Raw genomic sequence first — 115,343 nt, forward strand, 5'->3', positions numbered from 1 at the left:
CGGGTCCCGTTTCCTCGGTCTTCATAGCATGCCTTTTCTTGTACGGCCCGCAGGCGGCCGGACAGGAGGCAATCGCGTCCGGCTACCGAATCAGGCCGCCGGAAGTCGCGGTTCCAGATGGCGCAACGCTAGGCGAGTATCAGAGAATGATTAGACCGTTCGAGAATTGGACGCTGATCTGCGACGAAAATCTGAAAGCTCGACAAAGGGTCTGCAACGTCACTCAGACGATCGAAAACCAGGCAGGACAGCTCGCTTTCAGTTGGTCACTTGCCGCCACACCGGAAGGCAAGCCCTACATGATTCTGAGGACCGCACCGGTTGCCAAGAGCGATGGCGTCGTCTCGTTGAAATTCGAAGGCCGGAAAGAGCCGGTAACAGTCCAGCTCGACGGATGCAATCAGGCTGTCTGCATCGGAATGCTGCCGGTCGGCCCCATCATGCGCGAGCAGATCTCGAAGAACTCGGCATCAACGGTGTCCTATTCGATAAGGGACGGGAGAACCGTCAGCGTAACCGCAACCCTCAGGGGCCTTTCCATGGCCGTTGAGGCGATCAATTAACGGAGGCATTTCACGATGGACCAGCAGTCGATTCATGATCGGATAATGTCTCGCAAGAGAAGCGGCGTCGCTGCGGACCGGGAAGATGACGGGGAGAGGCCGCAGCGGAGCTGGCTGAAAACGACAGCCCTGTCGCTGCTCGGTATCGCCGTCGTCGGCGCCGCCGGGTACGCTGCAGGGCGCTATGAAGCAATCGGGAATTTCCTGTCGCAGCCGGCAATCGCAGAAACGAATGAAGCCGCTTCGACGCCGGCCGATACGCCATTTCTTCAGCACGCCAAAAAGGCAGGTCTTCAAGCTTGCTCCAACGTCTTTCCGGGCTTGGGAGCACTACTGACGAACGGCTCGCAATACGCCGTGCAGTCGACCTGGAATCTCAAAACACCGGACAAGCACGCGGTGCAGGCCCTTGTGGGCATGAATTACGCCACGGACGGATACAGCGGCGCGGCTGCAGGTGTCGTTATCGCAGCGCCGACCGGTTCACTTTGTGAAGGAGCGATGATCCGGGTGGCACCGTTCGCAACTCCATGCGCCGATATGCCGGCCATGCTTCCGAAGGGAAGCAGGCTCACCAACAATCTCGCACAGATCAGTGTCTACGAGCTTCCCGACAACGGTGGCAATGCGATGCTGCTGCCAACCGGCAGCGGCTGCGCCGTTATTTCGGTGGCGTCGGCAACAGGAACACAAGGAGATGGGAAATGAGATTGGGTTTTGCCTTTGGTGCGATTTGCGTGGCGTTGGTCCCGATGGCGCATCTGGGGGCGGCCGATCTTCCCATGACTGCTGGTGTGCCGGTCCCACCGCCACAAGAGGAGCGCGGCATCTGGGGAGCGATCGCCTATTCAGAGACCGACGAAAAGCACGGGTTCTTTTGGGGTGCCGATAAGCGGCAGGAGGCGATGGATACCGCTCTCGCCCACTGCCACAATGCCAACGGCAAGGGATGCGTCGTCGTCGAGGTGTTTCGCAACCACCGACACTGGGATGACGATGACAATACCGGTTTTCCCTATCGCCATTGCGGCGTGCTCGCGATCGGTGAGCAAAAGGAAAGCCGCATCAGGCCCTGGAGCGCAAAATCCGCACCGACTCGCGACGAAGCGGAGGACCTGGCCGTCCAGGCGTGCGAAGCGTCGGGGACGCAATGCAAGGTTCGTGAATGGGTGTGCACATGATTCTCCAAGTAAGGGACGGGGTTGCGCAGTCCGTCCAGGGCGCCGCTCGCCAACCAACTGAGGAAAAGCAGCATCGTGTCGACGAGATGCGACCGATCTCAGACAGAAGGAATGGACCCTTGCCAATCGCGATATGCGGGTTAGTGAAGTACCTAGGTGTTTAGTCCCGGCATTTGATGGATAGGATCGATGATGAATCGATCTGGCTCGGAAGTCCACCTTTTGCAGATGAACTCGTAGGGGGTGAGGCCCTTTAGTGTCTTGAGCCTGCGCCCAAAATTGTAGGCGTCGATGAAGTCGGCGAGATGCTTTTTCAGTTGTGCGTGATCGTCGTAGTGGAAGCGCTTGACAGTCGCTTCCTTGATCGTCCGGTTCATCCGCTCGACCTGCCCATTGGTCCATGGGTGCTTAACCTTTGTCAGGCGATGCTCGATCTCGTATTCCTCACAGACTCGGTCGAAGATGTGCTGGAAGGCATTTTGGTCACAGGCCCGGTTGGTGAACTGGATGCCATTATCGGTCAGGATAGTATGGATGGTGTAGGGCACCGCCGCGATCAGGTTGCGCAGGAACTGGGCGGCATTCATCTTGCCAGCTTTGGCATAGAGCTCAGCGAAGGCGAACTTGGACGTGCGATCAATCGCCACGAAGAGATAGAGCTTGCCCTCAGCCGTCTGCACCTCGGCAATATCGACGTGGAAGTAGCCGATCGGGTAGCTTTTGAACTTTTTCTTCGGTTCTTTGTCGCCTTTCACTTCCGGCAGGCGTGAAATGCCGTGGCGCTGCAGACACCTGTGCAGGGACGAACGTGTCAGATGCGGGATCGTCGGTTGAAGGGCATAGAGGCAGTCATCAAGAGGCAGCAATGTATGCCTGCGAAAGGCGACGATGACGGCTTCTTCTTCAAGGGAGAGGATTGTCGAATGCGGGTCCTTCGGGCCTGTCGGAAGATCGGCCAATGATGTCCGTCTCTTCCATTTGGCTATTGTCTTCTGATTGACCCCATACCGCTTTGAAAGCGCTCTCAGGCTCTCTTCACTATTTTGTATTGCTCGACGGATTGCCTCTGTCGTTGTGGCGCTCCCGTGTAGAACCTGGCCCATAGTGCCTCCCTCCATTCTAAGGAAAATAATGCACCATCAAATGCCGGGACTAAACACCTAGGCGATCTGCAGCGCCGGAGGGGGCGCGCCGTCAGAGCGGCGCCACTGCAGAGTGCTGCGGCAAAACTTTCTTGGGTCGCCACGCTTCTTTGCGCGGCCATGACGGCTGCGCTCATATCCCCTGCACTGGCCCAGCAGACGGCTCTCCCGAACGGCGCCTCCTCCCTACAGGAAACCTATCAGGATTGGCGGTTGTCCTGCGCGGTTCGCGACAACGCACGGGCATGTGCAATCTTACAGGACCAGTCGCAGCAAAATGGCCAAAGACTCCTTGCTGTCGAGTTGGGTATGCGTTCCGACGGTGCGGTCGCAACGTTGCTTCTTCCATTCGGCATTCTTCTTGACCCCGGAATCGCGCCGCAGATCGACGATCAACCGCCGTTATCGGCTCTGCGCTTCCGGACATGCCTGCCGACTGGATGCGTCGCTGTGTTTCCCATCGATGCGGAAACGCTCCTAAAGCTGCGGACAGGCTCGGTGCTGAGGCTCAAAGTTACGACTGCGGCGCAAACCGCGCTAACCTTTCCGGTCTCGCTGAGGGGCTTGGCCGCGGCGATCGATCGTCTCGGTGCGCTGGGCGGAAGTTAGTCTAAGAAGCATCCATAGACCAAGCATTATCATGGAAACCGCGAATCATCCCCGCAAATGTTTGATGGCTTGAAGCGATCAATCTCCCTTACCAAGGAGACCGATGAAGCAAGCTCCGAGATCGACGGCTTCACTGGTCCACCTCTCTTCGACGTCGCGCCGGATCTTCGCATCAAGATCACCAAGCCGCTGTTCGCATTGGACACTCCCATTGGTCCGTGCAGGCCGGACTTCATATTGGAGGCGTCGTATCGAGGATCCCGGCCGGTGAACCTCATTATCGAAGCCTTTGGGATGGAGACCGAGGAATATCGGCAAGCGAAGGAACAGACACTGCCTCGCATGAAGTATATCGGGCCGATCTTTGGCATTTTTCCCAAGGACCTCGCGGAGGCGCAGGCTGCAAACACCGCCAGGCGGCTACAGGACTGGGTGATCGATCAAGTTCGTCGGGCCGGAAACAATACATCGCCAACATCCGATGACGACATCCTGACCTGAAGATAAGTTATGAACACCATTTTCCATAGCGTTTGATCGGATTTCACCGGACAGCGCTCAGCTCGACTCTCACGGCATCGAGGAGCGCCTGTTGGATGATCACCAGTACCTCGGGCGGGCAAGTTCCGAACATGCGCGACACGAGGTCGTCAGCCAGTTCTGTGATCGTCGGCGTCAGCCTCGCCGGTGCCGACTTGTCGATCGCATCCTCACCATCGCCCTCGCGGTCAACTTCGGCTCCAATCGCTTGCCTCTCCATCTCGCGCTCCTTCACCATCAGCCAAAAGCCGGCGTCAGCTCGGGCCGCAGCGACAATTCGTTCGAGATGGCGACCCTTTGAAAATTCCGTGCTTGAGAGATGTCTGATCTCACCCATGTATTGCTCTCCTGGCAGACGGTGCGCGATCTCGCTTCCTCTCGCGCCGTAATGAATGGTCGGTGATCGACAGACGCTTGTGCTAATCAGCGTGCGCCTCGGTCTCAGATTGATCCTCGCCCAGCGGATCTCGGGCCAGGTTGGCGAACTGGTGCAGGTAGGCTCGTGAACTGTCCTCGGTGAGCCGATCAGAAAGGCTCTCAATTAAGAGCTCGACATCCGCGTTGAGCTCTACTGGCTCAAGCGCGTTCTCTTCGGCCTGCTGAAAGATCACGTCGTTCAGCGCGTTAAGATCCGCTCCAAATGCGTCTCTTACCTCCTGCCGCTGAAGAACAGACGCCACCAGCCGAGAGTCGATTTGATCCGATGGACCATTGGCCTGTTTGGGTCGAACGCTCCGATGTGCCGGTGAGCCCGAATAGACATTGCGGCTGAGCTTCTGCTCGTCGATATCGAGATCGAAGTCACCCTCACCAGCAGCACTAGTAGCGTTCGGCACGCCGCGCTTTCGTTGCCCGCTCGCCGGATCGCCCTTTCGCTTGCCTCCCGGCTGCTTCTGCTTTTCCTCCCGCACCTCCTCCTCTATCACACCGGCGTCGCGTGTCTCGTCGAGATCCAGGCGATGACGCAGCTCGTCAAGCGAGGAGATGTAGACGTGGCGGATACCATCCTTCGCGACGAAGCGCTCAAAATGGATATCAGCGCCCGTCGCGGGCGAGGCCGCCGCAGCTGACCTGCTGTCGGCGATTGTCCATTCAACCGGCTCCATGCAAGGTCTTTTCACCGGCTTGAACTTTCTCACTTTCGAGAACATCCGCTCTCCGCCGGAATCAAGCTTCATAATGCGCATCAGCGGCATGCCCGTGACCTGCAGGATCGCCTCTTCCGGCTTCATCATCATCAGCGTATTGACGGGAAGGAGATCGACAGAGACAGGCACCTTCGATATCGACCGCTGCCTTCGGCCGTGACGATGCGAATAGGACGATTGCTCGACCCACTCCGTCGTCTTGCCGGCAGCCATCGAGACGGCCGTCGCATCTTCCTGGTTCTGAAAATTCATGAAGAGCTTGATCGTCGAAGCGCCCATCAGGATCTTTTGGCCGGAGCGCTGGTACAGCCTTTCAAGCTGCGCGCCATCCTGAAGGATGAAGACGAAACGCACGCCATTCTTGCGGATCAGCGGGGCGAGCGTCAGAACGGTATCGATCCGGCCGCCATTGCCGAACTCGTCGAGCATCATCAGGACTTCGTGCTCACCGTTGCGCAATGGCCCCATCTGCACAAGCTTGTCAGCCATCTGCTGGATGAACATCGAGATCAGCCGCTCATAGATCTGCATGGCGTTCCAATCAGCCTGGACGAAAATCACCAATTTCCGCTTCCTGATCGTGTCGATCGGGATCGTGGTGATGGAGGTCAGCGCCTCGACCAGAGGGTTCTGCAGAAAATTGAGCTTGGCGACGATCTCTGCGGCAATCCCCTCCCCGAGCTTTTCATGCCGGCCGGCGAATTTGGTCAGCTGCATGCGAGTCTGGTCTGAGAGAACCGGCTCATAATTTTCCAATAACTGGATGATCGCCTTGCGCTCGTCCGACATCGAATTGAGAATGCGGTAGAGCTCGCTGAGCGACTTGCGGGTGTCAGGGCATTCGAGCACAAAACCCAGCATCGCGGTCAGCAGGATCCTGGCGCTTTCCTCCCAGAAATCGGAGGAATCCGATCGCAGCCGCTCCGGCAGCAGCATCTGCGTCAGCTTCTGAAGATCAGTGATCCGCTGGTTCGGTTCCTCACTGATCAGGTCGAGCGGATTGTAGCCGTCGGTATATTTCGAGCCGGGCGCCAGCAGGAAGACCTCGTATCCCCTGTGGTTCAAGTAACCGGAGGTCTCTTCGAACAACTCGCCGCTCATGTCGGGAACGACCTGCGATCCCTGAAAGCTCATCATCGTCGGGATCACAAAGCCCCGCGATTTGCCCTGCCCCGGCGAACCGATCACCATGACGTGCTGGTCGCCATCGTTGCGCAAGAGCAGGCCTTGCTTCAGCCCAAGCACGATGCCGTGCTTGTCGCGCAGCCGGAAATCAGCGGCGTCTTTCAAGGTAGCCAGCCGCGCTTTACCCATGATCATCCGCTGACGTTTCTGGATTGCCGCGCCGATCGGAAATCCGACGATGGCAACCGCGGCAGCGAGGCCCACGAGGGCTGCGAGCACCGTCTGTCGAGACGGCTTCTGATAGGCACCGGCTGCATCCGTCGCCCCGAACGGCGCTTGATACATGGCGGCCAGATGATTGCCATAATAGCTGGCGATTTCGGCATGTTCGCCGGCCTTGGTGGCAACGAGATAAAAGGCCACGCCGTAGACGATGACGCCGGCATAAGCGGCGGCGAAGATGAGAGCCGTGTGCGCAAGCAGGCTGAACATCGACCGGACATGCAGGAGATAGAGGATCTTGCGCGACAGCGCCCTTCCGCATTTCAGCATCCAGAGGCAAGCCAAGAAAAACAGGAATGGCAAGGCAAGGGCGAAGGCCAGAAGCGAAAGTCCGACCGTGTTGCGGACATGGATGATCGACCAGGTATAGCGGACGGCGTCGATTAAGCGCGCCTGCCCGACATAGTCGAAGTAGGACGAAGAGCCGAACGAGGTGATGTAGGCGTCGTAGATTAGCGTGAAGAATGCGAGCCACAGGACAGCGACTCCGAGTAGTGCGACCGGCAAGGTGAACAACGATGCCCGCTGCAGGCCCGTCCATTTCCGTCGGTCAGTCTCTGTGTGCGTGGATGCGCTTGCCATTTTCGTCCACCTCGTCGGCAAAGTAGATCTCGCTGACGCCGCGGCCGCCGGCGGCATCACTCTTCTTCAACTGGACCACGATCGGGATGATCGAGCGGATGTATCGAATGATGTCGTCGCGCTCCATGCGCACATTGCTGTTGAGCACGAGCGTCGACAGCCGGTTGAAGGCGTGGTGCGGCGAGTTTGCATGGATCGTCGACATTGAACCGGGATGCCCGGTATTGATCGCATTGAGGAAGTCGAAGGCCTCGTCGCCGCGCAGCTCGCCCATGAAAATCCGATCCGGTCTGAGGCGAAGCGCCGTGGCCAGCAGATCGCCCATCGTCACCCTCGCCTCTCCCTGGCCACCCTTCGAGACCAGCAGCGACACGACATTTTCTTGCCGCGGCTCCAGTTCGGCTGTGTCCTGCATGAGGATGAAACGCTCATGGTTCGGAATGGCGGTGAGCATGGTGTTGAGAAACGTGGTCTTGCCGGTGGAGGTGCCGCCCGAAATCAGCATGCTGCGGTGATTGATGGCTGCCAGTTCAAGGAAGGCGCGAACCTTGCCGGCCCGCAGCAGCCGCGATAGCTCGATGTCCACATCGTCGATATAGTCGTCTCCCGTCACCTTGGTGAAGCGGAACGCGCCGGCCTTCTCATAGTCGTTCAAATCGAAACGCCGGATGAACTGCTTGCGGATGGAAAAAGCGTGACCGGTTGCCGAGGTCGGGTTCAGCACGAACTGCACGCGCTCGCCATTGACGAGCGTCGCCGATAGCAGCGGATGCTCGGCATTGACCGTTTGTTTGGTGAACGACGCGGCGCGCGAGGCCATATGGCGGATCACTTCCTGATCGAGCCCGTCCACTTGCTGCCTCATCATGCTGAGCTGGCCGATACGCTCGAGCCAGATCTCATTGCTGCGCTGGCAGGAGATCTCGATGACACCGGGATCGTCGAGGAACGGCCGGATCGGCTCGATCGCCTCTGACAGAAAATGTTGTTCGGCAGAAATCGACGGGCGCGCGTTCATTTGCCAAGCTTCCTTCTGCGCAGCCTCTCAAACTCTTCGCGTACCGGGTCCGGATAAAGTCCGGCGAAGTCGAGGTCGCGTGTGACGAAGACATTGATGTCGGAGCCCTGAGGGATATGAATCGTCGGCCGGATATTGCGGCTGTCCTGGAAGGCTTCTGTCCCTAGCTGCTGGATACCGGAGGCGATGGTCTCAGCGGCAATTTCGCGAGCGCGATCCTGCGATGTTTCACCATTGTCCTGGGGATACTGGTCACGGTGCCGTCTGTATTGACGATCGTGATATTGCGATCCTGCTTCTGGCCGAGCTGGGCGATGTATTGGGTGGCGCCGCCGATCATCGTCATTAGCGCCGGTGGGCCGAACCGCTCCCAGTACTTGCGATCGACGACACCCGTCATGCCCGAGCGCCCGAGCCGATCGGTGCCATAAGAGCCGAGCTGCACCGAGACACCGTCTCCGCGGATCATCCGTGTCCAGACGATCAGGATCCGCTCCTGTCCCCGTTCGACGCCGGACTTATAATCGCCGATCAGTGACGACCCCGCCGGTATGAGGATGCGACGGCCGTCGAACGAATAGACATCGTCGCGCACGATCCCCTTCACCATGCCGGCGAGGTCTGAATTGATCGCCGTCTCCAGCGTGCCGCGGATCATCGTGCCCTGTGGGATCCAGGCGTCCGTGCGGCGGTTCTCGGTTGCGACCGAAACGTCTACACCCTGCCCACCCATCGCCTTCAGGAAAGCACGATCACTGTCGACCGCGCCGCCGCCGTTTGACCCTGCTGCCGTTTGCGCCCCAGACGGATCGCCGGCGCCGAACAGTCCCGAACCCGTGGAGCCGGTCGAAGCCTGCGCTACGCCGTTCCTCTGATCCGATTGATCGAAGACCATGGAGGAAGAGCGAACACGCTCCAGCAGCTTGGCTTGCCGCGCGAGCTCAATGCAGCGGGAATTGTCCGGGTTCTTACCTCTAGTGCAGTCGACCTCGGCCGGTGGCAAAACCGGAGCAGCCGCCGGAACGACAGGGGCTGGCGGCGGCGGAGGGGGTGGCGGCGGCGCTTCCGGAACGACCACCGTCGGCAAAGGAGGCGGGGCCGGTGTTCTGAAGCCTTCATTCCTCGGTGTCTGGACCGGGCGGAACTCCTCACGCGGCGTCGTGTCGATCGCTGGCTGTTGCTCGCCACCGGCAAGAAGAAAATAAAGGACGACGCCCACGCAGGCGATGGCAGCAATGACCGCGATCGGCCGCATAAGACCGACGCCGCTCCGCCGGACCGGACCGCCGATTGCGCTGTCAGTGTCGAGCGAATGATAGTTTGGGTCCGACATGGCGCGCTTTCCTAATGTTGAGCTTGTTGCGAGGAACCGCCGGCACCGATCCGCTTTGGCGCAACCGCACCTTCGATCGGTGCTGGAATATCGGCGGGGACAGTGCGCAGATTAAACAGGCAGGTCTCGTCTTCGGTGCCATAGCGCAGCGACCACTGCCGCGAGACGGTGTCGATGACGATATAATCGGCCTCGCGGCGGTAGTTCACGAGGCTCTCGCGACGTTTCCGGTCGACGATGAAGATCGCCGGAATGTCGCCGGTGAACTTCATGAAGGTCTTCAATCCGTCGTCGAACACCCAAAGCGGCTTTGCCGCATCGCTTCCCTTGAAGCCATAGTCGTAGTTGACCTTGTCGCGACGGATGTTCTTGAGGTTCGGATTGCGCTCAGCGTCCTGAGCCTGCTTCCAGAGTTCGGCCGTCCCCTTAAGCCCGGCGTCTTCCGGGTAGGTGAACTGCAGCTTGAAGGTCTGGTTCTGGATCACCTTGCTGTCGTTGACCCGCAGATCGAAAGAATAGGTCCGTTTGGTGGTGACGACGGACAGATTGGTCGCCGCGTCCTTCTCCATCGGCTTCAAGGTCAGGGAACGTCGGTCGGCCGAGGTCAGGATCTGCCAGGAGACGGTGTCCCCGGCAACGACCTGGGTGATTTCCTCATCGGCCCCGAAGAGGATCGTCGTCACCATCCCGTAGGTGCCGGTCACCAGGAAGACCTGCTCGGCCGAATAGGGAAGCGAGCGAACCCGAGGATCAAGCCTTCCCGGACGTGCGACCAGTTCAGCATGGCCGACCGTGGTCCCCAGCAGCAGTACGAATGAAAGCGCCGCCATCCGTTTCATCATTGGGCAGGCCCCGACGGCATGGTTTCCGGAACCCTGGCGTATTCGGTGACGACGAAGCCCAACGGATTGTACAAACGAACCCGGTTACTGGCGGGAAGATTGATCTGCCGGTAGCGAACCGTAGCAGACCAGCGATTGACGACGTCGCCACCGCGTTGGCGTTCCCGTGTCTCAAATCGGACAGCCATCGTCGAGGCATTGAGAGGATTGACGGACAAGATTTCCGGCCGGATGTCGCCGGTGGCACCCAGCGTTTTCACCGGCCCTCGAGGATTGCTCGGGTTCATCCACACCTCGTACTCCTTGAAGGCGTCCGAGTTCGGTTCCGACCAGAGCGCGATCATGTCGAAGTTGTCCGAGAGATAGCGGGGATCGTAGGTCTCGCGGCGGATGACGTAATTGCCGACGAACGACGCGCGAACGGCCTGGATCTCCGAGACGCTCGACCGATCTTTGTCGAGCGTCGTCACCGTCTCCATGTAGCCGGTATTCTTATCGACGATCAGGGGAACGACTTCGGTGCGGATAAGCGGGAAGAGTTGCGCCACGGAAAACGAAAGTATCCCGGCGATAGCCCAGCCGGCCACCGCGAAGGCAAGCAGGATGAGACCAATCAAGGTCCGAAGCGAGCGGTTTTTTTTCACCCCAGGACAAGTGCCGATCATAGACTTCCTGCGGTCCGGGGACATGATCGGTCGGCGCAGGTGTTATCCGTCTTCTGAACAATGCCAAGTGTTAACCTCGAATATCGGTGTATCGTTCACTCGCTGTTGCGGCGGCGATTGGTCAGCATCCGGCCAAGCGTCCCAACGCCGGCCACACTGCCACGGCCGGCAAGCGCTGCCGCCGTAACGGCGCCTCTCGGACCACTCAGCATGCCAAGGGCGACGGCCGCCGCCTGCCCCGTCCTCGAATTGCCGGATGCAAGTGTTCTGCGCGCGGCGCTGTAGCCGGTATCGACACCGCCTCCGCCCGGCACGCCCGATATCGCCGTGCCGTAGGAAAAGGTTCTGGCGAAGTCGGGAACCTGGAAAATGAAATAGGAGATCAGTGCCAGGTAAAGCACCATGGCAAGCACGATCGCGAGCGCATTTTCCTTGGTCGCCATGTCGCCGTTGATGGTGTCCATCATGCCGATCAGAAAGCCGAAGGAGAGGCCGGCCATGATATAGGTGAACAGCAGCATGAACATTCCATATGCGATGCCCCTCACCCACGCGTCGAAGACAAATCGTGTGATGCCGAAAAAGTAGCAGAGGATGGCAATCGGGCCGATCGCCAGCATGACGGCGGTGATCATCTTGGCAAAAAGCGTTACGCCGGTGAGGATCAGCAGCATTGGCAGCAGCCCGAACACCAGCACGATGAACACGACCACAGCGCCGGTGACATTCGGAAGCCAGCCGGATTCATATGAATTGAAGAGTTGCATGGCGAAGTCGTAGACCTTGCGCGCCATGCTGGCGACCTGCTGGGCAAGATCGGACCCGGCCGACTGCCCGCCCATTGCCGAGGAAATAGCCGAGCCGAGATCCTGTGGCGAGGACAATACGAACTGGCCGATATTGTCGTAGAAAGTGGCCCAGGACATGATCAGCGCATAGGCGAGCGCGATCTTGAAGGCCGTAACCGCCATGTCCTGCAGGGATACGCTCGACAGTCCGAGGGCACCCCAAAGGAAATAGAGGATCAGGAAGATCGCCAGGATGCCGGAGACAAGATTGCTGTGTTGGGCAAACAGCCCCCAGGCCCGTTCAAGCGAGGCCTCATTGATCTTGTCGAAATATCGGAGCGCGTCGCCATAGAAATTGATCGCGTAGCTGACTGGATCCATGTCGCATCCTAATTGACAGGCCGCATCGGGCCGCAATCGTCTTTGACCACTCTCGCCAGCGCCTGTTCCGGCGGCGCTGGTTGCGGGGTTCTGTCGTAGCCGAGCGCCGGCACGGGGTTTTCGTCGGCCGAGCATTTCGCCAGCTGTTCGTATCTGCCGCCGCAGCCACTGAGGGCCGCGCAACAAAATGCCAGAATGAGGGTCAGCCTCACTGCTCCTGCTCCTCGAATGCCTTCAACTGATCGCGGACCGAGGCCCCCTGCTGCTCCAAGCCTCCATCCCGCATCACGCTGTCGGGAAGCGGTGCGAAGGTCTTGAGGTTCTGCGATGAGGTCGCGAGCGCTGCCTTGTACTGCTGGTTCAGAAGCATGACCTGGTTGTTGAGCGAGCCAACGGCCTCATTTGCGGTCTGGTTGCCCTGCAGCACCATCTGGGTGTTTTGCTCGAGCGCCCCTTTCAGGTCCTGGGCAGAGCCGATTTGCTGCGTCGCCTGCATGAACGCGTTTTGCCGGTCCTTCGTCGCACTGTTCATCGCATCCGTCAGCGCCGTCATCGTCGTCAGCGCGTTGATCCCTTGGGAATAGGCTTGATTGGCGCCGGAGAGCTCACCGCCCTTGACGGTGTCGACCACCATCTTCACCAGGTTGAGGCCGTTGATGAGTTTGGCGGCGGTATTCTGAAACTCACCGCTGATGCCGCCGAACACTGCCTGGTTTCCCGACAGGATGCTGTTGAAGTCCGGTGCTTGTCCCATGCTGAAGCCGTCGCCGGTCGCAAGTTTGGCAAACTGGCCGGCATCCTGGGTGCGGTCGCCAGTGATCGCTGCCAAGGTTTTCGTCGTGTTGTCTTTGACGACCGAGGTGTCCTGCTGGATCTGCGACGACAGTTGCTTAATGTCCTCGCTGAGCGAAATGTTCTGCGAGTCCTTGACGGGAACCTGCGCGTAAGCATGCGAGACGGCAACGATGCCAAGGGCTGCCGCGATGACAAATGTCTTCATGTGCCTAACCTCTCTTGTCCGTTCAGTTTGCTGTCGGTCTGGCGTCGACGACCGTCACCAGGCCCAATACGGGATCCTGCATCACCGAAAAGGTCGCGATGTCACCACTGGCGCGTGCCTGTTCCTGGAGATCATCAAGCCACCGCTGGATCTGCTCGGTGGTGGCGGCAGACGGCACGGCAAAGCAGCGGGTGCTGCCGGTGTCGATGATCGTCGATGGGCACTGGATCTGCGCCATCACGAGCGAACCGTCGAAATCGTTCGAATTGCCGCCACCGGAGCCGCGTAAGTTCGCCGACGACGATTGCAACCCGGCCTGCAGGCGCTGCAGATATTGTTGGTTCGCTTCAATCGATTTCCCAAGCAGCTCATTCCAGACCGACCCGCGCTCGACCTGCGCCTGCGTGTTGCGGTCGACAGCCTTTTTGAGCTGCTCGCCGCAACCGTTCCCATAGCTTGCGCTTTCGGGTTCGGTGTTATCGCCCGCTGTCGGGGTCCGATCGCCATTCAGCGTCTTGTTGCGGCTGTAGTAAGCGGTGACCTTTTTGACGTAATCCTGGGTCTCGGGGATGTTGGGGATCTGCCCGTTCTGAAGCGACTGACGATAAGGACCGGCGTTGTAACCAGCGGCGATCAGGTCGTAGCGATTGCCGAACATTCCCTGAAGCTGTTTGATATATTTGACGCCGCCTCGGATATTGTCGCGCGTATCATAAGGGTTGACGCCGAGCTGGGCTGCGGTGCCTGGCATCAGTTGCATGACACCGGTGGCGCCGACCGCCGAGCGCGCGGACTGCCGGAAGCGGGATTCCTGTTCGGCGATGGCGAGCGCAAAATTCGGATCGACGCCCTGGCGGATCGCCTCGTCCTCGACCATGCGGGCGACTTCCTGCTGGCTCGGAGTCCGCTTTGATGGCGCCGCCGGCGCGGTGTTGCCGCCCATGCCGTCTGCCGAGCAATCGGCCGGTGCGCCGGAGCCCTGACCGGGTGCCACGCTGTCTGTCGTTCCGCCCGAGGCACCTTTCAGCTTCCGGGTATCGGCCTGATAGCCCTGATACCAGTTCAAGGTCGCCTGCTGGATCTTCTGGCGGGCATTGTCGATCACCGGAACCTGGGCGCGGGTGGCCGCGGGGGCCATCACTGTCGCCAGCGCCAGAACGCCGGCCGTCGCCACCTCAGGAAGCCTTGCGTTGGTCATCGGACGCTCCCCCCTCCCAGTCGCAGAATTTCGACAGCCAGTTCTTCGGATCGTCTCCGTATTCGTCGAGCAGCATCTCGACCTCGCGAACGGTCTCCTCCCGGCCGGACAAGACCTTGATGAACTCCGGCATGTGGGACATGTCGACACGCGCGATCACGCTGCTCTTCGCCTGCTTGATCAGCATGAAACGCGAACTTGGGTCTCCGTTCTTGACCCATTCGAATTCGGCCCTGGAGAGGCCAAAATGCTCCATGTAAGAGTGCTCGTCGGCCTTCGGATTAGCAAAGAAGATGTTGGTCGACGTCTGCTCGATGATCGTGCGGCTGACACTGGATTGCACGACGTCGTCGGCCGATTGCGTACCGAAAATGACAAGACCGTTCCTTTTCCGGATGGTCTTGAAATAGTCCTTCATGGTGCGCTTGAACTCGTCGTCGTCGAGCAGCTTCCAGGCTTCGTCCATCAGGTTGATGATCGGCGCCTTGCCGTCGTAGATCTCGTCCAGGCGGTGGAACATGTAGAGGAGGGCCGCGGTGCGCACCGTCGGATCGTCGAGGATCGACGTCATGTCGAAGCCGATCATCGGCCTGGAGATGTCGAGATTGTCGTCGGCATTGTCGAAGAGCCAGGCATAGGGGCCGCGATCGACCCATTTGTCGAGCCGTGCGATCAGACTGCCTTCTGTCCTCTCGCTTCCAGCGAGCAGCGCCCGCAGCGAGGATAGACGACGATACGACTTGTCCTTCGTCTTGAGGACGGATTTGATCGCGCTGCGGATGATCGCTTCTTCCTGCGGCGTCAGGCTCTCGCCTTCCTTCGACGGCTTCAGCATGAAGCTCAAAAGCCCGTACAGGAAAACGCGGTTCTCCTCGGTGTCGTCGAGAAGCAAGGGATTCCAGCCCGCCGGTTCGCCGGGTTCGAGCGTCATGTATCGCCCGCCTGCCGCACGAACCATGATGTCGAGACCACGATCCTTGTCGAAGACGATCGTCTTCAGTCGCGGGCTGACGCGGTAGGCCTGCAGGATCAGAAACGCCATGATGACGGTCTTGCCCGAACCCGTCGGTCCGAACACCGTCGTGTGCCCGACGTCGCCCTGATGGAAATTGAAGAAGAAGGGCGTACCGGAGGTCGTCTCGAAAATGGTGATCGCCGGTCCCCAGTGGTTTCCGTCCGGCTTGCCATAGGGATAGGCGTGAAAACTGCTGAGCCCGGCGCAGTTCAGCGTCGAGATAAGGGCGCGCCTAGCGATATAGGCCTGATTGCCGGGGAGTTGTGCCCAATAGGCCGGCTCTGCATTCAGATCCTCGCGAACGTAGGAGGCGCCGAGCGCCCCAAGCTCGTTTCCGATCAGAGCGACCGCATCATCAAGCTGCGCCGTCGTCCTGGCAATCGGCATGACGGTGAGGTGGTGTTCGGTGAAGGCGACGCGTTTGCGAGCGAGTTCGTCACGGGCGATGTCGAGATTGGCCTGGACGCTGGAGCCGCCCTCGTCGGCTTTCGACATCTGCCGATCAAGCCTTTCGATGCGGTTGCGGGCGGCCATGTCGTCGACGAACGACATCGACTGGGTCAGCACCATCTCGAAAGGCAGCCTGAGGATGTAGTCGAGCATGCCGGCGCCGGTCTCCGGCGGATACTCCTTCAGCGATACCATCGCGGCATAACGGTCATCGCCGGACGTGTCGCCTTGAAGATGGATGATCCGGTTGCCGATCGATGTCCGCCGCGCCGGCAGCATCTCGTCGATCGGAATGTTGCCGAGGCGGATCGGCCGTACCCGGCCGCCGTTCAGCAGTGTGTAGAAGAATTCGCACTGCTCAGAGAACCAGATCTTACGCGTGCCTTCCTCGAATATCATATCGTCGGAGATGGCGCGGTAGATCGTCTGTCCGTTGCCAGGGTGGACTTCGGCGCGCTGCACGTCGCGCAAGACTTTCGGACCGTAGGCGGCAAGCGATTTTTCCAGAGCCCTTGTTGCTTCGACAAGCTTGTCGCGCATCGCACGAAACTGCTCCCTGCGCACGACATTGCCGCCGATGCCCATGACACGGGACAGCGCCGAGCCTTGTCTGAACAGCGGCCGAACAACCACGGACACATAGGTGTCGTTGACGAACATCTCGTTCCTGGAGATGCTCGACTGATAGACGTCGTCGAGACGCCGCATGAAGGGATCGGCGAAAGCCGATGGAAGCGACGGCGCGACCTTGCGCCGGACCACGTGGGTGTATAGCGCAAAATTGCCGATCGACGAGATCGCGCGGAACGCCGCGTTGCGCTGCCGCTGCAGCATGTTGATCGTCTCGATATCGGCGGTCTCAAACGAAAAGCCGGTCAATTGCACAGTGGAGACCAGGCAGTCGTTCTTCAGTCGGATAATGCCGTTTTCGATCGGCGCATAGAACGGGACGTGTGTCGATATGCTGCGGTCGGCGAATATCTCCCAACCTTTCGACAAGCTCCCTTTCAACGATCTCGCCATGGTGCCCATCGATCACGCCCCATAGGTCCTGATGCCACCGCCGAGCCTCCGACCCAGAGGATTGACGCCGCACATGCTGACCCGTCCGACGATCTCGAAAAACCACAGGTCGAGCTTCACCGTCAGCACATAGAGAATGCTATGAAGGATCACGAAGGAGACCGGGAACCAAAGGATCGAGCCCAAGATCATGAACACCATCAGCGAGATGAAGCATTCCGCCAGAAAGTATGTGTAAGGGATCCCCATGACCGTTGGCGGCCGCGTCAGAGCCAAGATGACGGGATAGGATTCGATGTACTCATCGCCACCGTCGGCGGTGTTGCCTGATCCAGCCATGGTTCAAGATCCGCTGCCAGCAAGGAAGTCGACGAGTTCGGCGGCGGCAAACATGCCGGCGAGGCTTCCTCCGACCCGAAGCAGGGCGCCCCAGGACCAGTAGCCGAAGGCTGCGGCGAGAAACATGCCGATGAAGGCGATCGCTCCGACCGAGCGGCCGAACGGACCGGTGAAGAACTGCACAAGCCGGTCAGCGGCGTTTTGCAAGGCATCGAGGTTTTGCGCCGCAGCCGGTTCGAACTGGCTGACAAGCAGGATCAGGCTGGCCGCACATACCATCGCGGCATTGCTGACCCATTTGCGCTTCGCCCTCGAACGCCAGGCGACGCTGCCATAAAGGACTGCCATTGCGATCAGATTCATCAATGCACCTCTTCCTTGACGATTTTAATCGGACCGCCAACGTGGGTCGGTCCGTCTTCCTGGGGGGATCGGTTCGCCGCTGTCAGCGGATCTGCAACAGAAAAAACAAGCATCGGCGACCTTGCGCGATCGGCAGTTCCTGACCGGCGCTTCGAGCCGGACTCCGATGGGGATAACAGGCTACGCGTGCCCGCAGAGGTCGCCGCCGCGCCAACGTAGAACCCGACGACACGCGTGACATAGTCCGCGGTTTCCTTGATCAGCGGCAAGGAGTGGCGAAGATCGACACGAGGCTCACCGGCATTATAGGCAGAGGCGACAAGCACCGGATTGCGGTACTTGTCGATGAGAACACGGAGGAATCGCGTGGCGGCGCGGATATTCTGCTCGGGATCGGTGAGATCATTCGCACCAAAGGCCGCGCCGATCCGCGGCATCACCTGCATCAAACCGACGGCACCGGCGGGACTGACGAGGCGTGGATCGTAGCTCGCATTTTCTGCCCGCATGATCGAGAGCACCCAGTTCGGGTCAACCCCTTCCCCAGCGGCGATCGCCAACGCGAGTTTTGCATAGTCTTCGGGGATGCCTGAAAGCAGTTCGGGTCTGGGCTGTATCGACGCCGGGTCGGCATCAGCTTTCAACGCGACCGGCGGATCGACGATGTGAGGGGACGACGTCTGCTCAAAGGAGGAGACGTCGATTGGCGAATGCACGGTGCGTTCGCGCCGCGCATTCGCGCTACCAGCCGCTTCTCCTGGTAATTTCGCACGACTGTCTTCAAGCTCTTCCACCGTATCCAACGAAAGAAAGCCGGGCCTAATCGGATGTTCATCTTTCGGCGCGTCAATGCGCTGTCTGAAGTTGACCCAATCGATTGTCGGCTGCTGATTTGTCGCTACGGTCGCATTCGGTGCGGCAGTTGGGATTAAGCTGGCTGCCACTCTCCCTACCTTCTGACTCTTGACGCCGCCAAGCCCATCGGCGGGAGCAGTCATTTGTGAAGAGGAGGGCAGATCGTTGTCGCCCGGGCTGGAAGCGAAACCGGTGAGCAGGATTGTCGACATTCCAGCGATCCACAGCGCACGTCGCGACCATACCTTTTGCGGTATTCTCACAGGCGGAAGTGGGATGCGATCCATAACCGAACCAGTTCAAAATTACACTGCGGTATAAGATTTTGAACTGCATTCCGCTGCGGAAATCAACTTAAAAGTTTCACTCCGGTATAATTCTTGCTCCGCCAGCAGCGCTTCAAAACACGTTTCTCAAAGGAAAATCAATCGCGTAGGCGCGACCATTTATCCGGCATCCAACGATATTGGATCTGTTCACGATCGCCCAGAATGCGGGCCAGGCGCACCGCTGTGCCGCCTTTGATCAACACTGAACCGGCATCGGCCCCAGACCGGGCGTCATAGATTCGGCAGACGAAATTGGGCAATTCCTTCTGTATCCTCGGAAATGAGTAGCATGACGTGACCTGATAGCGGTTGGCACCACGGCCGATTGTTCGCCCCGTCTCCTGGACAGGGCCGAGGCGCTGGCGTCCGAATTGGCTGCCATACTCAAGCTGGCACTCGACGATATTGCTGGCATAGGCCCTGCAAGCTGCGAGACTGAGATACGCAAACGGGGCTGATAGCAGCGGTCGCGGTGAGCGTGCAAGGTCGCCGCCACATCCCGACAACAGGAGCATTATTGCCAGAGAACCCGATCGCGTTTTGGAAATCCGCATTGCGTTGCTTTCTAATTTTCTTGTCGATATCCGGCATGGGCAAGGGTTTCGAGAAAGAGGTCACGGGCAAGCTGGCAATAGGGTGATGATGGCTGTGCCAAGTGAAGCTGCGTCAGGACCAGTCCGAGATCCGAAATGGTTGCCACAACGTCCTCAAGATCGTCATTGAAAGCGTCACGGAACATTTCTCGGCCTTCATGGCCCTTGACGAGAATGGCGTAGTCGTTACGCGCAATGCTGTGCCATAATTCGACCGTACCGGTTTCGCCGCCTGCGCTTTCCGCATCGCAAATGAGCATCAGCGCGTAGTCTGGATGTGGCAGGCCGCTTTCCTCGATTGACGTGCCGCCATGGAATTCCATCAACACGACCCGCGATGCGAAGAGCAGCATCCTTTCGTTGGCAAGCAAACCTTTTTGCCCCAGTCGGACGAAGCCATTCATGGCGGCAGAGCGGATAGCGGCAGGTGACAGATTTTCCCCGCAATGCTCGCAGACCGATAGCAAGCGATCGTTCCTGAACTCGAACGCGCTGTGAAAGCGGTTGACGATGAACTGCTCGATATTCTTCGTTCGACCACCGAGTGAATCGACGAATGCGAACGCATCAAGCGGTGTCCATGCCCGCTTCAGAACATCGTTCTCAAAGCCGTCGGCAACGTTGACGAGGCTCGATGGTCCGACGACAATGCCGACGGACCGGGTCTGTGCGCCGCAGCCCAGGCAATCACTGGATATCGGAACTTTGTACCATTCCTTTGTCAGCAGGGATCGATTGTGTGTCAGATGCAGACCCGGTTGTTAACAGCGTAGAGGCCGCGCAGTGGTGTTCCGATCTCCCTTGACCTTCCCCCTCGCGCCGAGAGCTATACTTATACTCCAGTATAATATTTTATCAACCAGACGAGGACGCCTTAGGCTTCAAATGCTGCGGAGACGACCTGCCGCAACATCCGACGCATGTGAGAATATGCGGAGATTGGCCGTTATTTGTGGTGTGCGACAGACCCTGGCGCCGCCGTTGCCGTCGTGGCGGATATCGGCACTGGTCGATCCAAAGAAGCTGTCCATTGCTTCGATGAATCGGATCAAGGACCGCCGACGGTTGCGTGGACCTCGCAAGCCCAAAAATGGCACCTGCCGCAAGGCTGCTGCGCAATTCAATACGAAATGACGTTGTGGGTGCGACGTTTTAGCCTCTTGAGAATTCAACGCTGTCTTGTAAATGACATCGGAACTATCGTTAACCTAGAAATTTTTACTGCCATATAACTTTACCCCATTTGATTTTGATTGAGCATTCTGAGGGGCGGCAAATGTATCAATTTAATGCTTCGTTATTTATCGGCTTTTTGGCAATAAATGCCCCAACCGAGGCATATGGCGTTTGCTGGCGGGCGTAATGTTATGCGCACGCTTTTAATCGCAATCCTTCTGTTGGTGCTCTTACCGACCTTGGCTCTTTTCGGCTTTATCTTGTCCAGAGACGTCTTTTACGTCGTAGACGATTATCGTTACCGGCTCACAGTCAACTTTATGGTCGATGGTAAGCCGTTGTCGGCCAGTGGTGTGGTACAGGAGATCATCCACAAGCCGCCTTGCATTCTGTTGGAACAGACATGTGGGCGTGTGGCGATAAAAGGCGACGCGATCCCCGTGCCGTTTCCCAACGGCAAAGTGGCGTTTGTTCTTCTTCAAGTGGTTGACGGTCACAGAATTACGAACGGTGAGTACGCTAGCCATGCTCTGCCTACTGGGGCGCCGACCGGTAAAATGAGCGCGCCGCTGCATCAGGAATTCGAGGTTAGCGCCGTCTCGCTCCCAAACATTGTCTATTTTGCGAACACGAGTGATCCATACTCAATGACCATCATCGATCCAGAGAACATCGACCAGACCGGCGGCCCGGGCGCAAAATACTTGGATGCCACCATTTCGGCGACCGACGAGCCCGTCACACGCGTCATCAGCAAATACCTTCCCTGGGTCTCTACTTTCAAATCCCGTCTCGATCCCGCCCAAACGGACTTTTCCCGATACGTGCAAATGCAAAACCTAGCCGGTTATCTGAGGAGAGATGACCTATGACGGATGACCTCACGCACCTGTTTTTCGCAGTATAGGGCCTTGGCACGAATAGGAGTTGGTTGATGAGAATATTGGCTTTGGTTGAAAGAACGTAAGCATATGAAGAGGCTCTCAAAATCACTGATCATCGTAGCCTTGATTATTATGGTGATCGTGATCCTTGTCCTCTTCCAAAGCAACGCTGCTATAGTTGACCAATTTAAATATCGCATTGAAGCGACATTCGAGGAGAACGGAGCGACCATCACCGCTTCTGGTGTCATCAGCATTGTCCAACGGCGTGATTTCGTTTGTCTTGGGATTTGCAGCATAGTCACTTCGGTTAAAGGTCAGGCAACTCGCGTCAACTTTTCGAACGGAAAATCGCTGTTCGTCTTGCTCGGTACTGCTGATCACTCGTTTAGAGCGGGAACGATGCCTTACCAAGCGCTAAAGCCCCGTCCCCCGCACAAAAAAATAAGCGAACTTCCCCATGATCCTGTGATCGTGCCGCCCGAGTATGTTCCTACCATAATCTACTTCAACGACACGTCGGATCCGGTAAGCGCGGTGATCGCAACGCCGGAGAACCTCTCGGCTCTGGTTGAACTGGGCGCGAGATTGGTGAGCATCTCGGTGAAGCTGACCGATGATCCCGTCACGACTGGGATCGACCGATTGCTCCCCTGGCTTAGCAAAGAAGGAGTCATTCAAAACTCAAACGCGAACATATCCATGTCACACTACCTCTATCCAGAATCGGACAACAATTCCAAGACATTGCAATCCGCTTATCCACGTTTTCTCGAAAGGAATGATTGGTAATGGACCCAGATTTAATGGATGCTATTCTTGCAATGAATGCCTATGATGCCAGCCGCTGAGCCTCTCCAGAATGGGTTCAATGGAAGTTCCTCGCCTTCACCCTTGCACACGCTGGCACCCAACTCCTGCGCCTGCTTGAACGTCATCCAGATCGGCGCGGACCCGCGCCTGAACCCTTGGCCAGCGCCGAGCATCCAACAGAAAAACCCGCCGCAGGTGGGTTGAACGATCGACCGAAAGAACGGTGCTCCAAAGCCTCACTGCCGTACACGGCGGCTTGGGTTCGACAACGCGGAAGGCGAGACCAGCGCAGCGGCTCGCCGCATGGAGCGGGCCGGAGGATCTGAGGCTATTGGGAAAAGCCCGGTTCGTCGGTGTAAGCTGGAGAGAAGGTTTCCTGCGCGCAATAGTGCGGCAAGCAAGTCGGCGTCTGAAAACGAGGCGCCAGTTCTGTCAGGTACTTTTGCTCGCAAGCCCAAAACAGGAAAATACCCGCCCAGCCGAAAACGGCAGCGGTCGCAAGACTGCTGCGCGAAATGGATACGAAATGCGCGTTTTGGGTGCGACGTTTTAGCCTTTTGAGAATTCAACGTTATCTTGTAAATGTCATCGGCACTATCGTACGCCTAGAAAGTTTTACTACGATATAACTTTAGCCATTTGATTTCGATTGAGCATTCTGAGGGGGCTGCAATTGTATCAACTTAATGATTCGTTATTTGTCGGCTTTTTGACAGTAAATACCCCGACCGAGGCATATGGCATTCGCTGGTGGGCGTAACATTATGCGCACGCTTATAATCGCAATCCTTCTTTTAGTACTCTTACCGACCTTGGCTCTTTTTGGCTTTATCTTGTCTAGAGACGTCTTTTACGTCGTAGACGACTATCGTTACCGGCTCACAGTCAACTTTATGGTCGATGGCAAGCCATTGTCGGCCAGAGGTGTGGTTGAGGAGACAGTTCATCGACCGCCGTGCATCATGACCGAAACAAATTGCGGCCACATAGCAATAAAAGGCGATGCGGTTCCAGTCACATTTCCCAATGGAAAAACCGTATTCGTACTTCTGCAAGTCATCGACACAGATAGAGCCTCAATAGGCGTCACTCCAAGCAGGGCCCTGCCAAATACATCTCCAACTGGAAAAATGAATGTGTGGATGCGCCGCGAGTTTGCGGTAAGCACTCTTTTGCTGCCTACGATTGTCTATTTTCCCGACCCCCGCGATCCATACTCGGTGATCCTCACCAACCCAGACCGAATTTCAGAGATCGGTGGCCCCACAGCAGCCTACGTGAACGCTACTGTAATGGTCACTGACGAGCCTGTTACACGGAATGTTGAAAGCTACCTCCCGTGGATCAACACTTTCAATAGCAACTTAGACGTCAAGAAAGTGGAATTCTTCCGATACGAGCTAATGAAAAACCTCGTTAGTTATTTAAGAAGGGATGATTTATGACCGATGACTTAATGAACGCAATACTTGCAATGAATGCGTATGACTTTGGCCCCAATGCTTCACTTGACGGAACCACCTACACTTACATCGGAAACTGGAAAATTAACTCGTTTGCCGATCCCAATAACAACAATTTTATGGCGGTATCCTATTGGGATGGCCTGAGCTACGAGATATCGTATCGAGGTACAACCGACATTCTCGGGACTGACATTCTCGACGGAGATTTCTGGAACGGCTGGATGATCGGCGGCGGCTCTCAGGACGCAGCTGACGTCAATTCGGCAATTACATTCTATCAATCGATACTGACAAAGGTCACCGCCAATGGTGGCACAAGCGCGGATATCACTCTGACCGGACACTCTCTCGGCGGCGGCCTAACAGGGCTCGTTGGATCGATTTACGGCGTTAAGGGCTATCTGTTCGATAACATGCCGTTTGAACTCGCCGCGGCAAATGCCTACGCAGACTCTGTCGGAACTGCATACAATTCCGACCTCGCGGCATTTATTTATGGCACCTCCACTCCCACACCGAACGATGAATCAAAATTGTCAGCCTACGCTACAGTGGGGGAGGCACTGACTTTTCTGCGCAATACTGGCGGACAATCCCTGCCCGTAACAGGACTCGATTCAGGCGCCACGGAAGAGTTGAGTTCTGTTCAACTTCACAGCATGGCGCTAGAGACGATGCTCCTATATGCGTCTGACAACAACATCACCGATTGGTCAGCTATCGCGCCTTATTTCTTCCCGGAGCTATGGGACGATGACGTAGCGAACGCGGCCGGTGTAGGAGCCTACAAAACGGCAAATGGTCTTGCCTCGACGGCGCTGCAAGAGATGATCGCATATTCGGCGCTCGACGAAGGAACAATGCTCTACGGAGACGTTGCCATCAAAAGCATGTTTGATGATGCTGGAGACCTCGCCGGCTTGGTTCCGGCAAACATCGCAGACCTCTCCCTCGACAGCAATATCAACGGGCTGATGTATCAAGACCTCTCCCAGATCGCGGTCCAATATAGCGGTCAGCTCGCGGCGGAGAAGTCGACGGACGCAGCCCTGGGCCTCGGCGTGGTACATTCCGGTTCCAACGTGTTCAGCGTCGATCTGACCCCAGATAAATGGTCGACCGGCCAAACAGAAACTCCTGTCGCGCCAAATATCGTGGGTGCCAGAAACGCTGTCATCGACGCGATCATGAGCGTTGTGGGAACGCCTACTCCTGCTGAGTCCAACCAGGATGGTTTCACTGAGCTCTTTAAGGGTTCCGGAACCGCTTTGATCTCTGGCATAACCGAGATCAAGGCAAGCGCAACGGGGGGCGTTACGCTTGATGCCACCGATTCTGCGCTGACTTACTCCGGAACTGCCGGCGGCGCCCTCCTTATCGGCTCTCCCAGTGGCAACACGACGTTCGCAGGTGGGGGCGGCACCAATATCATGGTCGGCCAGGCCTCGGACAACTTTGACGTTGCGGTCGGCAATAACATCATCCTCGAAGCGAACGGCGGCACCGCGACCCTGGACTCTTCCACCGTGTCGGATACCGCCGGCTCAACCAACTGGAATTTGGTTGAAGGGAAGCTCGACAGCCCGGAGAACTTTGTATTCAACTCCGCTAATCTTGCTCCGCTTACGATTGTCTACGGCGCCAACGGGTCCGATGGCTTCGACTTCGAGGCGGGGACTGACAAGAGTGTCGGCGTTTTCCTTCTCCAAATGAACGATATCAACCAGACCAACTTCTTGTCTCTCGATCCCGAGAAGATCAATGCCTATCTTGACGCCCACCTGATGAACCCTAACAATTCGGGTTACGGAGGTCAGTTTGACAACAAGATTGTCATTATCAATCCGACAGCCACGGATATCCTCAAATACAATGGCGAAGTCATCAATGATCCGTCCAAATACGTTTCGATGACGGACGCCGGGCAATCGCACTACGCGGCATACAACCCCAATATAAGCGGCTCGGTTCGACGCGTTGATCCGAATAACCACCTGAAGATGGTGGGTGACGTCAATGCCAGCACCGGGATCAAGGCGGTCTTCACCGACGCAATCGAGAAGGACAATTTTACCGACCAATACTACGGACTTGAGTCAGCAGGTAATGATGTCACGCTCAGCGCGTACAATCCGTCGTATGACCCGGATACCGAAGACTACTTCGCGCCTCAAACGAGACTGACCCTTTCGGCACTGACGGCAGAGGACGACGCCTCCGACTATGACGCAGAGTCATGGGACAACAAGACAGGCACCGTGACGACTCACTACATAGTTGCCGACGGAGATCTATCGTTGATCGGCTTCAACGTTGGTGATTTCGGGATCAACCTCGCCAACAACTCCACCCAGATGGAGGAACAGCGGCATAACGAGCTGTTCTCGGTGTCGGAATGGTCGACAGCCAATGTCGGCACGGCCAACGGAATGCCGACAATCAGAGGCATTGAGCCCGCCTCCCTCGGCGCGAGCCTTGAATCCTCCGACGAAACTTGGCAGTCACCCTATAACATTGTCGGCGACTCATCGCTGCTTACCAACTACAGGCCGACATTGGCGGCCTCGGACTTTATGCTTGCAGCCTGACAACCTGTGACGAAGGAACCGGCGTGGTGAACGCGCCGGTTCTGCTTCCTCCATCCCTGGGACGCCATGTCAGATTCTCCCCCTGCCCCGCCCTCAACCGTGAGTGCGCTTGACAGCGGCCTTGCCGCTCTTTGTGCCATTGCCGCTTACTATCGCATCGTCGCAGATCCGCTCCAGATTGCGCAAGAACTCGCGATGGGAGACCGGCCGGTTGCAGAATCGGAACTCCTCCGCGCCGCCAACATCGTAGGCTTGAAAGCTCGATTGATCCAAACGCAAACTGCTAAGCGGTTGCGTTCGATCCCGGTGCCAGCCATCGTGAAGCTCAAGGCAGGTCCCTTCAACCTTTTTGGTGGAATCACACAAGCCGGAGACTATCGCCTGGTCGACCCGGTAAGCCGAATTGCAAGAGAGGTACCCATCGCGGTCTTGCGGGCAGAAATCGAGCCCGGCATCATTCTGGTGCAACGCCGCTTAAGGGGTGAAGGTATCGACCCGAGGGCTTTTGGGTTCAGGTGGTTCCTCCCATCGATTTGGCGCTATCGCAAGCCGCTTGCGAATGTCCTGCTTGCCTCTCTTTTCATCCAACTCTTTGCCCTCGTAACACCCTTGTTCTTTCAAGCGATCGTCGACAAAGTCGTCGTCCATAAAGGATATTCGACGCTTGCCGTGCTCGCCGGCGGGCTTGTCGTCCTTGGCCTGTTCGATGTCGGATTGCAGTACCTGCGAAGCTACGCACTCTCCCACACGGCCAACCGGATCGATGTCGAGCTGGGACAGCGGCTCTTTCGGCATCTCCTCCGGCTGCCTCTAGGCTACTTCGAAGTCCGTTCAGCCGGTCAGACGGTCGCCCGCGTTCGCGAGCTCGAGACCATCCGCTCCTTTATCACAGGGCAGGCTCTTTTCTCGGCGCTTGACCTGTTTTTCGCGCTCATCTTCATTGCCGTGCTTGCCGCCTACTCGTGGAGGCTTACCTTGATCGTCGTCGCTGCAATCCCCCTTTACCTCGTGATTACGCTGCTCATCAGGCCGATCCTGCGGGACAAGATTAAGGAGAAGTTCAATCGCGGCGCTGAAAGCCAGCAGTTTCTGGTGGAAACGATCGTTGGCATACAGACGCTGAAGGCCGCCGCGGTCGAACCCGCAATGCAAGTTCAATGGGAGGAGAAGCTTGCGGCGTATGTGAAAACATCATTCAGCGCTTCAATGTTCTCGGCCGGCGGTCAGAACACAATCCAATATGTGAATAAGCTGGTCACTGCGGCGACGTTGTTTTTCGGCGCCAGGGCGGTGATGGACGGGGATCTGACGGTTGGTGGCCTTATTGCGTTCAATATGATCACCGGCCAGGTTATGCAGCCGGTGCTGCGGCTCTCGCAGCTCTGGCAGGATTTCCAGCAAGTCCAGGTCTCTGTAGAGCGCCTTGGCGATATTCTGAATACGGCGCCGGAGCGTGTATCTCCAGCTGGCGCCGGCAGCCTTCCGCCACCGCGAGGCGCTATCGAATTTCGCAACGTCGGGTTCCGCTACCGGCCAGGTGCGCCAGAAGTTCTGAAATCGATTTCCCTTGCCATTCGAACCGGCGAAGTCATTGGCATCGTGGGCCCGTCCGGATCGGGGAAGTCCACGCTGACAAAGCTGATCCAGCGCCTTTACCTGCCCGAAGAAGGTCAGGTTTTGGTCGATCGGGCCGATATCTCTCAGGTCGATCCCTCGTGGCTCCGGCGCAATATCGGCGTTGTCCTGCAGGAAAACCTGCTGTTCAACCGCACGATCCACGACAATATCGCGCTCGCAAACCCCACCATGCCGCGTGCCCTGGTGATGCAAGTCGCGCAACTGGCCGGCGCTGACGAGTTCATAGATAAATTGCCGAATGGCTACGACACGATCATCGAGGAGCGCGGGGGCAATCTTTCGGGCGGGCAGCGTCAACGGTTGGCGATTGCGCGGGCATTGGCGACCAATCCCCCGATACTGATCTTCGACGAGGCAACGAGCGCGCTCGACTATGAGAGCGAACGCGTGATCCACCGCAATATGAAGAAGATCGTCCAAGGCAGGACCGTGATCATTATCGCTCACAGGCTTGCTGCGGTTCGGCCGTGCAATCGCATTGTCAGCATGGCTGATGGGCGCATTGTCGAGATCGGCTCCCATGACGAACTCGTGCGTCGCCCCAAGGGCCTCTATGCCCATCTCTGGGCGTTGCAGACTGACCAGTTTCGGGAGGAGCCGGCGTGAACAAACCAGTCTCACCGGATAGTGTCAAACGTGCCGTCATGCTCCCAGTGGAGCGCCACCGTTCCGATAACCAATTCCTGCCGGCAGCGCTCGAAATCATCGAAACACCCGCATCGCCGGTCCAGATGATCTTGATCGGGATGATTTGCCTCTTTGCAACCGCCGCCCTCGCCTTTGGCTATTTTGGCCAGATCGACATTTTTGCGATCGCAACTGGGAAGATCCGGCCAACCGGACAGGTGAAGGTTATTCAACCTCTGGAAACTGGCCGCATTCACACAATGAACGTCGTCAACGGCAGCCGCGTCCGCGCCGGTGACATGCTGGTCCAACTGGATGCAACCGCCGCCACGGCCGATGCCGAAGCCCTAACGGCGGGCCTGGCTTCCGACCGCGCTGAAATACTTCGCCGAAATGCCGCGATAACAGTAGCCGAGGCGGAGGATAACAATCTTCTCCCCATCATTGTTTGGCCTGACAATATTCCAGACGTCATCCGTGCCCGGGAAGATCGCATTCTCCAGCACGACTTGCGCAGCTTGCGGGCTGAGATCCAAAGCCTCCAGTCTCAAAAGACGGAAAGGCTTGCCGAATTGGAAAAGCTTCGGGCCACCACACAGGCCGAGGCTGACCTGATCCAAACGCTGCAAGAGCGGGTGGATCTACACAACACGCTGATTGCGAGCAGCGCGGGGACCAGAGCGACGTTGATCGACGCATTGCAGAGTCTGCAGGACGAAAAGGCGACTTTTGCCTCCGATCATGGGCAGTTCAACCAGGTCGCCGCATCTCTCGATACCATTGAGGCGGAAAGGGCAAAAACCCGGGAAGCCTTCATCAGTGACAACGCCCAGAAGTTGGCGGATGCCGAGCGGCAGGCAGACGAAAAGGCCCACCAATTGGTGAAAGCTCAGGCCGCGATCGAGCATATGACGCTGACCAGTCCTATCGACGGCGTCGTTCAAGCCCTATCCGTGACCACGGTCGGGCAAGTTGTCACCACCGGGCAACAAATGATGCGAATTGTTCCCGACAACGTCTCTCTGGAGATCGAAGCCTACGCGGAAAATAAAGATATCGGCTTCCTGCGCGAAGGGCAGGAAGCGATTATCAAGGTCGAGTCCTTTCCTTTCACCCATTATGGGACTCTTGACGGAACGGTCAGCCGCGTTGCGCGCGATTCAATCCCGAGTTCAGACGCCCAGACGTCGGAAAACGATCCGACGCAGCTGGCAAAATCGAACACGAGCATCACCCCCATCGGACAGACGCAAAACCTTGTTTATCCGGTCATTGTCGTTCCATCGAAAAATGCGATCAGCGCCGATGGTCGAGAAATCCCATTGTCGCCCGGGATGACCGTAACAGTCGAAATCAAAACCGGCACGCGCCGGCTGCTTGAATATCTCTTCTCTCCCCTCATCGAGGTTGGATCCGAGGCTATGCATGAACGCTGATTATTCGCTGATGAACCGAACTCCTGCTCGCGTTGGTCGGAGTTGCCCCTGACCGCCTCACGCGCCCACCACCGGTCTCGGCCACGACGGCAGCCGCGCCTTTTCGATCCGCCGCAACGCTAAGAGCCAGGGGTTTTGTATTACTCACCAGCTCCAGAATTCATTCCAGGTCATAAAAAATATTGCGTAAGCCGAGAGAAAACCGGCTCCTGACCAGATCGCTACTGCAGCGCCTTTCCCATCATAGAATGGATTTCGTTCTGAGCGCCAGATACCCGCCAAACCGCCGCCCACGAGCAGTACAAAACGTAAGCGCACAATTCCCCGCACCTGTTCACTGAACGGCGAATGAGGGAGTCTGTGTCCACAAGGGAGACTGTGGACACAATGACATTGGATAACTTGAAGGGCTCAGGGGGTCTTCGGGCAGTGAAGGTTCTTCCCAACGGGAAGCGGCGTTTCGATCCGGTCGAGAAAGACCGGCTGATCGACGCCGCAATGAAGCCCGGCGTATCGGTTGCCCGTCTGGCACTGGCGCACGGCGTCAACGCCAATCAGTTACGCAACTGGGTGAAGCTTCGCCGAGATCGGCAGGCCCAGGGTAGTTTGACGGCTGCTGCAGGGCAGGAAACGTCGGCCTTTGTTCCTGTGGTTGCAGCGTCGCCGATTGCGCGGCAGCCCGACATGCCGGCCCGGCCATCATCGGCAGGAATGCGGCTGATGGCGTCTTTGCCAAATGGTGTGCGGCTTGAGCTTGAGGATGTGGATGAGCGGGCTCTTTCGGCGATGATCGAAATTCTGGGGCGGTGCAATGTTCCGGCTGGCTGACGATCTTCGCGTCTATCTTCACCGGGACCCGATCGACTTTCGTGCGGGGATCAACAGCCTGGCGATCCTGGTCGAGCAGTCGATGGGCCTGAGCCCGTTCGAGCGTGCTGTCTTTGTCTTTTGCAACCGCCGGCGCACCCGGATGAAGCTCCTGTTCTTCGAGCGGTCAGGGTTCGTGCTTGTATTGAAAGCCTTGTCCGAAGACCGGTTTCGCTGGCCCCGCCGCGAGGCGCCGGTCGTGACGCTCGATACCGAACAGTTGCGCTGGCTGCTTGACGGCATCGATCTCGACGCGATGGTGCGCCATCCTGTTCGGCAATATGAGTTTGTCGGCTGAAGGCTGTTGACGGAGCGGGGCGGCTCAGATTCAAAGCTACGATGACACGAGCCGGCACCCCGACCGTTGCGGAACTGATGGCGCTTCTGGCGGCGAATGCTGCCGAGAACGTCGCGCTGCGGGCTGAGAGAGACGCCCTTGAGCAGCGTGTCTTCAAGCTCGAGGAAGAACTGGCGCTTGCACAACTGCATCGTTTTGCGCCGCGCAGCGAAAAGCATATGGATCGCGTCTTCAATGAAGCCGAGAACGCCGCTCTCGAGGCCGATGCTGATGAGGGCTTGGCCGACTGTGACGAGACCGACGCCACTGAGCTTCCCGACACGGGATTGCCAGAGGTGGAAAAGCCCGAAGGCCGCAAGCGCGGGCGTAAACCTCTTCCGGCAAATTTGCCCCGCCAACGCGTTGAATATGACCTTGCCGACGATCAGAAGACCTGTCCGTGCTGCCGCCATCCGTTGCATCGCATGGGCGAACTCGTCACCGAGCAGCTGCATATCGAGGTGAAGGCCACGGTGCTGCAGAATGCCCGGGCCAAGTATGCTTGCCGCAACTGCGAGCGCACCGATATCAGCACTCCCGTTATCATCGCGCCGATGCCCGCACAGCCCTTGCCGGGGAGCATTGCCACGGCCTCGACGCTGGCCTTTGCTCTTGTTCATAAATATGTCGACGGCACACCGCTCTATCGCCTGGCACAGGCCTTCGAGCGCGCTGGCGTCCCTGTCAGCCGTGGCGCTCTTGGCCATTGGGTGATCGGGTCCAGCGAAAAGCACCTCGTTCGCATCTACGATGCACTGAAGCAGCGGCTCTTGTCGCAGAACGTCATTCACGGTGACGAGACCACGGTGCAGGTGCTGAAGGAAAAGGACAGGAAAGCAACTGACGAGTCCTACATCTGGGCCTATCGCAGCGGGCAGGATAGTGTCGAACCGGTTGTGCTGCTCGAATATCAGCCCGGTCGTGGGCAGGTGCATCCGCAGACTTTCCTTGGTGACTATCGCGGCATCCTGATGAGCGACGGCTATCAGGGCTGGCGCACCCTGAAGGGCGCAACGCATGTCGGGTGTATGGCTCACGCCAGGCGACGCTTCGTCAACGCCTTCAAGGCCGGGAAGAAACAAAGCGGGCCGCCCGCGCAGGCATTGAAGTTCTTCGACCAGCTCTATCGGATTGAAAGGCAGGTGCGGGACGAAAAGCCGGATGACGGCGAAACGCAGGCCGATTGCATCCGGCGCTTGCGCCAGAAGCATAGCGTTCCAGTCCTTGATGCCCTGAAGGAGTGGCTCGACAGGATGGCCCCCAAGGTCGTGCCCGACACCAAGCTCGGCGATGCGATCTCCTATACGCGAAACCAGTGGCAATATCTGACCCGCTACACCGAAGACGGCAGGATGCCGATCGACAACAATTTATTGGAACGCGATATCAGAGTTTTTGCCACTGGAAGGAAGAGCTGGCTATTTTGCGACACTGTCGACGGGGCCAAGGCAAGCGCTGTCATCTACAGCCTTATGCTGACCTGTCGCGCCTGTGGCGTCGAGCCATTCACCTGGTTGCGACACGTCTTTACCGAATCGCCGCAGCGTCCGGACGGCGCCAATATCGACGATCTGCTCCCATTTAACTTCGCCAAATCCACTGCCGCATAAGCCGCTGCGGGCGTCACAATCCACTGCGTCAACGCGCAGCGAAATGAGCGCTTACTACAAAACCAATTAGATAGATTCCATTCCCCACTTAAATCTCCTGTAGATGATCGGCAAATATTTTCGACTGACGGCTCAGCCGCCACGGAGCACTAATACTACCAGTGGTTACGGATCGGTTATCTCGCTGGAACCGGGGGGCTGATTCTAAGCGGCAATACATCGATTGATCGTATATCTGGCTGGTTTCAGGAAAGGCCTGCCAGGGCCAATATGCAGTCCATCCCGTACCTCTTAACGCCTCAATCCGGGTGGGAGGGAGCACGAGGGGAAGGGTAAGGGCACCGAGCTTGACTATCCCGGTGGAGACAGCAAGCAGCGAGAAGCTATCTACCGCCGAACAGCGGGTTCGCCCAGTCACCTATCGGCTCATACTCCCAATCCGCAAAACGCCGATTTGCGCAACCACCTATTCGCCGAAATCGTTGATGAGTAATAAACGCAATCGCCAGTTCGCCGATGCGCAGAGTTGGCGAAGCACCCCCTCGCCTATTATCCTAGCCGCACAATCGCTGACGAACCTATTCGCTGATCCACCGACCAGCCCAACCGCCGAAACGCGAGAACGCCGGATCTCTCTTTTACCGAATTGCGAAATGGGCAATTGCTCGCCCGACGATGCACCGAACGGCGATTCCAGGTGGCGCCGTGAGGAGGTGCCTGTCTGTCGCCGAAAGACCTCGATCAGGACCAAGTCTATGTCCGGGCAGACCCTACACCTGCGAATAAGCGGCGACAGATTCCGGCACTGATCACGCCTCTCGGCAATCGCCCCTCGGGCGAAACGGCTAACGGTATACCGTTAGCCTATCCTGCCATCTCCCACCAATCGGTCGGACCCATCGTGCCCGAGGCGCCGATGCTGTTGCGAGTCGTCAGACAAAGCAACAGCGATCACGGGCTGATTGCCTGTGATCCGCGCCGGAGGAACAGCGCGGTGGGCCCGACCGATTGGTGGGAGATGCTGAAGCAAGCCGTCGTCGTGAGCAGTCGAGAGGACCGTGACCGGAGGGAACGGCCTCGGCGACATGCGAACGATGAGACGGCGAGCGCACCGCAGGAGAGGACGAACACCTGGAGCGGATGCCCGAAGCATGAGGGCGTAGCGCAAGGAGTTCGTCCTCTCCGTGTTGTTTGGGGAAGTCGCGGCAGCGTCCGTTTACCGGCCCGAAAGGCCGGGCGGGTGGCTACCCGCTCCGCAGGGAGAGGGGTGCTTGAGGGGAGAGGCGGCGAGTCTTTCCCCTCAAGACCGCGCGCAGGCTCGATGCCGGACAAGCGGTCAAGCCAGCAGGAGAGACGAGAGGCGGACGCTGCCGCCTCTCGTCTTGACGTCAATCGCTGTCGGGTCCCCAGGGCGGATTGCTCTCGGGATCCTCGACATGACATGCCTCGGCCTGTCCGAGTTCGGCCTGTTCGAGTTCGCGGATCACCGCATTGATGCGCCACAAGCCAATCTCCGTGCGGCGCTGGGCGACGAGAATGTCGACCGCCGTTTCGTTGGCCTCGATGGCTCGGATCGCTTCGTCCATGGCGTCCCATGGACCGAGGTTCTCCACCGGGATGACATCGCCGTCCACGTCATAACCGCCGGAGATGTACATCGGTGCCCGCTTGACGCGCTCATGAGAGCGTTCGGCTTCACGGATGAGACGAAAACCCTCGGTCCGCTGCCGCCAGTATTCCGGGCTGCCGCCGTCGATGTATTTGATCTTGCGCTGTGTCATAAGATGTCTCCTTTTCGTCCTCTGACGAAGGGAGGCCGCACCGTAGCCGCGAGGGGTCAGGGATCGCGGAACGCGACCGCCAGCGGCGGCAAGCGGAGGAACCGATTTTCTGGTGATGGCCCGAAGGGACAGCGGCGGAAAATTGGAGGGGCCGCGCAGTCCTTGACGCCGGAGTGCGACCTGAAAGTCGCATGAATCTCTGTTTCGAGAGGAGAACACGTAATGTGAACTTTACGAAACCGACCGTTCCATCGGTCGTTCCCTACCCGAACATGCGAAGTTGGCAACGACTTCGTGTGGAGCTTCGGGGACAACGTAACCACCGGGTTGACCGGTCCACCGAACCGTGAGGCGAAGTGGAAACTGCCAGCACAAAGGCGGTGAGGTGCAAGGGATGAGCAATGACGACCAACACAAGTGAACTTCCGATAAACGCCGTAACAAGGAACAAGCCAAATGTGCTGATAGGCTTGAACCAAAAGGTGTGCAGCAAGGTGTGGTCCTTTCCGGTTGGACCTCCATGGACGGAAAGCTGCCGGCGAATAGGAAGGGTCCGACTGGCTCTGAGATTCATGCGGAACAGGGTAAGCCCATAGCGCTGCCGGTAACGGCAGGCGAACCGTAAGGAACGCCGTTGGTGTTGTGGGTAAAGGAAGGCGGAGAAAGCGAAGGCCCGGCTGTAATGGTCGGGATACGGGCTGCAACATCGCCCGACACGAAAGTGGGCAGACTTCCGCCCGGTCATTCATGGCGAGAGAACATGATTAATTGCTGGACGAGGAAAAGCAGATGACGGCAATCGATGCGAAAGCAGCGAATGCTGGTGCGTCCTCGCACGGAGGGCAGATGTGGGATCAGACAGACTGGTCGCAGATTGAAGCAACCGTGAAGCGACTTCAAGTGCGTATCGCCAAGGCCACTCGCGAAGGCCGAAGGGGCAAGGTAAAAGCCTTGCAACGTCTGCTGACCCGCTCGCACAACGGCAAGATGCTGGCTGTGAAGCGGGTGACGGGGAATCGCGGCAAGAAAACGCCGGGAGTGGACGGAGAAATCTGGACAACCCCCGTGGCCAGATGGAAGGGAGTAATGTCGTTGCGGCATCACGGCTACCGTACGATGCCGTTGCGACGCGTTTATATTCCCAAGAGTAACGGCAAGAAGCGCCCGCTCGGGATACCCCGTATGCTATGCCGCGCGATGCAAGCCTTATGGAAGCTTGCGCTGGAACCAGTGACGGAGACCTTGGCGGACCCGAATTCCTATGGATTTCGGCCCAAACGCTCGACAGCCGACGCCATTGAGCAGTGCTTCATCACGTTGGCAAGGCGAAAGTCCGCCACGTGGATTCTAGAGGGCGATATCAAAAGCTGTTTCGATGAAATCAGCCATGATTACATCCTCGAGCATATGCCTATGGACAAGGCGATCCTGCGGAAGTGGCTTCAAGCTGGCTACATTGAAGAGGGAACTCTGTTCGAGACGCGGGCGGGAACCCCGCAAGGGGGCGTGATTTCGCCCACAATCGCTAACAGAGTGTTGGACGGGCTTGAGGCCGCAGTCGATGCAAGCGTGGGATCGTCGAAATCCACGTACCGAAAAGCCAAACCCCACGTCATCCGTTATGCCGACGACTTTATTGTAACCAGTGCATCGAAAGAAGTGCTGGAACACAAGGTCTTGCCGGCGATCAGGAAATACCTGGCTGTTCGCGGACTGGAACTCTCGGACGAGAAAACCAGAATCACGAACATTGCGGATGGTTTCGATTTTCTGGGCCAGAATGTGCGAAAGTACAACGGCAAACTCCTCATCACGCCGTCCAAACACAGCGTCAAGGCGCTGCTGGATAAGGTCCGGAGAATCATCAAAGGCAACGCTGCCATCGCGCAGGAGGGATTGATACGAATGCTGAACCCGATCATGCGGGGATGGGCGATGTATCACCGCCATGTCGTGGCGAAGGCGACCTTCTCTTCGATAGACTTCTACATCTGGCGCATGCTCTGGAGATGGGCGTGCAGACGACACCCCAACAAAGGAGCACGGTGGATCAGGAGAAGGTATTTCCGGGTCAACGGTAGCCAATCATGGGATTTCAACACGGCAGACGCCAAGTATGGGCTTGTCCGCGCGGCGGCTGTCTCAGTCAAGAGGCACGCCAAAATCCCGGCGTTGGCGAGCCCGTTCGATCCCACATGGGATGCCTACTTCGACCGCCGTCAGAACGCGAAACATACCGCCGGGGAGCCCGGTGTCACAACGTGGCGCTGGAGAATGGCTTGAGCCGGGTGCGAAGTGATCCGCACGCCCGGTTCTTAGGGGGCGGCGGGGCAGCAATGCCCCGCTGCTACCCGACGTGGTGGGTGCACAATGGAATCTCAGAGAGAGATAGACCACGGCGCCCCAGGCGCCGTGTCTGTATCCGGCGTCCAGCCGGCCATGCAGTCTATCCTCGGCCATCGTCGCGGCGACTTCGCGCCGCCGGCGCAGCAGCCGCGAGAGGGGCGTGACCCGAATGGGCGGAGACCGATTGCGGGCTCCGTGAGCGAGAGCGAATAGCACCGTCCGCCGCAGGCGGCTCGCTCGGATCATCCGCCGACAACCCATCATCAGCATGAATCAATCGAGACCGACCGATTCAAACATGTCGTTGGACGCCGAGTCGGCCCTGCCCGATTCTCCGTGTCATGATCGCGCAACGCTACCAGCTCTATGTCGAACGCATCGACGCCAAGAAAAACATGGCCCGCTACTATGCTATGTCGATTGAACCGAATCTGTTCGGCGATGCCTGTCTCATCCGCCGATGGGGCCGCATCGGTGCAAGTGGTCAAAGGCGAGAGCATCATTTCGCGCGAGAGGAAGAGGCGGTCAGGCTCTTCCTTCAGCTTTTGCGAAAGAGGCGGTCGCGCGGATATAGGCCGAAACCGCATATACGGCACGATGCATCGGGTGATCGATAGCGGAGGGAGTGCTGTGGAGGCGGATGCCATCCTCATGTCGATGGCATGGGATCGAACCAAGAGGTGGGGTATCCCACCGCTTCGCCGTTTCCGTAGGAACCACGGCAAGTTCTGGCACCTGCCGATGGCGAAGCGAAGCTTCGGGCGTGAGCGCCGGTCGATCCGGCGCGTCGGCCAGCCGACATGGCGAAAGCCACCCTCAGAAGGGTGGCTCGGCGTCAATTGCGCCCTCCTGCTCTGCGGTGATCACCGCCAGCTCTGCGCGAGCCAGCTCCAGTTCGATTTCGATCTCGCGGCGCTCGACGGGGTCGATTGCTTCGCGCAGTTCGAGGCGAAGCTCTTCAATGTGTTGTTCCAGAAGCATCGTCGTCGTCTCCTTGACGTTTGTGAAAGACGACGCGCGCGGTCATGGGGGCGTGGCGGGATCAGGGATCGCGGAACGCGACCGCCAGCGGCGGCGAGTGGGGGTGCCGATTTTGTCGGAGTGCAGGGAACCGGAGCGGAGGCAAAATTGGGGGCACCGCTCGTCCTTGAGGCCGTCATGCCCCCATGACACCCTCGGACGGACTGAGCAGACATTTCCTCAGGTATGGCACCAGAGATCCGCAAGCGGGCTCGATGCCCGCTTGCGGATCCACCATGCAGACCCACGGAGATGCCTCAAAGCCCTTGGTAGTTGTGGAAAAATGGGCAAATCGTTGATCTTGACGCGGTGCGTCGATGACAGCGCTTTGATCCCCTGTCAGGGATTTTCGCATTAACGTTGATGCGGAGAAGAAAATGACCACGACCAATGAAATCGCCGACAAGATCGCCGGCGAACACAGCCTCACCAAGGCACAGGGAAAAGCCATCGTCGAGGCGGTGATCGCTTCCATTACCGAAGCCGCGGTCGCCGGCAACGAGACGTCCCTCCCCGGCTTCGGCAAGTTCAAGGTGAAGGCGACACCGGAGCGCGAGGCTCGCAACCCGTCGACCGGCGCGACGATCAAGGTTGCCGCGGCCAAGAAGCTAGCCTTTACGCCGGCCAAGGCATTGAAGGATGCGCTGAACAAGTAATCTTGTCGGCATGCAAAAACTAGCCCGGCACCGTGCCGGGCTATTTTCGTTTTGGGTTTGCGTCAGCGGGCGGATGTCCCGTTGAGAAGATCCTGGATGATCGTGTCGCTGACCGCGTGATGCGCTTCGCGGGCATGGTCGTCCAGCAGCTTGTGAAGAATGCCGGATGCCAAGGGTATGAAGTCGAAACCGCGCGCGATTGCTGCGGCACGCAGTTGCGACAGTGTTTCGAACTCCTTGAAGTCAGTGCCAAGCCAGAGTCCGAGATCCTCGCCCCCAGCGTCCGGAAACGCCTGGAGGAAGAACGTCTGAAGCGGGCGGTCGTAGCCGATAATGGCATCCGGGTCGGCGTGGCAGGATGCGGTCCTGGTGACGATAATTGTGTAGCGGCTCATGGCGGCCTCCTTTGGAATGGGGACGCCGACCCCGAATTTGGGGCCGGCGGTCCGGTTCAGGCCGGGCTGTTCCAGAGGATGACCTTCTTGCCGGGCTCGCCGCCGGGCGCCGGGGCGACGTTGCCGAAGATCACGCCGATCTCGGGCGCTTCGAGCTTCGTGGAGATGTATTCTTCGCCTGTCTGGCGGGAGATGCGGTTCCAGCCTGCGCCGATCTCAAAGCCAGTCTTGCGGTGGATGATGCGGTAGTCGGGGGCTTCTTCGCTCGCCTTGTTGGCGTTCGGGATTAGGGCGATCGGGGCGTTGACCCGGATGGTGGCGAAGACGCCTTCGAGAGTGCCGTCGGTCTTTTCGGTGAGGGTTGCGATCGTGGTGGCCATGAGATTGTCTCCTTCGTTGCATCGGGACCATTCCCGATGGCGCCCGAAGAAGGGGCCGCGCCGCAGGCGTCACCGCAGCGTAGCGAAGGGAAACCCCTTGCGGGTTGACGCTGATCGCGGCCGGTCCCTTAGAAAGGCGACATAAAGAACGGGAATGGTCTTTGATTGCGATGTCGTCAGGAGACCTCGCCGTGGCGCCCGTTTGCTGCCGCGCGGAGTGCCGCGCTCGTGACATGCGTTGGTGGTGTTCGGGTCAACGGACGCTGGCCGTCAACCAGTCGGGCACATCGCGAGAGATCGGCACAGCCCTGATCCCATCCTCATCGTCAAAGATGGCCTTCGGTGGCGTGAGGCCCGAATCCTCGGCGTTCCGTGACGCGACTGCAGTTCTGCGGAGCGCAACCGCGTGACAGACGTGATTTCAAGAGATGTCGCTTCGGAGGGCGGCGGGGATGCGGCAAGTCTCAGTCGAGGCGGTTGACCCGGCCGGTTCGGCCGCGCGCCTCGGCAAACAGTCTGGCGATCTTCACCATGAAGGACTTGCTGAAGCGGCCGAGGATATCCTGACCGGGCTCGATGTACCAGGAGCGCTCGACAATATCGTAATTGTATTCGTCGACCATGATCCAGCACTGCTTCAGATCGCTTAAGCCCGCGCGCTTGCGCTCGATGTCCGGGATCTCCAATGAGGCGCGACCCGTTTGCGGCGGTTGGGTGGTGATGGCGAGAAGCGCCAGATGGGTATTTCCATCGGCGGCATTGCGGATGGCGACGACGACGCAGACGGGACGCTGCTTGCGGCCTTCGGTCTCACCGCGCTGCTGCTGCCAGGCCCAGAGGTAGGGATAGGAGATGACCTCGCCGGGTCGGAATTCACGGCTCATCGTCGTAGCCTTCGCCATGCGCCAGCCGATCGAGCGCCTCGTCGAACAGTTCCGCATGCTCGGCGGGCATCTCCGAGATATGAAAGGCGCGGCGGGGGTCGCCACCGGTGCGCATGCGCTCATAGTGATCGTAGCTCATCAGCACGAAGCGAGGCTTCTTGTGGCGAGTCAGAACAACCGGCTCGCGGCTTGCCGCATCGGTAACGTCGCCGATCTGCTTGTTGAGGTCGCCTGTCGTGAACTGCTTCATCGCGAAGATCTCCACTTCGATTCCCATATAATCCATCTTTCCCATGTTTTCCATCTTTTCCATGTATCCCGGAAGACGGCGCTCACGCGCCGTCTCCTGAAGCCTGCCAGACCGGAATGCCGAGCCGGCGTGCCTTGTCGGCGAGATTGCCTGTGATGCCGTTTCCGGGAAAGACGATCAATCCGGCGGGCATGACCGACAGCATATCGTCATTGCGCCGAAACGGTGCGGCCTTGGCGTGTTTCGTCCAATTCGGCTTGAAGGTGATCTGCGTCACCTTGCGGGCTTCAGCCCAGCATGCAGCAATCCGTTCGGCACCTTTTGGCGAGCCGCCGTGCAGCAATACCATGTCAGGATACTTCGCATGCGCCTGATCGAGCTTGGCCCAAATCCGCTCATGGTCGTTATAGTCCATGCCACCGGCGAAAGCGATCTTGGTGCCGGCGGGGATCAGCACCTCGGTCTCGGCGCGGCGTCGAGCGGACAGGAAGTCCCGACTGTCGATCATCGCCGCCGTCATGTTGGTGTGGTTGACCTTCGAGCCGGTGCGCGGCCGCCAGGACGATCCGGATTGCGCCTCGAACAGGTCGGCGGCATAGTCGCGCATGAACTCGAAGCTATTCCTGCGTTCCAAGAGCGTGATGCCCTCGGCAATGAGGCGTTCGAGCTCGACACTCTTCACCTCCGAGCCGTCCTGCTCACGCTGGCCGGTGCGCTGCACTTCCTCGTTGCGGTCGAGCTCACGCTGGATGCGCTCGCCGGCGCGATGGAAGAGATTAGGGATCGACCAGAACAGGTCTTCGAGATCGGGCTCCAGGCGGGTGTTGCCGAGCATTTCGGCGAGGGCGTCGAAGATCGTGGTGATCGATGACTGGACCTGCGGTTCCTCCGGCAATGGCCGCGGGTCGGGCTCGTCCTGGAAGGGGCGATAGCCGTAGACCTGCATCTCGTAGATGAAGCGGTCGGTCGGGGAGGAAGCGTGGTTAGGCTCGAAGCCGTCGTCGGGGTGGAGGATCAGGTCCATGGTGGTCTCCGTTCGGTGGGCCGCGCCTCTCGCGGCCTGACGGCGAACCCGGTCACGCGGGCCGAGGCCGGAACCGCAAGCGAAGCGCAGCGGCCCAGCGAAGCGCCGGGCGGGGACAAGAGGGTTTCTTGATCCGCGAGGAATGACGGGCCGCGCCTGCGGACTGGCAGGGGAAGAAACCCGACTGACCCGCTGAAGGCCGGAGGCCCGCGTGGTAAGGGTCGCCTCTCGGCAGGCCCGCGGGCGCGCGCCAATCCGGAATAAGACCAATGGACCGCCCTTCGCCAGGGCCCTCGCCGGCCCCTCCCCCAGCGTTTGCGGTCAGCTTCAGGCGGTCAGGAAGGCCACCGCATCTTCCGGAGTGAGTTGAGCCTTGAGGCTTGCGGTCAGCCGGTCCGGCCCCAACCAGCGAAGATCATCGTTGAAGTCGCCGAATTCCGGCGACAGCACCAACGGCAGGATCCCGTGCGCCTGCGCCCGTCGGCTCAATCCCTCGATCCCATGCCGGCCTGCGGCATCCGCGTCGGCCGCGATATAGATACGCCGGCATCCGGGCGGGAAGTGGAAGCCCGCGAGGTGATTGGCCGTGAGTGCCGCGACCATCGGCATGCCGGGCATCACATGTGAGAGGGACAGCATGGTCTCGATGCCCTCGCCCGCTGCCAGGACCGGTACAGGATCGGTAACTGGATAGCGGAAACGGACGCCATTACCGAGCAACCCACCGAGAGCACGGCGCGGATCGTCCACCTTGGCCTTGCCGACGCCATCGGGATCGAGCCAGCTGCGGTGCACGCCGGTGATGGCTCCGGCCGCATCGGTCACTGCCGCAATGAGAGCCGGAAAGCTGGTCGTCCGAGCAGTGACGAGATCGCGATAATAGCAGGACGGATGGAAACGGAGCGCACCATGGGTGGGCGCCCGCAGAATGCCGCGTTCGCGCAGATAGATGTCGGCGAGCGTACCCGCCAACGGCTGCGTCATTCGAAACAGCCGTCGTGCCCGCTCTGTCGCCGGCCGCTCGACCGGAGAGGCGTCACTTACGTCGCCCCTGAGGTCCGACACCGGTTCGGGCTGGGGCAGGCTCAGAAAATGACGCGCCTCCTCGGCAACGTCCCGGAAGTCCACGAGGCCACAGGTCTCGCGGACGAGATCGAGCAGGTCACCGAACTGACCGGTCGCCGCATCCGTCCACCGGCCAGCACGCGGGCCGGCCAGATGCACGTAGAGCGACTGGCCCTTGTTGTTGGCGACATCGCCGACGAGCCAGTAGTTGCCGGCGCGGCGGCCGGCGGAAAGATAGTGACGGCAGACCGCCTCCGCGTCTTGCGCGAGACGGCCCGCCAGATCCGAGGCGGACAGCATGGGCAGGCCCTCCATCAGGACCGGCGCGCGACATCGACGAGGCGATGACGCTGCATCAGCTTCGACAGGATCTCCGTGCCTTCATCTGTCACCGGCACGAAGAAGCGCAGCTTCCAATTGATCATCTCGGAGAACAGACCGATCGACCGCAGCCAGTCGCGCATGCCGTCGGTAAAGCCGGTTAGTTCGACTCGGTACTCGTTCATGACGCGGACGCGGCGGAGCGTCATGTCACCGGCAAGGCCGACGATCGAGGATCCGTCGACCAGCGCCGTCCAGGCTTGGTCGCCGCTCAATACTTGCGTCTGATCGATCCCGAAGTTGCGGCAAAGGCCGGCCAGCCGGTCGGGCGCGATGACGCGGCCGACGATCTGCTCGCCGTCATCCGTCTGCAGACGACGAATGCGGCAGAAATCCTGCGGCAGCAGTTTCCAGATCGGCAGGAGCAGTCCGCTGACGATATGCATCACCGACGTCGAGAATTCCGGCACGGCGGCGACCTCGGCATTCCAGGCAAGGGCGAAGGCCTGTTCGTCGGCTTCCTCCCAGGACGTCTCTTCAAGCTGGCGGGTCTCGAACCGGAGCTCGTCCATCGGCCGGATCAGCGACACGCGCGGCTCGACCGAGCCATCGTCCAGCATGATCGAACGGGTCGGCACCATCACCGCCGGCCGCCCCGACTTGCCGTTGATCATCAGCTTCACGCGGGGATCGCGACCGACCAGAGCCTGCACATCATGGAGCAGCATCGGCGCATTGCGATCCCTCCGCTCGATGGTCAGCAGGTGCGACTGCGCGCCGGTGACCGGATGCGTGTAGATCAGCCGCCGGTCGGCGATTGTCATGCTGTCGGCGGTGATCGTCTCCAGGCCCTTGTCATAGATGCCGGCGGCGATCGCCCCCTCGATGCGGGCGGCCAGCAGCTGCTCGAAGGCCTCGAACAGCACGTTCTGCATGGCGATCGTCAGTGCCAGCATCCGATTGAGGAAGGTCTGGATCGGCGGCAACTCATCCTTCAGTCCGCCCTCCTCCGAGGTGAGCGACAAACCAGTAATGCTCTCAAACTTGTCCAGCGAGCAGCCTTCGATCCTGCCGGCATACAGCAGTCCGTAGAATTGCCGCAGCGCGTCGCGGGCGTATTGGGATTCGAGATTGTCCTCGCTGCGAAACATGCCCTGTCCGCCGGTCTGACGCTGGCCACGGGTGATGGCGCCGAGCGTGTCGAGACGCCGGGCGATGGTCGAGAGGAAGCGCCGTTCGGCCTTGACGTTGGTGGCGATCATCCGGAACCGGGGCGGCTGCTTCTGATTGGTGCGATGGCTGCGCCCGAGGCCCTGGATCGCCACGTCGGCGCGCCAACCTGCCTCCAGAAGATTGTGAAGACGCAGGCGCTGATTTTTGGCGGCGAGATCCGAGTGGTAGGATCTGCCGGTCCCGCCGGCGTCGCTGAAGACGAGAATGTCTTTGTCGTCGTCCATGAAGGCGCGGACCTCGTCGAGATTGGCGCTGCCCGGCCGGCTCTGCACCGCATAGCGGGCGATGGACGTGCTGTCCTCACGGCGGACGATGCGGCGCGAGCGGCCGGTGATCTCGGCGACCTGGCTGGTGCCGAAATGCTGGACGATCTGGTCGAGGGCCGTCGGGATCGCCGGCAGGCTACCCAAGGTTTCCACTAGCTCGTCGCGCCGACGTTCCGCCTCCCGGCAGATGACAGGGTTGCCGTCCGCGTCATGAACCGGCCGCGAGCTGAGATTGCCCTCGGCGTCGGAATATTCTTCGAAGAGCTGCACCGGGAAGGAGTGCATCAGATAGTCGATGACATATTCCCGCGGCGTGACGTCGACCTGCAGATCGCCCCATTCCTCGGTCGGGATCTGTGCCAGCCGGCGCTCGGTCAAAGCCGCGCCCGTCGAGACGAGCTGGACGATCGCAGCGTGACCCTCTTTCAGATCTGAAGCGGTCGCTTTGAGAAGGGCCGGCGTCTTCATCGAGGTCAGAAGATGATTGAAGAAGCGCTGCTTCGAGCTTTCGAAGGCCGAGCGTGCGGCGGCTTTGGCTTGTCTGTTCAACGTTCCGGTTTTGCCGGTTATACCGGACACCTCCATCGCTGCGTCCAGATGGTTGTGGATGACCTGGAATGCCTTGGCATAGGAATCGTAGATGCGGATCTGTTCCTCGGTGAGCTCGTGCTCGAGGATCTCGTATTCGACGCCCTCAAAGGAGAGCGACCGCGATGCGTAGAGGCCCATGGCTTTCAGGTCGCGCGCCAGCACCTCCATGGCGGCGACGCCGCCGTCCTCGATCGCCGCGATGAATTCGGAGCGCGTCGGGAAGGGAAAGTCGGCGCTGCCCCAGAGACCGAGCCGTTCGACATAGGCCAGCGATTCGACGTCCGTGGCGCCGGTCGCCGAAACGTAAACGACGCGGGCATCCGGCAGTGCGCGCTGCAGACGAAGCCCTGCCCTGCCCTGCTGCGACGCCGCCTTGTCGCCGCGCTCGGACTTGCCGCCGGCTGCGTTTGCCATCGCATGGCCTTCGTCGAAGACGATAACACCATCGAAGCTCTTCGCATTCCCAGTCGCGGCTTCACCGCTCCCCGCCTCTTGACCTAACCAGTCGACGATCTGCTGAACCCGTGATCGCTTGCCCTCACGCTCATCGCTGCGCAGCGTCGCAAAGGTAGTGAAGAGGATGCCTTCGTCCAGCTTGATCGGCTTGCCCTGGCGGAACCGCGACAGCGGGGTCACCAGCAGCTTTTCTTGGCCCAACGCGCTCCAGTCGCGCTGGGCGTCTTCGATCAGCTTGTCCGATTTTGAAATCCAGACGTGGCGACGGCGACCCTTCAGCCAGTTGTCGAGAATGATGCCGGCAGCCTGGCGGCCCTTGCCCGCGCCCGTGCCATCACCGAGAAACCACCCGCGACGAAAACGAACGGCATGCTCCGTGTCGGGTGCGACGGCCTTGAGATTGTCGAAGGAGGCATCGACGCTCCAGTGGCCTGCGAGGTAACCGGAATGGGCTTCGCCGGCATAGATGACGCTTTCGAGCTGGGCGTCGGAGAGATCGCCGCTGGTGACGATGCGCTTCGGCAGGTGCGGGCGATAGCTCGGCTTCGGCGGTGCGACCGAGGCCATCGCAACGGATTCGACCAGCGTGTCAGGATGAGGTTCTGCATCGGGAATGTGGATCGACTGCAGCCGGTAGATCTCGTAGATGCCATCCACAGCACTGGTCTCATCCTTCGGCTGAGCGTCCCGCAGCTCGTAGGAGAGTTCGATGATCTCGTCATCGACGGGTGCAGGGCGGGCCATTGGTGAACGCTTCGCCTGCCCGCCGACCGCAGGGCGATGCGACGGGGCCGCGACCGCTGCTGGACGCATCGTGTCCGCGCCCAGGATACCGTTGGACATCCCACCGATCGAGTTCGGCGTCGTTGCGAGCGAGCGGGGTGGAAGGCCGGTAATCCAGGTGAGCAGTGTTTCGAGATCGTGCGCTATACCCTTCGACGTCACCAGCTTCGAAGGATCCCCCGCCGGGATCTTGTCGATCACGATCAGCCGGGTTTCCATCGTCGTTCCATGACGGGAGTAGATGCTGCCCCCAATCGCCGCGCTGAACAGGACCGTACCCTTCTCCTGCAGCCGCACGAAAGCGTCCCGCCATGCGGGATTGTCGGGAGAAAGGCGCGCGCCGGTGATCGCGACCAACCGCCCACCGGGAGCAAGCCGCGCGAATGCGGAAGTCAGATGGCGCCAGGCCGCGTCGGCGACGCGGCCTACGACATGAGCGCCGGCGGAAAATGGTGGGTTCATGAGCACCACGGTTGGTCGTATGGAACGATCGAGGTAATCGTCGATATGCGCGGCGTCGTGTTGGGAGACCGAAACACCGACGAAGAGCGGCCCCAGCAGCGAGTGCCGGACGACCGCATATTCGTTGAGCGCCAAGCGAGCACTTGCGAACTCCGCAAAGATCGCCATCATGCCGGTCCCAGCCGACGGCTCGAGCACCACGTCAGCGGCTATGATGCCGGCAGCACGAGATGCGACGTAGGCAAGCGGGATCGGGGTCGAGAATTGCTGTAGTGCCTGGCTCTCCTCGGATCGGCGTGTATGGGTCGGCATGAGGTTTGCCACTTTCGTCAGCATCGCTAGCGTCGCTTGGGGCGACTGGGTTCCGGACACGATCGCGCGGAATTTGCGGAGGAACAGCACCTGGGCGATCTCAGCCGCCTCATAGGCCTCCTTCCAGAGCCAGACGCCATCGGCGTCGCTGCCGCCGAAAACCTCGGTCATGATTTGCCGCAAGTCAGCTGTGCCTAGGACTTTACCTTGCTCCAGAAGCGACGTGATCCGACCGCCAGCATCTATAAGTGCCTTAGCGCGGGTTTTGATATCAGGACGTGAAGAGGTGGAAACGGTCTGAGGATGCGAGATGATATTCATCGGTCGAGGTTCCGAAAGAGAGGGGAGAATGGGTCTGCCCAAGGGCTCTCCTCCGAATTTCGGGAGGAGGAGAACTTGCGGGGTGAGGAGTTGGAAGTGATCGCAGATTGAAGTCTGTCGGCGATCGTCAGCGTCTGGGTCGTCGGATCTACGATGAAGCCAGCGGGATCCTTTGGGTCTGGCGGCAGATAGGCGTCGTAGGGGTTGCCTTCGGCAAGATGGCCAAACGGCGTGAAGACGTATTCGCCGTCACTGCGGCCGACGGCGCAGAGCACGTAACGCGGCTCGCATGTAGCGGCATCAAGGCATTCCATGAGAGCAAGATTGCCATCGGACGCGGCGCGCAGCAGCGTGTCGAAGTTTGTGCGGGCATGATCGGGGATAGCCATTGGGTGCTCCAGACAAAATGAGGCCCGGCGCTTGACCGGGCTCTGGGATGAGGACGATGGAGTTTTGAAGACGCGGGTAGAGTCTGAGCCCGACCGCACCTGAAAATGGTCAGGCAGCACTCTCCAGCAGCTTTTTCGCTTTGCCTTCGAGTTCGAGACGCGTGTCCTGATTGGTCTTGGTGCGCGCCAGCGCGGTGATGCCCTGCACGAAGTCGAAGACCGACTCCGGCGGCCGCCCCTCCTCCGACAGGACCATCTCGATCACCTTGCCGGTCTCGCCCTTTGAGAAGCCTCGCCGGCGCAAGAAGGTCTCGCGGTCGTCGTCCTTGCGCGCGACGATCTGCTCACGCGCCGCCTTGATGCCGGCGATGAATGGTGCCGGTGAGGAATTGGCGAAGCTCGTCAACGCAGGCGCTGCCTCGTGCGCGAAGCGCTGCGCGGCGAACTTCGAATGGCGGATGGTGATCTCCTCGAAATTCTCGGTGCCCCAGAGATTCCTGTTTGCGCAAACCGCCCGCAGATAGAAGGAGGCGATACCGAGCGTCTTCGATCCAACCTCCGAATTCCAGGCATAGAAGCCGCGGAAATAGAGGTCGGGCTCACCGTTCGCCAGCCGTCCGGCTTCGATCGGATGGGTGTCGTCGACCAGGAACAGGAAAACATCTCGATCACTGGCATAAAGGGTGGTCGTGTCCTTGGTGATGTCGACGAAGGGATTGTGGGTCATCGTCGCCCAGTCGAGAACACCTGGTACTTTCCACATCGTGTCACCGGTCCCGTTGCCGGCGATCTTCATAACCGACGAGACCAGTTCATGATCCCAGATCCGACCGTATTCCGGTCCGGTCACTGCGCGCAGTTCCAGCCGGCCGTCATCCATCTCAAGCGTCTTGACGAGCTCTGCACGATGGTTGAGCAGGCCATGCTGTAGGTTGATGGCAGCAAGCGGCGCGGGCAGTTGCCGCATATAGGTGGCGGGAGCGCCAACCAGGCTGCAAAGCTGCCCGTAGCTCCAGTGGGTCGGTGCGATCGCTTGGCGCTGACCTGGGACAACAAGCTCAAGCCGCTCCGCATTGTCGCGCGTTGCCTCGACGCGGATCGCAGCGCTTTCGATCGTTCGGGCATGGGCCCGCTCGGCGCGAGACCGGACGGTGTCGTAGAGATCGCTCAGCGACAGGAAGCGTTCATCGTCAGGACGGGAAAACCATTCCGACGAAACGCGGCCGATCCGCTCGCCGCGGGAGATATCGACCTTGAAGGTGGAACGGGCGGACGGGTTGTTGGAGGTGAGAGTGGTCATAAGTTGTTTCCTTAAAAGCGGAAACCCGGCACGGCGGCCGGGCGAGGTTGAGGATGTTTGAGGAAGAAGAAGGATCAATCGGAAGCCAGTCGGCGGCGTGCCGACCGGATTGCCAAGAGCGCCGCCTGGAATTCGGCGCTGCCAACGACATCCGAGACGTCGAATGTCGTAACTGCGGTGATGCACGCCGCGTGGATGTCGTCATCAGTGACCGACTCCGGGGAGAGAGGGTCGAAACTTCGGTCGACCGCCAGCACGGCGGCGACCGCATGGCGGACCTGATCCTCCTGCAGCCGGGCGAGCACATGACCGGTCCTGGGTGGGTCGACCGGCTCTTCAGGATCCGGGTCTCCGGCGAGAATGGCTTCTCCTCGGGCAATCGCCCAGGCAGATCGGTCGAGCCAATCGAGCGACGGTGGCCGGGCAGCACGGACGTCATCGAACAGGATCTTCAACAGACCGAGCAGGATCTCGAAATGACGCGCCCGGCGTTGGACAGGTTCATCGAATTGCTGGGGGATCTGGATCGGCGGACCTGCATAGGCCGCATGTGCGCCGTCCCAGATGCCGGTGATATGAATTGCGCCCGAGGAATCGAAGTCCTTCTCGGCGATATCCCAACTGTCATCCCCGATGGCAGCACGGCACGCCTCGTCCAGCGTGTCAGCTTCATAGGTGCGATGCCGGAAGACCGGCAAGTGATAGGTGGTCTCGATGGTAAAATCAGGCATAGGTGCCTCCTGAAACGGAAACCCGGCACGGCGGCCGGGCTATTGGGAAAGAAGACCCGACCGCAACGGCGACCGGGTCAGCTGATGTGACGCTCGTGAACCTATTCCGCGGCGGCGAGATGCTCGCCGTCGATTCCCCTTTCCGTATCTCCGGTGTCATCGTCCGACGTTTCCGGCGCGTCGACCAGGAAGGCCGGCAGGTCCTGAGTTTCCGTAGTCTCAGCCAGATCGGGCTCGACGGCGTCATCTCCGACAGCGTCGCTATCGATGTTGCCTTCGCCGTTCGTCATGCGAAGCGGTTCCGGCAGCCAGCCGCAGCCTGTGATCAGCCGCTCGGCCTCGCGGGCCATGTCGGTTTTCTTGAGATGGCCGATCAGCTCCGCTGCCTGGTCCCCCTTTGCCTGACGAACCGCCTGGAGGATGTGCGCCTTGGTGACGCGGCCGAGATAGTTGTCGGCGGTTGGCGTCCAACCCGCTTCCACCATGTCGAAACCGATCGAGCGGGCCAGCTGCTCGGCATGAGCGGTCGCCCGGATCCGCTTGTTCCAGGGTTCGATCACCGCGTTGACCGACAGCGAGGCGCAATGCGCAAACAGGGCCTGCCGGCTGACCTCGTCGAGCTTGATCAGGAAATCCCAGAGATCGTTCGGATCCTTGGGAAGATCCTGGCCCCAGGCCTCATGTCGCTGATCGATCTCCTTCGCCCAAACCGTATCGCCGAGCCCGGGCGTCTGGCTGAAGCGGGCGCTTTGCAGCGTCACCTCCAGGCATGAATCCGAACCGTAAACGTAAAAGGTCTTCAGCACGAAGGCATGCAGGACCGCGATGAAGGCGATGACCGGGTCGTTCGCCAGCGCATTGCGCAAAGCAACCGTGCGCGCCGCCGTCAGATCGAGAACCAGACGGTCGGGAAGCGGCTTGATCGTTTCGTCCTCGTCGTCCGGTTGGGTGCCCTCGCCGCCGGCGGCCCCGGTTACCCGCAGATCACTGCCATGATCGGCACCATCGTCACCGACATCAGGCGAGGGATCGGTCTCAGCCTTCGGTTCATCCTCGGGTCGCACGAAACCTCGCTCGATCTTGAGCTCGCCACCGGCGCCGAGCGACACGAAGACACCGCCGCGGGGGACCTCCCGCGGATCGAACACGTACGGTCGGTCGTTGAGCCGGTCGAGCTCGCTGCCGAGTTCCTCCAGCTTTTGTTCGGTCGCTTCCGAGTACTCGTTTGCCTCCGCATATTCTGCGTCGAGCTTGTCGTATTCGGCGCGGGTGGCGTCATAGCGTGCCAGTTCATCTTCAGTCATTTCGGCCTGCTCGCCGTAGAAGCGGCGCAGGCCGGACGTGTGGCCGTACGGAAAATCGAAGGCCGCTTCGACCCATTTCCAGCCTTCGCTCACCTGGATCGCCTCGGCGTCGGACGTGAGCTTTTCCATCACAAGCTGCTCAAGCAGCGCCGGATCCTGCAGCCATCCGCCCTGATCCTGATCAAACAGATCCCGCATGGTGATGCCGCCGGCGGCCTCGTAGGCTTCGATACCGACATAAACGGCGCGGCGGTCGCTGGCACGGATTGCGGTTTCGGTCAGCAGCCGGCGGATGTAATAAGGCTCGCGGCTATGCGAACGCGAGATCGTGTCCCAGACCTGCTCCTGGCGAACGTGGTCGTTGGTGATCGAGAAGGCGATGATCTGCTCCAACGTCATCTCGTCCTCGACATAGAGGTCGAGAATCCGCGGCGAGACGGACGCCAGACGAAGCCGCTGCCTGACGGTCGCGACCGAAACGAAGAAGCGCGCGGCGATCTCCTCCTCGCCAAGCCCCTGCTCCCGCAAGGTCTGGAAAGCACGGAACTGATCGAGCGGGTGCAGACTGACGCGCTGGACGTTTTCGGCAAGCGAATCCTCGACTTCCGGCGTCTCACCGCGGCTGACGATGCAGGGAACGCCCGCGGTCTTGGAAAGCCGTTTCTGCGAAACAAGCCGCTGGAGGGCACGATAGCGACGGCCGCCGGCCGGGATGCGGTAGATGCCGGTCTCGTTGCCGTCAGCGTCGAGTTCGGGGCGGACATTGAGGCTGGTCAACAGACCACGGTGGGCGATGTCTTCGGCGAGATCCTCGATCGACACGCCCGCCTTAATTTTGCGGACGTTCTCTTGGCTCAGCACCAGCTCGTTGAAGGGGATGTCGCGGGCTGCACTGAGGGTGATTTTCTGAATGGCCTGGGCCATGTCGGTTTCTCCATGACGGACCGGGCGGAGCCTCTCTCCAACCCTCTCAATCCGTCACAGCTTTCCCGTCCCTCCTCTCCCTCTGCGCCGCCTCCTGCCTACGCCTTGCCTTGCGGTACAACCTCCCTCCCCCGTTGATCGACTTCTGGCTCCCCCTATTCCGATACCCGCAACAAACCCACTTGTAGCTCCGATGAGGGACCAGTGATAAGAACCAGGCCATTGTCACAGCGATGCCGGGCGGATCGTCGACACAATTCTTGATGAGCTAGCGGAAATCTTGGGAGCAAACGGGCGCGTCGAAGTCGGCGCTTGGGGCGATTTTCCATGCGCAACCGACGCTCACGGTCCGGACGCAATCTGAAAAACGGGACGTTGGTCTTTATCGAGGAGAAATGGGCGACATTCTTCCGTAGGGGCAACGAAATGCAGCAACATTTGAATCGACTCTAAAGGGGCATCGGGCGGAAACGCCCACCTTGCGGGATGGTCCTATCTTCTGCACGCTTCGGATGAAGAAGTCATGTCCGGAAGCTATGTTCTTGGTTTGTTCCGTCATTAAAGATATCTCGCGATTGACAGCAATATCTGTGTTGGGTCGAAGCGACAGGCACTCGATTGGTCTCAAAGGCCACCACGATTGGATTTGCACGGCAGCACCACGGACGGGCGCCCCCTGGTCGCTTCGGTAGCAGATGCGCGCTTTTTCCCCTTTTGTCCAAGGTACGAAGACGCAGCCGCGACGATCGCGAAACTTTCGAAGGGCTGAGCCGGCAAGCCCTTGGGGGCCGGGTCAAAAACGAAGTATGGGCTATCGCTTTTTTTGGAAAAGCACCCAGACCGCAAATGCCTTCCGGTCCGATCGTGGCGCGGAGGCAAGGTCCTTGATGGCCTGCTCGCAGTTGTCGATTAGTACGAGGACTTCGGCGCGGACATAACGCGCGAGCGGGTCATAGTCGGCGCGGTGGCGCTCTTCCTGCAGGATCACGAACGTGTCTGCAAACGAGACTATATTACCGGGAAATCCCCGGCCCGCTGCAGCCTTGCAGGAATTCTTCGCGACCCCATGTTCGAGAGTCCGATAGACCTGCGCCCAGGCCGGCTCGCTCCGTGTATCGCCAGTTCCCACGAGCAGGTCGGCACAGTCACGCGCGAGGGCGTGGAACAGGGCATAGTAAGCCGTGCTCACACCGCGCTTCAGGTCAGATTGGCGCGGACGCTGTGGGCTTGCTTTTGCGAGCCGCCGTGCTGTAGCGATCAGATCGTGCGACACGGCTTAACTTGCGATCTTCTGCTGCTCGTCGAAATGGTGTCGGATATGCGGGAACCGCGTCTCGCCAAGCGCGCTCAATGCTTTGCGGACCTCGGTCGAGAGCCCGTAGGTGAGCTTCGAACTAATCGGCTTGTCCGAGTAGACATACTTCACATCGACGAGCAGAATCGGGTCGCCATCGCTATCATGTTCCGCGCGGATGTCAGCTCCCGAAAAGCCTGCCGGACCAAGACGGTCGCGAAGCACCTTTTCGACGGCACTTTTGGTCGTGTTCGATATGGTCTGTTCGTCGCTCATGCCAGCAATATAGTGGATTCTGTCCAAGATGCCACTCCTGTGCTGGCGAAGCCTCTGCATAAAGCGCCGCACGCCCGTTACAGAAGGTAAATGGAAATGAAGCGCAATCCATTCCTTGAGATCGATTGTTCCAATACACATTTCTGCAGCAGGATGTGCGCAGCGATCAAGGATCCAGACTATCGCAGAACCACCACGCAGGAAACGATAGAGGGGCTGAGACGATATGACGAAACCTTGGATGGTCAGCCGTGGCCCAATCGTGGCAGCAGATATCGATATCCGGAAAGCTGAGGCGATTAATGCCCTGCTTGTCCGTCCGATCGGTATCCTCCCTAGCAAACTTGGCGATCATATCCGACCTTTCGCAATTGGCCTTTTTGAGGAAATACGCGCGCTCCTGAAGCCGGGTGTTGGTGTGACGACGCTGCGGCGTGCTGTAGCCGCCTTCGTGCATTCAAAGCGTTACTACTTTGCGAGCGCCCAGCCGGACTCCTTCCGCCACGACATTGATGGCAGACAGTTAGAGCCAATGAGCGACGACGACCGTATGACAGCACAGAACCGCTTTCTGGCGCTGAAGCAAAAGACGGCCGCCGACGCCGATGGCAGGTCCGATTCGTCTTCTTCCTCCCCTCCCCCCGCTGCGTCGGCGATGACGAAAAGCGAGCAGATACGCGCGGCCCTTCTTGGCAGAGGCAAGTCGCAGCGCTCCTCGTCAACCGCTTTCTGATCGGCGAACAATGACCGTTACATCTTGGTTGCTAGAGACTGGCGACTTATCCAATCAGGTTCGGCGTGCTTTATCTTGACGAACATGGTCGAAGCACATCTGGCGTCCCGGTCCGGGCGTTCTGCTTCGTGAGTACGAAAGGGAAGGATCGCAAGATCGAAGCCTGCATTTTCTGCGCGTGGCCATGAAGAACTGTCGCGCCTTCCTACAGCCTTGGGCAAAATGGCTTCAAAACGAACGATGACGGGCGGGCTTCACCGTCGCCAGATCGGCTTTGAAAGTCCGTTTGGAACGGACACTTTTCCTCTTTTATAAAGTCTCCTTGCGCACCACTTTTAAAGGTGCCATTTTTGTCCGTCATGAGCGAACAAAAGCGCGATAAGTTAAAGTCGATGCTGGATGAGGTCCCGGCAGGCTTCATCGTGGATTCTGCATGGATGCGGAAAATGGAAATCCGCCGGAGTTCGACACATGACTATCTCCGCCGAGGCTGGCTCGAGCCCGTCATGCATGGCGTTTATCGGCGTCCCTCGGGGCGGGATGGTTCGGCAGAAGAACGCATCGACTGGCGCATTGCGGTCATGTCTGCACAGACGATCATGAATTACCCGTTCCATATCGGCGGCCGCACGGCGCTCGGACTTCGCGGGCATGTGCATTACCTGGCGCTAGGGGCCGCCGAAAAAATCTTCATCTATGGCGATGCTCCCCGATGGCTCGCGAACCTCCCCACCAATGGCCTCCCCGTCCTGCGCAGCACGCGACTCTTCAAGACGGCAAATCTTGGGATCGAACCACTGGCGGCTGAACCGGACGGCAACGCCATCCTGTTTCTACAGAACTGGACGATACGCGCTTCAACGCCGGAGCGGGCCATCCTCGAAGCGCTGGACGAACTGCCGGACAACGAAGGCTTTCATAACCTCGATACGATCTTCGAGGGTCTGACCAACCTGCGCCCGCGCCGTATCACCGAGCTTCTGGCCGACTGCACCAAGGTCCAGGTGAAAAGGCTTTTTTTCGTCTTTGCCGACCGCCACGAGCATGCTTGGCTCAAGCATGTCGACCGATCGATCATCGATCTTGGAAGCGGCGACCGATCATTCATCAAGGGCGGGAAACTGCATCCCACATACCGTATCACCGTTCCGGAAGAGTATCTTCCTGGGAAGCCGGAGGGCAACGATGGCCCGTGACCAGTATATTTCCCAGCTCGAGCTCCTCGTCCAGGCTTTGCCGATGATTGCCGACGAACCAGTTTTCGCCTTGAAGGGCGGAACCGCCATCAATCTCTTCTACAGAGATCTCCCGCGTCTCTCGGTCGATATCGACCTGACCTACCTTCCGCTCAAACCAAGGGACGAGAGTTTGGCCGAAATCGACGCGGCCCTCGACCGGATCGCTGGGGAGGTCGAAAGGATCAAGGGTGTCCGGGCTACGCGAATAGCGGGCGGTGGCGGCGGCGATACGCGCGTCGAGGTGAGGCGGGGCCAGACCGCAATCAAGATCGAAACCTCTCCGGTCGCCCGCGGCACGGTGCACCCCGTCGAACGACGCAGAGTCAGCGAGCGAGTCGAAGATCAATTTGGTTTTGCAGAAATGCAGGTTGTCGCCTTCGAAGACCTCTTCGGCGGCAAGATGCATGCAGCGGTCGATCGCCAGCATCCGCGCGATCTCTTCGATATCAAGTTGCTTTATGAAAACGAGGGACTGACCGACCCGCTGTTTCGCACCTTCCTCGTCTACGTGGCGAGTTCCGGACGCCCGCCCCACGAATTGCTGCAGCCCAATAGGGCCGACGTCGCGCATGTCTTCAATCAAGAATTCGATGGGATGACAATCGAGAAGGTCTCGCTGGACGAATTGCTGGACGTCCGGGAGCGGCTCCTGAAGGACATCCAGGCGCGCCTTGATGACAAGGCCCGCACGTTTCTGCTGTCCCTTCACGATGGTGACCCCGACTTCGAGGTTATCGGCTTGCCGCACGCCCTCGCCTTGCCGGCCGTCCGCTGGAAGATCCTCAACCTGCAAAGACTAAAGAACGACAATCCGCCGAAACACGCCGAACAGCGCGGGGAGATCGAGCGCCTCTTCACACGATGATGGGCCTTTAGCCGATCTGTAGGATCGATGATCCGAGACTGGCTCGCTTCTCCTACCGCCAGGCGCCGCGCCTATCGGAGATCACCCCTCGGTCTTCCTCGAAGGCCGTACTCCCAGCTGGTGATTTCGCTGCAAAATATCGAAATTCAAAAATCAAACGACTACAAGGGTTTAGGAGCGTTGGTCGCGACCAACTTTTCTACGGAGCCTTTGGGAGGGCAAACGTCACCGCGGTTCTCTTCGAAATGGCCCGGCCGCCCCTACCCCGCTCTCGTTTGCGCCAGACCATTCGCCTTCAACAAGGCCATGATCATGGGTCCCAGTGAAAATTCGCCTCGCTCAGACCGCCGCGTGAGATCCCGCAAGTATCCGCCCGGAGAATTGATCATGTTTGCTCGCTCCAGGATGCCGGCAACCGCGACCGCCGCATTTTCCGGCCCCATGATCTCACACGCCTCCTGATACGCCGACGGGCTGATCCCCAGCATCGACCGGGCGACGATGGCTGCGGACATCAACTCGCGCCAGGTCCCGATCGCGCCGCCGGCCCCATAATCGATAACCTGCGGGCAGGCCTTCAACACCAGGCCGAGAGGGAATGCCTTCAACGGTTCTCGCTGGATTCCATCCGCCCCGCTCGACTTTGCCCCCTGCTCCTTTCTAGAGCTAGGTTCAAAGTCATTAAAGGATTCGGGATTTGAATTCTGTATGTGACGCTCAATATGGGCAGCATTGCCGCTGGGATTTTCTGCTTTCTCCTGATTTTCCAGCCGGTTGAGCACTTCCTCTTTCAGCATCTGCATTTCTTCGAGGATTGCGCTTACGTCAGCAGGCGTTGGCGTGCGTGGCAGTCGCGCAATCAGCCCTACATAAATGCCTTCGATCGCCTGCCAATCGCCTGCCGCTCCTTCTTCCATGGCAGCCGAAATCAGCTTGCGCACGTCGCGCCGGCAGATCGTCAGATTCTCCTTCATCCTTTTGAAGGCGGCGCGCTCCGCCACGATCTGCTGCGCCAACATGGCGAGCTCTTCCGCGCGATACAGCAATGGCGAAAGATCGAAACCGAAGGCGCTCTCGATGTCACCCGTGTGGTCTCTGCGTACGTAGCGCTTACCGTTGGCGCTATCTTTTCGAACGATCAGGCCGGCCTCAACAAGCGCCGCAAGATGCCGTCGGAGGGTGGAACCCGCCATGCCATGGGCACGCAATGACAGCTGAGCGTTCGACGGAAAAACGATGAGCGGCGCGTCCTGACGCAAGTCATTTTCCGGATAGAAGCTCAGCAAGGCGTCAAGCACCGCCAGGCTGTTCGACTGAATTCCCAGCAGCGTCATTGCCGCAGAAACGTCGCGAAAGACTTTCCACTTCTCTGCCGACTTCCCCGCCTTGATCTCGGCAACAGCTTGCTGCCGTCTAACCAAGGCAAGTGAAACCGGCCGCCGCCCAAAGGGCGTCGTCACACTTCCCGTTTGCATCGTCTCTTACCTTTCAGCAGGCAATAGAAATTTGCTCACCAAATCGGTGCCAAAGACTCTTGACGAGGATTCGAGGAAATGCGATTCTGTTCGTGCTAAAGAGACAGAAGGGCTTCCGCGACGGCAACGTTGAGGGGGCTCTTTTCTTTTGCGCGTTACGCTTCCTTCTTCTGTTTCTGTTTCGCACGGTGCGCTTCATAAAGCGTCGGCAATTGCTCGAGCACGAAGGCCGCAAAGTCCGGCGTCGCCTTCCGATCGATCATGATTTCCACCTTCGCCTTGCTCTGCTTCACCTGCGCCAGGCGCTCGCCAGCAGGGCTCGCCATGACCTCAGGGAGACCGCGTTCCAACCGGCGCGGCTTCAGATGCGCAATCAGCGCCTTGAACCGGTCGGCGGATTGAAGCGCCTGAAATTCGCTGGAAAGCACACGTTCGAGGACGTTGTCGGCCGAGGAAGCCTTTTCGATCAGATCGGCCAGTTCCTGCCAGCTTCTAAGGCCGATGCCGGGGGCAGGGCCGATGGCATCGATCAGGTCCGCGGGAAGAGCTTCGATGATGGAGAGCATCTTGGAGAGATCGCCCTTGTCGACGGACATCGATGAGATGATCACGTCTCGAGGGAACCGTTCCTTCAGACGGGCGGCAAATCGCGCTTTCTCAATAAAGGAAAGATCCTGGCGCTCGTTATTTTCCTGGCCTTGGGCAACGACCAGTTGCTCGTCCGTCAGGTCGCGAACAACCGCCTTAACCGCCAGGCCGAGTTCGGTCACCGCGCGTAAGCGGCGATGACCGAAGGCAACCTCATAGCGGCCGGACTGTTGCGGGTGAGGGCGCACGAGGATCGGCACCTGTTGGCCCTGTTCCTTGATAGACGCAAGCAGCCCATCAATGTCGCCCGGCATCCGGTCCTGCATGAACGAGGGATCGATGACGTTCGTATCGAGATCGATCACCGCCTGGCCCTCTGCAAGACGCCGTTCGATTTCTTCGGCTCGTTCCACGCGATCGTTCTGCTCGCGCAAAGCATTGCCGATATTGGCGGTCAGCTTTGTCGCCGGGTCTCGGTCCTTGCGAGCAACGCCGAGAAGCGGCATGGTTCGGCTCTTTGCCAATTGCGGGTCGTGCGGCGAGGGCGCGGCAGGTACGGTTGCGGAAACGCCCAAAATGTCCTTTCGGCTCATGTGGATCTACCCCACGCTTTTTTGATCAAAGATTCGATCTCGTCATTGACGGCATTCATCGCCTCCAAGGCGCGATCGTATGTCGAACGCGTGAATTGGCCACGCTCGACTTCGAAGAGTGTCTGGTTTGTGAGCCCGGCATCGGAGACAGCAGTCGTCTTCAACATCGGAAAATTGAGCACGTTCTCGCCGAAGATCGATCGGAGGTAACCGACCATCTGGTTTTGTGGGCCGTCGCTCGGCTCGAAGCGGGTGATAAGATACCGCATCCAGTTGAAGTTGAACCTGGCGCCGGCATTTTCGATTTCCCGCAGCAGGTTTGACGTCATTGCCAGAAACTGGTTCATCGACATGACATCGAGCATCTGCGGATGCACAGTCACCAGGATCGACGTTGCGGCGGTCAGCGCCGAAAGCGTGAGATAGCCGAGTTGGGGAGGGCAGTCGATGACGACGACGTCGTAATTGTCCGCGATGTCCTCGATGACCTGGCTGATACGCCCGTAGAAAAGCGTATCGCCTTCCTTGCGGCTCATTAGGGCGCGCGGTGTGTCGTGCTCGAACTCCATAAGCTCAAGATTGCCGGGAATGAGATGGAGATCGGGTATGTACGTTCCCCGGACCACCTCTTCGATCGGGCGCTGCTCTTCATCGTAGCGAATGGCGCCGTAGAGCGTTTCGTTCGGACCAACATGAATTTCCGGCTGGTTGCCGAACAAGGCGGACAGGCTTGCCTGGGGGTCGAGATCGATCGCGAGCACGCGATATCCCCGCATGGCAAGATATTGGGCCAGATGTGCCGACGTCGTGGTCTTGCCCGATCCACCCTTGAAATTCATCACGGAGATAACTTGCAACTGCTCGCCATCGCGCCGGTGGGGCAGGTAGCGCCGATTGCCGCGGCCCACCTGATCCATATGCTTCCGAATCTGATGGATATCCTCGATCGAAAATATACGACGGCCGCCCGCACCCGTACTGACGTTCAGTTCCGGCATGTCTGACGCGATTTGGCGAAGATAGGATTCTTTGACGCCGAGAAGCTTGGCGGCCTCCGACGGTCCAAACCCTCGGATCCCTTTCTCTGCAGACGGCGGAAAGACCTTGACATGATGCGCTTGCAATTGTCCCGACAGGGCCTCAGCATGCCGCTCCATCAAAGCGGTCAATCCTTCGATTTCCGGCGCTGTCTTTGCGGCGTTTTTCGCCATCTCATAACCCGTTTCCTGCCAGTGGCGGTTCGAAGCGAAAACTCGAAAGATTTCCGCCGATGGCAATAGGCCCCGATTCTGTCAGCCGGGCAAGAGTTTTTTGGTTAACAAGCAGTTAATACACTGACGGTGTTCTTCCTGCGAAATCGATGATTTCGAGCCTCGCATCCAGGGAAAACAAAGAGATATCTAGCTTCGCGAGAGAAACTGCGGTTCCTCGCCGGCGTTGGAAAAGCGCAAGCCAAAGTGCTCGCTTTATCCAGCCGTCGTAACTCTTGCCGCGGAACGCGTTGGGGACCTCCGCCGAATCGACCTGTGTTGCCAACGAACTCTATCCCCTGCGGAGCAGAGCAGCGAGGGGAGCTCTCACTCAAAAGCGTCATTGCGGCTATCGCAGAACTCCGTATGGCCTGCTGCCGGTTTATCGGACACGAGGTTAAGCTAATCCCACCTTTGTTTCAAAGTCATTGGGGCTGAGATAGCCCAGTGTCGAGTGGCGACGCTTCGGGTTGTAGAAGCGCTCGATGTAATCGAACACATCGGCTCTGGCGTCATTCCTCGTGCGATAAACCTTCCGTGCCGTTCTCTCCGTTTTCAGTGAGGAGAAGAAGCTCTCCATTGCAGCGTTGTCCCAGACATTTCCAGAGCGGCTCATCGAGCAGGTGATGCCGTGATCTCCCATGAGGCGCTGGAACTGCTCGCTGGTATATTGGCTGCCCTGGTCGGAGTGATGCAGCAGAGCATCTGGTTTTCCTCGACGCCATATCGCCATGATCAGCGCATCTGTGACGAGTTGGGCTGTCATGTTGGCATTCATCGACCAGCCGACGACACGGCGTGAGAACAGGTCGATGACGGCTGCGACATACAGCCAGCCTTCCGCGGTCCAGATATAGGTGAAGTCAGCCACCCATTTCTGGTTCGGACGGTCTGCCACGAACTGGCGGTCCAGCACGTTAGGCATGATGACGGCACGGTCACCGGCATCCTTTGGCAAGCCACGCCGCCTCGGTCTTGCCCTGAGCGCATTCAAGCGCATCAGCCGCTCAATACGATGGAGGCCACAGGATAACCCTTCCTCCAGCACATCGTGCCAGACCCGTCGGGCACCATAGGTGCGGTCGCTGGACTGGAAACTCTGCTTGATCCTTTCCAGCAGGACCTCGTCATGGCGTGCATGTTCGCTCGGAGAACGATTGAACCAGGCGTGGAAACCTGAACGAGAAACTCCCAGCGCTTCACAGAGCCATGCCACCGGCCAGATCGAGCGGTGCTTTGCAACGAACGCGAACTTCATATCGCGTCCCTGGCAAAGTAGGCTGCGGCCTTTTTTAGGATATCGCGCTCTGCCTTCAGCTTTGCGACTTCACGACGGAGCCGCTCGATCTCAAGCTGCTCCGGCTTCATTTGCCCTTTTCCAGGAAAGGATTGGCTGGGATCGTCGCCGTATTCCCGAACCCATTTGCGCAACACATTCTCGTGGACATCAAGATCACGGGCAGCCTGCGCAACGGCAACCCCACGCTCCCTGACCAGCTTCACCGCCTCAAGCTTGTACTCGCGGCTGAATATTCGTCTTTGCATTCATGCTCTCCGGTTTCAGGAGGAACACCTTAACCTCGTGTCCATGAAACCGGCAGCAGGCCAGTATTCTGCGACGTTGCAAAAGTCGGGAAACAAGTATCGTTTTAATCGGGAGTTTTGCGAATACAGATGTAGATCATTTTTCGCCCTCTTGCCCGCGATGATCTCCGTGACCTGCGCACATGGTTTGAGGATGCGGAGCTATCGCGCCGGCTGTCATTCCCGACCGATGAATGGTTTGCCTATGTGACGGCTGGGGCGGCTGCCTGCTGCTGGGTGGCACTGGACGCCGGCAGAACCATTGCCGTAGTGCAGGTTGATCGGGATGATTCGGGGCGAGGCTATCTTGACCTTGCCGTGTGAGGCGTTTGCGCAAGTGGGCATGCGTCCTCTCTGATCGTCAAAGGTGGCCAACCGCAACGCCAGCGCGATCAGAGTCAGCGTTCTGCGTTGCCTAAGACCAATCCGCGGCTTCCTTCCCACGTTCGCAAAGCCTTTAGGGAATTCGAGCTTAGGTCCACCGTCCCAGATTCCCGGGCCCCTTTATCGACTCAGCTGACATCAGTCCTGAAACTCCGCCCGGAATCGAATACCGGCAGCTCGCCCGCGACATTATCCAGAGCCAAGACTGGAAATCTCTGCCGCCGAAATCAGGCAGGGCAAGAAGCCGCGCAATCGGTAGGTTGATGCTCCGTGCTCTCAACGACGGATGAGACCGAACCGATGCGCCTCATCCAGCAGGTCACGGACAGATGATGGCTGCCATTTGCGTCCGCCGCGCGCCGGGCGCTCTCCCATCTGATCCAGTTGGCTGGCAATGTCGCGCAGCGACAGGCCGGGATCGGCAATGGCAATCGCTGCAACGAGCTTCATCAGATGATCTTCTGGCGCGCGGCGCGGCGAGCGCACCAGTAACTCGGGCTCGGCCAACTTCTCCCGCACCATGCGATGCACGGCGCGACGTAGCCTTTCCACCGTCCAGTCATGGCCTCGACGGTTGAGAACCCGCACGACATTGTCCCAGCTATGCTTTGGGCGAAGTTGCCGAACGGTGGGGAGCCAGGTTTGGGCAGAGGAAATCAGTTCATCGAGATAGAGTTTTTCCCGGGCCTTCGACACCGCCTTGATCGCTTCCGGTCGCCGCTCCCGAAGGCCTGGATTGCCTGGCAGCTTGCCGCGGGCCTTTGCTGCCTTGATGCCGGCCCTGGTTCGCTCAGCGATCAACGCTCGCTCGAGCTGCGCGACGGCACCAAGGACCTGGAGAGAAAACATCCCCTGGGGCGTGGACGTATCGATCGGATCGCGGATCGACCTGAAATGAACGCCGCGGTCTTCGAGATCCTCGATCACCTGCAGGAGGTGGCTGACCGACCGGGCCAGCCGATCAAGGCGGACTACGACGAGGATGTCGCCAGCAGTGAGCTCTCCGAGCAGTCTCGTCAGAACCGGCCGCGCTCGTGATGCGCCGGAGCCGTGCTCCTGAAAAATTCGTTCGCAGCCGACGGCGCGCAGCTCGTCCATCTGAGCGTCATGAACCTGATCTTCGGTCGAGACGCGTGCGTAGCCGATAAGGCGCTTCAGAGCTGGCGATGGATTGGCGGCTTGTCGTTTTGCCATATGTTTTTTCGGGCTTTTTGTGGTGCTTTGTACAGATAATGGATGCGTGAGAAAACGACCAGATGCAAGCGTGTTTTAGAGGATAAATGGAGCCCCACCAGACTCAATACGCAGTGCAGAATGAGCGTGGGTCTCCGGGAGCTGCAAAACGTGCGCAGGCGGCGCTCTGCGGCGAAAATGCCAGAAAATAAGGAGATCGGAGGAGGGGAGGGCCATGAAAGCCCGTTAGAGCGAGAGGACCACGGAGAATTCTACGCTCATCGGCAGGGGAGGGCTGCTCTAAACGGCCTCAAGAGCGAAGACTGTTCCGCCGAACCTCGCCGAAATTTACGAAAAAGGCCGGAAAACCAAGCGTTTCCCGTCGTCCAGGACGACGGACATTGCTGATTTGCGGCTCCAGATCAACAACCATCGATAAACGTTTGTTATCGATGGTTAGAGCACCAATGTGGCTTTTACTTCCCGATTTCAATTGAAGCGCTAAGCCTAAAACTTGGCACCCAATTTTTGACCTAACGGCTTCACGCCGGGCAGGGGAGGGGCCCGTCAAAGTCCGGATGCCTTGGTCAGATTCACCCGGAACCGGTCCCGCCGCCGCTGATATTTTCGGGTCATCTCGGCAGACGCGTGGCCCAGCTGCTTCTGCACGTAGCGTTCGTCGACTTCAGCGGAGGAGGCAAGCCCGGCCCGCAGCGAGTGGCCTGAGAACTTTTCCGCACGCTCGGTCTCGGTAAGGTCGGGGCGCACGCCGGCAGCCAGGGCCGCCTTCTTGACCAGGCGCGCCACTTCCTGATCGAGCAGCCGGTCGGGGCCGACATCCTTGCCTTGACCGGTGACCCGCCGAAAGAGGGGGCCGTGCGCAATCCTTGCAAGGTTGAGCCACGTCTGCAGCGCGACGACGGGGCAGGTGGCGTCCGAGGAGCCGCGACCGATTTCCACTTCGCGCCAACCGCGTTTTCCCCGGACCGTGACGACCATGCCCTTGTCGAGGATCTCGATCCAGCCACGGCTGTCCTCCGTCTGGTCGCGGCCGACATCGAGCCCGACGATCTCGGAGCGCCGCAGCCCGCCGGCAAAGCCGATCAGCAGCATCGCCCGATCGCGCAGGCCCCGCAAGGTGCCGCGGGGGAGCGTTTCCAGCATGGCGATCAGGTGTTCGGGCAGCACGGCTTCCTTCTGCCGGGGAGGAGCGGCATGGGTGTTGCGGATGCCGGCAAGCACTGTGGCGATATGGCGATCCTTGCGGTCCAGCGGCGTGCCACGCTGGGCATAGTTCCAGGTGATCGCAGACAGCCGCCTCTCGATCGTCGTCACCGAATTCGGCTTGCGGCCGGCGATTGCCGCACCCGAGGCGGTGACTGCGTCACTGCCACCGGCACAGGCGGTGATGTAGAGACCGACGGTTTGCGGGTTGGGCGGCAGGATCTCCAGCCCTTGGCGGCGGCACCATCCGGAAAAATGCTTCCAATCGGAGGCATAGGCCTTGCGGGTGTTGGCGGAGCTGGCCGCCTCGACATAGCCGCGGGCACGGTCGGTGAGATCCTGCAGATGGGCCGGCATGCCTGCGTCGGCATCCGGAAGAGGGGAGGGGAGACCGGCCGACGCCTGCGGCGCGGAAATGTCACCGTCGGCGGCCGTGCTGAGAGACGGAGCAGAGCTCGCCTCGGCGTGAATTTCGCTGTTTTGCTCGATGATTTGCGTCATTCTTCTATAATGACAGAAATGAACGATAATGGAAGTTTATCGTTCGTTTTTATGTATCGACATAGCGTGCAGTTATGAGAACATATACTCGCTTAAACCGCACACCTGATGTACACTCTGCCGCATGGATTCGCTCGTCACGCCGTCACCGATAATCCCGACCTGGCCGCCGCGCCTCCCCGAATGGGCAGTGGCGGGCGGGCGAGAGATGACGGAAGCGGGCGCCGCTTTCGCCTCTGGCATCGCATTGAAATCACTTGACGATCTCGTGCGCTCCGAGCCGGCCTGGGCCGGCTGCTGGCGGTCCCGCCAAGCCCTGAAATGCGCTGTGGCCGCAGTGCGCCTGATGGGTCGTATCGAGGACGAGACGGCGCTCCGTGACGCTGTGCTCCTCATCGCGGCGGGCGACGATCCCGGCCCTGCCGGCAAGGTGTTTTCGGCCTACAAAAGGCTATCCGCGCGAAAACCCGGATTTTCGTCGAAGCTCGTTGCCGAATTGGCCGATTTTATGGAATTCGGCTGGGACGATCACCTCGCCGCCGCGGTCGAGCATGCCGGCGCCGCGCTGCAGTCCGGCCGCCCGGCGCCCTTCGCCGCAGCGGAGCTGATGACGAAGATTTATGCCGAGCGACCGGATGCTGAAGTGCTCGCCTGGGCGCTGGCCGACGTGCTGATCGCCGCGATGCTGAAATGGCCCTTTCCCCTGCCTCTGCTGATGACCGAACGTTATGGACCGGCGTTCCGGACGATCGGAGGGAGGGGACGGGTGCGGCCCGGCGATCAGGCCTTCCCGCGGGCCGTCTGCCTTGCCCTGGTCGACAGTGCCAGCACAGCGCTACGCTCCGCGTCGGAAATCGCCCGCCGGGCCGACCAGCTTCTTGCAGTCGCGCCGAAGCTGCGCACCAAGGGCGCCGAGGCCGTCATCCGCAAGCTGCTCGGTGAGGATGCCATGCCGGCATCCTCACCGAGCGCTGGTCTCTCCCGCTGGGCCAGCACGCGATTGTTCGAGCGGCTCGAAGGTTTTGGGGCGGTGCGCGAATTGTCCGGCCGTTCGTCCTTCCGGATTTACGGGTTGTGAGCATGGCGGGACAGAGCGCAGCAAAAACCAGGCGCCGGCGGGACAAGGATCCACAACACGAGCTGCTGTTCGACCGCGAGCTGGAGGATCTTCCGGCGGAATTGCGCTGGCGCGAATGGATGCTGCGGGTCGAGGCAGTGGTCTTTGCCTCCGCCGAGCCGGTGACCCGCGAGACATTGGCGCGAGTGGTCGGTAAAGATTGCAGCATCGATCTGCTCATTGATGATCTGCGCGAGGAACTCAGTTCCCGGCCGTATGAACTGGTGTCGGTCGCCGACGGCTGGCAGCATCGGACCCGGGTGCGGTTTTCAGAGACGATCCGCGCCTCGTCGGCGCCAACGCGGGGAGGCGCGGCGCCACTGTCGGAATTCGAGGCGATGGTGCTGATGGCGGTGGGATACTTTCAGCCAGTCACGCGGGCAGAACTGTCGAAGATCTTCGGCAAGGAAGTATCACGCGACACGATAGGAGCCTTGCGAGGGGCGGGTTTTATCGCATCTGGCCCCCGCAGTCCGACGCCCGGTGCGCCGTACACCTATGTGACCACGAAGCATTTCCTCTCCGCTTTTGGCATGGAGACGCTGCGCGATCTGCCTGACCTGGAGCGATTGGAGGATGCCGGTCTGCTCAGCCGGCAGGCGCTTGAGGAGACCGCCACCGGTACGCCCGAGAGTGATGCTCTGGAGGAGTGAAGATGCTCTGCAAGCTTCGTTACGTTCCAATCAGTTCCTGCACCAGGCGACGGCCGGGACCTGGGCTCGTTCTGGCATAGGCGCCGAGCAAGTCCAGAAGCTCTATTCCCGATTCATTGCGCTCTGATACCATCGGCCGTCCTCTTCTTCGACCGAGCGCATTCGCAAGCAGCTCGGTCCAGGCAGAATGATCATTCGTCGGTGGAATCAAACGCCGCAAACGGTGTTCCTTGCGGTCCTTTTCATCATCCGTCGCATAATCCACCGGCCATTCACTTGGGCTGGTGAGACGTTCGGCGCAGTATGTCCGCGCCGCTGTCGACAGACTGGAGAGCATCATCGTTTTGTAGTAGCCGCCAGCAGCACTGGGCATGTTCAGCAGGCGACGAATGAGCGCAGCGCCCAATGGAGAACGGCCAATTGCTTCCAGACTGCAGATGTTGTCGATGCATCGATCCAGCGCCCTCGTCGCTGGGCTGATGTACGGAACCGGTGCGCGGCGCAAGTCGTAGCCGCAGGCGACGCAATAGTGTTGCGGCACGAGTCCGGCCTGGTCAAAAACCGTAATGCGGCCATTGCAGGACGGACATCGGTCGCGCAACCTACAGCCATGCTGTGTGCATGAAACCCGTGTGGCCAGTCGCCATCGACGCCGAAAATATGGTTGCGCATCCTCAGCCAAACAGCGGCTGCAGAACTGCAGCCAAGCAGAACCATCGCGATGCCCGTTGCAGCGCAGCGGCAACAGAAGTTGCCCCGGCAGATCTCGCGACAACGTCATTACGGCGAGCTGATCGGGGGCGACACCTGTTTTGGTGTACAGCAGGTTTGCGATGTCGGCCGGGAGCTTTAGATCGAGGGCTGCCGACCACATTCCTGGATTAAGCCCGAGCACACGAACGAAGGCTTTCGGGGGGACCCCATTGGCGTAGGCAAGCCGATGCAGCCAGCTCGACAGTAATTCCTCCGGCTGCGGCATCACCGTGACCGGCCACCGGTCAGCAACGACGTTATGATACCGTTCGCGAATGCTGATTGTCGGCGCGTGCGCGTCGACCGTTCTCATAGAAGGCTCTCACGCAGGGCCGAGTTGCGCCGTTGCGAGATCGGCACGTAGCGCAGCTCGCTGATGCTGGCTTTGCTGATGCGCTCGCTCCCTGATCTGACCGCGGCGATGGCAGCTTTGGTGACGACGGTGATAATTTCGCCGATCAAGCCTTCAGAGAGATCGAATATCCGCCGCGCCAATGCTTCGTTCGACAAATCTGAGCTCTTTGCGAGCGGCAAAGCGGCTTCGAGGCTGTCGAGCAACATGAGATAGCTCTCGGCATATTGCCACCGGGGGACTGCCACCAGGTCGAAGCGGCTCGCCATCTCGCTGGTCGCGTTGATGAAGTCGCAGACGGCTACCTCTCCGATCAACACCGGCGAGATGTCGTACTGGCGGCCAATCCGCCGCAGGAAAGCGAAGACGGCTTCGACGTCGCAGGCCCGGCCCGTAACGCATTGTGAAACTCGTCGAAAATCAGCACCCTCGGCTTTAGGATGGACAGCAAGTGGTCGAGCTGCTCTGCCTTGCGGCGAAGATCCCATATCTCTCCGCCTGGAGCGCGCAGCGCCTGCAGAATGCTGGCATAGAAATGGCCGAGGCCGGCGCCTTCGCGTGTCTGGACCATCCATACTTTTTGCTCGGGTCCGGTTCTCAGGTGCTCAACAGCGAACCGCTCGGCGATCATCGTCTTGCCGTTGGCGTAGGGACCGACCAACATCAGCCCCTGGGTTCGCAAAGACGGCGGTCGTTCCAAGAGTTCGGCCAGCCGCCGATGGCTATCCTGGGCGATATGATGCCCGATCCACCGTGGCGCCCGGATATAAGCAATTCTCTCGTCTTGATCACGGTCAAGATACGGCCGGACATGCTCGAGCAAATGATCCGCCATGGCTACCAATCCTCCACCGGCATCCGGTTCTTCTGGCGCGGGGGATGTGATGTGGGAGGAGGCGCCGGCGGCTGCATGACCGCATAGGGCTTTTCCGCCGCAGCGGCATAGGCATTGCGCACGGTGTCGCGCAGCCGGCGCTTCGAAGACTTTGCAGTATCCGCTATGGCTGTGATCTCGCGGCGAAACGCCACCTTCTCGACATTTGAGCGTTGATTGATCGCGCGCCGACGGGCGCGCTCTGCCGCGTGTTCCCATAACGTCAGCGGCATCGGCTGACCGTCGCGTCGTTCGACCGGCCGAAACCGACGGGTTTCCGGGTCGCGGATGTAGATATGACTGATGTCGCGGGGATCGTATCGCACCTCGAGCTTTTCGATCCGGTCACGCTCGGGAACGAGGGTGCCCAGCCACGGCGAATAATAGTGTATAGCGAACATGCTGATGCCTTGCGGCGACAGTCGTCTTTCCGTCCCCGGCAGAAACGACAGCAGCACGCGCTGCGGATCATCGCCAAAGTCCGGCAGTTCGGCACTGTTCCGTTGCCATTCAGTCAGCGGCACCTTCAGGGTTTTGGAATTTTCCTGGAGATTGTGATCGATGACTGCGAGCGCGATACAACGCTCCAGATCGGCAAAGTTCAGGCAGGCGCGCCGCTTGGACGGATATTCGTCGCGGTGGGCGACCGAGCGTCCCGACGAACCGGGGTAGGTGGCGAGAACCGCATTGAGCTTTCCCAGCAGCCGCTCAACCACCCCGCCTTGATGGACGCGGCCGCGATCGCGATAACGGATCCGGATCCCATAGTCGTCACAGCCGCGCTGGAAGGCGTATCCCTTGAACTCCATCGCCGAGTCCGTGACGAGCAGCCGTGGTCGACCGAACATCGGCCAGGCATGGTTGAGATTGCGGGCTTCGAGCCAGGCATCTTTCGGGCAGATCGCGTGGGCGAGACAAAGCGCGACGGACAGAACCGATGGCTTTTCCAACGTGAGGCAGAAGCCGAGAATGGATCGTGTCGCCACGTCGGTGATAATCGTCAAATAGGGGCGGCCGACGAACACACCGGCGCCGTCGACCACCTCCACGAAATTGATGTCGGTGGGCGTATGGTCGATTTGGCACGCGGCGAGTGGGTGCGGCGCGTGGATGTAGCCGGGTCGTGGTTTTAGCCGCAGCAGGTGCTTTGGATTGGCTGATCGCTTCTTCGCGATCTCTTCAGGCGAAAACAACACCGGTATGCGCCGGGCTACTGTCACATAAGACGGCACGGGAAGGCCAGCTTCCTCGCATCGCGCGCGGATCTCATCGACCACGGGAGCAAGTGGGGTCGGTTCGAGCGTCAGCCATCGCTCGCGGAGTGTCGTGCCGATGATTTCCTCCACCTGTTCCGGCAGCCGTTTGCGGCGACTGGCCGCGGCGCGAGGCAGCAAGGCGGTCACCGTGCGATCGGCGCGATAGCGCCTAAGGAGATTGTAGATTTGCCGTGTGGTCAGCCGCAGTTCAGCCGCGGCGCGTGTAAGGGCAACCTGTCTTGGGCCGCCGCCATCGATGATCTTGTCCAATTCGCTGGCGACGCGACGTGCCATTGACCACTGCTCGTCTGAAGTCGGGCGCGCCGTCGGCAAGCTTCGATCGTGCAATCGGTTTGGCAAGGGTGCTTCATGAAATCGTTAGCGGAAAATCGAGGTCCATTTTACGCCCAAACCTAACGCGTGTATGACAATTTCCGATTTGAAATGAGAAAGTAAATGCCCAGCGAAAGCGTTGCTGGTCCAGGAGCTCGGGCTTCGTGGCAGGGGAAGGTTCCGTATGTGGGGCGTTTTGTAAAGGTATGACGCAACAGTCTTACCGCGTTCTGTAGAAGCGTCAGAGGCGGATGAGGATATTGGCTGGTGTAGATGCGGATATGCTAACATTTGCGACAAAATTGCCGACGCTGAAAAACAGACTAGAGATCGAGTGCAATGCCGGTACGATCTTCGATTTGCTTTTTCACAAACCCCTTCGCAAGCGCACCCAAGAGGTCAACGGTGAAACCCTTGGCAGCATTGGCTCCCTCTTTTGTCCGACGCCAGATTTCCTCATCGCGCACGCTGTCGGCGAAGTCATGTCCCTTCCAGGTAAGCCGTTCGGGAATCCAGCCCTCACCGGTCTTCGTGAACTCAGCAAAACCACCATTCTCCAAAAGGGTAAGGTGATATTCTAGGCGCTCGGTATCGGCTTCGCTCAAGCCAGTGCCATCGATGCCGAGCGCGTCAGCGGTGTCATCGGAAGTGGTCTCGAACCAGTCCTTGCCATTTTCGATGTCAAGCAGAATGGACCGAATGAGGTCCATGTCTCGTTTTTTGTTCATCCCTAATCCTCTTCACAAGGATGCACCCCGATCTAGCTTCACGGTGCGCTTCGCAAAAAAAGCTTATCTGTCATTTGCAGCTGGCACTTGATTTTCCTTCGCGAGAAAGCGAATCCCACTATCAAGTGTCCTGACAACTAGATTCCTGAGATTCTGCGCACGTTCCGTTGAGCACTCATCTGCCCCGATGCCCTCTAGGTGTTTAGTCCCGGCATTTGATGGTGCATTATTTTCCTTAGAATGGAGGGAGGCACTATGGGCCAGGTTCTACACGGGAGCGCCACAACGACAGAGGCAATCCGTCGAGCAATACAAAATAGTGAAGAGAGCCTGAGAGCGCTTTCAAAGCGGTATGGGGTCAATCAGAAGACAATAGCCAAATGGAAGAGACGGACATCATTGGCCGATCTTCCGACAGGCCCGAAGGACCCGCATTCGACAATCCTCTCCCTTGAAGAAGAAGCCGTCATCGTCGCCTTTCGCAGGCATACATTGCTGCCTCTTGATGACTGCCTCTATGCCCTTCAACCGACGATCCCGCATCTGACACGTTCGTCCCTGCACAGGTGTCTGCAGCGCCACGGCATTTCACGCCTGCCGGAAGTGAAAGGCGACAAAGAACCGAAGAAAAAGTTCAAAAGCTACCCGATCGGCTACTTCCACGTCGATATTGCCGAGGTGCAGACGGCTGAGGGCAAGCTCTATCTCTTCGTGGCGATTGATCGCACGTCCAAGTTCGCCTTCGCTGAGCTCTATGCCAAAGCTGGCAAGATGAATGCCGCCCAGTTCCTGCGCAACCTGATCGCGGCGGTGCCCTACACCATCCATACTATCCTGACCGATAATGGCATCCAGTTCACCAACCGGGCCTGTGACCAAAATGCCTTCCAGCACATCTTCGACCGAGTCTGTGAGGAATACGAGATCGAGCATCGCCTGACAAAGGTTAAGCACCCATGGACCAATGGGCAGGTCGAGCGGATGAACCGGACGATCAAGGAAGCGACTGTCAAGCGCTTCCACTACGACGATCACGCACAACTGAAAAAGCATCTCGCCGACTTCATCGACGCCTACAATTTTGGGCGCAGGCTCAAGACACTAAAGGGCCTCACCCCCTACGAGTTCATCTGCAAAAGGTGGACTTCCGAGCCAGATCGATTCATCATCGATCCTATCCATCAAATGCCGGGACTAAACACCTAGTGCTCTTTGGAAACGGCCGAGAAGTTGCTGTTCTTCTATTGGCATTTTTGCTCTCCTTTCGCGGGAGATTAACTCCCTTCGGCGAGCTCACAACGGTTTTCACGAACTATCCTCGATCTCCACAGGTCCTTCAGGGTTGATAAGCGGCCCGCGCAAAATCTAGGATTTGTGCGACAATAAGTTCGCTTCGCTACCGTAATCCTCTTTCCGATCAGACGGGGTTTCTCGAAAATACCTCAAACGCTGCACGCCCCCGTCACAAACAACGGAAAGTGGCGTAAAACCCGAACGCTCATAGAGGCGACGCGCGGCTCTACCGTCTAATGTGTCATCTACGAACGTATCAACATAAACCGAGGATCGCGGCGGGAATGCTTTCAACGCCGTCGTAACCAGAGCCGTGCCTATCCCGCGTCCGCGAGAGGCTGAGCTTACCGCCAACCATCTTATCCAGTATCCGCTATCCGATCCGCCGAGCAACATTGCGCCCGCAAGCCTATTGGCGGAGGAACTAACACAATATGCGCGCTTTTCCATAACTTTCCGCGCTGGAATTGCGTCGAATTCCAGCATGGGTCCGAAGAGGTATTCGACCTCGTTGGCAAGCGCCAGCCACGGTAGAATGTCGTTCGCCGCTGCTGGAAGGACGTGAAAACTGCCCATGAGTTGAAACGCTACCTTTCGCAAAAATCCAGATTTCTGCACGGAAAAATCCAGATTTCTGCACGGGATGATATCCTGACTTTTGCAGCGTTCGAAAGCCAGGATTTCCGCGACGGTATGACGCCGTCTCATTACCTAAGCATAGGCAAGGCACCAGCCGGGAGCGCGAACCCAACATCGCTCGGCCTCAAGAAACTTGACATAGGCTACGGCTACACTGCCGATGGCGGCAGGACATATCCGTTCCGAGGCAGCGGTGTCGGCATGATGCCGACTCTTGCCGAAGTGCTTGAGGCTTTTCCTGACCGGCTCTTCCTGATCAACGTGAAGAGCAACGATCCGGATGAAGGATCGAAACTGGCAACGTTCTTGAACGCCCTTTCGCCGGAGCGGCGAGCGGCCGTCATGGCTTATGGCGGGGATCGGCCGATCGCAGCCTTGCGCACCGCAGTGCCCGGCTTGAAAACGATGTCGCGTGCTTCCCTAAAGGGATGCCTGCTGCGCTACATCGCTTATGGATGGACGGCCGCGATGCCAGACGAATGCCGTTCAACGGTGGTGCTCGTCCCGATCAACGTGGCCCCGTGGCTTTGGGGCTGGCCTGATCGTTTTCTAAATCGGATGGATTCAGTTGGAAGCACCGCGTTCGTTGTCGGCCCCTATCATGGCGGCGATTTCTCGACCGGGATGGACAGTGTTGAAAAACTCTCTCGCCTGCCAGAGAACTACAGCGGTGGCATTCTTACCAACGAGATCGAAATGGTCGCCGCATGGCTTCGATCGCGAAAGTGACACGCGCGGGGAGTTAGCTTCCGCGACAATTCTTTGTCGCAAAAGTCCAAAACCTGCGACGAACTTTAGCGGCTAACGCGGTTTAGGGTGTTCGCCGCAAATATAGATGGCTTATCTTCCCTCGGTGCGTGAGTTTAAACCGACGGGAATCCGCACCGCATGTCCGTGTAGCCCGTCGCCAGCCAAACCCGAACGCCTGCCGAAATCGGGATCATCGCAGAGCCTCAAGACCCTGGATGATGCGCGGCAAGGCATCGACGTCGACATTGCGGTCGACAATGACGCGACGCCCATTTGCGCTAAGTACCTCCATGCGCCCGTCCGCCGACAAACTTGGCGAGACAGGCGTCGGCACGGGCGACTCCGGCACGACAAGCGCAGGCACGAAGCCATCAAAATCACTGCCGGCAAGCCGACCTTCCCGATATGCGCGCCGCCACGTATTCAACAGCGAGCGCGAAAGCCCGTATTTGCGCGCCGTCGCTGACCCAAGTCGCGGAGCTGAGTAGCTTTCCTCGACAATCCGCAGCCGCGCCGCATCCGTAAATTCGCGCCGCCGACCAAGCTCGATGATGTCTAACCGGCTCACATCTGGCCGGCAATTGTCCTTATATACGTCCATGAGGACAATCGGCCACATTCAAATCAAACCGACAAAGCGGCCCACGCAGGATGCGTACCGTAAATCTGCAGCCAGTCAGATTGCAATCGAACAACCTCACATTATGCATCCGCTCGAAGGCGTTCGCGCGGCGCAAACGTTCAAGCACCTCGAAGCGGTCGAAACCGATCCACTTCCCGCCACCTTGAGAATGAAGCGGTTGTCGTCCCGGTCAATCCTGTGCGTTTTTGCAGACCAGGAAAGCATTTAGACAGGAAGTAAGCCCGCGGTTGGCGCGTCTGAATATTGATCAGAAGAAACACGCCGCCAGGCGGTAATCACCGTTGCGTCACCGAAGCACTCTGTCGACCGCGGCGAGCGCTTGGTCGATCTCTGCGGCTGTATTGTAGTGCGCGATGCCGAAGCGCACGACGCCTTCCTGCTCGTCCAGACCGATATGCTGCATCAATCCGAGCGCATAGTTGTTTCCCGACCAGATGCATATGTCCTTATTCGCCAGCTCCCGTGCAATGTCGTGGCTGGAAACACGATCGTGGGTGAAGGACACCGTCGGCACCCGGTGCTCGATTTCGTTCAGATTCGCGATGCCGTGGATCGTCACGCCCCGGAAAGACTTCAAGCCGTCGATAAGCCGCCGAGTGAGATCGTCTTCATAGGCGTTGAATGCCGCATAACCCGAAAGCATTCTCTCACGCAGCGTCGAGCCTTCACTGCCCAGGCTTGCAAGATAGCTGCCCGTAGCAGTCAGCCCAGCCTGAAGCTCCGTTTGAGGCGTCCCGGTTTCGAACTTGATGGGCAGCACATTGGGCACGCTTCTGCATTTGTAGGCTTCCATTCGTTCCAACAGGTCAAGGCGACCCCAGACGATACCCAGATGGGGGCCGTAGAACTTGTAGGATGAACAGGCGAGGAAATCGCAGTTCAACGCTGCCACGTCCGGGAGGCGATGGGGAACATACTGGACGGCATCGACGTATACGAGAGCGCCGACCGACTTGGCACACTTGACGAGCACTGCAATGTCATTGATCGATCCGGTCACGTTGCTCGCGAAATTCAGGGCGACAAAGGCCGTACGCTCTGAAAGAAGCAATGCCAGATCATCGGCCTCAAGCCTCCAGCTGTCGCGATTGACATCGAGCCATTTGACGACAAGGTCGTGGTCTCTGGCCATCATCAGCCATGGAGCTACGTCGCCTTCATGGTCCATTCGAGTCAAAATGATTTCGTCGCCGGCTTTCATCAGCAGCCCAATGGACCTGGACAGGTGAAACGTTAAACTCGTCATGTTGGCGCCGATGATGATTTCGTCCGCCGAAGCGGCTCCCAACATTTGTGCCGCGGTCGAATGAGCGGTGTTGACGACGTCGTCCGCGCGAAGCGACGCCCGAAAGAACCCTCCGAGGTTATTGCTCGCTGTTGCCATCGCCGTTGCGACGGCGTCGATAACACATTTCGGAACCAGAGTTCCTGCTGGATTATCCAGGTAGATTGTCGACTGATCTGAGTTGAGCGCTGCGAAGTTCGCGCGAACAGCATCAATTGGAAATAACATGGCCCGGAGAGCTCCCTAGTCCGACTAGGTCGCGCCGTAACCGCGACCACCTGGGGTCATCTTCAAGAAAATGACATCGATTGCTATAAATATGTTTCGATAGTTTCATCGAGAAAAGCCGATGTCAGTTTGTGTAAAAAGCGGCAGGCGCAGAGTGCGCGGAACGAATAAAAGGCGGGCTTGAAAGCCCGCCTTTTCTGGTTTCAAGAAAAACAGAGTTAAGCAGCGCTTGGGCGATGAATCGTCTTGATTTCCAGAAAATCCTCAAGTCCGAATGCCCCACCTTCGCGGCCATTGCCGGATTGTTTGAAGCCTCCGAACGGACTGCCGTAGCGGTGGGGCGCCCCGTTGATATGAACCATTCCGGCTCGAAGGCGCGCAGAAACACGCTCTGCTCGATCTGCGTCGCCCGTTTGAACGTATGCGGCGAGACCATAGGGAGTGTCATTGGCAACGATAATGGCTTCGTCTTCGGCATCGAACGGCATGATCGCCAACACCGGGCCAAAGACCTCTTCTCGCGCAATTCGCATGGAATTGTCGACGTCCGCGAAAATCGTTGGCTTCGCGAAATAGCCGACCTCGAATCCTTGGGGTTTTCCTACACCTCCTACAAGCAGTCTGGCGCCTTCATCGATACCCGCCTGTATCAGAGCCTGAACACGATCAAACTGGATGTGGGACACGAGGGGCCCAATGTGGACGCCTTCGCTCTGCGGGTCGCCGACCTTAGTTTCAAGCCCGATGTTCTCAGCGATACCCAACACCTTGTCGTATATCGAGCGTTCCACGAGCATGCGCGTCGGGGCGTCGCATGATTGACCCGAATTGTTGAAGCATTCGCGGATGGTTGCCGGAACCAGCTCTTCGTAGTCGGAATCGGCGAAAACCAGGTTGGGCGACTTTCCGCCAAGTTCCAGGGTAACGCGTTTGACCGTATCAGCGGAATCCTTGCTTACTGCAATTCCCGCTCGCGTTGAGCCCGTAAAGGACATCATGTCGATGTCTTTATGCCTCGACAATGCGGAGCCGCATTCGGCACCTTCGCCGGTGACAAGATTGAACGAGCCGGCCGGAAAGCCTGCCTCATGGATCATCTCGGCGTAGAGCATCGCGTTAAGCGGAGTGAATTCCGACGGTTTCAGTACGCATGTGCAACCTGCGGCCAATGCCGGAACGACCTTGAGGGCGATCTGATTGATGGGCCAATTCCATGGAGTGATTAGGCCGCAGACCCCGATCGGTTCTCTCCTCACGGTATCTCCGTTCGGCAGAACTTCACAGCTCTTGTGATTCTTGAGGGCGTCAATAAAACCGTGAAGATGTCCGACACCAACGTGGGTTTGCTGCTCAATGCTCATGGTGATTGGTGCGCCGAGCTCGAGAGTGATGAGCTGGGCCATCTCGTTGTAGCGGTTCTTGTAGATCAACAGAAGCTTTTCCAAGAGCCAAATCCGCTCATCGATCGTTGTTTCGCTATAACTCGCGAACGATCTTTTTGCTGCAGCGACTGCGCGGTCGATGTCTGAGGTCGATCCCATGGAAATGACTGCAATCGGGTTTTCGGTAGCTGGATTGACAACCTGGAAGTCATTGGCCTTCAGGGGGTCCACCCACTGGCCGTCTACGTAGAATTTGCGCTTGTCGTACATGTTTCTTCCCATCGATTGAACAGGCGGAGCCGCGGTTCCTTATGGAGCGGCAATAGTAAGAGCCACTCTTTGCACAGTGGACTTCCCTAGGAGGAGAGGCTTAGTGCGGCTATGTCAGCGAGATAGGTCCCTCCGTGCCCTATGCACGCATCGTTGAAATCGTAGGTCGAGGTGTGCAGAGCTGAACTGTCACCGTTGCCAACCAGCACATAAGCGCCTGGAACCTTTTCGAGCATAAACGAGAAGTCTTCGCTAAACATCTTCGGCTCGTCGAGAAACCGAAATGCCGGTGACCCGCTCCGGGCGGTAATCGTCTGCCTGACGAGTTCAACAGACTTGTCATCATTTACGGTTGCAGGGTAACCGAGATCCCATTCGAACTTGACGTCCGCTCCGAAGCTGGCCGCTTGCATTGTGGCAATCTGCTCCACCCGCGAGCAGAGCAGCGCGCGCGTGTCTGGTCTCGTAGCACGAATGCTGATTAACAATTCCGCAGAGTCCGGAATTATCGTACTGGACACCCCTCCATGAAAGGAGCCGATTGTCAGAACGGCGGCGTCGCAAGCCTCGACCCCTCTGGAGACCAGCGTCTGCAAGGCCATCGCTATGCTGGCACCGGCGATTATCGGGTCGACTGTGGCCTCGGGCATCGCTCCGTGACCGCCTTTTCCTCGAACCGTAAGTTTGACGACATCGGCCGATGCCGCGATCGCGCCCTTACGGGTTGCGAACGCTCCGACCTCAAGGCCGGGAAGGTTATGAAGAGCAAAGATTCGATCGCAGGGAAACCGGTCGAACAGCCCGTCATCGATCATCAGCTTTGCGCCACCGAAGTTTTCCTCCGCAGGCTGGAAGATCAAGTTAATCCGCCCGTTGAGACCAGACCGTTGTGAAAGGAGCCACGCGGCGCCGAGCAGCATGGCCACATGCCCGTCGTGGCCGCATGCATGCATTACACCACGTCTACGACTGGCGTACGGGAGGCCTGTTTCCTCGACAATCGCAAGTGCATCGAAGTCTGCACGCAACCCGACGGAACGCGTCCCGGAGCCGCGCGAAATCTGGCCAACCAGTCCGGTTTTCCCGAGTCCTCGTTCGACTTCGATACCCCAAGACGCCAGCGTCCGGGCGATCAACTCAGGAGTCTCGACCTCGGATAGACCAATCTCCGGAAACGAGTGAAGTTGGTGACGAATAGCAACCAGCTCTGGCAGAATCTGCTGAATTTCCATGAATGACACGCTCCCAGATGTCAGCCGTCACGATCGACACAACCTGCATCGAAGTAAATCAAAAACTTTGGCGTTTTACATCGAATTTTTACGATGTTGGGGGCGGTGGGGAACCTGGCGATGCCGTCGCGTATATTCTCGCATCCCGCTGATGTCTGTGGGTGAATCGCATCGAGAGGCTTGACGGCAGCATGTCGCAATTTTGCATGCCTTTCGAAAAACCCGCGCTCGATCGATCGCGCAATCATTTCGATCAGCTGCATTGGACAGCCCTACATTGACAATTCTCGATCGTTTCGCGGAAACAATTTGATTTACTTCGCGCGATCGCTTCGGGCAGTTTCGTCACTGAAGCGGGAGGAGAAGCGGCTTCGGAAACTGCTGCTGGTCATGCGTGACGAGCATCGATCTGGCTTGTTCGCAAAGCCGCTCCTGTCGTGTTGAGTACGTCACTGCGTCTTCTTTCGAGATGAAGCGTCTGGTGACGCACGTCATAACAAAGGAAAAATGATGAAGGCTCGCGAAAAAGCAATCGAAGTGAGGGGATTGAAGAAGAGGTTTGGCAGTCTTGAGGTTCTCAAGGGCGTCTCCCTGACGGCGCATGAGGGCGATGTTATCGCGATCATTGGGGGCTCCGGATCGGGGAAATCCACACTTCTGAGATGCATCAACATGCTGGAGTTTCCAAGCGAAGGCTCCGTGGCCGTTCATGGCGAAACGATTTCAATGAAAAGCGATACGCGCAAGGGCATGTGTCCTGCAGATCAGCGACAGGTTCAGCGAATTCGCTCGCGGCTTGGAATGGTGTTTCAGAGCTTTAATCTCTGGCAGCACATGACGGTTCTCGAGAATGTAATTGAAGCGCCGATCCACGTTCTCGGTCAGAAGAGAGGCGAGGTCATCGAGCGAGCTGAAAAGCTCCTGCTGCGCGTGGGACTTATTGAGAAGCGCGACGTCTACCCAAGTTTTCTTTCCGGTGGACAACAGCAGCGTGCCGCAATCGCGCGAGCTCTGGCGATCCAACCCCACGCGATGCTTTTCGACGAGCCGACGTCCGCACTCGATCCTGAACTCGTTGGCGAGGTTCTCTCGGTAATCGCCGACCTTGGAAAAGAGAAAAGGACGATGATCCTTGTGACACACGAGATGAAATTCGCTCGCAACGTTGCAAGCCACGTCGTGTTCCTGGCGAACGGTGTGATCGAAGAGCAAGGCCCGCCTGAAGCGATATTCGAGGCACCGCAGTCTGAGCGTCTGAGGAAGTTTATCAGCTCCGTTCATTAACGTCATTCCTGGAGGAGGAAAATGATGAAATACACACTCAAAACTATCGCCGTGCTTGCCGCGATCACGATCTCTTCAATTTGCGGGGCTGCCGCCGAGCAAGTTCGTGTCGGGTTCGCTGCAGAACCGTATCCGCCTTTCGCTTCGCCCGATGCGAGCGGTAACTGGGAAGGCTGGGAGGTCGACTTCATGAAGGCAATGTGCTCGGAAGCCAAGCTCGATTGTGTGATCAGCGCTATACCGTACGACGGCCTGATCCCTGCGCTCACCGCGAGCAAGATCGACATCATCATCGCTTCGGTCACTATCACCGACAAGCGGAAACAGACCATCGACTTTTCCGACTACTACTACAAGACCGAGGCGGGACTGCTCACTGCAAAAGGTTCGGATTTGCAGGTGACGCCCGAGGGGCTCGCCGGCAAGACGATCGGCGTCCAGTCCGGAAGCATCCATGAGGCCTATGCCACAAAGCACTTCGTTCCTGCCGGGGCTGAGCTGAAGACCTACCTGACCGGCGACGAGTCCTTCAACGATCTCGCGTCAGGCAGGGTCGATGCTGTCCAGGCCGACGTTATCGCGCTCGACGCCTACCTCAAGAGCGACCAAGGCAAGGACTGCTGCGAGTTGAGGGGGAAGGTTCAAGCCGATGCGAGCGTACTCGGCAACGGTATTGGCGTGGGGCTGCGCAAGGGCGACGAGGACCTCAAGGTCAAGATCAACGCCGCGATTAAAGCCATTCGAGCCAATGGCGTGTACGACAAGTTCTCAAAGAAATATTTCGACTTCGACGTCTACGGCGGCTGACCGCCGTCGACAGGTCCAAAGGAAGCAGTTGGAGGGTGGGGGCGCGATCGACGCGTACCCTGCTCGCCGATGAGATGACGCGGTCAAGGTCAATGTCACCGGCCGAGTTCATTAGAAGGTGCTCAAAATGACGGATGCTACGTGGATCATCAACTGGAGCTTGCTCGCGCTCGAGCCGCCAGGTTGGGGCGGCGTGCTACTAAACGGTCTGGTCAGATCGCTTGAAATTGCAATTGGCGGATACGGCCTTGGCTTGTGTCTCGGCACCGGCGGTGCGATCGGCAAGCTGTACGGCGGCCCCGTTATGCGGGACTTGCTCAAGGTTTATACGACGCTCGTTCGCGCCGTGCCCGAGCTGGTGCTCATTCTTATCCTGTATTACGCGGGAACGGATCTGCTAAATCAGCTTTCAGCGGCATTGGGTTACGGGAGTGTCGACATCAGCGGCCTTGTCGCCGGGATATTTGTCATCGGGGTCGTAGAAGGTGCGTACTCGACGGAGGTATTGCGAGGCGCAATCCAGTCAATTTCTCCAGGTCAGATCGAGGCAGGGAGGGCGTTCGGCATGGCTCCGACGAAGATCCTCCTTCGGATCACAATTCCTGCGATGCTGCCGCATGCCATTCCAGGACTCTCGAATCTTTGGTTGATCGCGACGAAGGATACCGCGCTTCTTGCCGTGGTCGGCTTTAGCGAACTGACGATGGCAACACGCCAGGCCGCAGGCAGCAGCAAGGCGTATATCTTGTTCTTCTGCGCCGCCGGAGTGCTGTATCTCGCGGTCACGCTCATATCGAACGTCATCATAGGCGCCATCGATCGTCGCTGCCGTCGTGGGATCGCAGGAGAATCAGCGTGAATGATCAGGCGATTATCATGAGCGAAGCGGCAAAGTCCTCAAATGCTGACAATTTTTTTAAACCTCACCGCCTCTGCTTGATCGCGTTGGCGTTGTTGCTCTTGGGCTGCGTTATCGGGTTCATGCGCTGGGACTGGGTCCCTCACTACTCGGGTCTGATAGCATACGGATTGGGTGTCACCCTCCTTGTACTTTTCTCCACCTCCATACTTGGCTTCCTTCTGGCGGTTCCGATCGGGCTGGTGCAGGTGACTGGCCCATGGCCCCTTAAGGCGGTGGCCCAGGCATTCTGTACTGTAATCCGCGGTACGCCGCTTCTGCTCCAGCTGTGGCTTATCTATTACGGCCTGGGTTCACTCTTCCCCCAGTTTCCTGCGATAAGACATTCGTTCCTATGGACGTACCTTCGGGACGGATGGCCCTACGGCGTTGCCGCACTAGCAATCTCGTTCGCTGCCTATGAGGCCGAAGTGATGCGCGGGGCGTTTTTGGGCGTCCCCAGGGGCGAATTGGAAGCGGCTCGAGCATTCGGCATGAATCCCTTCACGATGTTCCGTCGCATTTGGTTGCCGCGCGCTCTTCGTCGCGCTTTGCCGACGCTCGCCGGCGAAACTGTACTTCAACTCAAGGCGACCCCCCTGATTGCTACGATCACGGTCGTCGATCTGTATGCGGTAATACTGAAGATACGGCAGGAGACCTTTGCGACCTATGAACCGCTTTTGCTTCTGACGCTGATCTATATCTGCCTGACCGCAATACTGGTGGCTGCGTTTCGATACCTTGAACACAGGATCCCGACTTCAGGAGCATAGGCAGATGAATGACTGATCGCCCGGCTGCACTTGCGTGAGACGGGTCGTCTCAAGCGTGCGCGCCAGAATTTGCAACCGCGTTACGCCATGCGCCCGAAGAGTTCCTTGACGAGCTTCGCTGCCACCGTCGCAGTCATCGGTCCCGGATCCCTGATGGGATTGAGTTCGACCACGTCAGCACCCACTACCGTCCCCTTAACCTTGGCAATGATGTCGATAACCTGTCGCGTGGAGAAGCCGCCTGGCTCGATGTGGGATACTCCAGGGGCGAAGGCTGGATCGAGACCATCGAGATCGAGTGATATGTAAAGCGGCCCATCAAAAGCCAGTTCTATGTCGTCTCGCCAGTCTTTCATTTCGATCATCTCGACGCCGAATTTGCGAGCCTGCATTTTCTGGGGCGTGTTGAGGGTCCTGATGCCAACCTGAACCAATCTCTTGATGGCTCGCTCCTCGAGGAGCCGGGCGAACGGCGAGGCGTGTGAATATGGATTGTTCTCAAAGTCGGCATAGAGATCGGGGTGAGCGTCGATGTGGAGAACATTTAGCCCGGCGTGCCGCTTCGAATGTGCCTTGATGACCGGGAAAGAGACTGAATGGTCACCCCCGAGAGAGAGGAGTGCTACAACTTCCTTGAGCGTTTCGGATATCCGGGTCTCGATGTGCTCGCAGACCTGTTTTTTTGAAAGTCCCTCGAAAGTCATGTCACCGAAATCCCGCCACTTACAAGCATTGAGGTCCATCCCGTTCTCCGTCGTCAGATTCCAGTGATTCGACCGAAGAGCTTCACGGATTTTCTCCGGACCGCGGCCCGGCCCCTGCATGAAGCTCGAATTGGCGTCGTATGGCAGGCCGATAAGGCCTAATGTCTTTGTCGTGGTCATTTTTCACCCGATTATTGCTCCTACGAGACGGTGCACTTTGCCGGCGAGGGCTTGGGCACAGTCCGAACGCACCGACCGCCGCCGATGACGTTCTCGTAGCTGGGGCAAACATGCTTCGGTTCCACCTCAAAGGACAAGGTACTTTTGTTTGGCGATGTGCTAGAAAGCTGGCGATTGGTCAGTGCGCTAGACAGCGTTCAATTCAGGAGGCGTCATTGGACGATAAGGATCGATACATCCTGGCAGAACTCAAGCAGAATGCGCGCTTATCGACTGCGGCGCTGGCCAAGAGCCTGAAGGTGTCGCGAGCGACCGTGCAGAACAGGATCGACAGGATGATCGATGGACACGTCATAAAGCGGTTCACGATCGAGACAGGCGAGGGCGCCGAGATCGCGCTTATCGAAGCCTTGGTCCTACTGAAGACGGGGTCTGGCGACGACCGACCGCTTATTGCCAAACTAAAGAAGCTCGACGACGTTCACAGTCTGACGTCGCTGAATGGAAACTACGATTTTGCACTCGAACTTAGCGCAAAGTCCGCGGCGCAGCTTGACGCAACGCTGGAAGTGATCAGGAGAATGGACCATGTCGCTGAGACGACCTGCAGCATCCGGCTTCAGAGGTTCGCCTAGGAAGGGCGGCAATCGTTACCGCGACGCCTGGCTCGGAGATGCCCAGCGCTCGGCTTCAATCCGCTATGCCGAGGACCGCAGAGATGCACCTTACCGGGCATCAGTATGCTGGACATCCGTGTAGAAGAGCAAACGGCTACCGCGAGAAAGACATTCAACGACCAAATTGTCATTGAGGAAGGCGGCTTTCAGGCCTTTATTGGCAGTCGGTGTTCATTTGCACGAAAGAGAGAGCGCTGGGAAAATTACCGGTTTTGTAGGCTTCCTTCCATTCGCGCCCGGCTGAGGAGCACAATACAACGTCTTCGCATTCGTTCCGCAGGGCTAAGCTTTGCTCCGACTGGTCACGGCATTGTTCGTTGATCAACGGGGTTGCAGCTCCGCGCCTGCGATGATCGAGACCTTTTGATTTATTTGATCAGGATCAATTAGGGAGGGTTTCTTTGCCGCAACGCAAAGGACATGTCCTGCCGCACAATCCCAGAGATTGGCCCCGTGTTCAATATATCCGGCGAGCCGACCCGTCGCGACGAGAGCCAGGGAAGCTGCGCAACTACCGAGACTGACCACATGGTAACCAGCAGCTTCGATTTCAGCTTCGATCTCTACTCTATGCACCGTCGGCCATACCGGTTTCGGCCGGTCCCAAAGGCCGCGGACACGTTCGCATCTATCAACTGCAACGGTCCCTCGACACGAAGAGCACCATGCGGCCCAAATTATCGTTCCAAGCGCCGGCAGAGCGACTGCGCCGAGCACAGGCTCGTCCGCTAAGACGTAAGCGATAGAAACTGACCAAATCGGTATCCCGCTGATAAAGTTGGCGGTACCGTCCACCGGGTCGATCAGCCAGTAGTTACCTGTCGCGTCCCCCCTGTTCCTCGCCGACGACAAGGTCGTCTGGAAAGTCGAAGGCAAGCAGTCGCCGAGCGAGTGTCTCTGCGTCGCGATCGACGGCACTGACGTAGTCGGCAGGTCCTTTGGTCTCGACAAACCATCCATCCCGACCGTGGAACCGTTCAAGCCTGAACGCTGCCACCTTTGACGCCACGTCGTGGAGAGTTGCAAGACGAGCGGTAAGCGCATCCGCCGTCATGCGCTTTTCCTCGCGCGCGCCTCGGCGATCATCTCCTCGAGCCTGACGGCAACGCTGTGCGCGCGGCGATAGTAGGCAGATTCTGGAATCCCATACCGGTCCATTGGTGTCTCGAAGTTGAGCGGCGTCTGGTAAGGAGTTGCTGCGATCGCCGAGATGATGGTGTGCCAATCCAACCGGCCGTCGAATGGCAAAAGATGGTTATCCATTGCTCCGAAATTGTCATGAATATGCGTAGCGATGAGACGATCCCCGAAATGCTCCAAAACGCTGAGCTTGCCTGGCTCGATCAGTTCCCAGTGGCCACAATCGAAACAGACGCCGATGAACTCCTTGCCGTATCGAGCGAACAGGCGATCATAAAGGTTGAGGAAATTCTGTGCGCTGGCGCAAAGGAGCGTTTCCGCGGCAATCTGAACACCCTTTTCGAGGCAGTAAGGCCTGATCTCGTCGAGAGACTGGAACAGCGGATCGAAGAACTCTCTTTCGGCGGCTTCGCTGCGGAAAACGTTGTCGGTGATATCGATGTGCAGAACCACGTTGGGGGATTGGAAGGCGGCTGCCAGGTCGATACGGTTACGCAACAGCTCGACGCCGCTGCGGCGCTGCCATTCATGCGGCGACAGGAAGTCTTTGCGCATCTCCATCGTGAAAGGGCCAGGGTTTTTGTGGCCGATCTCGGTGATAGGATTGCGGCCATTGCTGGCATGAACCGAGTGCACCTTCAGCCCGGCATCGGCAACGATCCTGCTGGTAAACTCGATCTCGGCGTCGGCCAGCCAATACGAACTGCCGGAGTCGGGATTCCAATTGACGTGTGTGAAGCCAGCCTCCTTGATCAGGGTGAGCGAGTTGCGAATGCCTTCGTCGTACCAACGCTCCTGGTGGGGCCAATGCCAGACGGTAATGCAGGTATCCAATGGATCAGTCTCCTGTTCTACAATGTTGTGGTTTCTGGACCTTTGCCAAGGCCGATGCGCTCGGCCAGCAGAATGATCGCCAATGATAACGCCATGATCAGCGTGACGTAGACGAGGTTGAGCGCGCCCTGCTCAGGATCGACAGACAGCGAGGTGTCTACGATTGCGATCGGCAACGGCTTGTTGTTGACGTTGTATAGAAACGCCGACAGAGGATATTCCGACAGGAGATCGTTGAATGCCATCCCGGCGACGAGGATCGCTGTCGGCGCCACTATCGGCAGGATGATGCGGCGGTAGCGATAGAGACCCATGGCGCCCATCGAGCGGGCCGCCTCGCTATAGGCCGGATCGATCCCCATGAAGGCCGCCCGCAGGAACCTCACCATAAGCGGCAAGGCAACGATGGCGTAGCCAATCGGCAGTAGCCAGTAGCCGCCGAGGAGGACTGCGTTTCCAACGAGCGGGTTTGGGGTGTCGAAGGTGACGATCAGCCCGACTGCAAGCAGAATGCTGGGAACGACCCATGGCAGGAAAAAAGCAATGTCCAGAAGGCGGGTCAGCCAACTGCGTCGACCCAGAATAACCGGGACGGCAAAGAGTGTAACACTGAGCGCCGCCGATACCGCGACAAGGCTCATCACTATCGAGTTGAAGAACGGAAGAAAGGCAGAACCCTCGGTAAAGACGCGTGCATAGTTTTTCAGTGTCAGGCTGGACGGGATCACTTCGATGCCGATACTCGCGGCTGGGGCGAAGGAGAAGAGCACGACAAGAGCGATGGGCACCGCATAGATAGTCACAAGAAGATAGGCGAAAAAATGGAGGACAGCGTTACCGATCGGGCTGCGAATTTTACGCAGCTGGATGGACGCGGTCGCTTTCGCTCCGCCGACATCGGAGCCGCGCGCTTCGTAATATTGAGACAGCAGGATAAGTCCCATAAGACACAGCCCCATCATGAGCGCCAGCAAAGCTGCCATGTCGGGACGACGCAGGCTGTTCAGCGTCAGCACCATCTGGCTCAACATGTGGAAATCGCGACCGCCCAGCACCTGTGGGGCGGCGAAAGAGCTGATCGCGGTGTAGAGGGTGAGGAGGGTTACAGCGAGCAGCGTCGGCAGGATTGCGGGCAGTACCACACGCCGCAGGATCGTATATTCCGAGGCACCCAAACTACGCGCGGCTTCGATGGTTGCATAGTCGACGCGGCGCATCGCGGCACGCAGAAAAAGATAGTAAAAGGTGGTCATCAGAAAGGTATGCGTGAAGAGCACGCCAAACCAGCCGATGAACCAGTCTTGCGGTAGGCTGGGAAAGATCGCCTTCACCAGATGTGTCACCGCACCGCCGGGACCATAGGTGAAGTTGTAGCCCGCCGCCGCAACGACGCCGCCGAAGACCAGCGGTGTTGCATAGGCGATTTTCAAGAGTGCGCGACCGCGCACGTGAAAATATTCAAGGACGACCACCTGGAAAAGCCCGACAACGGTCACCGTGACCATGGTCGCTGACGTCATCCAAACGGTGTTCCAAAGGGCAGCGCGCACTCTTCGTGATCTTGAAAGTTCGCTTACGACCTGGCCGACCACCAGGCTGCCGTCCTTGAAAAATGCTGCATGAAGCGACGCAAGAAGCGGCAGGATCAGGAAGGTGACGACAATCCAGATCAGAGCTGCCAACCCGATCCAATAGGCTACACGCTCGACCACAGCTGCGCGGTTCATCGGTTTACTTCCCCGAAGATATGGGCAGAGCCCGGCCGGATGGTCCAGAATACCGTCTCACCGATTTCGGGCAACTCGTGGCCCATGCTGGCCGCCGAGACAAGATGCCCGGCGGCATCCAGGTCGACGCGGCTGTGGGCGCCAAGGAATTCCACATGGCGGACGGTCGCCGGCAACCCGGCTTGGACCGCTTTCCCAACGAGAACATCTTCGTAGCGGACAAAGACGCGCCCCCGAACGTCGCGGCCCAGGATCTGGGCGCCAAGCGGTGCGGGCAGTTCGTTGGATGTGCCGATGAATTCGCAGATAAACGGCGTCGCAGGCTCCCGGTAAAGAGTACGCCCACTACCGATCTGTTCAACGCCACCGTTCGCCAGCACGACGATCGTGTCCGACATGGTCAGTGCATCTTCCTGATCATGCGTGACAAAGACTGCCGTGAATCCAAATTCCTGCTGGAGCCGCTTGATCTCGCGGCGCATCGTCACTCGCACCTTGGCGTCGAGATTGGACAATGGTTCGTCGAACAAAAGCACCTTGGAGCCCGCGACGAGCGCGCGCGCAATCGCGACCCGCTGTTGTTGCCCGCCTGACATGGTCGCCGGCTTCTTGTGCAGCTGCTCCGTGATCCCGGATGTTTCAGCGATCTGCGCGACGCGCCTGCCAATCTCGCTCTGCGGCATCTTCGCGACACGCAAAGCAAAGGCGATGTTTTCGAATGCCGTCATCGTTGGAAATAGCGCGTAGTTCTGGAATACCATGCCGACATTCCGGCGCTCCGGAGGCGCGTTGGTAATATTTTTTCCTTCAAGGACGATGCGCCCGCTCATGACCGAATGAAAGCCCGCGAGTGCTCTCAGAATGCTGGATTTGCCGCTGCCGGAGGGCCCGAGCAGAGCAACGAACTCGCCTTCGTGAATGTCGAGCGACAGGTCGCGAATGACGACCTTGTCGCCATAGCCAATATGGAGTTTGTCGACGATGAGGATCGGGGTTGCCATGATCATACTCCAATGAAGCGTGGCGATCTGCATCGCCCGGTCCTACACCTTTACCGGATCTCGAGTTGGACCCTCTGCAACCAGCCGTCTAGCTTGGGCGCGATCGCATCCCAGTCGATCGGCTGCGCCTTGACCAATTCCGCATTCGCCTGCACTTCGGGTGGTGATTTCGCCAGCGCCGCTGGCAGCACCGGCACCTGCCCGAACTTCTGGGCATAGGCGGCCATGACATCGGCCGAGCCGAACCAGTCGACAAATGCCTTTGCCTGCTCCAGTTGATCGGTTCCCGCCATGATCGCAACGCCTTCGGAGATGACCGGCGTGCCGCCTTCCGTGTCAATGACCTTGACTTGCATGCCGAGCTCCTTGGCATCCTTGATGACGCCACCGAACCAGTTCAGATTGATGATCGCACCGCCCGACTTGTAGGCTTCCTTACGCGCATCGGCATCATCGACAACGATCGCGTTCGCATAGAATGCGCCAAGAAAATCCCATCCAGCTTGAGTGACTTCGCCCTTGTCGTCGAGGAACCGGGCCAGGATGCCGGCCAGATAGACCCTAGTCGTCTGCCAGGCGGTGTTGCCGATGACGTATTTGCCCTTGTACTCGCCTTTTGTCAGGTCCAGCCAGCTTTTCGGCGCCTGCTCAGCGGCTAGCTTGCCGGCATCATAGGCGATGACGATCGGTGTGCTCCAGAATTTGTGGACAATGCCTTCTTTGTCCTTGTACTGGACCGGGAGGTCCGCCGCCCAGAGCGGTGTGTACGGCTGGAACAGGCCGTCCATTTTCAGCAGAGCCATGGACGTGTCAACCATGCCGAGGACGACATCGGCCTGGGGGTTGATCTTCTCGGCGACCAGCCGATCGAAGAGTTCTCCTCCGGGCGCGCGCAGGAACTGCACGTCGTGACCGGCGGCTTTAGCCTGCTCGGTGATCCAATGGACATTGTCCTCCCCCTGAGGCGAATAAACGACAAGACTTTTTGCCAAGGCGGGAGAGGCGATCGCGACCAGCACGGCCGCGAAGGTCAATAAACGTGTGATCTGATGCATGGTGTTCTTTCGTTTCAGTTTCGTCCGTCATTCCGGCACCTTCTAAAGGAGCATTATGACATTTTAATTACATTGCGTAATTTAATATATTTTGCCATAGCTCTCTCGCTACCGCCGATTTTGACTCACTTTTGGAACCAATGGACCTTTCACGGAACGAACGACGACTGGTCGAACTAATTTTCGTAGGCAAGAAGATTGCGCGCGTCGACCTGGCCGAACGATCCGGCATGACAGGCGCTTCCGTCACTCGGCTGATAGGTCGCTTAATTGAGATCGGACTTCTGATCGAGGTAGTCGAGCGGACCGGCGCCCAAGGCCAGCCACGGCGCTTGCTGAGCTTGCGGGCTGACCGGTATCTTTCCGCGGGAATAACATTCTCGGTCTCCCGAATGGAGGTAGCAATTGTTGATCTAGCGGGTAGGATTCTTACCTCCCGCTCAGCCGACATCGAAACCAGCACAGCTTTGTCTGTGGCGGAGGCGGCGCAGGCGGCTATCGCAACGATGCTGGCCGACCTTGGCACGCCTAAGGATCGTCTTCTCGGGGTCGGGTGCTCGGTACCCGGCAATTTCGGCACGATGTCGAACATCCTCAAGGCCCACAGCTTCTTCCCGGCTTTCGATGACGGTGAGGCGGACCAAGCCTTTAAAGCGACTTTCGAAGCGCCCTATTACATCGAGAATGATGGAACATCCGCAGCGCTCGGAGAGTATGTGTTCGGCGGACGCATACCGCAGCCCGATCCCATGTTCTTCATTCACATCGGTCACGGCGTCGGGGGAGGGGCGGTTATAGACGGACGACCGTACCGCGGTGTCAATGGAAATGCCTGCCTGCCCGGAGTTCTGTACCCGTACGACCAACCTCGCCCATCCGGCCAAGACCTCTTTGCCACCCTCGACGATGCCGGCTTCGTCGTCCACGACTTCCCCGATCTCGAGCATTTGCCGGACAAGGCCAACGCGGCACTCGAAAACTGGGTTGAACGCGCCGGCAAGCAACTTGGCGAAACGGTACGTGTGGCAACGGCGATGTTCGACCCGGCCCTGATTGTCCTTGGGGGACGGCTGCCGGAACTGGTGACAAACAAGCTGATGAGCGTAATTTCCAGCCAGCCAATCCTTGGCCCGTCACGCGGTTTGCAGGCTGCGCCAGTCGAGACATCCCGGTTGGGTCCTCGCGCCGGCGCAATTGGTGCAGCCTGCATTCCGTTCTTTGCCTCACTCTTTTCCGCGGCCGTTGCAGACGACGGCAGCCCATACCTTAATGGTCGCAAGCCCAAGTCTCGCCCCTAGAAAATTCGATTGCGCGCATGCGTCAATGATGTCCACGGAGCGGCTCAGGTGCGAGCTGACACTTGCAGGTGCCGGGACGTCGTCTAGATTACGACTCGGCGCCGCTGTGTTGCAGCCTCAAATGACCAGCTTAAGGTGACTCGATAAAACCAAGCCCGCAGCGCCACGCAGCGCCGTATGGCCTTCGCCGATGCCATTCACTGTGATTGATATCTCCTGACCGGGTCTCTTCACCACCAGCTGCTCGACATGCTGCCTGATCAGTTCTGCAGCCTTCACCCCGCCTCCGGCCACGTCTCCGTGTAGAACGTAGGAATTAAGGGACAGCGTTTGCTGCAGGTTGACAATGCCGAAAGCGACGTTGCGTGCGTAACGGTCGAGAAGCTCATGTGCCGCGCCTGAGCCCTCGTTTGCTTCCTTGACTAGCCGAGCGCAGGTGATGATTTTCGGATTGGGAAGGCCCATCCGTGCGGCTTCTTTTCGAAGCCAGGGAAGGGCAGCGACCGTCTCCCAGCAGCCGTGCTTTCCGCAATTGCAAAGGGCACCATCGATCTGCACCACGCTGTGACCGAGCTCACCGCCGGATCCGGCGAGTCCACGATAGACCTTGCCGTCGATGAAGAAGGCGCCGCCGAGAACCTCGCCAGTATAGACTGCTGCGAAATTTTGTTGGCCGCGACCGGGCCCGAACCATCTGTCCCCAACAAGCAAGGCACGGGGGTGATGATCGATGACAACCGGAAGAGAGAAGCGTTCTTGTAGTATTGCTACAAGAGGAAGTCCCGTTAGAACGGGAGCAAGGTTGACGGTAAGAATGGTTCCATTGTCACTGTCGATCATTCCAGCCGACGCCACGCCGATACCGAATGGTGCCTGCTGGGCCTGAGACAAGGTAGACGTAAGTGTCTTGGTCATAATCGCGACAAATGCTTCTCGGTCACCAAACGGATCGAACTCGGCTTTTGTAACAGCCTTTATTTCACCGGTTAGCGCCACAAGGCAGGCTTGTATGGTGCCAGGCAGTAGGAGGACAGCGCCAAGCATCGGTGCGTCGGGGTTGAAATAGAGCGGGCGAGCGGGCTTGCCGCCTTTGACGTCGGAAGGCGAAGCGTCTCCCTCGACGAGGAGCTGATCCTCGATCATTGGCTGCACAATACCAGTTATCGTCGTGCGGTTTACGCCGGCAAGTCGCGCCAGATCTGCCCGGCTTTTTGGCCCGTTGTCATACAATGCTTGTAGAACGCGTCCACGGTTTATGGCGCCAAGTGCCGACTGCGAGACAAGCGTCACGTTGCCGCCACTTTCTCCGGCAGCGACTTCTCTGCTGGCGGGGGTGCGCTGGCCCAACGAATAGGACGGCTGGCTCTCAAACTTCAATTTGCATCTCCAATCTGCTTAATCCTTTGTAGCCTGTACGTTCTCGAACGACCAGACAGCATAAGGCCTTTCCAGTGACGCCAGCAGGATGGCGTGCGCGCGTCGCGGTAAAGCGGAATTTTCACTGCGGCGACTTCTTGACACTAACATAAGTTTGTGCGAGGTACAAACTAACTGCTTACAAAAAGCACGTTAGGGGTAACAATCTCAGTATCGACAAGCGGAAGCCCCGGGCTGCGCTGAAGGGCCGGGGTTGGGATACGAAGCAACTGAGGAGGCTGTTTATGACAATCGATATCGGAAATATGTCGCGACGTGACCTGCTGAAAAGCGCTTCCGTCGCAGCTCTTGTGGCTGGCGCGGGATCGTTGGCCATTCCACGGCGAGGTGCCGCGCAGGATGCGAACACGGTTCGCGTCCTGTCCGTTGAAGACCCATTCTTTTTCTCAATGAAAGCGCTGGTGCCAGAATACGAGAAGGAAACCGGCATCAAGGTGGAACTGGAGAGCCTCTCGTATGACGCCCTTCAGTCTCGCCTAGTGTCTGCTTTTGTCGCCAAGACCTCAGACGCCGACGTCATCGTTGTCGATCAGATGTGGCTCGGGCAGTATCTCGACAATGGCTGGATCATCCCGCTGAATGATTTTATTGCCAAGGACAACGAATTCGATCTCTCAGACTTCATCCCGGAGGTCCTTTACTCCTCGAATATCTGGCGCGGCCAGGTCGGCACGTTGCCGGTCGCCGCCTATGCTCAGGGGGTTATGTACCGCAAGGACGTCTTTGACGAACTCGGCATTGCAGCACCGCCGACCGAGACATCGGAAGACTGGACCTGGACGAAATACGTCGACACCCTGAAGTCGATGGAAGGCAAATCATTTGGCGGCAAGCCGCTCTTCCCAACCGTCGTTTGCGGCTCTCAACCGTCGCCGATCGTCCACATGTTTACGCAGGTCTCAGCAAGCCACGGCGCGAACTGGTTCAAATCATTCCCGGCCGCTCCGTGGGATTTCTCCCCGCAACTGACAAGCCCCGCCTGGATCAAGTCTGTCGAAGTCTACAGGCAGCTCTACAAGTTGTCTCCGCCTGAAGCCATCAATTATGTCTGGTTCGACGCCGGCACCCGTTTCGCCAAGGGCGACATCGGCATGTTCTACTGGTGGACCCCGTACTTCTATCTGATCAAGAATTCCGGCTACATGACCGGCAAGAAGTCGGACGTCATGGAGAAGTATGCAACGGCAGCCTTACCGAAAGCTGAGGGCGTGCCTCAGACGGTCAGCCTCGGCGGCTGGAGCCTTGGCATCCCGTCCAGTTCCGAAAGGCAAGAGGCAGGCTACGCCTTCATCAAATGGGCGACCTCGAAGGCCACGCAGAAGAAAATGGCTCTTTGGCCGGACCTCAACTACCAGTTCTCCGACTTTGCGCGCGTTTCGCTCTATCAAGACGAGGAAGTCAAGGCGATCTATCCGTACCTCGATGTGCAGTATGCGATGATGAAGCAGGGCAACGGCAAGGTCACACGCCCACCTGTACCTGGTTACACGGCTGTCGAAAGCGTGTTGGGTCTCACATTGAACCAGCTTCTGACCGGCAACGAGGAGCCGAAGACCGGCCTCGAGCGCGCGAACAGCCTGTTCGAGAGCATCCTGAAGGGCAATCTCATGATCCCTTATCAAAAGGACAGCTACGCGGATTCTCTTGATGGGGCCAAAGCCCTGATCGCCAAGAAGTAACAGAGTTCTCCTCGGGCCGGCGCGACAGCGATCGCGCCGGCATCCACTAGAAGAAGAACTGGATCTGGCAATGCACACGACAACTGTTCGCTCTCCGCGAGCCTTCGGGCCTACCCGGAAGAGCTTTATCCGACGAAACCTGCCCTACTTTCTGATCGCGCCTTCGGTCGTGATGCTGCTCGCGCTCATCGCCTATCCTTTGCTGTTTGCCCTCAGATCGAGCTTCTACTTCTGGAACCTGCAAATCGGCCCGGAACCGCTCCAGTTCGTTGGGTTCGAAAATTATGTGCAGGCCTTCAACGCATTCGACTTTCGCGCCGCGCTCACCAACACCCTGATCCTGTCGATGCTTGGCACGACACTTGAGTTCACGTTTGGCCTGGCGATCGCGCTCATCCTGCTCAAGGCCTTGCCTGGCATGAACGTTGTGCGTGCCCTGCTGATCCTGCCCACCACGATCGCGCCCATCGTCGTCGGCTTTTTGTTCCGCTACCTCTATGATCCCGGCGGTGGACTGTTGAGCTGGCTGTTGCAGTCGCTCTGGCTCCCCGTTCCCGCAGAGGGAATTCTTGGCTCGCCATCGACAGCACTCGCGGCCATCCTCCTCGTCGACATCTGGCAGTGGACGCCGTTCTTTGCAATCGTCCTCTATGCGAGCCTGCTGGCCGTGCCCGACGAGATTTTGGAGGCCGCACGACTGGATCGGGCGTCTGCGTGGACGATCCTGATGCGGATCAAGCTGCCGCTGATCAAGCGCACCGCGATCATCATCGTCATGCTGCGCTTCATGCAGATCTTCAACACCTTCGACACGGTGCTCGTGCTCACCCGCGGCGGACCGGGCACGTCGACGCGCACCCTTGGATACTCGCTGTACGAGCAGGGCCTTGTCAACTTCAACATAGGCCTAGTCAGCGCAATGACCTGGATCACCGTGCTGATCGTCAATGTCATCGTTGCCCTCTACGTCTTCTTCGCGTTCCGAAACGAGGAGTGGTAAAATGTCCCGGCGCCACACGAGCTTCAACACGGCACTCACCTACGCCGCCGGCCTCCTCTTCCTGGCAATCTTCGTCGGTCCGATCCTCTGGTTCATCGCCCTTGCGATCCGGCCGGCCGAGACGGCGTTCACCATGCCGCCGCAACTCACATTCGAGCCCAATCTCGACGCATTCCGGCACATCCTCGTCGATCCGGGCACCAATGCGCGGCAGCTGGTCAACAGCCTCATCGTCGCGATTGGTGCTGTGCTACTCAATCTGCCCTTTTCGGTTCCTGCGGCCTATGCGTTGTCCCGTTTCAAGCTCCGCGGCAAGAAGAACATCATGTTGTGGTATCTCGGGCTGTTGATGGCCCCGCCGGTCGCATTCCTGATCCCTTATTTCATCCTCATCACGCGCATCGGTCTGCAGGGTTCCTATTTCTCCATGATCCTGGTCCTGCAGACGCTGACGATCCCGTTTTCCGTCTGGTTGATGAAGAGCTTTATCGATGAGGTGCCAGTGGAACTGGAGGAAGCCGCCCGGGTGGACGGCGCCCGTTGGTACACGATCATGTTGCGGATTACGCTGCCGATCGTTCGTCCCGGCATCATTGTCACCTCGATGTTCGCCTTCGTGTTCGCATGGAACAACGCCGCTTTTCCGCTGGTGCTGAGCTCACGCTCGACCGCCACCCTTCCGATCGGAACACTTGGATATTTCGCAACGAGCGGAGTGACCTGGAACTACATCGCCGCCGCCGCAGTGCTCGCGATGATTCCTCCGATGATCATCTTCCTTGTTTTCGATCGATACGTCGTACGAGGCCTCACCTTTGGTTCGGTGAAGGGCTGAGGTTTCCCCTTATGAATGGAGTAATGAAATGAGCAGACTGCGAATGGGCGTCATTGGCGCCGGTCTTTGGGGCGGCAATCACGCCCACACCTTTAATGTCTTGCCGGAGACCGAGCTGGTCGGCGTCTGCGACCTCGATGAGGGCAGGGCGCTGAAGATGAAGGAAACCTACGGCGCAACGCGGGCCTTCACCGATTATCAGAAGCTGATCTCCAGCGATCAGATCGATGCGATCTCGGTTGCGACACCCGACTTTACCCACACGCCGATAATCCTCGCCGCTCTGAAAGCTGACAAACACGTGTTGAGCGAAAAGCCGCTTGCGACGACGGTGAGTGAAGCCGAGGAAATTGCGGCGGCTGCCGCAAAATCCAAGGGCAAGCTGATGATTGATTTCCACAACCGTGTAAATCCCATCCTCGCCCAGGTTCGCGACATGATCCAGGACGGTCAGATCGGCTTGGCCAAACACGGGACCGCGCGGCTTTCGAATACGACATTCGTTCCGTTCGAAATGCTGAGCTGGGCTGCAAAGTCTTCGGCACTCTGGTTCCTGGGCAGCCACCTCGTCGATGTCCTGCGTTTCATTCTCGCAGACGAGGTCGTGCGTGTTTATTCCGTCGCCCGCTCTGGGACACTGTCTGCCGGCGGCGTGGATACGAAAGACTTCCATGCCTCGATCCTTGAATTTTCCAAGGGCACGGTCGTGACCATGGAGAACAGCTGGATCCTGTCGCGCGACAATCCTTCGCTTGTCGATTTCAAGGTCGAGTTCGTTGGTGAAAAGGGCCAGATCCAGGCAGACCCGACCCATAGCGGCGGCCTGCGCCGTATCGTCGACGGCGGACTGAAATACAATGACTACATCGGCATAACGCCAACCGGCGCGACGCGCATCGGTGGCTTCGTATTGGAATCCATCGCTCGCTTCGTCGATAGCGTGGTGCGTGATGCTCCTCTGCTGGCAGATGCACAGGACGGTCTGGAAAACACCAAGATCCTGGCGGCGATCGAGGAATCCGTCGCGACCGGCAATGCTGTGAACATCGGCTAATGCCGGAACCAAAAGCTCGGGGCAAATCCGTGCGGAACAGTTCGGCTTGCCTCGCCCAAAAATACTGGGAGTAAATAAAAATGGCGTCCATGACCTTCGATGGGATAGGCAAGACCTTTCCGGACGGAACCGTTGCCGTTGCGAATGTAAGTTTTTCGGTCGGGGACGGAGAATTCGTCGTGTTGGTCGGCCCGTCCGGTTGTGGCAAGTCGACATTATTGCGGATGGCAGCGGGTCTTGAAACGCTCAACAGCGGGCGGCTGCTGATGGATGACGCTGATGTCACTGAGACCGAGCCCCAGGATCGGGATATTGCGATGGTTTTTCAGAACTACGCGCTTTACCCTCATATGACCGTTTACGACAACATGGCCTTCGGTCTGCAGCAGCGAAAAATGCCGAAGGACAAGATCGACAAGCTGGTGCGCGATGCAGCGGAAATGCTCGATCTCACTCGCTATCTTGAGCGCAAGCCCGGGGCACTGTCCGGCGGGCAGCGCCAACGCGTGGCAATGGGGAGGGCGATTGTTCGCCACCCCTTGGCCTTCCTGATGGATGAACCTCTTTCCAACCTGGATGCCAAGCTCCGCGTGCAGATGCGCGGTGAACTGAAGCTCCTTAATCAGCGGCTCGGCGTCACAACCCTTTATGTGACCCACGATCAGGTCGAGGCTATGACCATGGGCGATCGTGTGGCTGTGCTGAAGCCGGTGTTTAACGGACAGGAGAGTAATCTTCAGCAGATCGATACGCCGCAGATGCTTTACGACAAGCCGTCCAATCTGTTCGTCGCTGGTTTCATCGGCTCGCCCGCCATGAATTTTGTGCGCGTCGAGCTGACGGCGGAAGCCGGGTCGCTCAAAGCTGCGGTAACTGGAACGAAGGTATCCTTTTCCATCCCCGCCAAGGCGGCACTGTCAGCCTATGTAGGGCGACAAGTCATTGTTGGAATTCGCCCGGAGATGTTCCAGGTTTGTCCCGAGTCTGAAGCCTTGTTCAACGAGCAGGTCCCGGTTGCCGAAGCGCTTGGCGCCGACACTTTCGTGTTTTTCAACATCGCGTCACCGCCGGTCAATATCAACGATGCTGAAGATACCGAAGACTTTCCCAATAAGGGTAAGAACCGGCTTGTGGCGCGTATCCCACCGGCGCTGACACCGCGCCCAAATCAACATCTGCCACTGACTGTCGATCTGGAGAAGTTGCACTGGTTCGATCCGGTAACTGGAACTGCGATCCGCGATTGACAGACATGCATGAACTATCGCCAAACTAGGGGTTCAACTCTTTTCTCCTGCCCTCCCAGGCAACTTGGCTGTCGTCGAATACGAGGTCGGCGGCAGCCATTTTTTTCTTAGAATTCAAGAATTCAAATGATCAGAACCTAGACATCCATGCACCGTGAGTGAGACCGGGCTTAGCCCGAATCTCTCAGTGCGCCCCGACGGCGCGTAACACCAGTGGAGGAAGGTTCCACCCAGATAATTGTCGATAGGTCTGGTAGCTGACGAGCGGCTTGGCAGGGTAACCGGCCGGGCCGAAGCCTCGTGACAAAGGCCGCCTTGGGCGGTTGAGCAATCCAGTGGGCCGTAACGAGTGTGAAGCCTGAGCAGGCCTCGAAAGTGAAGATGCGGATGCCGACCCTCCTGAGATTAGGGGAAGGCAGCACGAGCGGGGAAGAAATCGACGAGCGCACCCGCTCGATTCGCCGGGGTAGTGGGCACGGCACGCTGGAAAGGTGGTGCGGGTAATCGGGGGAGACCCGTCCCGGGCGAGGGTAGCGGCCTCAACGGCGTGCTTGGCACGCCGGTCTGGAGCGGGAGTCGGACAGGGTCATACTACTGCTGAGGCCGGGTAATGCCGGTGGAGGGAAGGCCCCTGACTTCTGGTGTGCTTTTGACGATGATGAGGTGGAGGTGATTGGCGATGAGCCTGCAAACGCCTGATAAGATCCGGACTCTTCAGAGGAAGCTGTATCGTAAAGCGAAGGCGGAGCCTGCCTTCCGCTTTTACGCTCTCTACGACAAGATCTGTCGCGACGACATTCTGTACCATGCCTATCGGCTAGCCCGCTCCAATGCTGGTTCGCCGGGCGTCGACGGCGTGACGTTCGCGCGGATCGAGGCGGCGGGAGCGCAGGAGTGGCTGGCGGGACTGCGCGAGGAACTCGTTTCGAAAACGTATCGGCCCCAACTGGTACGACGGGTCATGCTACCAAAGCCTGGAGGTGGAGAAAGGCCGCTCGGTATTCCGACTATTCGGGATCGTGTCGTCCAGACTGCCGCCAAGCTGGTGCTTGAACCGATCTTCGAGGCGGATTTCGAGGATAGCGCCTATGGCTATCGCCCCAATCGGGGTGGTGGTCAGGCGGTCAAGGAGGTGCACCGGCTAATATGCCGGGGTTACACCGATGTGGTCGACGCTGATTTGTCGGGATATTTCGACTCGATTCCGCACGCGGACCTTCTACGATCCGTGGCCCGCAGGGTCGTCGACAGGCATGTGCTGCATCTTATCAAGATGTGGCTGAAAGCGCCTGTTGAAGAACGGGATGGCGACGGCAAGCGGCGCATGAGTGGTGGTCGCAACGCAACGAGCGGAACGCCTCAGGGCGGTGTCGCGAGTCCGATGCTGGCCAACATCTACATGAACCGTTTCCTGAAGCATTGGCGGCAGACCGCACGGGGAGAAGCGTTCCAAGCCCACGTCGTTTCCTACGCCGACGACTTCGTCATCCTCAGCCGTGGTTATGCGGAAGAGGCTCTGTCGTGGACGCGGCTGGTTATGGCGAAGCTCGGGCTCACCCTCAATGAGGCGAAAACCTCGGTGAGGAATGCACGACAGGAGCATTTCGACTTCCTTGGCTATAGCTTTGGCCCCGAGCATTTTCGCAAGGATGGTCATTGGTATCTGGGCGCAAGCCCATCTCGGAAAAGTGTCCAGCGGCTCAAGAAAAAGGTGAGCGATTTGCTCGTGCCCGGTGAGATGGGGACATGGCCCGACGTGCGGAACCGGCTCAACCGCCTTTTGCGCGGCTGGTCGACCTACTTCGGTTATGGCTCCCGCCTTCCGGCATATCGGGCGGTCGACAACCATGTTTACGAGCGTGTGCGAAACTTCCTCACGCGGCGGCACAAGGTGGCAGGGCGCGGGTCGCACCGTTTCTCCGATGACTATGTCTTTGGAGAGGGCGGTGTGCTGCGCCTTCGACGCGTCCACATCGGGCCACCTCCGAGAGCTATGCGGTGAAGCCAGTCGGAAAGCCGGATGCCGGAAATCGGCACGTCCGGTTTGACGAGCGGGGACAGGAAACGGGACTCATGTCACCGCGCCTGTCCTCGACTCTACAAGTAAGGGGTGCATCGGGCCTGCGAATCTGAGAAACTGCTTTTACGACAAAGGCTTACCAGATCCGTTACGGAGGCCCGATGCAAACACACTGTATCTCCGCGCAGTTCGGATTTAAAGGCTTCGACGGCCACAAAGTTATCGCTGGTTTTGACGGCGGCGCGATCACCTCGGATGCCGGTGCGCTGCTGCTTCGCCACGTCGATGGGGCCATCGGGCTATTCGACCGGGTGGCCGGCTGCTTCATTGATGGCCGCGATCGCAAGTGCACGGTCCACAGCATGCGCACGCTGGTCGGGCAGCGCATTGCAGCGATCGCGCTGGGCTATGAGGATGTCGACGATCACGACACGCTGCGCCACGACCCGGTACTTGCGCTGCTGTCGGAGCGGCTGACGCCGAAGCGACAAGACTGTGCGGTGCTTGCCGGCAAATCCACGTTGAACCGGCTGGAGCACGGCCGCCCCGGCGCGCCGACGCGCTATCATAAGATCGCCTATGACGCAGGGGCGCTGGAAGCGCTATTCGTGGAGCTGTTCGTGGACGCACACGACAGGCCGCCGGAGGAGATCGTGCTCGATCTCGACGCCACCGACGATCCGCTGCACGGCCATCAGGAAGGGCGGTTCTTCCACGGCTATTATGACGGCTATTGCTATTTGCCGCTCTACATCTTTTGCGGCCGGCATCTGCTTTCGGCCAAGCTGCGACGCTCCAATATCGACGCCAGCGCCGGCGCGGTCGAGGAGGTCGGGCGGATCGTCAAGCAGATCCGCGCGCGCTGGCCCAACGTGCGCATCATCCTGCGGGCCGATTCCGGCTTTGCCCGCGACGAACTGATGGACTGGTGCGAGGCAAACGGCGTCGACTATGTCTTTGGCCTTGCCCGCAACAAGCGGTTGGAAAAGAAGATCGCCGAGGCCCTGGAGGAAGCGAGCCTTGCGGCCAAGGCAAGCGGCCAGGCTGCCCGCGTCTTCCGCGACTTCCTGTGGTCGACGAAGGGCAGCTGGTCATGCCGGCGGCGGGTGGTGGCCAAGGCCGAATGGACGATGGCGGGGGCCAATCCGCGCTTCATCGTCACCTCGCTGGAACCGGAATACTGGGCGGCACAACCGCTTTACGAGGAGCTTTACTGCGCCCGTGGCGATATGGAGAACCGCATCAAGGAATGCCAGCTCGATCTCTATGCCGACCGCACCAGCGCCCACACCATGCGCGCCAATCAGTTGCGGCTCTGGTTTGCATCCTTGGCCTATGTGCTGATCTGTGCGCTACGCCGCCTCGGCCTCACCGGTAGCCGCCTTGCCGATGCCACCTGCGGCACGATCCGATTGAAGCTCTTGAAGATCGGCGCCCAGGTCCGCATCTCGGTCCGCCGCATCAAGGTGGCGATGGCTTCGGCCTGCCCATATGCCGAGGAATTTGCCCTGGCTCACGCCCGAATATGCGCCGCGGCCCGATGATGCCGCCGGACCCGAGCCCTTCCCGCCAACGACAGAGGATACATCGCCGGACCAGACAAAACGCCCAACATCGCGGCGACGGCCGCCCGCGTCCTCGGCGGGGAGCCCAGCCCCGACCGCCGCCAACAGCCCAACGTCAACCAACGCCACAGGCGCTGGTAGAGTCGAGGACAGGCGCGGTGACATGAGTCCCGTTTCCTGTCCCCGCTCGTCAAACCGGACGTGCCGATTTCCGGCATCCGGCTTTCCGACTGGCTTCACCGCATAGCTCTCGGAGGTGGCCCGATGTGGACGCGTCGAAGGCGCAGCACACCGCCCTCTCCAAAGACATAGTCATCGGAGAAACGGTGCGACCCGCGCCCTGCCACCTTGTGCCGCCGCGTGAGGAAGTTTCGCACACGCTCGTAAACATGGTTGTCGACCGCCCGATATGCCGGAAGGCGGGAGCCATAACCGAAGTAGGTCGACCAGCCGCGCAAAAGGCGGTTGAGCCGGTTCCGCACGTCGGGCCATGTCCCCATCTCACCGGGCACGAGCAAATCGCTCACCTTTTTCTTGAGCCGCTGGACACTTTTCCGAGATGGGCTTGCGCCCAGATACCAATGACCATCCTTGCGAAAATGCTCGGGGCCAAAGCTATAGCCAAGGAAGTCGAAATGCTCCTGTCGTGCATTCCTCACCGAGGTTTTCGCCTCATTGAGGGTGAGCCCGAGCTTCGCCATAACCAGCCGCGTCCACGACAGAGCCTCTTCCGCATAACCACGGCTGAGGATGACGAAGTCGTCGGCGTAGGAAACGACGTGGGCTTGGAACGCTTCTCCCCGTGCGGTCTGCCGCCAATGCTTCAGGAAACGGTTCATGTAGATGTTGGCCAGCATCGGACTCGCGACACCGCCCTGAGGCGTTCCGCTCGTTGCGTTGCGACCACCACTCATGCGCCGCTTGCCGTCGCCATCCCGTTCTTCAACAGGCGCTTTCAGCCACATCTTGATAAGATGCAGCACATGCCTGTCGACGACCCTGCGGGCCACGGATCGTAGAAGGTCCGCGTGCGGAATCGAGTCGAAATATCCCGACAAATCAGCGTCGACCACATCGGTGTAACCCCGGCATATTAGCCGGTGCACCTCCTTGACCGCCTGACCACCACCCCGATTGGGGCGATAGCCATAGGCGCTATCCTCGAAATCCGCCTCGAAGATCGGTTCAAGCACCAGCTTGGCGGCAGTCTGGACGACACGATCCCGAATAGTCGGAATACCGAGCGGCCTTTCTCCACCTCCAGGCTTTGGTAGCATGACCCGTCGTACCAGTTGGGGCCGATACGTTTTCGAAACGAGTTCCTCGCGCAGTCCCGCCAGCCACTCCTGCGCTCCCGCCGCCTCGATCCGCGCGAACGTCACGCCGTCGACGCCCGGCGAACCAGCATTGGAGCGGGCTAGCCGATAGGCATGGTACAGAATGTCGTCGCGACAGATCTTGTCGTAGAGAGCGTAAAAGCGGAAGGCAGGCTCCGCCTTCGCTTTACGATACAGCTTCCTCTGAAGAGTCCGGATCTTATCAGGCGTTTGCAGGCTCATCGCCAATCACCTCCACCTCATCATCGTCAAAAGCACACCAGAAGTCAGGGGCCTTCCCTCCACCGGCATTACCCGGCCTCAGCAGTAGTATGACCCTGTCCGACTCCCGCTCCAGACCGGCGTGCCAAGCACGCCGTTGAGGCCGCTACCCTCGCCCGGGACGGGTCTCCCCCGATTACCCGCACCACCTTTCCAGCGTGCCGTGCCCACTACCCCGGCGAATCGAGCGGGTGCGCTCGTCGATTTCTTCCCCGCTCGTGCTGCCTTCCCCTAATCTCAGGAGGGTCGGCATCCGCATCTTCACTTTCGAGGCCTGCTCAGGCTTCACACTCGTTACGGCCCACTGGATTGCTCAACCGCCCAAGGCGGCCTTTGTCACGAGGCTTCGGCCCGGCCGGTTACCCTGCCAAGCCGCTCGTCAGCTACCAGACCTATCGACAATTATCTGGGTGGAACCTTCCTCCACTGGTGTTACGCGCCGTCGGGGCGCACTGAGAGATGCGGGTTAGAGGAGTGGCTTGTGAAACACGTTTCCATTGTCGGAAAGTTCTTTGTCATCATGGCCGTCTTTGGTGTCACGGCGTTCGGTCTGACGGTCTACCAGAGCAGGCAGATGCTGAAGGTAAACGACAGCTACCAGGCGCTTCTCGACAGAGATGCATCTGCAGCGCTTCGCTTGACACAGTCGAACCGAAGTCTTGAAACAGCGCGTGCCAGCATCAGCGACATGGTGATGACGCGGTCAAAAGAGGCGAGGGCGCGCGCAGAAGCTGGCCTGAATGACGCTCGAGGAAACTTCGTCAGGTTCATGGATCTGGCGATCGCTGCGGTTCCGGAGCAGAGCGAACTCCCAAAGTTGAAGGCGGATGGATTCTCTGTACTGACCGATACGTGTGGTGCAGCAATCGCAGTGGCGCGCAGTGCGACCAGTGAAGCCGAGCTTGCCATGGTGCAGCAACTCTATCTCACTTTGTGCCAGCCCGCCTTTGCTGCCATCTCGCCAAGATTCACATCCGTGACAGAACAACTTGCCTCCGGCGCAGACCACAAGCGTGCTGATGTTTCACGCGTTGTCCGTGACACGTCAGTGCTGAGTCTGGGAGCAGCTATCGTTGCACTCCTCGCCATATCCTGCTTCGGTTTTCTCGCAATTCGCTCGTGGTTGGTCAAACCGATCAAGCAGATGGTTTCGACAATGAAGGTAATCGCAGATGGCGATCTCACGTCGACCGTCGAGGGAACGATTCGTCGCGATGAGATCGGATCGATGGCCCGGGCTGTACAGGTCTTCAAAGATAACGAGTTAAGGGCGCGGGACCTTGAAAAGGATGTGGAGACCACTCGCGGCGTGAGTGAACTTGAACGTGCCCGTGTCGCTGGGGCGGAGCGTCAGCGGGCGCAGGATATGGCTGAGGCCACGTCCGGGTTGGCAGAGGGCTTGAAACATCTCGCCGGCGGCAACCTCGTGTTCAGGCTCGACGACAATTTTGCCGAGGACTTCGAACCGTTGCGCGCAAACTTCAACGCTGCTGTTGTTCAACTCGCGGAAAGCTTGAAAGCTGTGTCCAACGCCACCGGATCGATCGATGATGGCGCGCAGGAAATCAGTTTGAGTGCGCAGGACCTGTCTCGCCGCACAGAGCATCGGGCCGCTTCCCTGGAGCAGACCGCCGCCGCTCTGGATCAGATTACCCAAAACGTCGCCAGCTCCAGCACGCGCACAGCCGAGGCTCGACACGTTGCCATCGAGGCGAACAAGTCGGCGCGCCATTCCGGTGAAGTGGTCTCCAGCGCGGTCGCGGCGATGCAACGCATCGAACGGTCATCCTCACAAATCTCGAGTAATGTCGGTGTCATCGACGAAATCGCGTTTCAGACAAATCTCCTGGCGCTCAACGCAGGCGTCGAGGCCGCACGGTCGGGCGAGGCCGGAAAAGGTTTTGCAGTTGTTGCCCAAGAGGTGCGGGAGCTTGCTCAACGCTCCGCGCACGCCGCAAAAGAGATCAAGGATCTGATCCTCAATTCGGTCGATGAGGTCAGCAATGGTGTCAAACTGGTCCGCGATACCGGCGACACGCTCAAGATCATCGAGGAACAGATAGTGCTGATCAACACTCAGCTTGATGCCGTCACGGCCGCTTCCAACGAGCAGTCCGTAACCCTTTCTGAGGTCAACCGGACAGTTAATCAGATGGATCAGGTTACGCAGCAAAATGCTGCGATGGCCGAGGAATCCACGGCTGCGAGTGCGGCGCTTGCCGCCGAGGCAAAACGGTTGCGCGGGATTGTGTCGGAGTTTCAGATTGACGCAGGCGACACGACTAATGGCCGGCAAGACGGTGATACCGATCCGGACTCGGCGTCTTCGCCAGCTCATGCGATGCTAACACAGGTTGCGCAAAGACTTGGAATGGCAAGGGGCGTTTGAACAGCGGAACGCTATCGGTCGTGAGGGCACAGCCGTGGCGCTCCGCAGCTTCGAATTATATCAATAGATTATGTAGCAATTTCGTAGTGGGCGCCATGAACATGTCTCTCAATCCTCAGCCGGAACCGGCTCTGCTCGCCGCTCTCGGTGGACGCTGCGTTGTGCTCATCGGTATGATGGGCTCAGGCAAGACGTCGGCCGGCCGGCCGGCCGCTTGCGGCGCGACTCGGGCTCGATTTTGCCGATGCTGATGCCGAAATCGAAGCGGCGCATCGCATGACGATCCCGCAAATCTTTGCCCGGCACGGCGAGCGCTATTTTCGCGACGGCGAGCGGCGCGTGCTCGCGCGGTTCCTGGCCGAAGGGCCGAAAGTGGTGGCGACCGGCGGCGGCGCCTTCATGAATGCCGAGACCCGTGCGCAGATTGCGGAGCAGGGGGTGTCGATATGGCTGAAAGCCGATTTTGAAGTATTGATCCGCCGCGTGCGCCGGCGCGCCAACCGGCCGCTGCTGCAAACGCCCGATCCCCAAGGCGCCCTGCGCAAATTGATCGATGACCGTTACCCAACTTATGCTCTAGCCGACGTGACGGTAGTGTCGGACGGCGGCCCGCACGAAATGGTCGCGGCGAAAACGATGCAGGCTTTGATGTCCTATGTGAATGTTCACGCCGTGACGCGGGCGCGCCCGGCCGTGACGGAAGAGAGTATTTCATGACCAAGTGGCTGCGGCCCAACTGCGGCCGAATCGCCGTGCGATCGGCGAGGGGCCGGAGGGTGTGCAGGACGCGCTTGAGCGTTAGCAGTGGCGGGACGGCAGGCCTGCGACGAATTTCATTCTCGTTCTCTTCCCCGTTTCTCCTTGGCGTCCATCTCACAAACGATCCAACTGACCGCACACGGGTGGCGCCCCGCAGTCTCAAGTGATATGTGCTTCGAACAACCGCTTCGGTCGAAGCGTTGTCCCCGAAGCTATGAAGAGATCGCAAGGTTCAGGCGAGTTGCGCCAGGCAAATCTGTTCAGAAAGTTCTTATATAGATCACACTTATGGGGCCTGCAGTAATTCACCCAATACGATGACGCCGTCACCTCGGGCCGTTCGTCCCTTCGCCCTTCTGCATATGATGATACCGGACGTTTTACTGGTACAGGTAGTCGGCGCGCGCCACGGTGTTTCAGGGAAAAGGATCTGACCTACCGCCTGATTTGCTTCGACGGTATCGCCGAGTTCGACAAAGGGTTCGAAAACGCCGTTCTCGTCGGCATAGATGTAGTGGTCACTGCGAGCACCTGCTCGACGGATGAAGTTCGACTGGTGAGCGTCGGGCAGTTCAGCAATCCAATCGGACGACAGCGCTCCCAGATGGACGAGGACCCGCAGAATGCCGTGCTCGGTCATGGCTATGTTGCCTCGCGAGGTGATACCCCCCCCGCCGATTTCACTTCCCATGCGTTTGACGCCGAGCCGGCGGCACGCAGCAATTAATGCGGTGTCGCCGCCGCCTGATTCATCGAACACATATGCATGTGGCGCACCGAAGGCCTTCAGCACTCCGACCATCTGAGCTTGGGATACCGGGTCCGGGTCGAGCGTGATCGTTGGTCCTGGGAGGTAAAGGAGAGAGTTTCCGCCGGAGTGGATAGTACGCATCCGAGTTGGGCCGCATTGTGGAGTGAGTGAGAGTGTGGATGCTCTGTCTATATAGACGGCAATATAGACGGTGCTTCACACATGGACTTGATGAATGATCTCACCGGGCATTTTAGCCGGATGGAGATTGTCGATAGCGGGCGTCGCCGGCGTTTCACGGATGAAGGGAAGCTAGCGATTGTGGCTGAGAGTTATAACGGCCCGCGGCAGGTGACGGCCACGGCGCAGCGTCATGGGATCACGCGCTGGCAGTTGAATGCCTGGCGCAGGGCCGCCCGGGAAGGACGGCTTGTCCACCGCTCGACAAACGGGTTTGTTCCAGCGATCGTCGTTGCCGAGCCGGTTGTTGCGAACACGCCACCTGCGGCGACTGTCGCTGTGCCGCCGCCTGTCAGCGACCACGGTCGCATGGAGGTGGTGAGTGCGAACGACCGGCGTGTGATCGTCGGTCGGGATGTCGACGTGGACGTCCTGCTGCGGATTATGCGGGGTCTGGAGACGTTGCGATGAACCCGTTTCCGATGGGAACGGGTGTCAAGGTTTGGTTGTCGACCGGACATACAGACATGCGGTGCGGCTTTCCTTCGCTAGCCCTTCGGGTGCAGGAAGTGTTGAAGCATGACCCGCTGGGCGGTCATCTGTTCTGCTTCCGGGGCCGCCGAGGTGATCTGGTAAAATTGATCTGGCATGATGGCCAGGGCGCATGCCTGTTCACGAAAAAATTGGAACGCGGCCGGTTTATCTGGCCGAATGTAGAGGGCGGCGCGGTGGCAATCACGCCGGCGCAGCTTTCTTATTTGCTGTCCGGAATTGACTGGCGAGCCCCTCAGGAAACCTGGCGCCCGACGCGGGTTTGAACGTCTTTTGCATTGAATTTGTTGGATAAATATGCTTCTATGACAGCATGTCGTTACCGCCTCTCTCACTGCCGGACGATCTTGCCAGCGCCCACGCCGCGTTGCTGGCGGAACGCGAGGCGCGGATACGCGCTGAGGCTGAAGCGAGCAGTGCAAAAGCAAAACTTTCCGGCATTGAGGCGCTCAACGCCCATCTGCAATTGCTGATCGCCAAGTTGGAGCGCGACAAACACGGTCCGAGCCGGGAGCGCACCCAGCGGCTGATCGACCAGATGGAATTGCAGCTTGAGGAACTGGTCGCTGATGCGACCGAGGATGAGCTTGCGTCAGAGGCGGCCTCAGCGAAAACACAGACCGTTCGTGCCTTCACCCGCAAGCGCCCGGTGCGCAAACCCTGGCCAGAAAATATTGAGCGCGAACGTCTCGTCGTCGACGCGCCGACCGCCTGCACCCATTGTGGCAGCGAGCGTCTGTCGAAGCTTGGTGAGGATACTACCGAGACGCTGGAGGAGGTCCCGCGCCGCTTCAAGATCGTCGAAACCGTCCGGGAGAAATTTACCTGCCGGGACTGTGGCTGCATCAGCCAGGCGCCGGCGCCTTTCCATGCCACGTCGCGCGGCTTCCTTGGCCCCAACCTTCTTTCCACGATCGTCTTCGACAAATTCTCCGAGCATCAGCCCCTGAACCGCCAAAGTCGCCGGTTCCGCAGCGAGGGGATTGATCTGTCAACCCAGACGCTCGCCGACCAGGTTGGCTACGTCAGCGCCGCCGTCAAGCCACTCTTCGATATGATCGAAACCCACGTGTTTGCGGCCGAGCGCCTCCACGGCGATGACACCACCATCCCGATCCTGGCCAAGGGGCAGTGCATTACCGGCCGCATATGGACTTACGTTTGCGACGACCGGCCATTTGGCGGGCAGTCGCCGCCGGCTGCCGTCTTCTACGCCTCCAGCGACCGGCGTGGCGAACATCCGCAACGACATTTGGCCGAGTTCACCGGCATCCTGCAGGCCGATTGCTACAATGGCTTCAATCCGCTCTTCGACCGGAGCAGGAAACAAATCCCGGTAACGCCAGCCTTCTGTTTTGCCCATGCGCGGCGAAAGTTCTTCGAGCTGGCCGATGTCTCTCGCAGTGCCCGGCGGGGCAAGGGCTTGAGGCCTGTCTCTGCGACGGCGCTGGAAGCGGTCAAACGCATCGATGCGCTGTTTGACATCGAGCGCGACATCAACGGCAAAAGCGCCGAAGAGCGCCTTGCCGTGCGCCAGGAAAAGAGCAAGCCGCTGCTCGACGAACTGGAGGCTTGGTTCAGGCTGGAACTCGAAGGCCTGTCGCGATCCTCACCGGTGATTGAACCCATCAACTATATGCTGTCGCGCTGGGCCGACTTTGCCAGATACGCCGACGACGGCAGGATCTGCATGACGAATAACGCGGCGGAAAGAGCCCTGCGCGGGGTTGCATGTGGAAGAAAAAACTGGAGCTTCGCCGGATCCGAGCGGGGCGCCGACCGGGCGGCCATCATGCTGACCCTTATTACGACGGCCCGCCTCAACGACATCGACCCGAAGGCTTGGCTCGCAGATGTGCTGACGCGCATCGCAGATCTTCCCGTCTCCCGCCTGCGTGAGCTCTTGCCTTGGGAATGGAAGAGGATCAAGGCGGTGGCGATATCGGTTGCCGCGTAAACAGCGTCCGAAACAGCTCCTCCGACCGCCGCAGACCCTCGTCCGTCAGCACCAGCGACTTCGACTTGTTCACCGGGTCGCCGATCATGCCCTTCTGATGCAAGCGATCCGTCGTTGCCCAGTCAAAGCCCTTCCAGGCACAACGCTCGTTATGCAGCGTTAGCCACAACAGCGCCAAAACGGCATCGTCGATCTTGTCCTCATCGATCTCCATGAACCCGACGTTACCACGCGAACCCCATTAAGTCCTGCGGCCCACCTCGGATGGATACAGCATGAACCTCCGGCCAACGGATGGTTCTGACAGTTGGTTCCATAGCTGGACGCTTACCTCAACAATCCATCCCCGATGCGCCGCCTCCATGACACTGGCAACCGGATCGTGCGTGAGGAACTTGAACTTGTCCGCTAGATCATCCCCGCGAAACGCCGTCTCGCCATATCAGCGCGCGAACTCGTCGACTGAGCGATAAATCAGATTCATCGAAAACGTTGGCGGCTCATGGTCATCCGCCTTCTTGTCCTTCAATGGCAGTCGGCAGGTGCTGTGTAGACCGGGATAGCCAGGTCCTCGAACTGCTCGACCTTGGCCACCACACCTTGCCGCTGCGTCCTGCAGTAGGCAGTACATAATCCCAAAACGCTGAAACGCGAGATGAAATCTCAAGCCTGGATTGTTGAAAACGGACATGAGAATCACATCTCAATCCAAATTAATAGGTCCTGAACCTAGGCGTGCGTGCAGCTAATCCATTCAAGTTTTTCGCTCTGAAATGTATTGGCGACCAAACCGAGACGAGGGTGATTGTCGATTTTGCAGCGCAGGCCTCGTTGCAACCCATCGCCGCCAACGGAAGCCCTTGCCCAAAAGTGTGAGGACCGCACCCGGCCTTCGCCCATTTCTGCGGCCTTACCTGCCGGTTCATCACTTCCATTGACGGCGGGTACTGGCTGTATCGTTTGCTATTTCGTCCCTAATCCTGATCAACACCTCGAGGAAGCTATCGACAAGCGTTGCCTCAACCAACCGGCGTCGATATGCGATGGTGTGCGTTGAATCAAAGCTGTGTGTCTTTTCCAGGATTGGGCGCAATTCCCCCTTTGCTACCCACAGTTCGGCGAGTTGGGAGGGAAGAAATCCTATAAAGCGCCCCGAAAGGATCAGCATGAGCTGCGCCTCCATAGCCTCGATGGAGGCACCGGCCCTTGAGTGACCAAAGTAGTAAAGATCATCGAAGTGTCTGTAGCGACGAACCGAGAATCTGGCCGCTTCAACATCCTTACGGTCGATCTGATCATCGGGTAATGTGAACAGGCGATGGCCCCTTCCACAATACAGGTTGTGAGGTTCAGCGTAGTAGTCGACATATTCCACGCCCGACACGCGTTGTGAGAGAGGGCCGATCACAATATCGCGTTCCCCGTCTGCAATCCTTTGCTCTAAATCCGGTGCAGTTCCCAGCACGAGATCGATAAAGATCTCGGAGTCGACCGGCAGGAACTCCGATATTGCGCGACTGATCGAAAGTTGGGGTGTGCTGAAGATACCATCGCACACGCCAAGCCTAAGCCGCCCAGCAAGATTGCCGTTGGCAAGGCTGACGCTCCGATTAAACTCCTCCAGGTCGCGAAAGAGTTTCATTGACGCTTCATACGTCGCCCGTCCCAGTTCGGTAAGCTTGAACTGCTGGCGTCCGCGATCGCAAAGGCGCCCGCCGAGACGCTTTTCGAGATCCGCGAGGTGCGTGCTCAGTGTCGATTGTGATAGATTAAGCGCAATCTGCGCCTCCGCGAAGCCGTCTGCATCCGCCAAAGCGGTAAAAACTCTTAAGAGCCGGATATCAATATTATCAAGTCTGCGCATGTCCTCTCCCGCGATACTTCGACAAATATCGATATCCAATACTAGAAAATCCAATTTACTCCAACGGCCTAAGTGGCTTTGATGGTTCCAAGTATCGAGGGGGCATTGCTAGTTGCCGCCCTTGGCTTGAAGAGGTTGAACGCTACCTTGTCCTGGAAGGTCTGATCACCGTCCGGCCTAGAAAAACTCCGCCAGCATGAGGAGAGAGAATGCCTTCGAATTGTATCGTCTGGCCTGATGGAAAGACTCTTGGCGCATCGGTCACCGTTGACATCGATGCTGACACGCTTTTGCGGCTTGCGCGCCCGGACGACGCCGACCGCCGGCTATCGGCTCTTTCGTCGGCTCGCTATGAGCCAACGGTTGCCGTTCCGAGGATTCTGGACACCTACCGCCGACTCGGCCTCCGGCAGACCTTCTTCATTCCGGGGCAGGTGATGGCCGACAACGAAGGTATGGTAGAGGCGATCCTTGCCGGCGGGCATGAGATTGGTCACCACTCGTGGGCACATGAGAGTCCTCTGGACCATTCGGATGAAAGAGAAGAGGAGTTGTTCGGCCGGGCCCTTGAGACCCACGTTCGGCTGACGGGACGCAAGCCGCGGGGATATCGCGCCCCGATATATGGCATTACGCCGGCGATCGTAGACCGATTGATCCGCGAAGAATTTGTCTACGACAGCTCAATGATGGCCGACGACCTGCCCTACAGTGTTCAAACTGAGCGCGGGTCACTGATCGAGATACCAGCTCACTGGGGCACCGACGATTGGCCACCATTTGCTCACATGGAGGAACAGCATTACGTCATGCCTGTCCGAAGCCCGAGCGCGGGGATGGCTAACTTTTTCGAAGAACTCGACGCCGCCTACGAAGTCGGTGGTTTCTGGATGCCTGTACTTCATCCATTTCTGACGGGAAGGCTTGCGCGCTGGAGGCTGATGGAAAAGCAGCTTAAGGCCATCCTGGATCGAGGTGACGTCTGGATCGCTCCCATGGAAGAAATCGCCGCTCATGCGCGCGCTCAGGATAACCTGCGCATCGAAAGGTTACCGTAGCAATCGTGTGCGGCAAGGAATCGCCGGAGCCCCTGCCTCGTCCACGAAGCCTGGAGCGGATCATTGCTTATCGGAACCGGTGCGGGATTCCCAAATCGGCAGATTTGTGGTTCATGACGGACGCTGGAATGGAGGCCAGCATCCATTACGCGACCCTGCTCACCGACACCATTAGCCAGAGGAATGCGTCAATTACTTCTCAGATGCGGGCTACGCTTCCGTCAAAACATGAAGACATCCAGGCCGCCAGGCGGGCTTTTACTGCATTTGACCTGCCACTGAAGTTTCATCCGGCTGCGATTAGAGCCTCGGCGGGTTTGAATACGCCAAATGGCGCGGTGGGAGCAACCGGCGGAAACGCGAAGCTTTCATCTTGCGCAGCGTTGGAGCCGGTTGCGGCGATGATCCCGGCGTAGCCTGCCGGGGTCTGGTATCCGAGCGACGAGTGTGGCCGGAAATGGTTATAGTCGTCAGCCCATTCAGCAATGGCGCTGCGGGCATGATCGAGGCCGAAGAAGAGGCTCTCGTTGAGCAACTCGTCGCGCATCCGGCCGTTGAAACTCTCGACATAGCCGTTCTGCATTGGCCTCCCCGGCGCGATATAGTGCCACTCGACCTTGTGATCCCTCGACCAGGCGAGGATGGCATTCGACGTTAGTTCGGTGCCGTTGTCGGAGACAATCATTCCGGGCTTGCCGCGTCGTTCGATCAGCGTCGTCAGTTCTCGGGCGACACGTCGACCAGAGATCGACGTGTCCGGGACCGCTGCCAGGCATTCGCGCGTCACGTCATCGACAATGTTGAGCACGCGGAAGCGTCTGCCGCAGGCGAACTGGTCATGCACGAAGTCCAGCGACCAGCGGGCATTGGCCTTCGCTTCAACCAGGATCGGCGCACGTGTGCCGACCGCACGCCGCCTGGCTTTCCGCTTGCGAACGGAAAGACCTTCCTCGCGATAGAGCCGGTAGATGCGATTGACCCCGGACGGCTCTCCGTCCCGCCGAAGCAGGACAAACAGCCGACGGTAGCCGAAACGACGCCGCTCATTGGCGAGGTCGCGCAGCTTCGTCCGCAGTTCAACCTCCGGCGGTCGGCTTGACCGGTAACGGATCATCTTGCGGTCGGCGGATATAATCTGGCAGGCCCGCCGCTCCGAAAGACCCATGACGGCCTTCAGATGCGTGACGGCGTCACGCTGGGCGGCAGGCCCTACCATTTTTTTGCAAGAAGCTCGCGGAGCGCGGCTGCATCAAGCATCTGCTCGGCCAGCAACTTCTTTAGCCTCGCATTCTCGTCCTCAAGCGCCTTCAGACGCTTCGCTTCGGAGACTTCCATGCCGCCGTATTTGGCTTTCCAATTATAAAACGTTGCTTCTGAAATCCCGTGCTTGCGGCAGAGATCGGCTGCCTTCGCACCCGCCTCCTGTTCCTTCAGCACCGCAATAATCTGCTCTTCCGTAAATCTCTGCTTCTTCATATGTCCGTCCTCAATGGTCCGGACTCTAATCCATTCTGGAGGAAATTCTCAGTGGCAGGTCACATTGGCGAGTATCGTCTCGCAACCCTCCAGTCTGCAATCGCGATGAATTCGTCTGGTGGTGAGCGTGTGTGATGGAGCCTGGTCCACAGATAACGGCAGAGAATCCGGCGCCCTGGTACAGGCCGGCTTCAGTGCAAAACGACACGCTCAACGACAGCCCCATCGAAGGCGGCTCTGTCACTGGGAAGACCTATGACATCCATTGAGGGAGGTCGGAAAGAGCTGGCGCCAACACTGCTACCGGCCTCGCAGCTCTCCCAAGACGTTGGCGAGTGCAGCGGTCAGACGATCGACCTCTTCAAGTGTGTTGTAATGAGCAAACGATACACGAACGATCCCGCCATTATCGTTGATGTTGAGGCGATCAAAGATTCGATTGGCGGCGAATTTGCCCCATCGTATCGCAATGCGATGCTTGTCCATCGCCAGGCAGACCTGCTCCGCGTGAACGTCCCTTACCCGGAAAGCGACTATGGGCAGCCGAAGAGAATCCTGATTCCGTTGCGTACCAA

105 protein-coding genes and 3 pseudogenes (2 of these 108 cut by a window edge) are annotated in these 115,343 nt (G+C 58.8%); 44 read left to right on the forward strand and 64 right to left on the reverse strand.

The window, feature by feature from the left end; translation table 11 throughout:
• The 3 genes in view from BA011_RS30935 to BA011_RS30945 are tightly spaced (at most 15 nt apart) and all read left to right on the forward strand, a layout consistent with a single transcriptional unit that may run on beyond the window.
• Nucleotides 1-563, forward strand: partial view of an invasion associated locus B family protein gene (locus tag BA011_RS30935; RefSeq protein WP_065283657.1) — the 3' portion only. Its footprint begins 13 nt before the window's first position; the window shows 563 of its 576 coding nt (coding positions 14-576); its start codon lies beyond the left edge, outside the window; its stop codon occupies nt 561-563.
• Nucleotides 564-578: 15 nt separating this feature from the next.
• Nucleotides 579-1,271, forward strand: a complete 693-nt coding sequence (locus BA011_RS30940) for a hypothetical protein (RefSeq protein ID WP_065283658.1) — start codon at nt 579-581, stop codon at nt 1,269-1,271.
• Entirely contained in the window at nt 1,268-1,744 is a 477-nt protein-coding gene (locus BA011_RS30945) for a DUF4189 domain-containing protein (protein WP_065283659.1), read from the forward strand. The genes BA011_RS30940 and BA011_RS30945 overlap by 4 nt, the downstream gene beginning before the upstream one ends.
• Before the next feature lie 152 nt (nt 1,745-1,896).
• Here the strand turns inward: BA011_RS30945 and BA011_RS30950 are convergent, their stop codons facing one another.
• Nucleotides 1,897-2,847 (reverse strand): IS481 family transposase, encoded by a 951-nt coding sequence (locus BA011_RS30950; RefSeq protein WP_072638367.1) that lies wholly within the window; start codon nt 2,845-2,847, stop codon nt 1,897-1,899.
• 159 nt (nt 2,848-3,006) lie between these two features.
• Here BA011_RS30950 and BA011_RS30955 point away from each other — a divergent pair, with 159 nt between their 5' ends.
• Nucleotides 3,007-3,495 (forward strand): invasion associated locus B family protein, encoded by a 489-nt coding sequence (locus BA011_RS30955; protein WP_065283660.1) that lies wholly within the window; start codon nt 3,007-3,009, stop codon nt 3,493-3,495.
• Between the two features lie 144 nt (nt 3,496-3,639).
• Nucleotides 3,640-3,996: pseudogene (locus BA011_RS30960) on the forward strand (hypothetical protein); the annotation flags it as partial.
• 43 nt (nt 3,997-4,039) lie between these two features.
• Here BA011_RS30960 and BA011_RS30965 read toward each other — a convergent pair.
• From BA011_RS30965 to BA011_RS45460, 17 genes are all read right to left on the reverse strand, one after another.
• On the reverse strand, nt 4,040-4,372 hold the full coding sequence (locus tag BA011_RS30965) for a hypothetical protein (protein WP_065283662.1): 333 nt from the start codon (nt 4,370-4,372) through the stop codon (nt 4,040-4,042).
• Between the two features lie 82 nt (nt 4,373-4,454).
• Nucleotides 4,455-7,172: a type IV secretory system conjugative DNA transfer family protein gene (locus BA011_RS30970; protein ID WP_065283663.1), complete on the reverse strand. Its 2,718-nt coding sequence runs from the start codon at nt 7,170-7,172 to the stop codon at nt 4,455-4,457.
• A complete protein-coding gene (virB11, locus tag BA011_RS30975; protein WP_065283664.1) occupies nt 7,141-8,190 on the reverse strand; it encodes a P-type DNA transfer ATPase VirB11 in 1,050 nt (349 codons plus the stop codon). The genes BA011_RS30970 and virB11 overlap by 32 nt, the downstream gene beginning before the upstream one ends.
• Nucleotides 8,187-8,393, reverse strand: a complete 207-nt coding sequence (locus BA011_RS45455; protein ID WP_335727694.1) for a TrbI/VirB10 family protein — start codon at nt 8,391-8,393, stop codon at nt 8,187-8,189. Before BA011_RS45455 ends, virB11 begins: the two co-directional genes overlap by 4 nt.
• The gene (locus BA011_RS30980) at nt 8,354-9,523 is read right to left on the reverse strand and encodes a TrbI/VirB10 family protein (RefSeq protein WP_237352785.1); all 1,170 of its coding nucleotides are present in this window, start codon (nt 9,521-9,523) and stop codon (nt 8,354-8,356) included. Before BA011_RS30980 ends, BA011_RS45455 begins: the two co-directional genes overlap by 40 nt.
• Before the next feature lie 11 nt (nt 9,524-9,534).
• On the reverse strand, nt 9,535-10,353 hold the full coding sequence (locus BA011_RS30985) for a TrbG/VirB9 family P-type conjugative transfer protein (RefSeq protein WP_237352786.1): 819 nt from the start codon (nt 10,351-10,353) through the stop codon (nt 9,535-9,537).
• Nucleotides 10,354-10,361: 8 nt separating this feature from the next.
• Entirely contained in the window at nt 10,362-10,982 is a 621-nt protein-coding gene (locus BA011_RS30990) for a virB8 family protein (protein ID WP_237352759.1), read from the reverse strand.
• A 143-nt stretch (nt 10,983-11,125) separates the two neighbouring features.
• The gene (locus BA011_RS30995; RefSeq protein ID WP_065283665.1) at nt 11,126-12,199 is read right to left on the reverse strand and encodes a type IV secretion system protein; all 1,074 of its coding nucleotides are present in this window, start codon (nt 12,197-12,199) and stop codon (nt 11,126-11,128) included.
• Nucleotides 12,200-12,207: 8 nt separating this feature from the next.
• On the reverse strand, nt 12,208-12,411 hold the full coding sequence (locus BA011_RS31000) for a hypothetical protein (protein ID WP_065283666.1): 204 nt from the start codon (nt 12,409-12,411) through the stop codon (nt 12,208-12,210).
• On the reverse strand, nt 12,408-13,199 hold the full coding sequence (locus tag BA011_RS31005; RefSeq protein WP_065283667.1) for a conjugal transfer protein: 792 nt from the start codon (nt 13,197-13,199) through the stop codon (nt 12,408-12,410). Before BA011_RS31005 ends, BA011_RS31000 begins: the two co-directional genes overlap by 4 nt.
• A gap of 22 nt (nt 13,200-13,221) precedes the next feature.
• Nucleotides 13,222-14,397, reverse strand: coding sequence for a lytic transglycosylase domain-containing protein (locus BA011_RS31010; protein WP_065283668.1), 1,176 nt, complete (start codon nt 14,395-14,397; stop codon nt 13,222-13,224).
• Entirely contained in the window at nt 14,375-16,894 is a 2,520-nt protein-coding gene (locus BA011_RS31015) for a VirB4 family type IV secretion/conjugal transfer ATPase (RefSeq protein WP_065283669.1), read from the reverse strand. Before BA011_RS31015 ends, BA011_RS31010 begins: the two co-directional genes overlap by 23 nt.
• 3 nt (nt 16,895-16,897) lie before the next feature.
• Nucleotides 16,898-17,224, reverse strand: coding sequence for a VirB3 family type IV secretion system protein (locus BA011_RS31020; protein ID WP_065283670.1), 327 nt, complete (start codon nt 17,222-17,224; stop codon nt 16,898-16,900).
• A gap of 3 nt (nt 17,225-17,227) precedes the next feature.
• Entirely contained in the window at nt 17,228-17,587 is a 360-nt protein-coding gene (locus BA011_RS31025) for a TrbC/VirB2 family protein (protein ID WP_065283671.1), read from the reverse strand.
• Nucleotides 17,587-18,654, reverse strand: coding sequence for a lytic transglycosylase domain-containing protein (locus BA011_RS31030; RefSeq protein ID WP_065283672.1), 1,068 nt, complete (start codon nt 18,652-18,654; stop codon nt 17,587-17,589). The genes BA011_RS31025 and BA011_RS31030 overlap by 1 nt, the downstream gene beginning before the upstream one ends.
• Before the next feature lie 212 nt (nt 18,655-18,866).
• A complete protein-coding gene (locus BA011_RS31035; RefSeq protein WP_151343670.1) occupies nt 18,867-19,325 on the reverse strand; it encodes a hypothetical protein in 459 nt (152 codons plus the stop codon).
• A gap of 11 nt (nt 19,326-19,336) precedes the next feature.
• A complete protein-coding gene (locus BA011_RS45460; protein WP_237352760.1) occupies nt 19,337-19,735 on the reverse strand; it encodes a hypothetical protein in 399 nt (132 codons plus the stop codon).
• 996 nt (nt 19,736-20,731) lie between these two features.
• Here BA011_RS45460 and BA011_RS31045 point away from each other — a divergent pair.
• Nucleotides 20,732-21,412, forward strand: coding sequence for a hypothetical protein (locus tag BA011_RS31045; protein ID WP_151343671.1), 681 nt, complete (start codon nt 20,732-20,734; stop codon nt 21,410-21,412).
• A gap of 81 nt (nt 21,413-21,493) precedes the next feature.
• Entirely contained in the window at nt 21,494-22,216 is a 723-nt protein-coding gene (locus BA011_RS31050) for a hypothetical protein (RefSeq protein ID WP_151343672.1), read from the forward strand.
• 11 nt (nt 22,217-22,227) lie between these two features.
• Here BA011_RS31050 and BA011_RS46375 read toward each other — a convergent pair whose 3' ends face one another.
• Nucleotides 22,228-22,410 carry an ArdC family protein gene (locus BA011_RS46375; RefSeq protein ID WP_065283677.1) on the reverse strand — a complete coding sequence of 61 codons (183 nt, stop codon included), beginning with the start codon at nt 22,408-22,410 and terminating at the stop codon, nt 22,228-22,230.
• 591 nt (nt 22,411-23,001) lie between these two features.
• Between BA011_RS46375 and BA011_RS42805 the strand changes: the two genes are divergently transcribed.
• From BA011_RS42805 to tnpC (BA011_RS31090), 7 genes are all read left to right on the forward strand, one after another.
• Complete coding sequence (locus BA011_RS42805) at nt 23,002-23,682, forward strand: hypothetical protein (protein ID WP_151343673.1); 681 nt, start codon at nt 23,002-23,004, stop codon at nt 23,680-23,682.
• Complete coding sequence (locus tag BA011_RS31065) at nt 23,679-26,291, forward strand: hypothetical protein (RefSeq protein WP_065283679.1); 2,613 nt, start codon at nt 23,679-23,681, stop codon at nt 26,289-26,291. The genes BA011_RS42805 and BA011_RS31065 overlap by 4 nt, the downstream gene beginning before the upstream one ends.
• A 66-nt stretch (nt 26,292-26,357) precedes the next feature.
• The gene (locus BA011_RS31070) at nt 26,358-28,535 is read left to right on the forward strand and encodes a type I secretion system permease/ATPase (protein ID WP_065283680.1); all 2,178 of its coding nucleotides are present in this window, start codon (nt 26,358-26,360) and stop codon (nt 28,533-28,535) included.
• Nucleotides 28,532-29,992: an HlyD family type I secretion periplasmic adaptor subunit gene (locus BA011_RS31075; RefSeq protein ID WP_237352761.1), complete on the forward strand. Its 1,461-nt coding sequence runs from the start codon at nt 28,532-28,534 to the stop codon at nt 29,990-29,992. Before BA011_RS31070 ends, BA011_RS31075 begins: the two co-directional genes overlap by 4 nt.
• A gap of 387 nt (nt 29,993-30,379) precedes the next feature.
• Nucleotides 30,380-30,820, forward strand: a complete 441-nt coding sequence (gene tnpA / locus BA011_RS31080) for an IS66-like element accessory protein TnpA (RefSeq protein ID WP_065282368.1) — start codon at nt 30,380-30,382, stop codon at nt 30,818-30,820.
• Nucleotides 30,804-31,157: an IS66 family insertion sequence element accessory protein TnpB gene (gene tnpB, locus BA011_RS31085; protein WP_018240906.1), complete on the forward strand. Its 354-nt coding sequence runs from the start codon at nt 30,804-30,806 to the stop codon at nt 31,155-31,157. The genes tnpA (BA011_RS31080) and tnpB (BA011_RS31085) overlap by 17 nt, the downstream gene beginning before the upstream one ends.
• A 41-nt stretch (nt 31,158-31,198) precedes the next feature.
• Nucleotides 31,199-32,806, forward strand: a complete 1,608-nt coding sequence (gene tnpC / locus BA011_RS31090; protein ID WP_065279183.1) for an IS66 family transposase — start codon at nt 31,199-31,201, stop codon at nt 32,804-32,806.
• A gap of 1,388 nt (nt 32,807-34,194) precedes the next feature.
• Here tnpC (BA011_RS31090) and BA011_RS31095 read toward each other — a convergent pair.
• Nucleotides 34,195-34,587, reverse strand: coding sequence for a hypothetical protein (locus tag BA011_RS31095; protein ID WP_065283681.1), 393 nt, complete (start codon nt 34,585-34,587; stop codon nt 34,195-34,197).
• Between the two features lie 789 nt (nt 34,588-35,376).
• On the opposite strand from BA011_RS31095, the gene ltrA (BA011_RS31100) reads away from it, so the two are divergent.
• Entirely contained in the window at nt 35,377-36,870 is a 1,494-nt protein-coding gene (ltrA, locus tag BA011_RS31100) for a group II intron reverse transcriptase/maturase (RefSeq protein ID WP_065283682.1), read from the forward strand.
• A 404-nt stretch (nt 36,871-37,274) separates the two neighbouring features.
• Complete coding sequence (locus tag BA011_RS31105) at nt 37,275-37,550, forward strand: WGR domain-containing protein (RefSeq protein WP_065283683.1); 276 nt, start codon at nt 37,275-37,277, stop codon at nt 37,548-37,550.
• 199 nt (nt 37,551-37,749) lie between these two features.
• On the opposite strand, the gene BA011_RS44560 is transcribed toward BA011_RS31105, so the two are convergent.
• Complete coding sequence (locus tag BA011_RS44560; RefSeq protein WP_167383835.1) at nt 37,750-37,914, reverse strand: hypothetical protein; 165 nt, start codon at nt 37,912-37,914, stop codon at nt 37,750-37,752.
• 416 nt (nt 37,915-38,330) lie between these two features.
• Between BA011_RS44560 and BA011_RS31110 the strand changes: the two genes are divergently transcribed.
• Entirely contained in the window at nt 38,331-38,609 is a 279-nt protein-coding gene (locus tag BA011_RS31110; RefSeq protein WP_011654510.1) for an HU family DNA-binding protein, read from the forward strand.
• Nucleotides 38,610-38,671: 62 nt separating this feature from the next.
• Here BA011_RS31110 and BA011_RS31115 read toward each other — a convergent pair whose 3' ends face one another.
• The 11 genes and pseudogenes from BA011_RS31115 to BA011_RS31165 form a co-directional block, all read right to left on the reverse strand.
• Nucleotides 38,672-39,004 (reverse strand): hypothetical protein, encoded by a 333-nt coding sequence (locus tag BA011_RS31115; RefSeq protein ID WP_065283684.1) that lies wholly within the window; start codon nt 39,002-39,004, stop codon nt 38,672-38,674.
• 56 nt (nt 39,005-39,060) lie between these two features.
• Nucleotides 39,061-39,384, reverse strand: coding sequence for a DUF736 domain-containing protein (locus tag BA011_RS31120; RefSeq protein WP_046601653.1), 324 nt, complete (start codon nt 39,382-39,384; stop codon nt 39,061-39,063).
• Between the two features lie 464 nt (nt 39,385-39,848).
• Nucleotides 39,849-40,268, reverse strand: coding sequence for a hypothetical protein (locus tag BA011_RS31125; protein WP_065283685.1), 420 nt, complete (start codon nt 40,266-40,268; stop codon nt 39,849-39,851).
• The gene (locus tag BA011_RS31130; RefSeq protein ID WP_027690650.1) at nt 40,258-40,518 is read right to left on the reverse strand and encodes a type II toxin-antitoxin system Phd/YefM family antitoxin; all 261 of its coding nucleotides are present in this window, start codon (nt 40,516-40,518) and stop codon (nt 40,258-40,260) included. Before BA011_RS31130 ends, BA011_RS31125 begins: the two co-directional genes overlap by 11 nt.
• Before the next feature lie 82 nt (nt 40,519-40,600).
• The gene (locus BA011_RS31135; RefSeq protein WP_065283686.1) at nt 40,601-41,542 is read right to left on the reverse strand and encodes a DUF2493 domain-containing protein; all 942 of its coding nucleotides are present in this window, start codon (nt 41,540-41,542) and stop codon (nt 40,601-40,603) included.
• A 327-nt stretch (nt 41,543-41,869) separates the two neighbouring features.
• The gene (locus tag BA011_RS31140; RefSeq protein WP_065283687.1) at nt 41,870-42,907 is read right to left on the reverse strand and encodes a DUF7146 domain-containing protein; all 1,038 of its coding nucleotides are present in this window, start codon (nt 42,905-42,907) and stop codon (nt 41,870-41,872) included.
• 14 nt (nt 42,908-42,921) lie between these two features.
• Nucleotides 42,922-47,352, reverse strand: a complete 4,431-nt coding sequence (locus BA011_RS31145) for a strawberry notch-like NTP hydrolase domain-containing protein (protein ID WP_065283688.1) — start codon at nt 47,350-47,352, stop codon at nt 42,922-42,924.
• Nucleotides 47,353-47,495: 143 nt separating this feature from the next.
• A pseudogene (locus BA011_RS31150) lies at nt 47,496-47,741 on the reverse strand (DUF6117 family protein); the annotation flags it as partial.
• A gap of 109 nt (nt 47,742-47,850) precedes the next feature.
• Nucleotides 47,851-49,041 (reverse strand): DUF932 domain-containing protein, encoded by a 1,191-nt coding sequence (locus BA011_RS31155; protein WP_065283689.1) that lies wholly within the window; start codon nt 49,039-49,041, stop codon nt 47,851-47,853.
• 74 nt (nt 49,042-49,115) lie between these two features.
• A complete protein-coding gene (locus BA011_RS31160; protein ID WP_065283690.1) occupies nt 49,116-49,772 on the reverse strand; it encodes a hypothetical protein in 657 nt (218 codons plus the stop codon).
• 101 nt (nt 49,773-49,873) lie between these two features.
• Nucleotides 49,874-52,000: a ParB/RepB/Spo0J family partition protein gene (locus tag BA011_RS31165; protein ID WP_065283691.1), complete on the reverse strand. Its 2,127-nt coding sequence runs from the start codon at nt 51,998-52,000 to the stop codon at nt 49,874-49,876.
• Nucleotides 52,001-52,327: 327 nt separating this feature from the next.
• Here BA011_RS31165 and BA011_RS46650 point away from each other — a divergent pair, with 327 nt between their 5' ends.
• Complete coding sequence (locus tag BA011_RS46650) at nt 52,328-52,453, forward strand: hypothetical protein (protein ID WP_151343675.1); 126 nt, start codon at nt 52,328-52,330, stop codon at nt 52,451-52,453.
• A gap of 358 nt (nt 52,454-52,811) precedes the next feature.
• Here the strand turns inward: BA011_RS46650 and BA011_RS31170 are convergent, their stop codons facing one another.
• Nucleotides 52,812-53,273: a hypothetical protein gene (locus BA011_RS31170; protein WP_065283692.1), complete on the reverse strand. Its 462-nt coding sequence runs from the start codon at nt 53,271-53,273 to the stop codon at nt 52,812-52,814.
• 3 nt (nt 53,274-53,276) lie between these two features.
• Nucleotides 53,277-53,597, reverse strand: coding sequence for a hypothetical protein (locus BA011_RS31175; RefSeq protein WP_237352762.1), 321 nt, complete (start codon nt 53,595-53,597; stop codon nt 53,277-53,279).
• A 199-nt stretch (nt 53,598-53,796) separates the two neighbouring features.
• Here BA011_RS31175 and BA011_RS31180 point away from each other — a divergent pair, with 199 nt between their 5' ends.
• The 3 genes from BA011_RS31180 (at nt 53,797) to BA011_RS31190 (ending at nt 56,406) form a co-directional block, all read left to right on the forward strand.
• Entirely contained in the window at nt 53,797-54,303 is a 507-nt protein-coding gene (locus tag BA011_RS31180; protein WP_065283694.1) for a ProQ/FINO family protein, read from the forward strand.
• A 359-nt stretch (nt 54,304-54,662) separates the two neighbouring features.
• Nucleotides 54,663-55,499: a type IV toxin-antitoxin system AbiEi family antitoxin gene (locus tag BA011_RS31185; RefSeq protein WP_064251027.1), complete on the forward strand. Its 837-nt coding sequence runs from the start codon at nt 54,663-54,665 to the stop codon at nt 55,497-55,499.
• Nucleotides 55,489-56,406 carry a nucleotidyl transferase AbiEii/AbiGii toxin family protein gene (locus BA011_RS31190; protein WP_065283695.1) on the forward strand — a complete coding sequence of 306 codons (918 nt, stop codon included), beginning with the start codon at nt 55,489-55,491 and terminating at the stop codon, nt 56,404-56,406. The genes BA011_RS31185 and BA011_RS31190 overlap by 11 nt, the downstream gene beginning before the upstream one ends.
• 260 nt (nt 56,407-56,666) lie before the next feature.
• On the opposite strand, the gene repC is transcribed toward BA011_RS31190, so the two are convergent.
• The 6 genes from repC to BA011_RS31225 form a co-directional block, all read right to left on the reverse strand.
• Entirely contained in the window at nt 56,667-57,881 is a 1,215-nt protein-coding gene (gene repC, locus BA011_RS31195; protein WP_065283696.1) for a plasmid replication protein RepC, read from the reverse strand.
• Nucleotides 57,882-58,036: 155 nt separating this feature from the next.
• Complete coding sequence (gene repB, locus BA011_RS31200) at nt 58,037-59,062, reverse strand: plasmid partitioning protein RepB (protein ID WP_065283697.1); 1,026 nt, start codon at nt 59,060-59,062, stop codon at nt 58,037-58,039.
• Nucleotides 59,059-60,273 (reverse strand): plasmid partitioning protein RepA, encoded by a 1,215-nt coding sequence (gene repA / locus BA011_RS31205; protein WP_065283698.1) that lies wholly within the window; start codon nt 60,271-60,273, stop codon nt 59,059-59,061. The genes repB and repA overlap by 4 nt, the downstream gene beginning before the upstream one ends.
• 436 nt (nt 60,274-60,709) lie before the next feature.
• A protein-coding gene (locus BA011_RS31210; protein ID WP_130718853.1) for an IS3 family transposase occupies nt 60,710-61,857 on the reverse strand; the annotation gives its coding sequence in 2 pieces (ribosomal slippage) (nt 60,710-61,608 and nt 61,608-61,857; 1,149 coding nt in all).
• A gap of 699 nt (nt 61,858-62,556) precedes the next feature.
• Nucleotides 62,557-63,474 (reverse strand): recombinase family protein, encoded by a 918-nt coding sequence (locus tag BA011_RS31220; protein WP_065283699.1) that lies wholly within the window; start codon nt 63,472-63,474, stop codon nt 62,557-62,559.
• 546 nt (nt 63,475-64,020) lie between these two features.
• On the reverse strand, nt 64,021-65,178 hold the full coding sequence (locus BA011_RS31225; protein ID WP_065283700.1) for a site-specific integrase: 1,158 nt from the start codon (nt 65,176-65,178) through the stop codon (nt 64,021-64,023).
• A gap of 124 nt (nt 65,179-65,302) precedes the next feature.
• Here BA011_RS31225 and BA011_RS31230 point away from each other — a divergent pair, with 124 nt between their 5' ends.
• A complete protein-coding gene (locus BA011_RS31230) occupies nt 65,303-66,256 on the forward strand; it encodes a DUF1403 family protein (RefSeq protein ID WP_065283701.1) in 954 nt (317 codons plus the stop codon).
• A 2-nt stretch (nt 66,257-66,258) separates the two neighbouring features.
• The gene (gene scpB / locus BA011_RS31235) at nt 66,259-66,948 is read left to right on the forward strand and encodes an SMC-Scp complex subunit ScpB (protein WP_065283702.1); all 690 of its coding nucleotides are present in this window, start codon (nt 66,259-66,261) and stop codon (nt 66,946-66,948) included.
• A gap of 19 nt (nt 66,949-66,967) precedes the next feature.
• Here the strand turns inward: scpB and BA011_RS31240 are convergent, their stop codons facing one another.
• The 4 genes and pseudogenes from BA011_RS31240 to BA011_RS31255 all read right to left on the reverse strand — a co-directional run bounded on the left by BA011_RS31240 (nt 66,968) and on the right by BA011_RS31255 (nt 71,244).
• Nucleotides 66,968-68,014: a TniQ family protein gene (locus BA011_RS31240; RefSeq protein WP_065283703.1), complete on the reverse strand. Its 1,047-nt coding sequence runs from the start codon at nt 68,012-68,014 to the stop codon at nt 66,968-66,970.
• Nucleotides 68,011-68,888, reverse strand: a pseudogene (locus BA011_RS31245) (TniB family NTP-binding protein). The gene BA011_RS31240 and the pseudogene BA011_RS31245 overlap by 4 nt, the downstream one beginning before the upstream one ends.
• Before the next feature lie 2 nt (nt 68,889-68,890).
• Nucleotides 68,891-70,477 (reverse strand): Mu transposase C-terminal domain-containing protein, encoded by a 1,587-nt coding sequence (locus BA011_RS31250; protein ID WP_237352764.1) that lies wholly within the window; start codon nt 70,475-70,477, stop codon nt 68,891-68,893.
• Between the two features lie 362 nt (nt 70,478-70,839).
• Entirely contained in the window at nt 70,840-71,244 is a 405-nt protein-coding gene (locus BA011_RS31255; RefSeq protein WP_065283705.1) for a DUF2513 domain-containing protein, read from the reverse strand.
• Between the two features lie 255 nt (nt 71,245-71,499).
• On the opposite strand from BA011_RS31255, the gene BA011_RS31260 reads away from it, so the two are divergent.
• Nucleotides 71,500-72,450 (forward strand): IS481 family transposase, encoded by a 951-nt coding sequence (locus tag BA011_RS31260; protein WP_072638367.1) that lies wholly within the window; start codon nt 71,500-71,502, stop codon nt 72,448-72,450.
• Nucleotides 72,451-72,609: 159 nt separating this feature from the next.
• Here the strand turns inward: BA011_RS31260 and BA011_RS46655 are convergent, their stop codons facing one another.
• Nucleotides 72,610-73,113, reverse strand: a complete 504-nt coding sequence (locus tag BA011_RS46655) for a GNAT family N-acetyltransferase (RefSeq protein ID WP_186806602.1) — start codon at nt 73,111-73,113, stop codon at nt 72,610-72,612.
• On the opposite strand from BA011_RS46655, the gene BA011_RS31265 reads away from it, so the two are divergent.
• A complete protein-coding gene (locus BA011_RS31265) occupies nt 73,099-73,905 on the forward strand; it encodes a hypothetical protein (protein ID WP_186806606.1) in 807 nt (268 codons plus the stop codon). The genes BA011_RS46655 and BA011_RS31265 overlap by 15 nt on opposite strands.
• 211 nt (nt 73,906-74,116) lie before the next feature.
• On the opposite strand, the gene tnpA (BA011_RS31270) is transcribed toward BA011_RS31265, so the two are convergent.
• The 5 genes from tnpA (BA011_RS31270) to BA011_RS31295 all read right to left on the reverse strand — a co-directional run bounded on the left by tnpA (BA011_RS31270) (nt 74,117) and on the right by BA011_RS31295 (nt 79,229).
• A complete protein-coding gene (tnpA, locus tag BA011_RS31270) occupies nt 74,117-74,527 on the reverse strand; it encodes an IS66-like element accessory protein TnpA (RefSeq protein WP_065283707.1) in 411 nt (136 codons plus the stop codon).
• A gap of 328 nt (nt 74,528-74,855) precedes the next feature.
• Nucleotides 74,856-76,082 (reverse strand): cysteine desulfurase-like protein, encoded by a 1,227-nt coding sequence (locus tag BA011_RS31280; protein ID WP_065283709.1) that lies wholly within the window; start codon nt 76,080-76,082, stop codon nt 74,856-74,858.
• Nucleotides 76,083-76,300: 218 nt separating this feature from the next.
• Complete coding sequence (locus BA011_RS31285) at nt 76,301-77,734, reverse strand: aldehyde dehydrogenase family protein (RefSeq protein WP_065283710.1); 1,434 nt, start codon at nt 77,732-77,734, stop codon at nt 76,301-76,303.
• Between the two features lie 86 nt (nt 77,735-77,820).
• On the reverse strand, nt 77,821-78,966 hold the full coding sequence (locus BA011_RS31290; protein WP_065283711.1) for a M20 aminoacylase family protein: 1,146 nt from the start codon (nt 78,964-78,966) through the stop codon (nt 77,821-77,823).
• A gap of 20 nt (nt 78,967-78,986) precedes the next feature.
• The gene (locus BA011_RS31295; RefSeq protein ID WP_065283712.1) at nt 78,987-79,229 is read right to left on the reverse strand and encodes a hypothetical protein; all 243 of its coding nucleotides are present in this window, start codon (nt 79,227-79,229) and stop codon (nt 78,987-78,989) included.
• Between the two features lie 247 nt (nt 79,230-79,476).
• Between BA011_RS31295 and BA011_RS31300 the strand changes: the two genes are divergently transcribed.
• The 4 genes from BA011_RS31300 to BA011_RS31315 all read left to right on the forward strand — a co-directional run bounded on the left by BA011_RS31300 (nt 79,477) and on the right by BA011_RS31315 (nt 82,731).
• Nucleotides 79,477-80,250 (forward strand): ABC transporter ATP-binding protein, encoded by a 774-nt coding sequence (locus BA011_RS31300; RefSeq protein ID WP_065283713.1) that lies wholly within the window; start codon nt 79,477-79,479, stop codon nt 80,248-80,250.
• A gap of 24 nt (nt 80,251-80,274) precedes the next feature.
• Nucleotides 80,275-81,057 (forward strand): transporter substrate-binding domain-containing protein, encoded by a 783-nt coding sequence (locus tag BA011_RS31305; protein WP_065283749.1) that lies wholly within the window; start codon nt 80,275-80,277, stop codon nt 81,055-81,057.
• Nucleotides 81,058-81,184: 127 nt separating this feature from the next.
• Entirely contained in the window at nt 81,185-81,916 is a 732-nt protein-coding gene (locus BA011_RS31310; protein WP_065283714.1) for an ABC transporter permease, read from the forward strand.
• 17 nt (nt 81,917-81,933) lie between these two features.
• The gene (locus tag BA011_RS31315; protein ID WP_065283750.1) at nt 81,934-82,731 is read left to right on the forward strand and encodes an ABC transporter permease; all 798 of its coding nucleotides are present in this window, start codon (nt 81,934-81,936) and stop codon (nt 82,729-82,731) included.
• Between the two features lie 80 nt (nt 82,732-82,811).
• On the opposite strand, the gene speB is transcribed toward BA011_RS31315, so the two are convergent.
• Nucleotides 82,812-83,615 carry an agmatinase gene (speB, locus tag BA011_RS31320; RefSeq protein WP_065283715.1) on the reverse strand — a complete coding sequence of 268 codons (804 nt, stop codon included), beginning with the start codon at nt 83,613-83,615 and terminating at the stop codon, nt 82,812-82,814.
• A 215-nt stretch (nt 83,616-83,830) separates the two neighbouring features.
• Here speB and BA011_RS44565 point away from each other — a divergent pair, with 215 nt between their 5' ends.
• Nucleotides 83,831-84,250: an Lrp/AsnC family transcriptional regulator gene (locus tag BA011_RS44565; protein ID WP_065283716.1), complete on the forward strand. Its 420-nt coding sequence runs from the start codon at nt 83,831-83,833 to the stop codon at nt 84,248-84,250.
• Nucleotides 84,251-84,613: 363 nt separating this feature from the next.
• Here BA011_RS44565 and BA011_RS46660 read toward each other — a convergent pair whose 3' ends face one another.
• The 6 genes from BA011_RS46660 to BA011_RS31350 form a co-directional block, all read right to left on the reverse strand.
• Complete coding sequence (locus BA011_RS46660) at nt 84,614-85,210, reverse strand: inositol monophosphatase family protein (protein WP_420493451.1); 597 nt, start codon at nt 85,208-85,210, stop codon at nt 84,614-84,616.
• The gene (locus tag BA011_RS44570) at nt 85,107-85,346 is read right to left on the reverse strand and encodes a hypothetical protein (protein ID WP_065283717.1); all 240 of its coding nucleotides are present in this window, start codon (nt 85,344-85,346) and stop codon (nt 85,107-85,109) included. Before BA011_RS44570 ends, BA011_RS46660 begins: the two co-directional genes overlap by 104 nt.
• Nucleotides 85,343-86,266 (reverse strand): sugar phosphate isomerase/epimerase family protein, encoded by a 924-nt coding sequence (locus tag BA011_RS31335; RefSeq protein ID WP_065283718.1) that lies wholly within the window; start codon nt 86,264-86,266, stop codon nt 85,343-85,345. Before BA011_RS31335 ends, BA011_RS44570 begins: the two co-directional genes overlap by 4 nt.
• A gap of 17 nt (nt 86,267-86,283) precedes the next feature.
• Nucleotides 86,284-87,858, reverse strand: a complete 1,575-nt coding sequence (locus BA011_RS31340; protein ID WP_237352765.1) for an ABC transporter permease — start codon at nt 87,856-87,858, stop codon at nt 86,284-86,286.
• Between the two features lie 131 nt (nt 87,859-87,989).
• Nucleotides 87,990-89,027, reverse strand: coding sequence for an ABC transporter ATP-binding protein (locus tag BA011_RS31345; protein ID WP_237352766.1), 1,038 nt, complete (start codon nt 89,025-89,027; stop codon nt 87,990-87,992).
• Nucleotides 89,028-89,044: 17 nt separating this feature from the next.
• A complete protein-coding gene (locus tag BA011_RS31350; protein WP_065283720.1) occupies nt 89,045-90,049 on the reverse strand; it encodes an extracellular solute-binding protein in 1,005 nt (334 codons plus the stop codon).
• Nucleotides 90,050-90,189: 140 nt separating this feature from the next.
• Between BA011_RS31350 and BA011_RS31355 the strand changes: the two genes are divergently transcribed.
• Nucleotides 90,190-91,347: an ROK family transcriptional regulator gene (locus BA011_RS31355; protein WP_065283721.1), complete on the forward strand. Its 1,158-nt coding sequence runs from the start codon at nt 90,190-90,192 to the stop codon at nt 91,345-91,347.
• A gap of 117 nt (nt 91,348-91,464) precedes the next feature.
• Here the strand turns inward: BA011_RS31355 and BA011_RS31360 are convergent, their stop codons facing one another.
• Nucleotides 91,465-92,724 (reverse strand): ROK family transcriptional regulator, encoded by a 1,260-nt coding sequence (locus tag BA011_RS31360; RefSeq protein WP_065283722.1) that lies wholly within the window; start codon nt 92,722-92,724, stop codon nt 91,465-91,467.
• 284 nt (nt 92,725-93,008) lie between these two features.
• Between BA011_RS31360 and BA011_RS31365 the strand changes: the two genes are divergently transcribed.
• The 7 genes from BA011_RS31365 to BA011_RS31395 all read left to right on the forward strand — a co-directional run bounded on the left by BA011_RS31365 (nt 93,009) and on the right by BA011_RS31395 (nt 102,163).
• Nucleotides 93,009-94,463 carry an ABC transporter substrate-binding protein gene (locus BA011_RS31365; protein ID WP_065283723.1) on the forward strand — a complete coding sequence of 485 codons (1,455 nt, stop codon included), beginning with the start codon at nt 93,009-93,011 and terminating at the stop codon, nt 94,461-94,463.
• A 70-nt stretch (nt 94,464-94,533) separates the two neighbouring features.
• On the forward strand, nt 94,534-95,463 hold the full coding sequence (locus BA011_RS31370) for a carbohydrate ABC transporter permease (RefSeq protein WP_065283724.1): 930 nt from the start codon (nt 94,534-94,536) through the stop codon (nt 95,461-95,463).
• Nucleotide 95,464: 1 nt separating this feature from the next.
• Complete coding sequence (locus tag BA011_RS31375) at nt 95,465-96,298, forward strand: carbohydrate ABC transporter permease (RefSeq protein WP_018517040.1); 834 nt, start codon at nt 95,465-95,467, stop codon at nt 96,296-96,298.
• A gap of 28 nt (nt 96,299-96,326) precedes the next feature.
• The gene (locus BA011_RS31380; RefSeq protein ID WP_064249279.1) at nt 96,327-97,352 is read left to right on the forward strand and encodes a Gfo/Idh/MocA family protein; all 1,026 of its coding nucleotides are present in this window, start codon (nt 96,327-96,329) and stop codon (nt 97,350-97,352) included.
• 80 nt (nt 97,353-97,432) lie between these two features.
• Nucleotides 97,433-98,599, forward strand: coding sequence for an ABC transporter ATP-binding protein (locus BA011_RS31385; RefSeq protein WP_065283725.1), 1,167 nt, complete (start codon nt 97,433-97,435; stop codon nt 98,597-98,599).
• Between the two features lie 679 nt (nt 98,600-99,278).
• Nucleotides 99,279-100,601 carry a group II intron reverse transcriptase/maturase gene (gene ltrA / locus BA011_RS31390; protein ID WP_186806473.1) on the forward strand — a complete coding sequence of 441 codons (1,323 nt, stop codon included), beginning with the start codon at nt 99,279-99,281 and terminating at the stop codon, nt 100,599-100,601.
• A gap of 179 nt (nt 100,602-100,780) precedes the next feature.
• Nucleotides 100,781-102,163: an IS1380 family transposase gene (locus BA011_RS31395; RefSeq protein WP_065279426.1), complete on the forward strand. Its 1,383-nt coding sequence runs from the start codon at nt 100,781-100,783 to the stop codon at nt 102,161-102,163.
• Between the two features lie 257 nt (nt 102,164-102,420).
• Here BA011_RS31395 and ltrA (BA011_RS31400) read toward each other — a convergent pair whose 3' ends face one another.
• Nucleotides 102,421-103,743 carry a group II intron reverse transcriptase/maturase gene (gene ltrA, locus BA011_RS31400; protein WP_186806473.1) on the reverse strand — a complete coding sequence of 441 codons (1,323 nt, stop codon included), beginning with the start codon at nt 103,741-103,743 and terminating at the stop codon, nt 102,421-102,423.
• 520 nt (nt 103,744-104,263) lie between these two features.
• Between ltrA (BA011_RS31400) and BA011_RS31405 the strand changes: the two genes are divergently transcribed.
• The gene (locus BA011_RS31405; RefSeq protein ID WP_065283726.1) at nt 104,264-106,171 is read left to right on the forward strand and encodes a methyl-accepting chemotaxis protein; all 1,908 of its coding nucleotides are present in this window, start codon (nt 104,264-104,266) and stop codon (nt 106,169-106,171) included.
• Between the two features lie 258 nt (nt 106,172-106,429).
• Nucleotides 106,430-106,888, forward strand: coding sequence for a shikimate kinase (locus BA011_RS31410; RefSeq protein ID WP_335727695.1), 459 nt, complete (start codon nt 106,430-106,432; stop codon nt 106,886-106,888).
• Between the two features lie 328 nt (nt 106,889-107,216).
• Here the strand turns inward: BA011_RS31410 and BA011_RS31415 are convergent, their stop codons facing one another.
• A complete protein-coding gene (locus BA011_RS31415) occupies nt 107,217-107,723 on the reverse strand; it encodes a succinylglutamate desuccinylase/aspartoacylase family protein (protein WP_420493449.1) in 507 nt (168 codons plus the stop codon).
• A gap of 180 nt (nt 107,724-107,903) precedes the next feature.
• Between BA011_RS31415 and tnpA (BA011_RS31420) the strand changes: the two genes are divergently transcribed.
• Genes tnpA (BA011_RS31420) through tnpC (BA011_RS31430) form a run of 3 tightly spaced genes read left to right on the forward strand, consistent with a single transcriptional unit; the run spans nt 107,904 to nt 110,370 of the window.
• Nucleotides 107,904-108,332: an IS66-like element accessory protein TnpA gene (gene tnpA, locus BA011_RS31420; protein WP_065282713.1), complete on the forward strand. Its 429-nt coding sequence runs from the start codon at nt 107,904-107,906 to the stop codon at nt 108,330-108,332.
• A complete protein-coding gene (tnpB, locus tag BA011_RS31425) occupies nt 108,329-108,679 on the forward strand; it encodes an IS66 family insertion sequence element accessory protein TnpB (protein ID WP_064246224.1) in 351 nt (116 codons plus the stop codon). Before tnpA (BA011_RS31420) ends, tnpB (BA011_RS31425) begins: the two co-directional genes overlap by 4 nt.
• A gap of 47 nt (nt 108,680-108,726) precedes the next feature.
• Complete coding sequence (gene tnpC / locus BA011_RS31430; protein ID WP_064246225.1) at nt 108,727-110,370, forward strand: IS66 family transposase; 1,644 nt, start codon at nt 108,727-108,729, stop codon at nt 110,368-110,370.
• Here tnpC (BA011_RS31430) and BA011_RS31435 read toward each other — a convergent pair.
• The gene (locus tag BA011_RS31435; RefSeq protein ID WP_041365332.1) at nt 110,339-110,584 is read right to left on the reverse strand and encodes a DUF6429 family protein; all 246 of its coding nucleotides are present in this window, start codon (nt 110,582-110,584) and stop codon (nt 110,339-110,341) included. The genes tnpC (BA011_RS31430) and BA011_RS31435 overlap by 32 nt on opposite strands.
• 711 nt (nt 110,585-111,295) lie before the next feature.
• The gene (locus BA011_RS31440; RefSeq protein ID WP_065283728.1) at nt 111,296-112,234 is read right to left on the reverse strand and encodes a LysR family transcriptional regulator; all 939 of its coding nucleotides are present in this window, start codon (nt 112,232-112,234) and stop codon (nt 111,296-111,298) included.
• A 209-nt stretch (nt 112,235-112,443) separates the two neighbouring features.
• Here BA011_RS31440 and BA011_RS31445 point away from each other — a divergent pair, with 209 nt between their 5' ends.
• Entirely contained in the window at nt 112,444-113,292 is an 849-nt protein-coding gene (locus BA011_RS31445) for a polysaccharide deacetylase family protein (RefSeq protein ID WP_065283729.1), read from the forward strand.
• 286 nt (nt 113,293-113,578) lie between these two features.
• On the opposite strand, the gene BA011_RS31450 is transcribed toward BA011_RS31445, so the two are convergent.
• Both BA011_RS31450 and BA011_RS31460 read right to left on the reverse strand, forming a co-directional pair.
• Nucleotides 113,579-114,768 (reverse strand): IS3 family transposase gene (locus tag BA011_RS31450; RefSeq protein ID WP_151343682.1). Its coding sequence is split into 2 segments (ribosomal slippage): nt 113,579-114,516 and nt 114,516-114,768, totalling 1,191 coding nucleotides; the frame shifts between segments, so codons are not numbered across the junction.
• 300 nt (nt 114,769-115,068) lie between these two features.
• On the reverse strand, nt 115,069-115,343 hold the final stretch of the coding sequence (locus tag BA011_RS31460; RefSeq protein ID WP_237352767.1) for an aminotransferase class V-fold PLP-dependent enzyme. The gene runs 979 nt beyond the window's last position; only the last 275 of its 1,254 coding nucleotides appear in the window; its start codon lies off the right edge, out of view — the gene reads right to left on this strand; the stop codon is at nt 115,069-115,071.

It is taken from the genome of Rhizobium leguminosarum (genome assembly GCF_001679785.1).
In the GTDB taxonomy this organism is placed as follows: domain Bacteria; phylum Pseudomonadota; class Alphaproteobacteria; order Rhizobiales; family Rhizobiaceae; genus Rhizobium; species Rhizobium leguminosarum_R.

Coding starts and splice junctions, on each gene's coding strand:
- BA011_RS30940 (WP_065283658.1), top strand. CDS start 579: ATGGACCAGCAGTCGATTCATGATCGGATAATGTCTCGCAAGAGAAGC.
- BA011_RS30945 (WP_065283659.1), top strand. CDS start 1,268: ATGAGATTGGGTTTTGCCTTTGGTGCGATTTGCGTGGCGTTGGTCCCG.
- BA011_RS30950 (WP_072638367.1), bottom strand. CDS start 2,847: ATGGGCCAGGTTCTACACGGGAGCGCCACAACGACAGAGGCAATCCGT.
- BA011_RS30955 (WP_065283660.1), top strand. CDS start 3,007: ATGACGGCTGCGCTCATATCCCCTGCACTGGCCCAGCAGACGGCTCTC.
- BA011_RS30965 (WP_065283662.1), bottom strand. CDS start 4,372: ATGGGTGAGATCAGACATCTCTCAAGCACGGAATTTTCAAAGGGTCGC.
- BA011_RS30970 (WP_065283663.1), bottom strand. CDS start 7,172: ATGGCAAGCGCATCCACGCACACAGAGACTGACCGACGGAAATGGACG.
- virB11 (WP_065283664.1), bottom strand. CDS start 8,190: ATGAACGCGCGCCCGTCGATTTCTGCCGAACAACATTTTCTGTCAGAG.
- BA011_RS30980 (WP_237352785.1), bottom strand. CDS start 9,523: ATGTCGGACCCAAACTATCATTCGCTCGACACTGACAGCGCAATCGGC.
- BA011_RS30985 (WP_237352786.1), bottom strand. CDS start 10,353: ATGGCGGCGCTTTCATTCGTACTGCTGCTGGGGACCACGGTCGGCCAT.
- BA011_RS30995 (WP_065283665.1), bottom strand. CDS start 12,199: ATGGATCCAGTCAGCTACGCGATCAATTTCTATGGCGACGCGCTCCGA.
- BA011_RS31005 (WP_065283667.1), bottom strand. CDS start 13,199: ATGAAGACATTTGTCATCGCGGCAGCCCTTGGCATCGTTGCCGTCTCG.
- BA011_RS31010 (WP_065283668.1), bottom strand. CDS start 14,397: ATGACCAACGCAAGGCTTCCTGAGGTGGCGACGGCCGGCGTTCTGGCG.
- BA011_RS31015 (WP_065283669.1), bottom strand. CDS start 16,894: ATGGGCACCATGGCGAGATCGTTGAAAGGGAGCTTGTCGAAAGGTTGG.
- BA011_RS31020 (WP_065283670.1), bottom strand. CDS start 17,224: ATGGCTGGATCAGGCAACACCGCCGACGGTGGCGATGAGTACATCGAA.
- BA011_RS31025 (WP_065283671.1), bottom strand. CDS start 17,587: ATGAATCTGATCGCAATGGCAGTCCTTTATGGCAGCGTCGCCTGGCGT.
- BA011_RS31030 (WP_065283672.1), bottom strand. CDS start 18,654: ATGTCGACAATCCTGCTCACCGGTTTCGCTTCCAGCCCGGGCGACAAC.
- BA011_RS31035 (WP_151343670.1), bottom strand. CDS start 19,325: ATGCGGATTTCCAAAACGCGATCGGGTTCTCTGGCAATAATGCTCCTG.
- BA011_RS31045 (WP_151343671.1), top strand. CDS start 20,732: ATGCGCACGCTTTTAATCGCAATCCTTCTGTTGGTGCTCTTACCGACC.
- BA011_RS46375 (WP_065283677.1), bottom strand. CDS start 22,410: ATGCTCGGCGCTGGCCAAGGGTTCAGGCGCGGGTCCGCGCCGATCTGG.
- BA011_RS42805 (WP_151343673.1), top strand. CDS start 23,002: ATGCGCACGCTTATAATCGCAATCCTTCTTTTAGTACTCTTACCGACC.
- BA011_RS31065 (WP_065283679.1), top strand. CDS start 23,679: ATGACCGATGACTTAATGAACGCAATACTTGCAATGAATGCGTATGAC.
- BA011_RS31070 (WP_065283680.1), top strand. CDS start 26,358: ATGTCAGATTCTCCCCCTGCCCCGCCCTCAACCGTGAGTGCGCTTGAC.
- tnpA (WP_065282368.1), top strand. CDS start 30,380: ATGACATTGGATAACTTGAAGGGCTCAGGGGGTCTTCGGGCAGTGAAG.
- tnpB (WP_018240906.1), top strand. CDS start 30,804: ATGTTCCGGCTGGCTGACGATCTTCGCGTCTATCTTCACCGGGACCCG.
- tnpC (WP_065279183.1), top strand. CDS start 31,199: ATGACACGAGCCGGCACCCCGACCGTTGCGGAACTGATGGCGCTTCTG.
- BA011_RS31095 (WP_065283681.1), bottom strand. CDS start 34,587: ATGACACAGCGCAAGATCAAATACATCGACGGCGGCAGCCCGGAATAC.
- ltrA (WP_065283682.1), top strand. CDS start 35,377: ATGACGGCAATCGATGCGAAAGCAGCGAATGCTGGTGCGTCCTCGCAC.
- BA011_RS31105 (WP_065283683.1), top strand. CDS start 37,275: ATGATCGCGCAACGCTACCAGCTCTATGTCGAACGCATCGACGCCAAG.
- BA011_RS44560 (WP_167383835.1), bottom strand. CDS start 37,914: ATGCTTCTGGAACAACACATTGAAGAGCTTCGCCTCGAACTGCGCGAA.
- BA011_RS31110 (WP_011654510.1), top strand. CDS start 38,331: ATGACCACGACCAATGAAATCGCCGACAAGATCGCCGGCGAACACAGC.
- BA011_RS31115 (WP_065283684.1), bottom strand. CDS start 39,004: ATGAGCCGCTACACAATTATCGTCACCAGGACCGCATCCTGCCACGCC.
- BA011_RS31120 (WP_046601653.1), bottom strand. CDS start 39,384: ATGGCCACCACGATCGCAACCCTCACCGAAAAGACCGACGGCACTCTC.
- BA011_RS31125 (WP_065283685.1), bottom strand. CDS start 40,268: ATGAGCCGTGAATTCCGACCCGGCGAGGTCATCTCCTATCCCTACCTC.
- BA011_RS31130 (WP_027690650.1), bottom strand. CDS start 40,518: ATGAAGCAGTTCACGACAGGCGACCTCAACAAGCAGATCGGCGACGTT.
- BA011_RS31135 (WP_065283686.1), bottom strand. CDS start 41,542: ATGGACCTGATCCTCCACCCCGACGACGGCTTCGAGCCTAACCACGCT.
- BA011_RS31140 (WP_065283687.1), bottom strand. CDS start 42,907: ATGCTGTCCGCCTCGGATCTGGCGGGCCGTCTCGCGCAAGACGCGGAG.
- BA011_RS31145 (WP_065283688.1), bottom strand. CDS start 47,352: ATGAATATCATCTCGCATCCTCAGACCGTTTCCACCTCTTCACGTCCT.
- BA011_RS31155 (WP_065283689.1), bottom strand. CDS start 49,041: ATGACCACTCTCACCTCCAACAACCCGTCCGCCCGTTCCACCTTCAAG.
- BA011_RS31160 (WP_065283690.1), bottom strand. CDS start 49,772: ATGCCTGATTTTACCATCGAGACCACCTATCACTTGCCGGTCTTCCGG.
- BA011_RS31165 (WP_065283691.1), bottom strand. CDS start 52,000: ATGGCCCAGGCCATTCAGAAAATCACCCTCAGTGCAGCCCGCGACATC.
- BA011_RS46650 (WP_151343675.1), top strand. CDS start 52,328: ATGCGCAACCGACGCTCACGGTCCGGACGCAATCTGAAAAACGGGACG.
- BA011_RS31180 (WP_065283694.1), top strand. CDS start 53,797: ATGACGAAACCTTGGATGGTCAGCCGTGGCCCAATCGTGGCAGCAGAT.
- BA011_RS31185 (WP_064251027.1), top strand. CDS start 54,663: ATGAGCGAACAAAAGCGCGATAAGTTAAAGTCGATGCTGGATGAGGTC.
- BA011_RS31190 (WP_065283695.1), top strand. CDS start 55,489: ATGGCCCGTGACCAGTATATTTCCCAGCTCGAGCTCCTCGTCCAGGCT.
- repC (WP_065283696.1), bottom strand. CDS start 57,881: ATGCAAACGGGAAGTGTGACGACGCCCTTTGGGCGGCGGCCGGTTTCA.
- repB (WP_065283697.1), bottom strand. CDS start 59,062: ATGAGCCGAAAGGACATTTTGGGCGTTTCCGCAACCGTACCTGCCGCG.
- repA (WP_065283698.1), bottom strand. CDS start 60,273: ATGGCGAAAAACGCCGCAAAGACAGCGCCGGAAATCGAAGGATTGACC.
- BA011_RS31220 (WP_065283699.1), bottom strand. CDS start 63,474: ATGGCAAAACGACAAGCCGCCAATCCATCGCCAGCTCTGAAGCGCCTT.
- BA011_RS31225 (WP_065283700.1), bottom strand. CDS start 65,178: ATGACGCAAATCATCGAGCAAAACAGCGAAATTCACGCCGAGGCGAGC.
- BA011_RS31230 (WP_065283701.1), top strand. CDS start 65,303: ATGGATTCGCTCGTCACGCCGTCACCGATAATCCCGACCTGGCCGCCG.
- scpB (WP_065283702.1), top strand. CDS start 66,259: ATGGCGGGACAGAGCGCAGCAAAAACCAGGCGCCGGCGGGACAAGGAT.
- BA011_RS31240 (WP_065283703.1), bottom strand. CDS start 68,014: ATGAGAACGGTCGACGCGCACGCGCCGACAATCAGCATTCGCGAACGG.
- BA011_RS31250 (WP_237352764.1), bottom strand. CDS start 70,477: ATGGCACGTCGCGTCGCCAGCGAATTGGACAAGATCATCGATGGCGGC.
- BA011_RS31255 (WP_065283705.1), bottom strand. CDS start 71,244: ATGAACAAAAAACGAGACATGGACCTCATTCGGTCCATTCTGCTTGAC.
- BA011_RS31260 (WP_072638367.1), top strand. CDS start 71,500: ATGGGCCAGGTTCTACACGGGAGCGCCACAACGACAGAGGCAATCCGT.
- BA011_RS46655 (WP_186806602.1), bottom strand. CDS start 73,113: ATGGGCAGTTTTCACGTCCTTCCAGCAGCGGCGAACGACATTCTACCG.
- tnpA (WP_065283707.1), bottom strand. CDS start 74,527: ATGGACGTATATAAGGACAATTGCCGGCCAGATGTGAGCCGGTTAGAC.
- BA011_RS31280 (WP_065283709.1), bottom strand. CDS start 76,082: ATGTTATTTCCAATTGATGCTGTTCGCGCGAACTTCGCAGCGCTCAAC.
- BA011_RS31285 (WP_065283710.1), bottom strand. CDS start 77,734: ATGTACGACAAGCGCAAATTCTACGTAGACGGCCAGTGGGTGGACCCC.
- BA011_RS31290 (WP_065283711.1), bottom strand. CDS start 78,966: ATGGAAATTCAGCAGATTCTGCCAGAGCTGGTTGCTATTCGTCACCAA.
- BA011_RS31295 (WP_065283712.1), bottom strand. CDS start 79,229: ATGCAGCTGATCGAAATGATTGCGCGATCGATCGAGCGCGGGTTTTTC.
- BA011_RS31300 (WP_065283713.1), top strand. CDS start 79,477: ATGAAGGCTCGCGAAAAAGCAATCGAAGTGAGGGGATTGAAGAAGAGG.
- BA011_RS31305 (WP_065283749.1), top strand. CDS start 80,275: ATGAAATACACACTCAAAACTATCGCCGTGCTTGCCGCGATCACGATC.
- BA011_RS31310 (WP_065283714.1), top strand. CDS start 81,185: ATGACGGATGCTACGTGGATCATCAACTGGAGCTTGCTCGCGCTCGAG.
- BA011_RS31315 (WP_065283750.1), top strand. CDS start 81,934: ATGAGCGAAGCGGCAAAGTCCTCAAATGCTGACAATTTTTTTAAACCT.
- speB (WP_065283715.1), bottom strand. CDS start 83,615: ATGACCACGACAAAGACATTAGGCCTTATCGGCCTGCCATACGACGCC.
- BA011_RS44570 (WP_065283717.1), bottom strand. CDS start 85,346: ATGACGGCGGATGCGCTTACCGCTCGTCTTGCAACTCTCCACGACGTG.
- BA011_RS31345 (WP_237352766.1), bottom strand. CDS start 89,027: ATGCAGATCGCCACGCTTCATTGGAGTATGATCATGGCAACCCCGATC.
- BA011_RS31350 (WP_065283720.1), bottom strand. CDS start 90,049: ATGCATCAGATCACACGTTTATTGACCTTCGCGGCCGTGCTGGTCGCG.
- BA011_RS31355 (WP_065283721.1), top strand. CDS start 90,190: ATGGACCTTTCACGGAACGAACGACGACTGGTCGAACTAATTTTCGTA.
- BA011_RS31365 (WP_065283723.1), top strand. CDS start 93,009: ATGACAATCGATATCGGAAATATGTCGCGACGTGACCTGCTGAAAAGC.
- BA011_RS31370 (WP_065283724.1), top strand. CDS start 94,534: ATGCACACGACAACTGTTCGCTCTCCGCGAGCCTTCGGGCCTACCCGG.
- BA011_RS31375 (WP_018517040.1), top strand. CDS start 95,465: ATGTCCCGGCGCCACACGAGCTTCAACACGGCACTCACCTACGCCGCC.
- BA011_RS31380 (WP_064249279.1), top strand. CDS start 96,327: ATGAGCAGACTGCGAATGGGCGTCATTGGCGCCGGTCTTTGGGGCGGC.
- BA011_RS31385 (WP_065283725.1), top strand. CDS start 97,433: ATGGCGTCCATGACCTTCGATGGGATAGGCAAGACCTTTCCGGACGGA.
- ltrA (WP_186806473.1), top strand. CDS start 99,279: ATGAGCCTGCAAACGCCTGATAAGATCCGGACTCTTCAGAGGAAGCTG.
- BA011_RS31395 (WP_065279426.1), top strand. CDS start 100,781: ATGCAAACACACTGTATCTCCGCGCAGTTCGGATTTAAAGGCTTCGAC.
- ltrA (WP_186806473.1), bottom strand. CDS start 103,743: ATGAGCCTGCAAACGCCTGATAAGATCCGGACTCTTCAGAGGAAGCTG.
- tnpA (WP_065282713.1), top strand. CDS start 107,904: ATGGACTTGATGAATGATCTCACCGGGCATTTTAGCCGGATGGAGATT.
- tnpB (WP_064246224.1), top strand. CDS start 108,329: ATGAACCCGTTTCCGATGGGAACGGGTGTCAAGGTTTGGTTGTCGACC.
- tnpC (WP_064246225.1), top strand. CDS start 108,727: ATGTCGTTACCGCCTCTCTCACTGCCGGACGATCTTGCCAGCGCCCAC.
- BA011_RS31435 (WP_041365332.1), bottom strand. CDS start 110,584: ATGGAGATCGATGAGGACAAGATCGACGATGCCGTTTTGGCGCTGTTG.
- BA011_RS31440 (WP_065283728.1), bottom strand. CDS start 112,234: ATGCGCAGACTTGATAATATTGATATCCGGCTCTTAAGAGTTTTTACC.
- BA011_RS31445 (WP_065283729.1), top strand. CDS start 112,444: ATGCCTTCGAATTGTATCGTCTGGCCTGATGGAAAGACTCTTGGCGCA.